At 62.3% G+C, this 115,343-nt stretch carries 105 protein-coding genes (2 of these 105 running past the window's edge); 47 read left to right on the top strand and 58 right to left on the bottom strand.

The annotated features are described in order from the left end of the window. Positions 1 to 26, top strand: the final stretch of a protein-coding gene (locus B5T_RS19995; RefSeq protein ID WP_014996340.1) for an alpha/beta fold hydrolase. Its footprint begins 934 nt before the window's first position; 26 of the gene's 960 nt are visible here — the last part of the coding sequence; its start codon lies off the left edge, out of view; its stop codon occupies positions 24 to 26. Between the two features lie 85 nt (positions 27 to 111). After that, positions 112 to 951, top strand: coding sequence for a 23S rRNA (adenine(2030)-N(6))-methyltransferase RlmJ (locus B5T_RS19990; RefSeq protein ID WP_014996339.1), 840 nt, complete (start codon positions 112 to 114; stop codon positions 949 to 951). Positions 952 to 1,002: 51 nt separating this feature from the next. Here B5T_RS19990 and lysA read toward each other — a convergent pair whose 3' ends face one another. Beyond that, complete coding sequence (gene lysA, locus B5T_RS19985) at positions 1,003 to 2,244, bottom strand: diaminopimelate decarboxylase (RefSeq protein WP_014996338.1); 1,242 nt, start codon at positions 2,242 to 2,244, stop codon at positions 1,003 to 1,005. Positions 2,245 to 2,257: 13 nt separating this feature from the next. Next, positions 2,258 to 2,428 (bottom strand): LPS translocon maturation chaperone LptM, encoded by a 171-nt coding sequence (lptM, locus tag B5T_RS22850; protein WP_014996337.1) that lies wholly within the window; start codon positions 2,426 to 2,428, stop codon positions 2,258 to 2,260. 306 nt (positions 2,429 to 2,734) lie between these two features. Here lptM and rnk point away from each other — a divergent pair, with 306 nt between their 5' ends. The 5 genes from rnk to B5T_RS19960 all read left to right on the top strand — a co-directional run bounded on the left by rnk (position 2,735) and on the right by B5T_RS19960 (position 7,725). Next, positions 2,735 to 3,133, top strand: a complete 399-nt coding sequence (gene rnk / locus B5T_RS19980; RefSeq protein ID WP_014996336.1) for a nucleoside diphosphate kinase regulator — start codon at positions 2,735 to 2,737, stop codon at positions 3,131 to 3,133. A 65-nt stretch (positions 3,134 to 3,198) separates the two neighbouring features. After that, positions 3,199 to 3,681 carry a YbaK/EbsC family protein gene (locus B5T_RS19975; protein ID WP_014996335.1) on the top strand — a complete coding sequence of 161 codons (483 nt, stop codon included), beginning with the start codon at positions 3,199 to 3,201 and terminating at the stop codon, positions 3,679 to 3,681. An 86-nt stretch (positions 3,682 to 3,767) separates the two neighbouring features. After that, positions 3,768 to 4,295, top strand: coding sequence for a sigma-70 family RNA polymerase sigma factor (locus tag B5T_RS19970; protein ID WP_014996334.1), 528 nt, complete (start codon positions 3,768 to 3,770; stop codon positions 4,293 to 4,295). Next, positions 4,292 to 5,239: a FecR domain-containing protein gene (locus B5T_RS19965; RefSeq protein ID WP_014996333.1), complete on the top strand. Its 948-nt coding sequence runs from the start codon at positions 4,292 to 4,294 to the stop codon at positions 5,237 to 5,239. Before B5T_RS19970 ends, B5T_RS19965 begins: the two co-directional genes overlap by 4 nt. A gap of 71 nt (positions 5,240 to 5,310) precedes the next feature. Then, a complete protein-coding gene (locus tag B5T_RS19960; protein WP_081586929.1) occupies positions 5,311 to 7,725 on the top strand; it encodes a TonB-dependent siderophore receptor in 2,415 nt (804 codons plus the stop codon). A 16-nt stretch (positions 7,726 to 7,741) separates the two neighbouring features. Here the strand turns inward: B5T_RS19960 and B5T_RS19955 are convergent, their stop codons facing one another. Beyond that, entirely contained in the window at positions 7,742 to 8,308 is a 567-nt protein-coding gene (locus B5T_RS19955; protein WP_014996331.1) for an NnrU family protein, read from the bottom strand. Between the two features lie 76 nt (positions 8,309 to 8,384). Beyond that, positions 8,385 to 9,002, bottom strand: coding sequence for a TetR/AcrR family transcriptional regulator (locus tag B5T_RS19950; RefSeq protein ID WP_014996330.1), 618 nt, complete (start codon positions 9,000 to 9,002; stop codon positions 8,385 to 8,387). Positions 9,003 to 9,105: 103 nt separating this feature from the next. On the opposite strand from B5T_RS19950, the gene B5T_RS19945 reads away from it, so the two are divergent. From B5T_RS19945 to B5T_RS19920, 6 genes are all read left to right on the top strand, one after another. Next, positions 9,106 to 9,579, top strand: a complete 474-nt coding sequence (locus B5T_RS19945) for a hypothetical protein (protein ID WP_014996329.1) — start codon at positions 9,106 to 9,108, stop codon at positions 9,577 to 9,579. A 90-nt stretch (positions 9,580 to 9,669) separates the two neighbouring features. Beyond that, positions 9,670 to 10,191, top strand: a complete 522-nt coding sequence (locus B5T_RS19940; protein WP_014996328.1) for a sigma-70 family RNA polymerase sigma factor — start codon at positions 9,670 to 9,672, stop codon at positions 10,189 to 10,191. Further along, the gene (locus B5T_RS19935) at positions 10,170 to 11,189 is read left to right on the top strand and encodes a FecR domain-containing protein (protein WP_051015553.1); all 1,020 of its coding nucleotides are present in this window, start codon (positions 10,170 to 10,172) and stop codon (positions 11,187 to 11,189) included. The genes B5T_RS19940 and B5T_RS19935 overlap by 22 nt, the downstream gene beginning before the upstream one ends. Positions 11,190 to 11,255: 66 nt before the next feature. Next, the gene (locus B5T_RS19930) at positions 11,256 to 13,658 is read left to right on the top strand and encodes a TonB-dependent receptor (RefSeq protein ID WP_014996326.1); all 2,403 of its coding nucleotides are present in this window, start codon (positions 11,256 to 11,258) and stop codon (positions 13,656 to 13,658) included. Between the two features lie 213 nt (positions 13,659 to 13,871). Next, positions 13,872 to 14,102: a hypothetical protein gene (locus tag B5T_RS19925; protein ID WP_014996325.1), complete on the top strand. Its 231-nt coding sequence runs from the start codon at positions 13,872 to 13,874 to the stop codon at positions 14,100 to 14,102. After that, positions 14,102 to 14,494 (top strand): type II toxin-antitoxin system VapC family toxin, encoded by a 393-nt coding sequence (locus B5T_RS19920; RefSeq protein WP_014996324.1) that lies wholly within the window; start codon positions 14,102 to 14,104, stop codon positions 14,492 to 14,494. Before B5T_RS19925 ends, B5T_RS19920 begins: the two co-directional genes overlap by 1 nt. A gap of 54 nt (positions 14,495 to 14,548) precedes the next feature. On the opposite strand, the gene argH is transcribed toward B5T_RS19920, so the two are convergent. Further along, complete coding sequence (gene argH / locus B5T_RS19915) at positions 14,549 to 15,943, bottom strand: argininosuccinate lyase (RefSeq protein WP_014996323.1); 1,395 nt, start codon at positions 15,941 to 15,943, stop codon at positions 14,549 to 14,551. 112 nt (positions 15,944 to 16,055) lie between these two features. Here argH and B5T_RS19910 point away from each other — a divergent pair, with 112 nt between their 5' ends. The 6 genes from B5T_RS19910 (at position 16,056) to B5T_RS19885 (ending at position 22,015) form a co-directional block, all read left to right on the top strand. Beyond that, a complete protein-coding gene (locus B5T_RS19910; protein WP_014996322.1) occupies positions 16,056 to 17,141 on the top strand; it encodes a sensor histidine kinase in 1,086 nt (361 codons plus the stop codon). A 25-nt stretch (positions 17,142 to 17,166) separates the two neighbouring features. Then, on the top strand, positions 17,167 to 17,910 hold the full coding sequence (locus B5T_RS19905) for a LytR/AlgR family response regulator transcription factor (RefSeq protein ID WP_014996321.1): 744 nt from the start codon (positions 17,167 to 17,169) through the stop codon (positions 17,908 to 17,910). 67 nt (positions 17,911 to 17,977) lie between these two features. After that, on the top strand, positions 17,978 to 18,907 hold the full coding sequence (hemC, locus tag B5T_RS19900; RefSeq protein ID WP_014996320.1) for a hydroxymethylbilane synthase: 930 nt from the start codon (positions 17,978 to 17,980) through the stop codon (positions 18,905 to 18,907). After that, positions 18,904 to 19,611: a uroporphyrinogen-III synthase gene (locus B5T_RS19895; protein WP_041717151.1), complete on the top strand. Its 708-nt coding sequence runs from the start codon at positions 18,904 to 18,906 to the stop codon at positions 19,609 to 19,611. Before hemC ends, B5T_RS19895 begins: the two co-directional genes overlap by 4 nt. Positions 19,612 to 19,817: 206 nt before the next feature. Beyond that, positions 19,818 to 20,798 (top strand): uroporphyrinogen-III C-methyltransferase, encoded by a 981-nt coding sequence (locus tag B5T_RS19890; RefSeq protein WP_014996318.1) that lies wholly within the window; start codon positions 19,818 to 19,820, stop codon positions 20,796 to 20,798. Beyond that, positions 20,795 to 22,015: a heme biosynthesis protein HemY gene (locus tag B5T_RS19885; protein WP_014996317.1), complete on the top strand. Its 1,221-nt coding sequence runs from the start codon at positions 20,795 to 20,797 to the stop codon at positions 22,013 to 22,015. Before B5T_RS19890 ends, B5T_RS19885 begins: the two co-directional genes overlap by 4 nt. Before the next feature lie 136 nt (positions 22,016 to 22,151). On the opposite strand, the gene B5T_RS19880 is transcribed toward B5T_RS19885, so the two are convergent. From B5T_RS19880 to B5T_RS19845, 8 genes are all read right to left on the bottom strand, one after another. Next, positions 22,152 to 22,697 carry a PqiC family protein gene (locus B5T_RS19880; protein ID WP_051015552.1) on the bottom strand — a complete coding sequence of 182 codons (546 nt, stop codon included), beginning with the start codon at positions 22,695 to 22,697 and terminating at the stop codon, positions 22,152 to 22,154. After that, entirely contained in the window at positions 22,675 to 24,315 is a 1,641-nt protein-coding gene (pqiB, locus tag B5T_RS19875; RefSeq protein WP_041717150.1) for an intermembrane transport protein PqiB, read from the bottom strand. The genes B5T_RS19880 and pqiB overlap by 23 nt, the downstream gene beginning before the upstream one ends. Further along, on the bottom strand, positions 24,284 to 25,567 hold the full coding sequence (locus B5T_RS19870; protein ID WP_014996314.1) for a paraquat-inducible protein A: 1,284 nt from the start codon (positions 25,565 to 25,567) through the stop codon (positions 24,284 to 24,286). Before B5T_RS19870 ends, pqiB begins: the two co-directional genes overlap by 32 nt. Positions 25,568 to 25,729: 162 nt before the next feature. Then, positions 25,730 to 26,725: a 2Fe-2S iron-sulfur cluster-binding protein gene (locus tag B5T_RS19865; protein WP_014996313.1), complete on the bottom strand. Its 996-nt coding sequence runs from the start codon at positions 26,723 to 26,725 to the stop codon at positions 25,730 to 25,732. 40 nt (positions 26,726 to 26,765) lie between these two features. Continuing rightward, the gene (locus tag B5T_RS19860; protein ID WP_014996312.1) at positions 26,766 to 27,461 is read right to left on the bottom strand and encodes a class I SAM-dependent methyltransferase; all 696 of its coding nucleotides are present in this window, start codon (positions 27,459 to 27,461) and stop codon (positions 26,766 to 26,768) included. Between the two features lie 8 nt (positions 27,462 to 27,469). Further along, positions 27,470 to 27,856 (bottom strand): MAPEG family protein, encoded by a 387-nt coding sequence (locus B5T_RS19855; protein ID WP_014996311.1) that lies wholly within the window; start codon positions 27,854 to 27,856, stop codon positions 27,470 to 27,472. A 127-nt stretch (positions 27,857 to 27,983) separates the two neighbouring features. After that, on the bottom strand, positions 27,984 to 29,138 hold the full coding sequence (locus B5T_RS19850; protein WP_373287304.1) for an iron-containing alcohol dehydrogenase: 1,155 nt from the start codon (positions 29,136 to 29,138) through the stop codon (positions 27,984 to 27,986). Positions 29,139 to 29,182: 44 nt separating this feature from the next. Further along, a complete protein-coding gene (locus tag B5T_RS19845; protein ID WP_014996309.1) occupies positions 29,183 to 30,628 on the bottom strand; it encodes an NAD-dependent succinate-semialdehyde dehydrogenase in 1,446 nt (481 codons plus the stop codon). Positions 30,629 to 30,786: 158 nt separating this feature from the next. Between B5T_RS19845 and B5T_RS19840 the strand changes: the two genes are divergently transcribed. Beyond that, positions 30,787 to 31,542: an IclR family transcriptional regulator gene (locus tag B5T_RS19840; RefSeq protein ID WP_167321227.1), complete on the top strand. Its 756-nt coding sequence runs from the start codon at positions 30,787 to 30,789 to the stop codon at positions 31,540 to 31,542. A gap of 86 nt (positions 31,543 to 31,628) precedes the next feature. Here the strand turns inward: B5T_RS19840 and ilvD are convergent, their stop codons facing one another. The 8 genes from ilvD to B5T_RS19800 all read right to left on the bottom strand — a co-directional run bounded on the left by ilvD (position 31,629) and on the right by B5T_RS19800 (position 43,194). Beyond that, positions 31,629 to 33,476, bottom strand: a complete 1,848-nt coding sequence (gene ilvD, locus B5T_RS19835; protein ID WP_014996307.1) for a dihydroxy-acid dehydratase — start codon at positions 33,474 to 33,476, stop codon at positions 31,629 to 31,631. 124 nt (positions 33,477 to 33,600) lie between these two features. Beyond that, positions 33,601 to 34,932, bottom strand: coding sequence for an ATP-dependent protease ATPase subunit HslU (gene hslU, locus B5T_RS19830; RefSeq protein ID WP_014996306.1), 1,332 nt, complete (start codon positions 34,930 to 34,932; stop codon positions 33,601 to 33,603). Beyond that, complete coding sequence (hslV, locus tag B5T_RS19825) at positions 34,932 to 35,453, bottom strand: ATP-dependent protease subunit HslV (RefSeq protein ID WP_014996305.1); 522 nt, start codon at positions 35,451 to 35,453, stop codon at positions 34,932 to 34,934. Before hslV ends, hslU begins: the two co-directional genes overlap by 1 nt. Positions 35,454 to 35,649: 196 nt before the next feature. After that, entirely contained in the window at positions 35,650 to 36,303 is a 654-nt protein-coding gene (locus B5T_RS19820; RefSeq protein WP_014996304.1) for an SPOR domain-containing protein, read from the bottom strand. Further along, positions 36,303 to 38,057 carry an arginine--tRNA ligase gene (gene argS, locus B5T_RS19815; protein WP_014996303.1) on the bottom strand — a complete coding sequence of 585 codons (1,755 nt, stop codon included), beginning with the start codon at positions 38,055 to 38,057 and terminating at the stop codon, positions 36,303 to 36,305. Before argS ends, B5T_RS19820 begins: the two co-directional genes overlap by 1 nt. A gap of 96 nt (positions 38,058 to 38,153) precedes the next feature. Further along, a complete protein-coding gene (locus B5T_RS19810; RefSeq protein ID WP_229682905.1) occupies positions 38,154 to 39,299 on the bottom strand; it encodes an HlyD family secretion protein in 1,146 nt (381 codons plus the stop codon). Between the two features lie 14 nt (positions 39,300 to 39,313). Next, a complete protein-coding gene (locus B5T_RS19805) occupies positions 39,314 to 40,903 on the bottom strand; it encodes a DHA2 family efflux MFS transporter permease subunit (protein WP_014996301.1) in 1,590 nt (529 codons plus the stop codon). Between the two features lie 92 nt (positions 40,904 to 40,995). Then, positions 40,996 to 43,194 (bottom strand): primosomal protein N', encoded by a 2,199-nt coding sequence (locus tag B5T_RS19800; RefSeq protein ID WP_041717149.1) that lies wholly within the window; start codon positions 43,192 to 43,194, stop codon positions 40,996 to 40,998. 134 nt (positions 43,195 to 43,328) lie between these two features. On the opposite strand from B5T_RS19800, the gene rpmE reads away from it, so the two are divergent. Both rpmE and B5T_RS19790 read left to right on the top strand, forming a co-directional pair. Then, positions 43,329 to 43,547, top strand: a complete 219-nt coding sequence (rpmE, locus tag B5T_RS19795) for a 50S ribosomal protein L31 (RefSeq protein ID WP_014996299.1) — start codon at positions 43,329 to 43,331, stop codon at positions 43,545 to 43,547. Between the two features lie 192 nt (positions 43,548 to 43,739). Further along, positions 43,740 to 45,014: a malic enzyme-like NAD(P)-binding protein gene (locus B5T_RS19790; protein ID WP_026948244.1), complete on the top strand. Its 1,275-nt coding sequence runs from the start codon at positions 43,740 to 43,742 to the stop codon at positions 45,012 to 45,014. Between the two features lie 102 nt (positions 45,015 to 45,116). On the opposite strand, the gene B5T_RS19785 is transcribed toward B5T_RS19790, so the two are convergent. The 8 genes from B5T_RS19785 to B5T_RS19750 are packed head-to-tail and all read right to left on the bottom strand — an operon-like array spanning position 45,117 to position 52,945. Then, a complete protein-coding gene (locus B5T_RS19785) occupies positions 45,117 to 45,752 on the bottom strand; it encodes an ANTAR domain-containing response regulator (protein ID WP_014996297.1) in 636 nt (211 codons plus the stop codon). Further along, the gene (locus tag B5T_RS19780; RefSeq protein ID WP_041717148.1) at positions 45,745 to 46,896 is read right to left on the bottom strand and encodes a transporter substrate-binding domain-containing protein; all 1,152 of its coding nucleotides are present in this window, start codon (positions 46,894 to 46,896) and stop codon (positions 45,745 to 45,747) included. Before B5T_RS19780 ends, B5T_RS19785 begins: the two co-directional genes overlap by 8 nt. Continuing rightward, a complete protein-coding gene (locus B5T_RS19775; protein ID WP_014996295.1) occupies positions 46,896 to 48,410 on the bottom strand; it encodes an amidase in 1,515 nt (504 codons plus the stop codon). The genes B5T_RS19780 and B5T_RS19775 overlap by 1 nt, the downstream gene beginning before the upstream one ends. Before the next feature lie 3 nt (positions 48,411 to 48,413). Then, positions 48,414 to 49,118 carry an ABC transporter ATP-binding protein gene (locus B5T_RS19770; RefSeq protein ID WP_014996294.1) on the bottom strand — a complete coding sequence of 235 codons (705 nt, stop codon included), beginning with the start codon at positions 49,116 to 49,118 and terminating at the stop codon, positions 48,414 to 48,416. Continuing rightward, on the bottom strand, positions 49,111 to 49,842 hold the full coding sequence (locus B5T_RS19765; RefSeq protein ID WP_014996293.1) for an ATP-binding cassette domain-containing protein: 732 nt from the start codon (positions 49,840 to 49,842) through the stop codon (positions 49,111 to 49,113). The genes B5T_RS19770 and B5T_RS19765 overlap by 8 nt, the downstream gene beginning before the upstream one ends. Beyond that, positions 49,839 to 50,843, bottom strand: a complete 1,005-nt coding sequence (locus B5T_RS19760; protein ID WP_014996292.1) for an ABC transporter permease subunit — start codon at positions 50,841 to 50,843, stop codon at positions 49,839 to 49,841. Before B5T_RS19760 ends, B5T_RS19765 begins: the two co-directional genes overlap by 4 nt. Continuing rightward, positions 50,843 to 51,712, bottom strand: a complete 870-nt coding sequence (locus tag B5T_RS19755) for an ABC transporter permease subunit (RefSeq protein WP_014996291.1) — start codon at positions 51,710 to 51,712, stop codon at positions 50,843 to 50,845. Before B5T_RS19755 ends, B5T_RS19760 begins: the two co-directional genes overlap by 1 nt. Before the next feature lie 9 nt (positions 51,713 to 51,721). Then, positions 51,722 to 52,945, bottom strand: coding sequence for an urea ABC transporter substrate-binding protein (locus B5T_RS19750; RefSeq protein ID WP_014996290.1), 1,224 nt, complete (start codon positions 52,943 to 52,945; stop codon positions 51,722 to 51,724). A gap of 348 nt (positions 52,946 to 53,293) precedes the next feature. On the opposite strand from B5T_RS19750, the gene B5T_RS19745 reads away from it, so the two are divergent. Beyond that, a complete protein-coding gene (locus B5T_RS19745) occupies positions 53,294 to 54,589 on the top strand; it encodes a DKNYY domain-containing protein (RefSeq protein ID WP_041717147.1) in 1,296 nt (431 codons plus the stop codon). A 217-nt stretch (positions 54,590 to 54,806) separates the two neighbouring features. After that, complete coding sequence (locus B5T_RS19740; RefSeq protein WP_014996288.1) at positions 54,807 to 56,192, top strand: DKNYY domain-containing protein; 1,386 nt, start codon at positions 54,807 to 54,809, stop codon at positions 56,190 to 56,192. 49 nt (positions 56,193 to 56,241) lie between these two features. Here B5T_RS19740 and B5T_RS19735 read toward each other — a convergent pair whose 3' ends face one another. Beyond that, a complete protein-coding gene (locus B5T_RS19735; RefSeq protein WP_014996287.1) occupies positions 56,242 to 58,767 on the bottom strand; it encodes a penicillin-binding protein 1A in 2,526 nt (841 codons plus the stop codon). A 334-nt stretch (positions 58,768 to 59,101) separates the two neighbouring features. Between B5T_RS19735 and B5T_RS19730 the strand changes: the two genes are divergently transcribed. The 11 genes from B5T_RS19730 (at position 59,102) to hemE (ending at position 74,465) form a co-directional block, all read left to right on the top strand. Then, positions 59,102 to 60,169: a pilus assembly protein PilM gene (locus B5T_RS19730; RefSeq protein WP_148279306.1), complete on the top strand. Its 1,068-nt coding sequence runs from the start codon at positions 59,102 to 59,104 to the stop codon at positions 60,167 to 60,169. After that, the gene (locus tag B5T_RS19725) at positions 60,166 to 60,750 is read left to right on the top strand and encodes a PilN domain-containing protein (protein WP_014996285.1); all 585 of its coding nucleotides are present in this window, start codon (positions 60,166 to 60,168) and stop codon (positions 60,748 to 60,750) included. Before B5T_RS19730 ends, B5T_RS19725 begins: the two co-directional genes overlap by 4 nt. Continuing rightward, positions 60,737 to 61,435: a type IV pilus inner membrane component PilO gene (locus tag B5T_RS19720; RefSeq protein WP_014996284.1), complete on the top strand. Its 699-nt coding sequence runs from the start codon at positions 60,737 to 60,739 to the stop codon at positions 61,433 to 61,435. The genes B5T_RS19725 and B5T_RS19720 overlap by 14 nt, the downstream gene beginning before the upstream one ends. Before the next feature lie 21 nt (positions 61,436 to 61,456). Continuing rightward, the gene (locus tag B5T_RS19715; RefSeq protein ID WP_014996283.1) at positions 61,457 to 61,990 is read left to right on the top strand and encodes a pilus assembly protein PilP; all 534 of its coding nucleotides are present in this window, start codon (positions 61,457 to 61,459) and stop codon (positions 61,988 to 61,990) included. A 20-nt stretch (positions 61,991 to 62,010) separates the two neighbouring features. Then, positions 62,011 to 64,161: a type IV pilus secretin PilQ gene (pilQ, locus tag B5T_RS19710; protein ID WP_014996282.1), complete on the top strand. Its 2,151-nt coding sequence runs from the start codon at positions 62,011 to 62,013 to the stop codon at positions 64,159 to 64,161. Then, positions 64,158 to 64,694, top strand: coding sequence for a shikimate kinase AroK (gene aroK, locus B5T_RS19705; RefSeq protein ID WP_041717145.1), 537 nt, complete (start codon positions 64,158 to 64,160; stop codon positions 64,692 to 64,694). The genes pilQ and aroK overlap by 4 nt, the downstream gene beginning before the upstream one ends. Positions 64,695 to 64,744: 50 nt before the next feature. Next, positions 64,745 to 65,827, top strand: a complete 1,083-nt coding sequence (aroB, locus tag B5T_RS19700; RefSeq protein ID WP_014996280.1) for a 3-dehydroquinate synthase — start codon at positions 64,745 to 64,747, stop codon at positions 65,825 to 65,827. After that, the gene (locus B5T_RS19695) at positions 65,814 to 67,166 is read left to right on the top strand and encodes an SPOR domain-containing protein (RefSeq protein WP_014996279.1); all 1,353 of its coding nucleotides are present in this window, start codon (positions 65,814 to 65,816) and stop codon (positions 67,164 to 67,166) included. Before aroB ends, B5T_RS19695 begins: the two co-directional genes overlap by 14 nt. A 180-nt stretch (positions 67,167 to 67,346) precedes the next feature. Beyond that, entirely contained in the window at positions 67,347 to 71,810 is a 4,464-nt protein-coding gene (gene gltB / locus B5T_RS19690) for a glutamate synthase large subunit (RefSeq protein ID WP_014996278.1), read from the top strand. Positions 71,811 to 71,822: 12 nt separating this feature from the next. After that, positions 71,823 to 73,244: an FAD-dependent oxidoreductase gene (locus B5T_RS19685; protein ID WP_014996277.1), complete on the top strand. Its 1,422-nt coding sequence runs from the start codon at positions 71,823 to 71,825 to the stop codon at positions 73,242 to 73,244. A 147-nt stretch (positions 73,245 to 73,391) separates the two neighbouring features. Then, positions 73,392 to 74,465: a uroporphyrinogen decarboxylase gene (gene hemE, locus B5T_RS19680; RefSeq protein WP_014996276.1), complete on the top strand. Its 1,074-nt coding sequence runs from the start codon at positions 73,392 to 73,394 to the stop codon at positions 74,463 to 74,465. Positions 74,466 to 74,641: 176 nt separating this feature from the next. Here the strand turns inward: hemE and B5T_RS19675 are convergent, their stop codons facing one another. The 5 genes from B5T_RS19675 to B5T_RS19655 form a co-directional block, all read right to left on the bottom strand. Further along, a complete protein-coding gene (locus B5T_RS19675; protein ID WP_014996275.1) occupies positions 74,642 to 75,100 on the bottom strand; it encodes a YiiD C-terminal domain-containing protein in 459 nt (152 codons plus the stop codon). Then, entirely contained in the window at positions 75,100 to 75,444 is a 345-nt protein-coding gene (locus B5T_RS19670) for a 4a-hydroxytetrahydrobiopterin dehydratase (protein WP_014996274.1), read from the bottom strand. Before B5T_RS19670 ends, B5T_RS19675 begins: the two co-directional genes overlap by 1 nt. A gap of 85 nt (positions 75,445 to 75,529) precedes the next feature. Beyond that, positions 75,530 to 76,762, bottom strand: coding sequence for an acyl-CoA dehydrogenase family protein (locus tag B5T_RS19665; RefSeq protein WP_014996273.1), 1,233 nt, complete (start codon positions 76,760 to 76,762; stop codon positions 75,530 to 75,532). A gap of 147 nt (positions 76,763 to 76,909) precedes the next feature. Then, on the bottom strand, positions 76,910 to 77,584 hold the full coding sequence (locus B5T_RS19660) for a 2-phosphosulfolactate phosphatase (protein ID WP_014996272.1): 675 nt from the start codon (positions 77,582 to 77,584) through the stop codon (positions 76,910 to 76,912). Positions 77,585 to 77,689: 105 nt separating this feature from the next. Then, the gene (locus tag B5T_RS19655; RefSeq protein WP_014996271.1) at positions 77,690 to 78,388 is read right to left on the bottom strand and encodes a ComF family protein; all 699 of its coding nucleotides are present in this window, start codon (positions 78,386 to 78,388) and stop codon (positions 77,690 to 77,692) included. Positions 78,389 to 78,445: 57 nt separating this feature from the next. Here B5T_RS19655 and bioB point away from each other — a divergent pair, with 57 nt between their 5' ends. From bioB to bioD, 5 genes are all read left to right on the top strand, one after another. Then, positions 78,446 to 79,615 (top strand): biotin synthase BioB, encoded by a 1,170-nt coding sequence (gene bioB, locus B5T_RS19650; protein WP_014996270.1) that lies wholly within the window; start codon positions 78,446 to 78,448, stop codon positions 79,613 to 79,615. A 4-nt stretch (positions 79,616 to 79,619) separates the two neighbouring features. Further along, positions 79,620 to 80,795: an 8-amino-7-oxononanoate synthase gene (gene bioF, locus B5T_RS19645; RefSeq protein ID WP_014996269.1), complete on the top strand. Its 1,176-nt coding sequence runs from the start codon at positions 79,620 to 79,622 to the stop codon at positions 80,793 to 80,795. Between the two features lie 93 nt (positions 80,796 to 80,888). Next, entirely contained in the window at positions 80,889 to 81,719 is an 831-nt protein-coding gene (bioH, locus tag B5T_RS19640; RefSeq protein ID WP_014996268.1) for a pimeloyl-ACP methyl ester esterase BioH, read from the top strand. 8 nt (positions 81,720 to 81,727) lie between these two features. Continuing rightward, positions 81,728 to 82,564, top strand: a complete 837-nt coding sequence (locus B5T_RS19635) for a methyltransferase domain-containing protein (protein ID WP_014996267.1) — start codon at positions 81,728 to 81,730, stop codon at positions 82,562 to 82,564. Beyond that, entirely contained in the window at positions 82,564 to 83,196 is a 633-nt protein-coding gene (gene bioD, locus B5T_RS19630) for a dethiobiotin synthase (protein ID WP_014996266.1), read from the top strand. Before B5T_RS19635 ends, bioD begins: the two co-directional genes overlap by 1 nt. 27 nt (positions 83,197 to 83,223) lie before the next feature. On the opposite strand, the gene B5T_RS19625 is transcribed toward bioD, so the two are convergent. Next, positions 83,224 to 83,694 (bottom strand): flavodoxin family protein, encoded by a 471-nt coding sequence (locus B5T_RS19625; protein ID WP_014996265.1) that lies wholly within the window; start codon positions 83,692 to 83,694, stop codon positions 83,224 to 83,226. A 10-nt stretch (positions 83,695 to 83,704) separates the two neighbouring features. Further along, on the bottom strand, positions 83,705 to 86,812 hold the full coding sequence (gene putA, locus B5T_RS19620) for a bifunctional proline dehydrogenase/L-glutamate gamma-semialdehyde dehydrogenase PutA (RefSeq protein ID WP_167321226.1): 3,108 nt from the start codon (positions 86,810 to 86,812) through the stop codon (positions 83,705 to 83,707). 124 nt (positions 86,813 to 86,936) lie between these two features. Here putA and B5T_RS19615 point away from each other — a divergent pair, with 124 nt between their 5' ends. Further along, complete coding sequence (locus B5T_RS19615) at positions 86,937 to 87,833, top strand: arginase family protein (protein ID WP_014996263.1); 897 nt, start codon at positions 86,937 to 86,939, stop codon at positions 87,831 to 87,833. Positions 87,834 to 87,840: 7 nt separating this feature from the next. Here the strand turns inward: B5T_RS19615 and B5T_RS19610 are convergent, their stop codons facing one another. The 6 genes from B5T_RS19610 to B5T_RS19585 all read right to left on the bottom strand — a co-directional run bounded on the left by B5T_RS19610 (position 87,841) and on the right by B5T_RS19585 (position 92,718). Next, positions 87,841 to 88,851 carry an ornithine cyclodeaminase gene (locus tag B5T_RS19610; protein WP_014996262.1) on the bottom strand — a complete coding sequence of 337 codons (1,011 nt, stop codon included), beginning with the start codon at positions 88,849 to 88,851 and terminating at the stop codon, positions 87,841 to 87,843. A gap of 76 nt (positions 88,852 to 88,927) precedes the next feature. Continuing rightward, entirely contained in the window at positions 88,928 to 89,704 is a 777-nt protein-coding gene (locus B5T_RS19605) for an enoyl-CoA hydratase-related protein (protein ID WP_041717144.1), read from the bottom strand. 38 nt (positions 89,705 to 89,742) lie between these two features. Beyond that, positions 89,743 to 90,606, bottom strand: a complete 864-nt coding sequence (locus B5T_RS19600; protein WP_014996260.1) for an SDR family NAD(P)-dependent oxidoreductase — start codon at positions 90,604 to 90,606, stop codon at positions 89,743 to 89,745. Next, positions 90,603 to 91,046 carry a MaoC/PaaZ C-terminal domain-containing protein gene (locus B5T_RS19595; protein WP_014996259.1) on the bottom strand — a complete coding sequence of 148 codons (444 nt, stop codon included), beginning with the start codon at positions 91,044 to 91,046 and terminating at the stop codon, positions 90,603 to 90,605. Before B5T_RS19595 ends, B5T_RS19600 begins: the two co-directional genes overlap by 4 nt. Beyond that, a complete protein-coding gene (locus B5T_RS19590; protein ID WP_014996258.1) occupies positions 91,043 to 91,534 on the bottom strand; it encodes a MaoC family dehydratase N-terminal domain-containing protein in 492 nt (163 codons plus the stop codon). Before B5T_RS19590 ends, B5T_RS19595 begins: the two co-directional genes overlap by 4 nt. 2 nt (positions 91,535 to 91,536) lie before the next feature. Beyond that, on the bottom strand, positions 91,537 to 92,718 hold the full coding sequence (locus B5T_RS19585; RefSeq protein WP_014996257.1) for a lipid-transfer protein: 1,182 nt from the start codon (positions 92,716 to 92,718) through the stop codon (positions 91,537 to 91,539). Between the two features lie 176 nt (positions 92,719 to 92,894). Between B5T_RS19585 and B5T_RS19580 the strand changes: the two genes are divergently transcribed. Both B5T_RS19580 and B5T_RS19575 read left to right on the top strand, forming a co-directional pair. After that, positions 92,895 to 93,557: a TetR/AcrR family transcriptional regulator gene (locus tag B5T_RS19580; protein ID WP_014996256.1), complete on the top strand. Its 663-nt coding sequence runs from the start codon at positions 92,895 to 92,897 to the stop codon at positions 93,555 to 93,557. A gap of 113 nt (positions 93,558 to 93,670) precedes the next feature. Continuing rightward, complete coding sequence (locus B5T_RS19575; protein WP_014996255.1) at positions 93,671 to 95,227, top strand: long-chain-fatty-acid--CoA ligase; 1,557 nt, start codon at positions 93,671 to 93,673, stop codon at positions 95,225 to 95,227. A 61-nt stretch (positions 95,228 to 95,288) separates the two neighbouring features. Here B5T_RS19575 and B5T_RS19570 read toward each other — a convergent pair whose 3' ends face one another. Then, complete coding sequence (locus B5T_RS19570) at positions 95,289 to 95,771, bottom strand: Lrp/AsnC family transcriptional regulator (RefSeq protein ID WP_014996254.1); 483 nt, start codon at positions 95,769 to 95,771, stop codon at positions 95,289 to 95,291. Positions 95,772 to 96,065: 294 nt separating this feature from the next. Between B5T_RS19570 and B5T_RS19565 the strand changes: the two genes are divergently transcribed. After that, positions 96,066 to 97,739: a 2-isopropylmalate synthase gene (locus B5T_RS19565; RefSeq protein ID WP_014996253.1), complete on the top strand. Its 1,674-nt coding sequence runs from the start codon at positions 96,066 to 96,068 to the stop codon at positions 97,737 to 97,739. An 88-nt stretch (positions 97,740 to 97,827) separates the two neighbouring features. On the opposite strand, the gene B5T_RS19560 is transcribed toward B5T_RS19565, so the two are convergent. The 10 genes from B5T_RS19560 to B5T_RS19515 all read right to left on the bottom strand — a co-directional run bounded on the left by B5T_RS19560 (position 97,828) and on the right by B5T_RS19515 (position 109,208). Next, complete coding sequence (locus B5T_RS19560; protein WP_014996252.1) at positions 97,828 to 98,970, bottom strand: hypothetical protein; 1,143 nt, start codon at positions 98,968 to 98,970, stop codon at positions 97,828 to 97,830. Between the two features lie 28 nt (positions 98,971 to 98,998). After that, on the bottom strand, positions 98,999 to 99,700 hold the full coding sequence (locus B5T_RS19555) for a type 1 glutamine amidotransferase (protein WP_014996251.1): 702 nt from the start codon (positions 99,698 to 99,700) through the stop codon (positions 98,999 to 99,001). Between the two features lie 21 nt (positions 99,701 to 99,721). Further along, positions 99,722 to 101,086, bottom strand: coding sequence for an META domain-containing protein (locus B5T_RS22400; RefSeq protein WP_051015549.1), 1,365 nt, complete (start codon positions 101,084 to 101,086; stop codon positions 99,722 to 99,724). Positions 101,087 to 101,186: 100 nt separating this feature from the next. Then, positions 101,187 to 101,861, bottom strand: a complete 675-nt coding sequence (mtgA, locus tag B5T_RS19545) for a monofunctional biosynthetic peptidoglycan transglycosylase (protein ID WP_014996249.1) — start codon at positions 101,859 to 101,861, stop codon at positions 101,187 to 101,189. Positions 101,862 to 102,003: 142 nt separating this feature from the next. After that, on the bottom strand, positions 102,004 to 103,698 hold the full coding sequence (locus B5T_RS19540; protein WP_014996248.1) for a SulP family inorganic anion transporter: 1,695 nt from the start codon (positions 103,696 to 103,698) through the stop codon (positions 102,004 to 102,006). 210 nt (positions 103,699 to 103,908) lie between these two features. Beyond that, positions 103,909 to 105,549 (bottom strand): CehA/McbA family metallohydrolase domain-containing protein, encoded by a 1,641-nt coding sequence (locus B5T_RS19535; protein WP_014996247.1) that lies wholly within the window; start codon positions 105,547 to 105,549, stop codon positions 103,909 to 103,911. 104 nt (positions 105,550 to 105,653) lie between these two features. Then, complete coding sequence (locus tag B5T_RS19530) at positions 105,654 to 106,160, bottom strand: nucleoside deaminase (protein WP_051015548.1); 507 nt, start codon at positions 106,158 to 106,160, stop codon at positions 105,654 to 105,656. Between the two features lie 103 nt (positions 106,161 to 106,263). Further along, entirely contained in the window at positions 106,264 to 107,037 is a 774-nt protein-coding gene (locus tag B5T_RS19525) for an IclR family transcriptional regulator domain-containing protein (RefSeq protein WP_014996245.1), read from the bottom strand. Positions 107,038 to 107,137: 100 nt separating this feature from the next. Next, the gene (locus tag B5T_RS19520; RefSeq protein WP_051015547.1) at positions 107,138 to 107,944 is read right to left on the bottom strand and encodes an alpha/beta fold hydrolase; all 807 of its coding nucleotides are present in this window, start codon (positions 107,942 to 107,944) and stop codon (positions 107,138 to 107,140) included. Positions 107,945 to 107,960: 16 nt separating this feature from the next. Next, positions 107,961 to 109,208 (bottom strand): amidohydrolase family protein, encoded by a 1,248-nt coding sequence (locus tag B5T_RS19515; RefSeq protein WP_014996243.1) that lies wholly within the window; start codon positions 109,206 to 109,208, stop codon positions 107,961 to 107,963. 356 nt (positions 109,209 to 109,564) lie between these two features. Here B5T_RS19515 and B5T_RS19505 point away from each other — a divergent pair, with 356 nt between their 5' ends. The 3 genes from B5T_RS19505 to B5T_RS19495 are packed head-to-tail and all read left to right on the top strand — an operon-like array spanning position 109,565 to position 112,110. Continuing rightward, positions 109,565 to 110,527 (top strand): ABC transporter substrate-binding protein, encoded by a 963-nt coding sequence (locus B5T_RS19505; RefSeq protein WP_014996242.1) that lies wholly within the window; start codon positions 109,565 to 109,567, stop codon positions 110,525 to 110,527. Positions 110,528 to 110,539: 12 nt separating this feature from the next. Then, positions 110,540 to 111,325, top strand: coding sequence for an ABC transporter ATP-binding protein (locus B5T_RS19500; protein WP_014996241.1), 786 nt, complete (start codon positions 110,540 to 110,542; stop codon positions 111,323 to 111,325). Between the two features lie 26 nt (positions 111,326 to 111,351). Then, positions 111,352 to 112,110, top strand: coding sequence for an ABC transporter permease (locus B5T_RS19495; RefSeq protein WP_014996240.1), 759 nt, complete (start codon positions 111,352 to 111,354; stop codon positions 112,108 to 112,110). A gap of 24 nt (positions 112,111 to 112,134) precedes the next feature. Here B5T_RS19495 and B5T_RS19490 read toward each other — a convergent pair whose 3' ends face one another. The 4 genes from B5T_RS19490 to B5T_RS19475 form a co-directional block, all read right to left on the bottom strand. After that, entirely contained in the window at positions 112,135 to 112,902 is a 768-nt protein-coding gene (locus tag B5T_RS19490; RefSeq protein ID WP_041717763.1) for an ABC transporter permease, read from the bottom strand. 13 nt (positions 112,903 to 112,915) lie between these two features. After that, complete coding sequence (locus B5T_RS19485; protein WP_014996238.1) at positions 112,916 to 113,719, bottom strand: ABC transporter ATP-binding protein; 804 nt, start codon at positions 113,717 to 113,719, stop codon at positions 112,916 to 112,918. A 203-nt stretch (positions 113,720 to 113,922) separates the two neighbouring features. Further along, entirely contained in the window at positions 113,923 to 114,912 is a 990-nt protein-coding gene (locus B5T_RS19480) for an ABC transporter substrate-binding protein (RefSeq protein ID WP_014996237.1), read from the bottom strand. Positions 114,913 to 114,964: 52 nt separating this feature from the next. Continuing rightward, positions 114,965 to 115,343, bottom strand: partial view of an alpha/beta fold hydrolase gene (locus B5T_RS19475; RefSeq protein WP_014996236.1) — the 3' end only. The gene runs 401 nt beyond the window's last position; only the last 379 of its 780 coding nucleotides appear in the window; the start codon falls outside the window, past its right edge — the gene reads right to left on this strand; it ends in the stop codon at positions 114,965 to 114,967.

The raw sequence follows: 115,343 nt of genomic DNA, 5'->3' as shown, positions 1-115,343 counted from the left end.
GCATGCGGGCCTTGCCGCCCGCTTGAGTCCGGGAAAGCCGGGGCCGCAGCGAGTATAGGCGCGCTGGTTGCTCCCCGCGTACAATGCCGGTTTACCGCTTCGGAACCCGCCATGCTCAGTTACCGTCACAGTTATCACGCCGGCAGTTTCGCCGATGTCCTCAAGCATTTGGTGGAAGTGGCGATCCTTGATCATCTGCGGCTCAAACCGAAGCCGTTCACCGTGCACGATACCCACGGCGGCGCCGGGCGCTATGCCATTGACGACGCACACATGCAGAAGACCGGGGAGTATGTGGACGGTATCGCCCGTCTGTTCGGTGAGCGTACCGGCGTGGCGGCGGTGGACCGCTATCTGTCGGTGGTGGCGCAACTCAATCCGGTGGGGCGCCTGAGTCATTATCCCGGCTCCCCCCTGATTGCCGCCCACCTGCTTCGTGAGCAGGACCGTCTGCAGTGTACCGAGCTGCACAGCACCGACTTTGAGCTGCTGCGGCAGGAATTCGCCGGTGACAGAAGAGTCCGTGTGGAGAAGCTGGACGCCTGGCAGGGCCTCAAGGCGTTGCTGCCGCCGGAGCACCGTCGTGGACTGGTGCTGATCGACCCGTCCTATGAACTGGAAGCGGACTACACCCAGGTGGTAGGAGCGGTGCGCCAGGCGTTGCGCAAATTCGCCACCGCCACCTGCGCGATCTGGTATCCGGTGCTGGAGCGCAACCGCACCGAGCGCTTCGTGCGCCGGTTCGTGGAAGCGGACATTCCCAACCTGCTGCGTCTGGAATGTTGCGTGCGCGCCGACGCCAGCGGACGTGGCATGACCGGCTCCGGACTGCTGGTGATCAATCCGCCTTACACCCTGGCGGCAAACATGGAGCAGGCGATGCCGGTGTTGCAGGCGGCGCTGGGGGAGGGGCATGGCCACCATCGGGTGGCGCAACTTACTGGGGAGTGAGCGTTCAGCACCCAATATCGCGGACCGCGATATTGGGTGCTTGTGTCCCCGTCAGGGCAGCAGCGTTTCCAGCTTGAGCTGATCCTCGATGGTTTCCCGCTGACGCACCACGAAGGCCTGATCGCCGTCCACCAGAATCTCCGCCGGCCGGCCACGGCTGTTGTAATTGCTGGCCATGGCAAAACCGTAGGCGCCAGCGGAACGCACCGCCAGCAGGTCGCCGGCCTCCAGGGCCAAGGCCCGGTCCTTGCCGAGAAAATCGCCGGTTTCGCACACCGGGCCGACGATATCCCAGTCCCGACAGTCCGCCTCATGCGGCGTCACCGGCACGATGTCCTGCCAGGCGGAATAGAGGCTGGGGCGGATCAGGTCGTTCATGGCGCCGTCGACAATGGCGAAGTTGCGATGCTCGGTGGGTTTCAGGAACAGCACCTGAGTCAGGAACACGCCGGCATTGGCGGCGATGGCGCGGCCCGGTTCGATATGCACCGGCAATTCGCCGGGAATGTGCCGCAGCAGGGCGGCCACATAGTCCTCGTGGGCCGGCGGTGTTTCGTCGTTGTAGGTGACGCCGAGACCGCCGCCCAGATCCAGATGATGGATCTCGATGCCCAGTTCCTGCAGTTCGGTCAGCAGGGCCAGCACCCGCTCCAGCGCGTCCTCGAACGGCTCCAGACGGGTCAACTGGCTGCCGATGTGGCAGTCGATGCCGAGAATCCGGATGTGCGGCAGTTCCGCCGCCCGCTGATACAGCGCCGGCGCCTTGCGGATATCGACACCGAATTTGTTTTCCTTGAGGCCGGTGGAGATGTACGGATGGGTCTGGGCGTCGACGTCCGGATTCACCCGGATGGCGATGGGCGCTTCCTGGCCCAGTTCGCCGGCCACCAGGTTGAGCAGTTCCAGTTCCGCCGCGGATTCCACGTTGAAACAGTGAATGCCGATCTGCAGGGCACGGGCCATCTCATCGGCGGTCTTGCCGACGCCGGAGAAAACGATCTTGTCCGGATCACCGCCGGCACGCAGCACCCGCTCCAGTTCGCCGCCGGAGACAATGTCGAAGCCGGCGCCGCAGCGGGCCAGTACATTGAGCACCGCCACATTGCTGTTGGCCTTCACCGCGTAGCAAACCTGATGGGGATGGTCGCCGAAGGCGTCATCGAAGGCACGGTAATGCGTTTCCAGGGCGGCTCGGGAATAGACATACAACGGCGTGCCAAAGCGTTCGGCCAGCAGTGTCAGGGGCAGTTCCTCGACGTACAGGGTACCGTCGCGGTAGGGGAAGTGATCCATGGGGCTCATCCTGTTAATGCGGGTCCTGATCCGAATCGTCGTCGTGGTCCGTAGCCGGTGCCGTCTCCGGCGCCGACGGTTGATCCTGGGGCTGGGGCGGCGGTGCCGGCTCGGCGAAGTAGAGCGGGCCTTTCTGGCCACAACCGCTCAACAGCACCAACACCAACAGGCTCAATGCACGCATGAAAGGCTCCGGGAAGCAGGGTTGAATGCCGCGAGTATAGCGGGTTACCGGGGGTGGATAACACCGCCGCCGGTCACTTTGACGGCGTTCGGCAAGGGATTCTCTTCCCCGGGCTTGCCAAAAAACACCACTGGCCTAATATCAGAGAACAACAACTCAACGGCGTTCCCTTCGGAACGCCGTTTTTATAGTGGCCGTCGTCCATGGCGGTCATTCCCGGACCATCGCCGGGCCGATATCAAAAATCGTTGCCGGTGATGTTATGCCCGCGCCCCGCGGAAGGGGCGCTTCCACAGGAGTATGAACATGTTGCCGCCGCCTATTACGGTGTCGCGATTGGATGTCAGCCGCATTGAGCCGCTGCTGGACGACCTGGATGACGACCAGGTGCTGGGATTGGAGGACGAATTGCTGCGGGCCACGGTGGTGGAACCCCGCAGCATGCCGGCGGATGTGGTGACGATGAACTCCCGGGTCCGCTGCCGTGAGGAAAACAGCGGCCGGGAGTGGTCGGTGACGCTGGTGTACCCGCAAGACGCCGGCAAACCGGACACCGTGTCGATATTGGCGCCGGTGGGTGCGGCCTTGCTGGGACTGGCCAAGGGCCAGAGCATCGACTGGCCGGGCCGTAACGGCCGTACCCTGCGCATCGTCATCCTCGACGTCGAGTACCAGCCGGAAGCCGCCGGCGACTACGACCTGTGATCGCGCCGGGCCTTCGCCCGGCGTTCCCGACCTTACCGATTTTCCTACCCGGAGAGATATCCGCCATGAGCCTGGATAGCGTACGCGCGTTTTTCGCCGAAAAAGCACCGGAGATTCGTATCATCGAGCTGGACACCAGCACCGCCACGGTGGCGCTGGCCGCCCAGGCCCACGGTGTCGAGCCCGGACAGATCGCCAAAACGCTGGCGTTCCGGGTCGGGGGGCGGGAAGTCCTGGTGGTGGCTCGCGGCGACGCCCGTATCGATAACCGCAAAATGCGCGCGGTATTCGAGGGCAAAGCGAAAATGCTCGACGCGGAGACCGTGCTCACGCTCACTGGTCATCCGGTGGGCGGCGTCTGTCCTTTCGGACTGGCCACGCCTCTGCCGGTGTACTGCGATCAATCCCTGCGTATCTACGACGAAGTGCTTCCCGCCGCCGGCGCCACCCACAGCGCGGTACGTATCGCGCCGCTGCGACTGGCGGAGCTGGTGGAAGGCGAATGGGTGGACGTCTGCCAACTGCCGGAGCCGGCCAACGAGTCGTGATTTTGCCGCCGGCCCGGGGGCGGGGTTTGCGATGAGAATGCTTATTATTTATTCTCTGCGCTTCACCCTTTCCTTCGGACACCGGCATGGCACAGGGCAAAGCGGCCGGCGCTCGGCTGCGCAAACAGCTGGGCACCCTCTATGTGGACCACCACGGCTGGTTGTCGTCCTGGTTACAGGCCCGTCTGGGCTGCTCCCATACCGCCGCGGACCTGGCCCAGGACACCTATGTGCGTTTGCTGGTGCGGGGTTATCTGCCGGAGCCGGAGCAGTCCCGTCGCCACCTGAGGCGGATCGCCAGTGGTTTGATGATCGACCACCATCGCCGCCGCCGCATCGAAGCCGCCTACCGGGGTGCGCTGAGCGCCCTGCCTGAGCCGGAAGTGCCATCGGAGGAAACCCGGGCCGAAGTGATCGACACCCTGGTGCGCATCGATGCCCTGCTGCACAAGTTGCCGGCCAAACCCCGGCGCGCCTTTCTTCTGTCCCGCCTGGATGGTTTGTCCTACCCGCAGATCGCGCAACGGCTAGAGGTTTCCGTGTCCTCGGTGGAGAAGTACATCGCCCGCGCCCTGGAAGCCTGTTTTATCGCCGCTCTGGAGCAGCGACCGTGACGGCCGGAGTGGACCCGCTGGTGGTGCGGGAAGCCGGCCGCTGGCTGGCCCGCCTCGGCAGCGAGGATGTCACTGAAGCGGACCATCAGGCTTGCCAGCGCTGGCGGCGGGCGGACCCTCATCATGAATGGGTCTGGCAGCAGATGGCCGCTTTGCAGAATGCGTTCCAGTCCCTGCCGTCCCACGCTTCTCGCAGTGACTTGCTGGAGCGTCGGGGGACGTTGTCCCGGCGCCAACTGCTCGGCTGGGGTGGGGTGACGCTGCTGTCCGGGGCGCTGGGCTATGGCGGTGTGCGCTCGGGACTGTGGCAGCGGCAATGGGCGGATTACGCCTCCGGCGTGGGGGAGACCCGGGCCGTCACGTTGTCCGATGGGACCCGTCTGGTGCTGAATACCGATACCGCCGTTGACGTGCGCTTCAACGAAACCACGCGGGAGATCCTGCTGCGCCGTGGCGAGATCCTGGTGACCACCGGAGCCAGGGAAGCTCGTCCGTTGCGGGTACGCGCCGGTGACGGTGTCATCCGCCCGGTGGGCACCCGCTTTTTCGTCCGCCTTATGGAGAGGGCGACTCAGGTTGGGGTGTTCGAGGGCGCCGTGGAGTGGCGGCAAGGCGGCGGCGATCCGGTGTCTCTGGCCGCGGGCGGGCAGGCGACTTTCGGCGCGGGCGGCATCACGCCGGTGTCCGCCCTGTCGGCGAACGCGGCGGAGTGGGAGAACGGCCGGCTGATCGCCGAGCGCATGACGGTGTCTCAGTTCTCAGGGGAACTGGCCCGCTATCGCTACGGGCGGGTGGATTGCGAGCCCGAGGTGGCGGCGCTGCGGGTCACCGGGGTGTTTCCCCTCACCGACACGGATCAGGCACTGGCGGCCCTGGCCCGGGCGCTGCCGGTGAAGGTGACGTATTACACGCCGTTCTGGGTGCGCATCGAGAAAAAACATTGAGGGGGAAGTGGGGCTCGTTCGGAAGACAGGTAGAAGACACTGAATTTCGACGACACCAATAAGGGGATTCCATGTTGGTAACCTGTTGCCGCGTCCCGCGACACTCATTACTGGGTGTGTTGCGGACTTGCGCTTTTGCCGCCTTGTCCATTGCACCACTGTTTTCCGTTCCCGCCATGGCCCAGAGCGGGTCCGTGCAGGAAAGCGCTGCTCTGCGTTTCGATATCGACGGCGGAAACCTGGATGGCGTACTCAATCGCTTCGCCATTGCCGCCGGGCTGGTGCTTTCCGCCGATGCCGGCCTCACCTCAGGCAAGACCAGCGCCGGTTTGCGGGGCACCTACACACCGCGAGAGGGGCTGCGGCGACTGCTGTCCGGGACCGGGCTGCGCGCGGATTTCGAGGGCGCGCGTAACGTCACCATCGTGGCCGAACCGCAAGCGCGCCGACTGGAACCGGTTTCGGTACGCGGCAGCAGCGCGGCGGTGGACGCCGGTCGCACCGAAGGGACCGGCGCCTATACCACGGATGCCATCACCATCGGCAAGACCGCTCAATCCCTGCGTGAAACGCCGCAGTCCGTGTCGGTGGTGACCCGCCAGCAACTGGACGAGCAAAACGCCCACACCGTCAGCGAAGCCATGCGCTACGCCACCGGGGTCACCGTCAGACACTACGGTACCGGCACCGACAATATTTCGGCGCGGGGCTATGACTTCAGTAACTATCAGATCGACGGCATGCCGGTGAGCACCGGCAAGGGCAGTTGGAGCAGCAGCTTTTTCGATCTGGCGCTCTATGACCGGGTGGAGATCTGGCGTGGCCCGTCGGGGCTGCTCGACGGTGCCGGTGATCCCGGTGGCACGGTGAACTTCGTGCGCAAACGGGCCCAGCGCCAGTTCCAGGCCAGAGGCAGCCTGTCGGCGGGTTCCTGGGACGCCTACCGGGGAGAGCTGGACGTCACTGGCCCGCTCACCCAGGACGGTTCCCTGCGTGGCCGGGCGGTGGCGGTCTACGACGACCGCCAGTCCTTCACCGATTACGTTTACTCCAAGAAAAAGGCGGTGTTCGGCACACTCTCCCAGGATCTGGGGGAGGCCACCACGCTGACCCTGGGCGCTGCCCACCAAAGCGGTGATCATCGGCCCTTTTACGGCGTCTCGGTTTACCCCGACGGCGAGCTCGCCCATCTGTCCCGGTCCACTTTCGTCGGCGCGGATTGGAACCAGAAAGACGAGGGCATGACCAGCTACTTCGCCGAACTGGCGCATTCGCTGCAGGGCGGCGGCCAGGCCACGCTGAGCGCGCGCCGGTCGCACCGCCGTACCGACAGCAAACATCTGGGCTGGGGCGCCACGCCGATCGACCCGGATACCGGCGAAGTGCTGATGTTGCCCATCGCCATCGAAACCGATGAGGTGGATACCGGACTGGATGCGCGCCTGAACCTGCCGTTCAGCGCCTTTGGCGGCCAGCACGAGGCATTGCTGGGGGCGTCCTGGCAACGTAACCGCACCGACAACGGCTACAGCATCGACTCCTACGGGCAGGGCGGGGTTTATCAGGACATCTTCGATCCCGATGTCCACGTGCCCGAGCCGGAGCTGGCGGTGCGCAACAACCGGGAGACCAAGACCGATCAATCGGCGTTATACGGTCAGGCCCGTCTGCGGCCCTGGCAACGCACCACGGTATTGCTGGGCGGGCGCCTGGCCTGGTGGAAGACCAGCGACCGGGTGAGGCCCGGGGCGGCGCAAAGTCTGCCCAGGGAATTCGTGCCCTACGCCGGCGTGCTCTACGACCTGACCCCAAGGGTATCGGTGTACGGCAGCTACAGCACCATCTTCGCCCCGCAGACCTCGCAGGGTCGCGACGGCGATCTTCTCGAGCCGAGAGAGGGCCGGCAATACGAGATTGGCCTCAAGGGCGAATCGTTCGAGCGTCGCCTTAATGCCCATGCCGCCCTGTTCCGCATCGAGGATCGCAACCGTTCCATGACCGATCCCGCCGCGCCCCCTGGTGCCGGGTTCGCCATTGCTTCCGGGGAAGTGGTCAGCCAGGGGGGCGAGGTCGAGATCAACGGCGAGATTCTGCCGCGTTGGAACCTCAAGGCCGGTTACACCTACACCGAGACCGAATTCAAGGAAGGTGGGGAAGGGGTGTTCAGCAGCCAGACCCCGCGGCACGCCTTCACCCTCTGGACCCGTTACCGGTTCGCCCCCGGGCCGCTGAACGGCTTGTCGGTGGGTGGCGGCGTGCGCGCGCAGAGCAAGATCTGGTATGAGACGTCGGGAATACGAATGACCCAGGAGCACCACACCGTGGCGACCCTGCAGGCGGGCTATGAATACGCCCCCGGGTCGGAGGTCACGCTCACCATCGATAACCTTTTCGACGAGTACTATTACGCCAGCCTGGGGGGAACCCGACAGACCTATTTCGGCGAGCCGCGCAACGTCACGCTTACCGTGCGCCACGCCTTCTAGGTATGGCGGCAGGGCCTCACATCACCGGCACGCCGATCAACCAGGGATGCAGGAAAGCGGCGAACAGGCCATAGGCCACCAGCCCCACTACCACGGTGGTAATGGTGGCGCTGGACCGGCCGCCGGCACCGCTGGCCGGCTCCCGCCGGCGGGCGGCGCGGAATGCCATAATCGCCCAGACCAGGAAGGCCGCGAACAGAACAATATCGCCGAGCCGGCCGTTGGACAGCAGGTGAGCCAGGGCCCAGACCTTCGCCGACAGCATCATCGGGTGGCCCAGGCGGGCCTTGATGGCGTTGCCGGGGACATAGGCCGCCACCAGCAGAATCAGCGCCGGAATCATCAGCAGCACGGTGAGATGGCGCAACGCCATCGGCGGGTTCCAGACAAACACCGGATCCAGCCGGGTCTGACCGTACCCCCAGATCGTCAATACCAGCCCGATCAGGGCCACCAGTGAATAGATCCCCTTCCAGGCCGGCTCGCCGAAGCGCTGAATCTGCGCCTGGCGCCAGGGCTCGGCGAAGACACGGATGGAATGGACGCCCAGAAACAGCAGGAGTCCGATAATCATTATTGTCATGACTGGCTTCCCTTAAAGCAGGTGGCGATGTCGATGGAACACTGACCCGCAGCATAGCGGACTTGGCGGCGCGGGGTCACCGGTGGTGCCCACTTCGTAATGCGGCCAGCCACAGAGCCTTGATTTCTTCCACCAGAGTGTCGCTGGAGAGACCTTCGGGAGGCGCCAGTACTACGCCGTGGACCTGTGCCTCCACGCCTTGCACCAGCAGCAGGGCGCGGGCCTCGGGATGGGGGCCGCCAACACCAAGACGGGTCAATTGCCCAGCCACCGCCGTGGCCATCAACGTCTCCAGGCGCCGGAACCTCGACATCAGTGCCGCCGATCGGGGTGTTTGCTCGAACAGCAGGCGGTGCATGGCGGGGTTGTGCCGGTGCAGGGCCACGGTGGCTTCGATCAACAGGGCCAGGGTCGTTTCCAGGTCCGGACGTTCCTGTTCCAATTGTTGGAAGACGACGCTCAAGGTCGAGCCGCTTTCCTCCATATGCCGCTCGCTCAACGCCAGCAGCAGCGCCTCCTTGTTTGGGAAATACTGATACAGCGAGCCGATGGACACACCGGCCCGCTCCGCCACCTTGTTGGTGGTGGTGCCGGTATAGCCCCGTTCCCCGAAAAGCTGAGCCGCCGCCTCCAGAATCGCGTCCCAGGTGGCGCGGGAGCGCTGTTGGCGGGGCTTTTTGCGGATGCCGGTCATGGCGGTGAATGCGAGTAGCGGCGGACGGCCTGAAATGTGAGATTTACTCGTGTTTGTGTCGACGTGCAATACGCAGCCCGCCGATAGCCGGCAAGGAGCAACCATGAGCGACCCGATCACACTGCGATTTGAATCCCGCTTATCCGTACCGGAATCCCGAATCTGGCAATGGATCACTTCGCTGGACGGCATCGCCGCGGAACTGCGCCCGTGGTTACGCATGACGGCGCCGAAGGGGATTCATTCTCTGGATGACGTGCAGGTGCGCTGCGGAACACGCCTGTTCCGCAGCTATATTTTTCTGTTCGGCGTTCTGCCCATCGATTATTCGGACATGACGCTGGTGGCGCTGGATCCGGGCAAAGGCTTCCTGGAACAGTCGCCCATGGGATCCATGACCCTGTGGCGTCATGAGCGGCGTATCCTGCCTTGCGACGATGACCCGGACAGCCATCTGTTGGTGGACCAACTGACGTTCAAGCCCCGCCTAGCGGCCCCCCTGACGCGATGGTTCATCCGCCGGGTCTTTACCCATCGGCACCGCGTATTGCGGCGGCGACTCTCCGCAGCCGCCTAGCCGGCGTGGTCATTGGGAATGATGGAGGCGGTTTCCACTAAAGTGATATAATGATAATAATTCGCATTATTGAATCGGGTGGGGACTGCTATGACGATCACCGGTGAGAGGGAGGCCTTCGAGCGCCGTATCGACCAGTTGTATCACTCCCATTCCGGTTGGCTGAGGGGGTGGCTGCGGCGGCGTCTGGATTGCTCGCACAGCGCCGAGGATCTGACCCAGGACACCTTCATGCGGCTGCTGACCGCCCGTGACCGGGGCGGGGTGCTGGCGGTGCGCGAGCCGCGCGCTTACCTGAGCACCGTGGCCGGTCGCTTGCTGGTGAACCACTATCGGCGCCTGTCCCTGGAACGCACCTACAAGGAAACCCTGGCGCTGCTACCGCCGGAGCAGGCGCCTTCGCCGGAGTGGCGGCTGGCCTTGCTGGAAACGCTGCAGGAAGTGGATGCTCTGCTGGACCGGTTACCGGAACAGGTGCGCACCGCTTTTCTCCTGTCCCAGTTGGAGGGGCTGACCTATGCCGCCATCGCCGAACATCTGGCGGTGAGCGAACGCACCGTGAAACGCTACATGGCCCGGGCCCTGGAAGAATGCATTCTGCTGATGGACTGAACTCTGACGGGCGGAACAAGAACAGCAGCCCGCCGTTGCAGCGCGAGGTGGCGCGACGCGCGGCTCACTGGTTCCTGCGCTGGCGCGAGGCTGATCTGGACGATGCCGAACGCGCCGATCTGGAACGCTGGCGTGCCGCGCACCCGGATCACGAACGGGCCTGGCAGCGAGCCCTGCGTCTTACCGAAACGTTCGAGCGTATCCCCGCCGAAGTGGGCATGCGTACCCTGGATCGCCGCCAGCGTCTGGACCGGCGCGGCGCGCTCAAGCATCTGGCGGTATTGATCGGTCTGGCGCCGGCGGCGTATCTGGCGGCGCGCGCGCTGCCCTGGAGTGAGTGGAACGCCAGCTATCGCACCGGTATCGGGGAGCGCCGCGAGCTGGTCCTTGATGACGGCTCCCGGGTCATGCTCAACACCGACTCCGCTCTGGACCTGCTGTTTGATCGGGAACAACGGCTGTTGCTGTTGCATGCCGGCGAGATTCTGGTGACCAGTGGTGACGATGGCTCGCCACCACCGCAACGGCATCGACCGCTGCGGGTACGCACCAGCGAGGGCCTGATCGAGGCCCTGGGCACTCGCTTCCTGGTACGGCGCGGCTCGGCGGCGTCCACCTGGGTGGCCGTGTTCGACGGCGCGGTGGCGATTCGCCCGGGCGCTGCTTCGGCATCGGCGCCACCACGGGTACTGCATGCCGGTCAGCAGGCCCGCTTCAGCCAGGATACGATTGCCCCCGCCACGATGGCACGGCCGGAACTGGCGGCCTGGACCGAAGGGCGGCTGGTGGCCGATAACATGCCGCTGAGTCGCTTCCTGAAAGAACTGGCGCGCTATCGTCATGGCGTGGTGCGTTGCGATGAAGATGCCGGCGCGCTGCGTATCAGCGGTACTTTCCAGCTTGATCACAGTGACCAGATCCTGGCGGCGCTGCCGGCCACGGTGCCGGTGGACGTGGCCTTTCTGACGCCCTACTGGGTAACGGTGCGTGGTCGCTGAACATCGCTGTCCCTTTTTTCCATTTCGCGTGTCCTTACTGGCAAAGACATTTCAGGAAACCCAGTAATGACCGTGATGCTTCCGTTTCTCCGCGTTCAACGCAGTGCCGTGTGGTCACGGCCGTGGTGGGCACTGCTCCTGCTCCTGCTGCTGCCGCTGCTGGCGATGGCCGACCCGGCACCGCGCCAGTCCTATGATCTGCCGCCCGGAGCCCTGGCACCGACGCTGTACCGTTTCGCCGACATCGCCGGTATCAGCGTGCAGGCTGGCGCCGGTTTGCTGGACGGCGGGCATTGCCCCGGTCTGCGCGGTGAATACACCGTGGACGAGGGCCTGCGCCAGTTGCTGGCCGGCACCGGATTGGCCGCCCGCCGCGCCGCCGAGGCGGTCTATGTGATCCGTGCCGAACACGCACAAGTACTGGACCGGGTGGAGGTGAGCGCCGGCATTGGCGGCTCGCCGGCGGTGGCGCTTCCGGTGCCGTACGAGGGCGGCCAGCTCGCCAGCGGCGGTCAGGTCGGCATGCTCGGCAACAAGGATTACATGGACGCGCCGGTGAACATCACCAGCTATACCCGCGAGACCATCGATAATCTCCAGGCGCGCACGGTGGCGGAAATGGTCCGCAATGACCCCTCGGTGCGTAACGCCAGTGGTGCCGGCGGCATGCTAGATTCCTTCTTCATCCGTGGCTTTGCCATGAACGAGGGCAACTCCGGCGAGGTGTCCTACAACGGTGTGTTCGGGGTGGCGCCCAACTACCGGGTGCTGACCGGTTACGCCGAGCGGGTGGAAGTGCTCAAGGGGCCGTCCACCCTGCTCAATGGTCTGTCTCCCAACAGCAGCGTCGGCGGCACCATCAATGTGGTGCCCAAGCGCGCCCAGGACACCGACCTCAATCGGGCGGAGCTGCAATTTACCCAGGACCGGCAATTCGGGGGTGCCGTGGATGTGAGCCGCCGGTTCGGTGAACAGCGCCGCTGGGGCGTCCGCTTCAACGGCGGTCACACCGACGGAGACACCCGTTTGGACAATCAGGAACGGACCTCCGGCTATGCCGCCCTGGCGGTGGATTATCAGGGGGATCGGCTGCGCGCCAGCCTGGATCTGCTGGATCAGCGCGAGGACTACGATGCCCCGTCCCGGGAACTGATGATCGCCGCCGGCGTACCTTTGCCCGGTGCGCCCGACGGCCGGCGCAACGTGACCCAGCCGTGGGAATGGTCCCGCGTGGATGACCAGTCGATGCTGCTGTCCACCGAATACGATCTTGACGATCAGTTGATGCTGTTCGCCAACGTGGGCGGTGGTGACAGTGAGGTGGACCGCCTGTTCGGCTATCCGGTGATTCAGAACAGCGCCGGAGATGTGAAGGATTCCCCGTCCTATATGCTGTTCCGCAATCAGCGTCGTACCGCCGATGTCGGGCTGCGGGCCCTGCTGGATAGCGCCTGGGTGAGTCACGAAATGTCGTTGCAGGTCAGCCGCTACCGGGAAACCTATCGGCGTGGCGCGGTTTACGCCACCGATGATTGGGACTCGAACATTTATGATCCGGTGGATCACGCGGAAATCCCGGTGGCGCGGCCTGCCGGCATTCCCAAGCTGTCCGAATCCGAATTCAGCGGCGTGGCGGTGGCCGATACCCTGTCGTTTCTTGATCGGCGTTTGCAGGTGACGCTGGGCGCCCGCCGCCAGCGCATCGAAACCGATAATTACAACGCCGGTGTGCGCGGCAACCGCTATGACAAAGGCGAGACAGCGCTGTTCGGCGGAGTGGTGGTGTCGCCCTGGTCCGGCGTGTCCTTTTATGGCAATTACACCGAAGGGCTCAGCCGTGGCGACATCGCGCCGGTGACCGCCGATAACGCCGGGCAGGCGTTGGCGCCGTACGTGGCCAAACAGTACGAAGTGGGCGTCAAGCTGGACCGGGGCGGGCTCGGCGCCACCCTGGATGCGTTCCAAATCACCAAACCGTCGGCGGAACTGGACGGCACGGTTTACCGAAGCAGCGGTGAACAGCGCAACCGGGGCATCGAAGCGATGCTGTTCGGCCGTCTCACCGAGCGTCTCCGGTTAATGTCCGGGTTGATGATCATGGACGCCGAATACACACGCAGCGAAGACCCCGCCAAAAAAGGCAACACGCCGATCGGTGTTCCGGACTTTCAAGCCAATATGACCGTTGAGTGGGATCCGGCTCCGCTACCGAACCTGACCTTGTCGGCGTCCGCCACCCACACCGCAGAGCAGTACCTGGACAGCAGCAACGACCGCGAACTGCCGTCCTGGACCACCTGGGATGTGGGCGCGCGTTACCGGGCGGACCTGGCCGGAACCCCGGTGACGGTGCGATTCACCGTGCAGAACGTGGGGGACAGAGCGTACTGGGCCAGTGCCAACAGCTGGAGCATGCTCACCGTGGGCGCGCCGCGCACGGCGGTGCTGTCGGTGAGCGCGGATTTCTGAAGGTATTGCGGTCGGGCTGTCCTGGTAGAGATGAATTCAGGCAGGTGGTGAGTCAGGGTGCCGCACACGGTCCTGGAACGCTGCCCGCCGACTCTCCATGAGCTCTGAAACCGCTTGCTTCGAATCAGCCTCCGGGGCTGAGATTCTCCCAGTTTGCGTTTAAAAAATAACCAAATATAATTGGACATATAAGTGGTTCGTGGAGAAGCATCGATGGGACAAGTGACGATCTACCTGGATGACGAAAGCGAAAAATCGTTGCGCGCAGCGGCGGCGTCTTCCGGTGTGCCGGTGAGCCGATGGATAGCGGAGCTGATCAAGGAAAAGACCAGGACGGATTGGCCCAAGGAAGTCCGCGACTTGGCGGGCGCATGGCCGGACTTCCCCGATGAAGCCGAATTACGTCCAGACAGCGGCCCGGACGCGCCGCGAGAGCCCCTTTGATGTATGCGCTGGACACCAATACCCTGATCTATTTCTTCAAAGGGAAGGGGCGGGTTGTTGATCGGCTGATGGCCACATCACCGGCGAATGTCGCCATCCCCGCGGTCGTCGCCTACGAAATCGAAACCGGAATCGCCAAATCAGCTAACCCGGACCGGTTACGAAATCAGTTTGATGGCCTGCTGAGCGTGGTCAGGCTGTTGCCCTTCGCGGCGAATGAGGCCCGTCATGCGGCCAGGGTACGTGCGTATCTGGAAAACACCGGTACGCCCATTGGCCCGCTGGACACCCTGATTGCGGGTACGGCATTGGCGAATGGGCTGGCGCTGGTGACCCACAACACCAAGGAATTCGATCGGGTGCCGGGACTGCCGCTCGAGGATTGGTTCTGAGCCGGGAATCGCGGTCCTTTCCTGTATGAAGAGGACCGCGATAGCGCGGATGTCTCAGGCGCCGAGCGCCTCGCGGGCACGGGCCACGGCGGCGCGTACCTGTTCCGGGGCGGTGCCGCCGATATGGTTGCGGGCGCTCACCGAGCCTTCCAGGGTCAGCACTTCGAACACGTCGTCATCAATCTGGTCGCTGAACTGGCGCAGCTCGGACAGGCTCATGTCGCCCAGGTCCTTCTTCTTGCTGACGCCGTAGGCCACCGCCTTGCCGACGATCTCGTGGGAGTCGCGGAACGGGATGCCCTTGCGCACCAGGTAGTCGGCCAGGTCGGTGGCGGTGGCGAAGCCGCGGCGGGCCGCTTCGCGCATTACTTCCCGGTTCGGTTCCAGCGCCGGGATCATGTCGGCGAAGGCGCGCAGGCTGCCAGCCAGGGTGTCCACGGCGTCAAACAGCGGTTCCTTGTCTTCCTGGTTGTCCTTGTTGTAGGCCAGCGGCTGGCTTTTCATCAGGGTCAGCAGGCTGATCAGATGGCCGTTGACGCGGCCGGTCTTGCCGCGCACCAGTTCCGGCACATCCGGGTTTTTCTTCTGCGGCATGATCGAGCTGCCGGTGCAGAACCGGTCTGGCAGGTCGATGAAGTTGAACTGGGCACTGGTCCACAGCACCAGTTCCTCGCTGATCCGTGACAGGTGGGTCATGGACAGCGCCGCCAGGGCACAGAACTCGATGGCGAAGTCGCGATCGCTGACCGCGTCCAGGGAGTTCTCGCACACGGCGTCGAAGCCGAGCAACTCGCAGGTGCGTTCCCGCTTGATCGGATAGGTGGTACCGGCCAGCGCGGCGGCACCCAAGGGCATGCGATTGACTCTTTTGCGGCAGTCCAGAAGCCGCTCGCGGTCGCGCTTGAGCATCTCGAACCAGGCCAGCAGATGGTGGCCGAAGGTCACCGGCTGGGCGGTCTGCAGGTGGGTGAAGCCGGGCATGATGGTGGCGGCTTCGCGTTCGGCCAGATCCAGCAGGCCGCTCATCAGGCGCAGCAGTTCGCCGTCCAGCAGGTCGATCTCGTCACGCAGCCACAGGCGGATGTCGGTGGCCACCTGGTCGTTGCGGGAGCGGCCGGTGTGCAGCTTCTTGCCGGTGATGCCGATTTTGTCGGTGAGCCGCGCCTCGATGTTCATGTGCACGTCTTCCAGCGCCACCGACCATTGGAATTCCCCGTCCTCGATCTCCTGGCGGATTTCGTCCAGCCCCTTGAGGATGGCGTCGCGCTCCTCGGTGGTGAGCACACCGACTTCCGCCAGCATGCTGGCGTGGGCCTGGGAGCCCTGGATGTCCTGGCGGTACATGCGCTGGTCGAACAGCACACTGGCGGTGAACGCCTGCACGAAGGCGTCGGTGGATTCGCTGAAGCGGCCGCCCCAGAGTTTGTTTTGCTGTTGCTTGTCGCTCATCTTGCTCTCGCATTCGGTTGAAGGCGCCGGTCGCCAGACGGCCGGATAACGGGCGCGCAGTATAACACCCCGGGGCTGGCTGTGGTGCGCCCGGCAGGGTATAACCGCTGGCATGGATACCTCCTCGCAAAATGCTTTCCTGCCCGATCTGTGCTCCGCCCGGGCGGTGCTGGTGGTGGTGGTGGTGGCGGAGCTGATGGCCATCGTGGTGGCGCTGGTGGCCAGTTACTACCAGGCGTTCAGTCTCGGCCGGCTGGCGTTGACCTCGCTGTTCATCCAGTGGGTGGCGCTCAGTTCCGCGGCGCTGATTTGTCTGCTGCGCCGCTGGCTGAATCGCTTGCCTCATTCCTGGGCGGCCCTGGCGGTGGTCGTGGTGGTATCGGCGAACACGCTGGTGTTCAGCGCCGCCGCCAACATGCTCACCGGCTGGCTATCCTGGTCACCGTCGGGCAACACCCTCTGGCACCCGAATATCCTCATCAACGTGCTGATCGCCACCATCCTGGCCGGTCTGGTGATGCGTTACGTCTATGTGCAGGAACAGCTGCGGCGTCAGGGGCAGGCCCAGTTGCAGGCCCGTTTGCAGGCGCTGCAGTCGCGGATCCGGCCGCATTTCCTGTTCAATTCCATGAACATCATCGCCAGTCTGATCAGTATCGACCCGGATGCCGCTGAGCGGGCCGTGGAGGATCTGTCCAAGCTGTTCCGGGCCAGCCTCAAGGACAACGCGGACCCGGTGCCCATGACCGAGGAATTGTCGCTGTGTGAGCGCTATATCAATATCGAGCAACTGCGTCTCGGAGAGCGGCTGCGGGTGAATTGGCGTGTCGATCTGGATCCACGGCTTCAGGAAATGCCGCTGCTGACCCTGCAGCCCTTGTTGGAAAACGCCATTTATCACGGCATTCAACCGCTGCCCGGCGGGGGTGTGATCACCATCAGAGCCCGGTGCCAGGAAGGCCGTATAGTGTTGAGCGTGCGCAACCCGAAACCGGAAGGGGAAGGCCATCACCGCGGCAACCGCATGGCGCTGGAAAATGTGCGCCATCGTCTGGAAGTGCTGCATGGCAATCAGGTGGAGGTGCGCGCCCGCGATCTGAAGCGGCATTATGATGTGGAAATCCGTTTTCCCGCCTGTCCCGGAGCGGAGGCCGGGCAGGGGCGGGAAAACGTGCCGGAAGACATAACGACAGAATGAAGCACGGACAGGAAAAGGGGGACGCATGCGCGTATTGGTCTGTGACGACGAAGCCCTGGCCCGAATGCGACTGAAGCGGCTGGTGGAACGATGCGACATGGAAGTGGTGGCCGAGGCCGGCACCGGACGTGAAGCCTTGGCCAGCGCCAGCCGTTTGCACCCGGATGTGGTGCTGATGGACATCCGCATGCCGGATATGGACGGCCTCGAGGCCAGTGCCCACCTGACCTGCCTGGAACCGGCACCGGCGGTGATCTTCTGTACCGCTTTCGAGGAACACGCGCTGCAAGCCTTCCGGGTCCACGCATTGGATTATCTGCTCAAGCCGGTGAGCGAGGCCGATCTGCGCCAGGCGCTGGAGAAAGTCCGCGCCCTGAATCAGGTGCAACTGGCGGAAGTGCAGCATCGCATGGCCGCCAACCGGCCGCGTCAGCGCCGTCATATCAGCGCCCGCACTTACCGTGGCCTGGAACTGGTGCAGGTGGAGGACGTGCGCTATTTCCAGGCCGATCAGAAATACGTCACCGTCTATCACACCGGCGGATCGGTGGTGATCAACGAACCGCTCAAGGATCTGGAGAAGGAATTCGACGGCCTGTTCGTGCGCACCCACCGCAGCACCCTGGTGGCGCTGCATTACATCGAAGCGCTGGAGCACAGTGGCTCCGACGGCGGCTATGAAGTGCGCCTGCGCGATCTGGATGCGCGCCTGCCGGTCAGTCGCCGCCACCTGTCCGGGCTGCGGCAGGCGCTGCTGAATCGGAATTGACGCCGACCCGGTCCTCTTTCCGGTAGAATGTGCGGCCCACGGTTCCTTACCTGTTCAGGAGAGCTTCATGAGCCGCATTCTGCGCATCGCCACCCGTTCCAGCCCCCTGGCCATCTGGCAGGCCGAGTATGTCCAGCGGCGGCTGGAAGCCCTGCACGAGGGCCTCTCGGTGGAACTGGTGCGGATCAAGACGCAGGGCGACAAGATTCTCGATACGCCGCTGGCCAAGATCGGCGGCAAGGGCCTGTTCGTGAAGGAACTGGAGCAGGCGATGATGGACGGCCGCGCCGACATCGCCGTGCATTCCATGAAGGACGTGCCGATGGAACTCCCGGAAGGCATGGCTTTGCCGGTGATCTGTGAACGGGAGGACCCCCGTGACGCCTTCGTTTCCAACCACCACGATGCCCTGTCCGCCTTGCCGGAAGGCGCCTGTGTCGGCACCTCCAGCCTGCGGCGCCAGGCCCAGGTGCTGGCCAACCGGCCGGATCTGAAGGTCTCCAGTCTGCGCGGCAACGTACAGACCCGGCTCGGCAAGCTGGACAGTGGTGACTTCGACGCCATCATTCTGGCCGCCGCCGGCCTCAAACGGCTGGAGATGCACGATCGTATCCGCTATGAAATGCCGCCGGAAGAGTCCCTGCCGGCGGTGGGCCAGGGCGCGGTGGGTATTGAATGCCGGGCTGGAGATGAGCCGGTGCAGGCTTTGCTGGCACCGCTCAATGACCCGCTTACCTGGGACCGGGTCAGCGCCGAGCGGGCCATGAATCGCCGTCTGGAAGGCGGTTGCCAGGTGCCGATCGCGGGTTTTGCCCTGTTGGAGGGCGATACCCTCTGGCTGCGTGGCCTGGTGGCCAGCGAAAGCGGCGATACCGTGCTGCGGGCCGAGGCCCGGGCGCCTCGTGAACAGGCCGCGGCACTGGGTGTGCGGGTGGCCGAGTCGCTGCTGGAGCAGGGCGCCGAGCGCATTCTGGCGGAGCTGTATCAACGCTCATGAGTACGGTGCTGATCACCCGGCCGCGGGGGCAGGGCGAGACGCTGGCGGCGCTGTTGCGTGATGCCGGCCATGTCCCCGTTCACCAGCCGGCGCTGGCCATCGAGCCGTTGCCACTGTCGGCGGCGGACCGGCGGCGAATCCTGGATCTGGACCTTTACCACGCGGTGTTCTTCGTCAGCGCCAACGCCGCCGAGCTGGCGCTGGAGGCGTTCGCCGATGTCTGGCCGCAATGGCCGGTGGGCGTGCACTGGCTGACGGTGGGCGAGGCCACCGCCCGGGTGCTGTCGGCGGCGGGGATGACGCCGGAATACCCTGGCGCCGGTTTCAACTCCGAAGCGGTGCTGGCGCTGCCCTGTCTGGCGGACGTGGCGGAGCAGCGCATCCTGATTTGCCGCGCGGACAGCGGCCGTGACTGGCTCGCCGCTCGGTTGCGCGAACGCGGTGCCGAGGTCGACATCATTCCCTTCTACCGGCGCTGTGCCGATCCCTCCTTTCACTGGCCCGATACGGCTTCGGTGGTGCTGGTCACCAGTGTCGATGGCTGGCGCGCGATAGCGGCGCGGGTGCCCGCCGCGGCCACGGTGGTGAGCGCCGGGGAACGGGTGGCGCGGGCGGTGCGCGAAGACCACCGGGGGCCGGTGACGGTGGCCGCCAGTGCCCATGATCGGGATATGGTGACGGCGTTGGTCGCCAGCGGCGATTGACGTAAAAAATTGCAACCGTGGCGCAACGGCCGTGATTCAAAGGTTTTCTTCTTTCCGGAGCGGGTTATGCTGTGGCTTGTTGGGCGTTTCGTCGCCCGGCTTTTCAGGCTTGTTCCGGATCGTATCAAAGGAAATGCCGCCATTTTGGCGATCACCGGCGCGGGGCGCCGGGATGACAACACGGGATGACAAAAAAGGGAGCTCCCATGACGCTGTACCGTCCACTTTCGTCCCAGCGGGGCCTGGCTCTATGGCCGTTGATTATTCTGCTGATCGTGATCGCCGCGCTGGCGGGCGCCGGTTGGTGGGGATGGCAGCAGTGGCAGATCCTGGAAGGGCAGCGCAGTGGTCTGGAACAGCAGGTGGCCGGTCTGGAAAAACGGCTGGACCAGCAGGGTGAGGAAAGCCGGAAACAGCGTCAGGCGCTGGCGGCTTTGCGCCATACCCAGGAAGAAACCGAAGCCCGCATGGCGCGGGATCGCGAAAAACTGAATGACATGAGCCAGGGCGGCCAGCGCCTGTGGCTGATCACCGAGGCGGAATCGCTGGCCAGTCTGGCCAGCCAGCGTCTGCTGCTCACCGGCGACGCCGAAGCGGCGCGGCGTTTGCTCAAGGCCGCCGACGAAACCCTGGCCCGTTTGGATGATCCGCAGACACTGCCGGCCCGCCGTGCCCTGGCCGCCGACATGGAAGCGCTCAACGCGGCCCTGCAAATGGACGTCCAGGCTTTGGTGCTGCGGCTCGGCGCTCTGCGCGAGCGGGTCGATGAACTGGCGGTCCCGTTGCGCGAGCGTCCGCAAAACAGCCACGCCGGTGACGACAACGCCAAGCCTTCCTGGTGGCAACAATTCCTTTCCCATCTGCCGGTGAACATTCGCCATCACGATGGCGCCGAGCCGCTGCCGATGACGCTAAGCGAAGCAGCGCTGGTGCGGTTGAGCATCAATACCAGCCTGCAGCAGGCGCAACTGGCGTTGTTGCAGGGGCGCGCGGAGAGTTACGGACAGGCTCTGAATCAGGCCCGGGAAACCATCACACAGTGGTTCCGTGGAGACAATCCGGCCACCCGCCATCTGCTTTCCGCACTGGATGAGCTGGACGAGGAAGCGGTCAGTCAGGCGTTGCCGGATATTGGCGGCGGTCTGGCGGCGATTCGTGAGCTCAAGCGCAAGGAGGGTGACGCATGAAAAAAATCCTCCTGTTGCTGGTTCTGGCACTGATCGCGGCGGCCGCGCTGGGCCGCTGGATGGCGGCGGATTCCGGCTATCTGCTGCTGGTGCGCGGTAATTGGGAAATGGATACCACGTTGGGTTTCGCCGTGCTGGTGACGGTACTGGCGGCGGTGGCACTGGTGGTGGTGACCCTGATTCTCAACGGATTGTGGCAATTGGCGGAACCGGTGCGTGCCACACGCCGGTTCCGTCGTGCGGTGGCCCGTCGCCGTCTGAAGAGCGGCCTGGTGCTGCTGGTGGACGGTGATATCAAAAAGGCGGAACGGCTGCTGAGCGCCGCCGGCCGTGAAGGGGACTGGCCGCTGGCGGCCTGGTTGCTGGCGGCGGAATGCGCCCGCGAGCGCGGCGATGGTGAGGCGCTGGAGCAGTATCTGGGCGAGGCGTCGGCGGATCGCCGGGGGCTGCTGATGAGCGGTCTGATGCGGGCCCGGTTTGCTCTGGACGATGGCCAGCCGGAACAGGCCCGTCATGAACTGGAAGCGCTGCTCAAACAGGCGCCCAACAATCGCCGGATTCTGACGTTGTACGCCGATGTGCTGGACCGGCTGCATGACTGGCCGGCACTGTGCGACCTGATTCCCCGGCTGCGCAAGGTGCTCGACGAGCAGAGTGTGGCGCGCCGCGAGCGCCGGGCCTGGCTGGCGAGGGTGCAGGAAGTAGCGCAGAAGCCCGGGTTCAATGATGCCGAGTCCCGCGCCGCCGAGTTGCGACGGTTGTGGAAATCGGTGCCGGTGGCACTGAAGAACGATCCGGCGATGAAAGCCCGCTACGCCGGCTTCCTGGCGCAGCTGGGCCAGGGCAAAGTGGCTCTGGGCCTGGTGCGCGAGCAACTGGGCAAGGAGTGGGATGACCGTTTGCCCCCGGTGCTGGAGGCCATCGACGATGTGCCGCCGGATGACTTGCTGCAGGTTCTGGAAGGGTGGCTGGCGGAACGGCCCGGTAATGCCGCGGTGTTGATCACCGCCGGGCGGGTGGCGCTGAAAGCGCGCCTGTGGGGCAAGGCGCAGAGCTTCTTCGAGGCCGCGGCCAATTCCAGCCAGAGCGCCACCGCCCTGGCGGAACTGGCGCGGCTGTATCGGGCGCTCGGCGATCACAGCAAAGCGGATCAGGCGCTGGAGCGCCGGGTTTCCCGGCTGGACAGCGCGCTGCCGTCCCTGCCCATGCCGAACTGAACAGGTCCCGGTCAGTCTCCGCGAAGCCGCTGTAGGAGCTTGCCTGCAAGCGAACGGGGCAAAAGATTCGCTTGCAGGCAAGCTCCTACAGCGGCTTCGTAATTCCCTTCATGGGAAGCCGGGCCGTGAATTTCGATTACCGGGCCGCGCCGGTCAAACCGTTCGCGATGCCATCCGCCACCGCGTTCCAGCCGGCATCCAATTGTTCCACCAGGGCCGGATAGCCGTCCCGTGGCAGCGGCCGCCGTTCCAGGAAGTGCGCGCCGGAACGGGTACCCTGATCGCCCAGGAAACGCCACTGCCCCTCGATCACCGCCTCGCCTTCGGCGGTGCCCTGGAAACGGGTGACCAGAACTTCCAGGCGCCCGGGAGCGGCAACTCCGGCCCGGGCCAGCCGCGCCGCCAGTGAACGGGCCAACTGCCGGGGCAGCGGTTCCGCCCATTGATGCTGGCGGGCGGCACGCACTTCCACCGCGCTGGTTTGCATGATCACCCCGGACTGATCCAGGTAACCGGCGGTGTCCAGCCGGATGTCCGGCAGCTCCCCGCGAAGCGCCGATTGCGCCGCGCCCGGCAGTAGATACTGGACCGAGGGACCAGCGGGGTTGCTGGCGCAGGCGGCCAGCAGTGCCACCAGTAACGGCAGAACAAGGACAAGTCTAACGGGCCGCTTTGGGCTCATAATCCGGCTCCGGGTCAGTGCTGAAAATCAGGGCGTTGGGGTGTTCCTTGAGGGTCCGCATCAAGGGCTCGGCGTCGCGCAGTAACTGTTCCATCCGTTGCAAGGTGCCGGACAGCTGCCGATAGGCGTCGGAGCCGGGCTCCAGACCCGCCAGGGTTTTTTCCAGGGCGCTGAGGGTGTCGTTGAGACGCTCCGGCATGCCGGCCACCGCCGGATCCTCAAGCAACTGCCGCAACCGCTCGGCGGTACCGGCGAAGGCCTTGAGCGTGGTTTCCGAGGCCGCCAGATTACGGTCCAGCTTGTCGCCGATCTGTTCCAGCGGCAGGCTGTTGATCTTGTCCATCAACTCGGCCACCTGGCTTTCCAACTGGGCCAGACTGCCCGTGGAACTGGGGAACACCGGCACGTCTTCAAACCGGGCTTGCTCGAACGGCTCGGCATTGCGCTGGAAATTCAGATCCACGAACAGCGCGCCAGTCAGCAGGTTGCCGGATTTGAGCGTGGCGCGCAGGCCATGACCAAACATGCGATCCAGGCGGTCGCGCCATTCGTCCAGATCCGCTTCCCCTTCTTCAAGAATCCGCTGGGGCTCAATGCGAATCAGCACCGGGATGGCGAAACGCGTCAGTGCTTCCGGCTGGTCGGCGGTGAAGTGCCAGGGCACCTGCTCCACCGTCCCCATGCGCACGCCCCGGTATTCCACCGGTGCGCCCCGGCGCAGACCGCGTACCGAATCCTGCACCAGCATCACATATTCCAGGTACTGGTCGAACAGACCACGGCGGGCGGCTTCCTCGTCGGCGTACAGTTCGAATTCACTATCCGGCTCGGCCGGCGCGCCAACGGGCATGTCCTGATCCGGCACGCCGAAGGTGATGCCGCCGCCGATCAACGTTTCGATGGATTGCATGCCCACTTTGAAACCACCGGAGTCCAGTTGCAGCGTGACGCCGGATACGTTCCAGAAGCGCACGCTCTCGGTGACCAGCACGTCGTAGGGCTCCTCGATGAAGATACGGTGGCGAATGATCTTTTCTGCGGCCAGGAATTCGGTGTCCACCACCCGGCCCACGGTGAGGTTGCGGTAAGTGACCGGATCGCCGGTGGCGACGCTGCTGCCGGGATGGGCATTCAGGGTCAGATACAGCCCCTTGGCGCCGGCTTCGGTGATCGGCGGCTTTTCTTCCACCTGGAAGCGGCGTTTTTCCTTCTTGCCGTCGCCGGGTTGCAATTCAATGTAGGCGCCGGAGAGCACCGTGCCGAGGCCGCTGATGCCCTCCCGGCCGATGCGCGGTTTCACCACCCAGAAACGGGTCTTGTCGTTGAGCATGCGGGCGGTGTCCTGCTGCATGCGCACCGTCACCAGGGTATGGCTGAGATCCTCGGACAGCGCCACTTCCTCCACCTGGCCCACCTGTACATTGCGGGTTTTGACCGCTGTCTTGCTGGCCTCGATACCTTCGGCGTCGGTCATTTTCAACACCACGGTGGGCCCCTGGCTGGCCCAGTGGTCGAAAGCCAGCCATAGACCGATCAGCAGGGCGCCCAGCGGGATCAGCCACACTGGCGAGAGTTTCGGGCGCCGTTCAGGCGCGGCGTTCGAGGGCGTCGTAGTCATCCGTTCGTCGCTGTTGTTGGTCCCAGATCAGGCGCGGGTCGAAGCTGTGCGCGGCCAGCATGGTGAGAATCACCACGGCGGCGAACGCCATCCCTCCCGGGCCGGGGTCGATGGACATCAGATTACCCAGGCGCACCAGCGCCACCACGATGGCCACCACGAAAACATCGATCATCGACCAGCGGCCGATCCATTCGGTAAAGCGATACAGCGCCATTTGCGCCGGCATATCCAGGGGTTTCTCGCGGCGGCTGGCCAGACACAACCAGCTCAATGCCAGGATCTTGCCGAACGGCACCACCACGCTGGCGGTGAAGATCACCAGGGCAATGGGCCAGTCACCATGAGCGATGAATTGTAATACTCCGGAGATGATGGTGGCGGGTTGAGTGTTGCCGAGGCTGGTGGTCACCATGATCGGATACAGATGGGCGGGGAAGCAGGCGATGGTGGCCGCCACCAGATAGGCGAGGGTGCGCTGGATGCTGTCCGGGTGCCGTGAATGCAGGCGCGCGGAACAACGGTCGCAGTGTTGGTGTTCGATGGGCTGCAACTGGCTGCATTGCTCGCAGCCCTGGTAATGCTGCAGGCGCGCGGACAATCCCGGACGCAGAGCGGGCGGCGCTTGCGGCGGTCCTTCCAGGCGGGCCCACATCACCAGTGGATTGACCCGTTGCACCACCATCAGCAGGAGCAGGGCGAAACCGGCGAAGGTCCAGAATCCTGGTTTCAGAAACACCTCCGCCATGCCGATGATCTTGACCAGACTGACCAGCGCGGCGATGGCGAACACATCGGCCATCATCCACGGTTTGCAGTAATGCAGGGCGCGGATCAGAGTGCGGGTGCCCGCTAGACGCGGGCGCCGGCCCAGGCTGAATTCGATCCACAATACCGCCAGCAGGTACAGCGCCGGCAGCACCACGATGGTGCCGAACACCAGCAGGCCCAGTTCCGGATGGTGGAAGGCGGCCAGTTTGGTGGCGGCGTCGAGCACGGTCATGCTTTCGCCGATACCGGAGCGTTGGAATTCGATATAGGGAAACGACAGCGCCACGGCCAGCATCACCAGCGCGGCGACGGCCAGGGCCGGGGTCAGATGGCGGTCCTCCGGCGGACGCACCAGCGGGTGGCGGCAGCGCGGACACCGCACCCATTGCCCCTTGTCCGGCGCCGAGACCCGCAGTACCAAGTCACATACCGGGCAGGCGACCAGGGTCTCGGGTTTCGAGGCTGTGTTCGGATCGTCCATAAGAGGTCCGCGCTGACAAACAGTGCCCATTGTGCCGTCTGCCCGAGCCCGGAGCCAGACGGGGGGACGGTCATCGGCGTGCTCCGGCGCCGGATTATTCATTTTTTTGAGATATTGTTTCGGGATAGTGCGCCGCCGGCAGCCCGGCGAGCGCACGGGACGTCAATCGCGGGGCGCGTAATCGAACACGTCGGAATGCATGTTGCTGGCGGGAACCCCTTCTTCCACCAGAGCGTCGTGCACCGCCCACACCATGGCCGGTGAGCCGCCGATGTAGAACAGCGGCTGCTCCGGCTGTTCCAACGCTTCCAGGGCGGCTTCGTGGACCAGCCCCTGGGCGTGCCCGGGTTTGCTGATGTCGGACAGCGCGGTGACCGCATGGAAGTCCGGCAACGCGTCCTGCCATTGGGAGGGCAGGGCGGGCAGGTACAGGTCCTGTTCGGTGCGGGCGCCCCAGAACAGCCGCACCGGGTATTCGAAGCCGACCTGGATCAGGCGTTCGATCATCGCCTTCACCGGCGCGAAACCGGTGGAACCGCAAATGAACCACAGTGGGCGAGGCGGTGGCGTGTCCAGGTAGCGCAGGCCCTGGGGCAGGATCACCGATACCGTGCTGGCGCCGGCCAGGTCCGCCATGATGCGGCGGGCGCCGGGGTTGTCGTGGCCGTGACGGATATGCAGTTCCAGCTCACGGCCGCCGGGGGCGTTGGCGATGGAAAACGGGTACTGCCCGTGGGGCAGGTCGAGAATCAGGTATTGACCGGCATACCAATGGGCTTGCCGGCCGGCGGGCAGTCGCAACCAGATCCGACTGACGTCGTGGTTGAGGGACTCCCGCTGGCGAATTTGGCAACGCAGAGTCTGCTCCGGAATCTCTCCGGGGGCGGTTATATCTGGCACATCGATCTCGCAGTCGCTGATCGGAAAGGCCACGCAGTATAGCACCGCATCGGCGCCGCTTTCTCCCGCGCTCAGCGGGCCGCGAGAGCGGGTCAGGAGTACGCTACCGCGCTCGAGGCGCCCCTCGCAGCGCCGGCAGACGCCGTTGCGGCAGGCGTGAGGGAAACCAAATCCGGCTTCCCGGGCGGCTTCCAGAATGGTCTTCGATTCCGGGCAGTCCAGGGTGTGACGCTGGTTGATGCGTATGCGGTACGGCATGGCATGATGGGGGCGCCCGGCGCCCCGTCGGCTCGGGTGGTCAGCCCACCTTGCGGCCGGTAATGATGCTCTTCACATGTTCCAGGTCGGCCCAGGCGCCTTCGGCGAAGATCTTCTTCACGTCTTCCACCACCGCGGCGTAGCCGTAGCGGGGGTGGGCATCATGCACCGCCACCCGGGCGCCGGGGTTGAGGAACGGTTCGAAGTCCTTGAAGTCCTGGTAGGCCTGCTCGTGGTTGCCGTCGATCCACAGGAAGTCGATTTTCACTTCCGGATTCCAGTTGTGGGCGGCTTCCTGGGAGAAGCCCTCGATCAGCTCGAACATACCGTCGAAGCCGTTGCGCTTGAGGCGCTGTTCCACCAGGGATTTGGTCGGCTTGTTCTCCAGCGGCACACAGTCGTCGGTGAGCTCTTCCTGCTTGTCCAGGTCGGAGTTGAACGGGTCGATGGCGTAGATCTTGCCGCCTTTCTTGCGCAAACCGTTGAGCAGGTAGCTGGTGGACAGACCGCCATAGCAGCCGATTTCCACGATCACGCCGCCGGCGGGGACCTGGCTGGCCCACTCGGTGAGCATGCCGGCCTCGGTGTGGCGGATCATGCCGCCGTAGGCGCGCTTATCGTATTTGCGGCCTTTCAGCAGGCCCACCAGATTGTGGTATAGCGGGCGTGAAAAGCCGCTGACCAGCTTCGGGCCCTTGTCGGACCAGGCTTTTTCCAGAAATTCGTTAACCGACATGAGAATCCTCAGGCACCGGTGCCAATAAAGAGTGCAATGATACAGCCGATGCCGAAAAACCACACCAGGGAACGGGCGCTGGCCCAGTCGGCGATGTAGCAGACACCGTACATGACACGGCTCAAGACAAAGGCGACGGCAATGCCGTCAATGGTGGGTTGCGGCGCGGTCTGCGCCAGATGGGCGATGATCACCGCGGCGGCGAACGCCGGAGCGATTTCGAAACTGTTCTGTTGAGCCCAGTGGGCACGCTTGCGGCCGCCTTCCAGGGTTTCCAGGAACTCCCGCGGATTGTGGTTCTGGCGTAGCCCGAAGCCGCCCTGGAACTTGGCGAAGCCGGTGAAGACGTAGGGCAACAGGATTGCCGCCAGAACGCACCAATAGGCAAGTGTCATCTCAGTCCTCCAATAAGCCTGGCGGACATCATAACGTGGTCGATGGGTTGCTGATACGGCCACGGAGGAAAGCGTGGCTGGCCTTCCAGGCCTTGCAGAAACGCCGTAATAGGTATTCAGAAGCTCCTTAGAACGCTTCCCTGTACAGGGCCAAAGCGTCAGCTTCGGTAACTTCCACCGGGTTGTTCTTGAGGAGTCGGGTTTGCAGCATGGCGTCCTTCGCCAGGGTCGGGAGGCTGTCTTGGGTTACGCCCGTGTCCCGTAGACGTTGGGGGGCCCCGGAACGGTTCATCAGATCCTGCATGAAGGCGACGAAATGGGATGAGCGGGTCTGCACGTTGTCCTCGCAGGGGCCGAGCACCACGTCGGCGAGTTCCGCGTACAACGGCGCGGCGGCTTTCATGTTGAAGCGTAAGACCGGGCCAAGCATCAGGGCATTCGTGAGGCCATGGGAAAGATGAAAATGCCCTCCCAGTGGATAAGCCAGGGCATGAACGGCGGCGACCGGGCTGTTGGCGAACGCCTGGCCGGCCAGATTGGCACCGAGCAACATGGCTTCCCTGGCCTGACGATTGTCGCCATCCTGGCAAGCGCAGAGCAAATGAGTGGTCAGCAGGCGAAGCGCCTCCCGGGCCAGTGCATCGGATAGCGGATTTTTCTTTTCCACCGATGTATAGGATTCAATCGCATGCACCATGGCATCGATGCCCGTGGCGGCGGTTTGCAAGGGCGGCAAACCGCGGGAAAGTTCCGCGTCGAGCAACACCTTGTCAGCATAGAGTTGCTCGGCCACCACGCCCATCTTGGTGGTTTCCCCGGTGGTCAGAATGGTGATGTTGGTGGCCTCGGAACCGGTGCCGGCGGTGGTGGGTGCCTGGACCAGAGGGACACGCTTGCCGCGCACCTGGTCGATGCCATAGAGCTCGCTCAAGGGCTGATCGCTATTGAGCATCACCGCCACCAGTTTGGCGATATCCATGGAGGAGCCACCGCCCAGGCCCAGCACGATATCGGCTCTGGCTCGCTGGGCGTTTTCCACGCAACCGAGCAGCACGGACTCCGGCGGGTCGGCGACCACGTCGTCGAATACCGAGACGTTAAAGCCGGCGTTGTGCAGGGAGGCCTTGACCGGATCAACGAGACCGTTTTCGTGAAGGAATTTGTCGGTCACGATCAAAACGTTGCGTTCGCTGAACCAGCCTTGCATAAGTTCACCGAGGCGAGCGGCGCCGCCCCATTCCATATGCAGGGAACCCGGGGTGTTGAAAACAAAAGGTTTGATACCATCGGTCATGCTGAATCTCTCCTTGGTGTGCCTGGGCTTGCCTACAGCTCGCTACAGATGTATTTCAATTCGAGGTATTCGGTGATGCCGTGGTGGGAACCCTCACGGCCAAGGCCTGATTGCTTGACACCGCCGAAGGGGGCCATCTCGTTGGAAATCAGGCCGGTGTTATGGCCGACCATGCCGTATTCCAACTGCTCGCTGACTCGGGCGACACGTCGATAATCATTGGTGTAGAAATAGGCGGCGAGGCCAAAGATGGTATCGTTGGCCATGGCGATGGCCGTTTCCTCGCGGTCGAAGGAAAAGATCGGAGCAAGCGCGCCGAAGGTCTCTTCCCGGGCCACTTTCATTTGCGCGGTAACGCCAGTGACAACGGTGGGCTCGAAGAACTGGCCGCCCAGGCGTTTGCCACCGCAGACCAGTTGACCGCCCTGTGCCAGAGCGTCGTTGATGTGATCTTCCACCTTATCCAGCGCCTTGGGCTCGATCATCGGGCCAATATCGGTGCCTGGTTCAAGGCCGTCCCCGACCTTCAGTGCCTTCACCTTGGCGGCCAGTTTCTCGACGAAGGCGTCGTGCACACCTTCCTGAACCAGAATTCGGTTGGCGCAGACACAGGTTTGGCCGGCATTGCGGAATTTGGAAGCCATGGCACCTTCCACCGCTTTGTCCAGGTCAGCGTCGTCAAAGACGATGAAGGGCGCGTTACCGCCCAGCTCCAATGACAGCTTCTTGATGGTGTCGGCGCATTGCGCCATCAGCAGGCGACCCACTTCGGTGGAGCCGGTGAAGGACAGCTTGCGAACCGTCTCGCTGTCGGTGAGCTGCTTGCCGATCTGGCTCGCCGATCCGGTGACGATTTGCAGCACGCCCGCTGGCAGGCCGGCGCGACAGGCCAGCTCTCCGAGCGCCAGTGCCGAAAACGGCGTCAGTTCCGCCGGGCGGAGAATCATGGAACACCCCGCCGCCAGGGCCGGGGCGGCTTTGCGGGTGATCATGGCGGCCGGGAAGTTCCAGGGGGTAATGGCGGCGGTGACGCCCACGGGTTGACGCAGTACGGTAAGTCGCTGGTTGGCGTTCGGCGCCGGGATAGTTTCGCCGTAAACACGCTTGGCTTCTTCGGCATACCACTCGATGAAGGAGGCGGCGTAGGCGATCTCACCTTTGGCTTCGGCCAATGGCTTGCCCTGTTCCAGGGTCATGATCAAAGCCAGGTCGTCCTGGTTTTCCAGCATAAGCTCGAACCAGCGGCGTAATACGATGGCGCGCTCCTTGGCGGAGCGGGCAGCCCACAGGCGTTGGGCTTTCGCCGAGACGTCGATCACCGTTGGAATTTCAGTGGCGTCCAGGTTGGGCACGCTGCCGATAAGGGCGCCATTGGCGGGATTGAAAACGTTCGAGGTTCGTCCTGAAGCTGCCGCCTGCCAGGAGCCATCAATCAGGCAAAGGGTTTTCAGCAGTGAAGGGTCTTTGAGTTTTGACAAAACGGCTCTCCAGTGTAAACTGATGCCGTTCAATATATGGAACGACATTCGATATTTGGGATGAACATTAGGCCAATGGACGAGTGGATGTCAATGAGTGGATGTCAATGAAGAGAATGAAGAGATAGAGGGCCAGGGCGATGAATGGAACTGAGGAAATGTCCGGAAAGACATCGAAACGGCGGGTGCCTGCTATCGATCGGGCTGTTCGGATTCTGGATTTCGTTGCCGCGTCCGGTCGTGTCCCGGGGGTGTCTGAACTGGCCCGCACGCTGCAATTACCGAAAAGCTCCGTGCACGGTATATGTGAAACCCTGGTCGAGCTGGGGCTGCTTCAGTCCTCCACGGACGGCTTCGAACCTGGTGGCCGTTCGTTGCTGTGGAGCTCGGCCTTTCTCGACCGGATGGACATCGTCAGGGAGTTCGAGAACCTGCTTTCCCAAGATCGCCGGCTCGACGATTTTACCGTCACGCTTTCCACCATGGCGGACGGTGACGTTGTCTATCTGGCTTGCCGTAATGCCACCAAACCTCTGGGATTTACTTTTCAGATTGGCATGCGCCTGCCGGCCATCTATACCGCTACCGGCAAGGCGATGTTGGCGGCCATGCCGAAGGCGGCACGCCAACGCATCGTGACGGAGTACTGGGCGGCGCCTCTTACCGACAATGCGGTGAAAGATGCCAGCAGCTTCGAGGAGGAAGCGGTGCGCTGGCGGGGCCTGGGCTATGCTCTGGATAGAGGGGAAATAAGAGAAGGCATGGTCTGCCTGGGCGCCGCGATCATGGATATTCAGGGCCAGCCCGCGGCCGGTATTGCCATTTCCATGACCAGTGCGGAGGCCAAAAAAGACAAGATCAAGCGGTATGGCGCCATTATCTCCGAACTGGCCGCCAAACTGGTCTGTCGATGAGCCCGGTGCAGGTTTGAGCAACGCTCTCAAGCCTGCACCGGCAGTTGATTATTTCGCCAACCGGGAAGGGTTCGGTTGGTAGTCGGTTACTCCCCGATCTGGCTGAGATCGCGCACCGCGCCGCGGTCGGCGCTGGTGGCCAGGGCGGCATAAGCCTTGAGCGCGGTGGAGACGCTGCGCTGGCGGATTTCCTTGGGCTTCCAGGCCAGCTTGCCGCGTTTTTCCATGCGCTCACGCCGCTGGGCCAGTTCGCCATCGTCGATGGCCAGGTGGATGCGGCGATCGGGAATGTCGATCTCGATGGTGTCGCCTTCCTCGACCAGACCGATGGCGCCGCCTTCCGCCGCTTCCGGGGAAGCATGGCCGATGGACAGGCCGGAGGTGCCGCCGGAGAAGCGGCCGTCGGTGAGCAGCGCGCAGCTCTTGCCCAGGCCCTTGGATTTCAGATAGCTGGTGGGGTAGAGCATTTCCTGCATGCCGGGCCCGCCTTTCGGGCCCTCATAGCGGATCACCACCACGTCGCCGGCGACGATCTGATTAGCGAGGATGGCGCGCACCGCGGAATCCTGGGATTCGAACACGCGGGCACGGCCGGTAAAGGTGAGAATGGACTCGTCGACGCCGGCGGTTTTGACGATACAGCCGCGCTCGGCGATGTTGCCGTACAGCACCGCCAGACCGCCGTCCTTGCTGTAGGCGTGCTCGTAGTCACGGATACAGCCGTTGGCGCGATCGACATCGAGGCTCTCCCAGCGGGTATCCTGGCTAAAGGCGGTCTGGGTGGGGATGCCGGCCGGGCCGGCGCTGTACATTTTCTTCACCGCGTCGTCGCCGGTGCGCGTCACGTCGTACTTCTCCAACGCTTCCGCCACCGTGGCGGAATGCACCATGGGCAGATCCCGGTGCAGCAGGCCGGCGCGGTCCAGTTCGCCGAGGATAGCCATGACGCCGCCGGCGCGGTGCACGTCTTCCATATGGTATTTCTGGGTCGCCGGCGCCACCTTGGACAGGCACGGCACCTTGCGGCTGAGGCGGTCGATGTCTTCCATGGTGAAGTTCACTTCACCTTCCTGGGCGGCGGCCAGCAAGTGCAGCACGGTGTTGGTGGATCCGCCCATGGCGATGTCCAGGCTCATGGCGTTCTCGAACGCCCGATGGGAGGCGATATTACGCGGCAGCACGCTGTCCATGTCCTGCTCGTAGTAGAGCCGGGCCAGATCGACGATACGGCGGCCCGCTTCCAGGAACAGTTCGCGGCGGTCGGCGTGGGTCGCCAGCAGTGAGCCGTTGCCCGGCAGCGACAGGCCCAGGGCCTCGGTCAGGCAGTTCATGGAATTGGCGGTGAACATGCCGGAACAGGAGCCGCAGGTGGGGCAGGCGGAGCGCTCCACCTCATTGACGGTTTCGTCGTCGACGCTGTCGTCGGCGGCCATCACCATGGCGTCCACCAGATCCAGTTTGTGCTCCGACAGTTTGGTTTTGCCCGCTTCCATGGGCCCGCCGGAGACAAAAATCACCGGGATATTCAGCCGCATGGCGGCCATCAGCATACCGGGGGTGATCTTGTCACAGTTGGAGATGCAGACCATGGCGTCGGCGCAGTGGGCGTTGACCATGTACTCCACCGAGTCGGCGATGATGTCGCGGCTGGGCAGCGAATAAAGCATGCCGTCGTGGCCCATGGCGATGCCGTCGTCCACCGCGATGGTGTTGAATTCCTTGGCGATGCCGCCCGCTCTTTCCACTTCCTCGGCCACCAGCTGGCCCAGATCCTTCAGGTGCACGTGCCCGGGCACGAACTGGGTGAAGGAGTTGGCGATGGCGATGATCGGCTTGCCGAAATCACCGTCTTTCATGCCGGTGGCGCGCCACAGGGCGCGGGCCCCGGCCATGTTGCGGCCGTGGGTGGTGGTGCGGGAGCGGTACTCGGGCATGCTGACCTCGCGTCATCGTGAAAACCGGGGGCGGCTATTGTATAGCCAAGGCGTGAGGGATGCGAAATAACGGCGATGACGGGTTCGACATCCGCCGCGAAGACGGATGTCGAAGGAGGGCGGCTTAGAGGATGTAGCGGCTCAGATCCTCGTTGTCCGCCAACTCGCCCAGGTAGCGATTGACCGCTTCGGCGTCCAGGCTCAGCGGTGTGTCGTGGTACTGGGTGGCGAGGTCGTCGGCGTCGTAGCTGATTTCCTCCAGCAGTTTCTCCAGCACCGTGTGCAGCCGGCGGGCACCGATGTTCTCGGTCTTCTCGTTCACCTGCCAAGCCACTTCGGCGATGCGGCGGATGCAGTCCTCGGTGAACTCGACTTTGAGGCCTTCGGTGGCCAGCAGCGCCTTGTATTGCTCGGTGAGCGAACAGCGCGGCTCGGTGAGGATGCGCTCGAAATCTTCCGGAGTGAGCGCGCTCAGTTCCACGCGGATCGGCAGACGACCCTGCAGTTCCGGGATCAGATCACTGGGCTTGGCCAGGTGGAAGGCGCCGGAAGCGATGAACAGGATGTGGTCGGTGCGTACCATGCCGTACTTGGTGCTCACCGTGCTGCCTTCGATCAGCGGCAGCAGATCCCGCTGCACCCCTTCGCGGGACACGTCGGTGCCGCCGGTTTCGGAGCGCTTGGCGACCTTGTCGATTTCATCGAGGAAGACGATGCCGTTGTTTTCCACCGCGTCGATGGCTTCCACTTTCAGCTCGTCCTCGTTGATGAAGCGGGCCGCTTCCTCGTCACGCAGCAGGCGCAGGGCGTCGCGCACTTTCAGTTTGCGGTGGCGTTTCTTCTGGCCGCCCATGCGCGAGAACATCTGCTGCAGCTGACTGGTCATTTCCTCCATGCCCGGCGGTGCCATGATTTCCACGCCGGCCGGGTTGGCGCTGACCTCGACATCGATCTCGCGGTCGTCCAATTCTCCTTCCCGCAGCTTCTTGCGGAAAACCTGCCGGGTAGTGGAGTCGGTGGCACTGGTCTCTTCGCCGCGGGCGGCGGGCAGCAGGGCGTCGAGAATGCGTTCCTCGGCGGCGTCATCGGCTTTGGAGCCGACTCGCTCGATGGCTTTTTCGCGCAGCATCTTGACCGCCATTTCCACCAGGTCGCGGATGATTGATTCCACGTCCCGGCCGACGTAGCCCACTTCGGTGAATTTGGTGGCTTCCACTTTCAGGAAAGGGGCGTCGGCCAGTTTGGCCAAGCGGCGGGCAATCTCGGTTTTACCAACCCCGGTGGGGCCGATCATGAGGATGTTCTTGGGGGCGACTTCGGCACGCATTTCCGCCGGCAGCTGCATGCGACGCCAGCGGTTGCGCAGGGCCAGGGCCACCGCTTTCTTGGCCTCTTCCTGGCCAACAATGTGCCGATTCAGTTCGGATACGATTTCTCTCGGTGTCAGGGAAGCCACTATGTCAGCTCCTCGAAGGCGTGATTCTGGTTGGTGTAAATACAGATGTCGCCGGCGATCTTCAGGCTTTTTTCAACGATGTCGCGGGCGCTCAGGTCGGTGTTTTCCAGCAGTGCCGTGGCGGCGGATTGGGCGAAGGGGCCGCCGGAGCCGATGGCGATCAGTCCCTGTTCCGGTTCCACCACGTCGCCATTGCCGGTGATGATCAGGGAGTTGTCCTTGTCGGCTACCGCCAGCAGCGCTTCCAGGCGGCGCAGGGCGCGGTCGGTACGCCAGTCCTTGGCCAGTTCCACGGCGGCCCGGACCAGATGGCCCTGGTGTTTTTCCAATTGCGCCTCGAAACGCTCAAACAGAGTGAAGGCGTCCGCGGTGCCGCCGGCGAAACCGGCGATCACCTTGCCGTGGTAAAGGCGGCGTACTTTGCGGGCGTTGCCTTTCATAACGGTGTTTCCCAGGCTTACCTGGCCGTCGCCGCCGATCACCACATTGGTGCCGCGTCGAACGGATACGATAGTGGTCACGCGTCTATCTCCTTATTCGTGTTCCGGGGGATATGCGGGTGGAGGGCGGGATTTCAATGGCGAAATCGCTGGCACGCCATGCTTGCCAGCCCCGCGGCCAGATGGAAAGGCCGGATTGCCCGGGAATCAGGGCTGAGCCAACAGAGGCCGGTCCGCTTAGCGTGTTTGCGTGCCGGCGTGTTGCGTGTGTAAGCGATTACTTTTTCACCTGGATCGGCAGGGTTTCCACGCCGTTGGAGGCCAGTTGGTCCTGGGCCTTGTGCAAGGTGTTGACGCTGTTGTAAGGGCCGATCATGACCCGGTGCCAGGTGTCGCCGTTTTCCAGCTTTACCGGTTGCAGGCGCACTTCATAGCCCTTGAGGATCAGCTCGGCGCGGCGGCGGTCGGCGTCGCTGGCGTTGCGGAAACTACCGGCCTGAAGCATATAGATCTTGCCGTCGCCGGCATCGGCGGTGGTGCCGCCGTTCGTGCTGGTGTCGGGTTTGGCGGCGGTGGCTGGTTTGGCATCGCGGTCGGAGGTGGCCGGTTTTTTCGCCGGTGCCGGTTTCTCGTCCTTGGATTTGGGCACGATCACTTCCATCTTCGGCAGCACCGCGTAGAAGTCGAAGGTCGGCTCGTCGCCACTGGCCTTGGGTTTGCCGTCGTTTTTGCCCTTGCCCTGGCCGGACTGTTCCGGGGCTTTCACCAGGGTGGCGGTGCCCGCTTCTTTCTGTACCTGGGCCAGATGCACCAGGAACGCCAGGAACAGACCGGCCACCACGCCGGTGAACAACCAGACCCAGCCCGGGACCTGACGCTTTTTGCTGTTCTTGCGAGGGCTGCGGCTGGCGCCGCGGGTGTTCTTTGCCATTACATACGCTCCAGCGGCGTCAGTCCAAGCAGTCGCAGGCCCTCGGACAGGGTGCGGGCGGTCAGGGCGGCCAGCTTCAGGCGGCTGGCGCGCAGGGCGTCGTCATCGCCGGACAGGATCGGGCAGTGCTCGTAGAAGCTGGAGAACAGCCCGGCCACGTCGTAGAGGTAGGCGCACAACAGATGGGGCTGGCCCTTGTCCGCCACCGACTGCACGGCCTCGCCGAACTGTACCAGACGGGCCGCCAGGGCCTGCTCCGCTTCCTCGCGCAACAGCAATTCGCCATCCACCTGATTCAGCGACAGGCCGGCCTTGCGGAACACACTGACCACCCGGGTGTAGGCGTACAGCAGATAGGGCGCGGTGTTGCCATCGAAGCTCAGCATCAGATCGAAATTGAACACGTAGTCGCTGGTGCGGTTCTTGCTCAGATCCGAGTATTTCACCGCGCCGATACCAACGGCGTGGGCGATGGCGCGCAACTCGTCCTGATCCAGCTCCGGATTCTTCTCGCTGACCAGTTGGTAGGCCCGCTGCTCCGCTTCGTCGAGCAGGTCGATCAGTTTCACGGTGCCGCCGTCGCGGGTTTTGAACGGCTTGCCATCGGGGCCGTTCATGGTGCCGAAGCCCATGTGGGCCAGATCCACCCCGGCGCCGACAAAACCGGCCTCGCGGGCCACCGCGAACATTTGCTGGAAGTGCAGGGCCTGACGCTGATCAACGAAATACAGGATGCGATCAGCCTGCAACTGGTTGGCGCGGTAACGCAGGGCCGCCAGATCGGTGGTGGCATAGAGGTAGCCGCCGTCCGCCTTGCGCACGATCACCGGCAGGGTGTCACCGTCCTTGTTGCGGAACTCGTCCAGGAACACACACAGGGCGCCCTGGTCCTCGGTGAGCAGGCCGGCGGCGTCCAGGTCCGCCACGACTTTTGGCAGGTCATCGTTATAGGTGCTTTCACCGCGCACGTCGGTGGCGGTGAGGCTGACGCCCAGACGCTCATAGACGGCGTAACAATGGCTCAGGGAAACCTGGTTGAACTCGTTCCACAATTTCAGACAGTACTCGTCACCGGACTGCAGCTTCACCACCAAAGCACGGGCACGATCGGCGAATTCCGGGGACTCATCGAAACGCAGCTTGGCGGCGCGGTAGAAGGTTTCCAGATTGGCCAGTTCGCGGCTCAGTTCGGTATCGCCTTCCTCGGCTTTCTGTTCCTCCAGATACGCCAGCAGCATGCCGAACTGGGTGCCCCAGTCGCCCACGTGGTTTTGCCGGATCACCTTGTGGCCGAGAAACTCCAGCGAGCGCACCACGGCATCGCCGATAATGGTGGAACGCAGATGGCCGACGTGCATTTCCTTGGCCAGGTTGGGGCCGGAATAGTCCACCACCACGGTTTGTGGCTGCTGTGGACGGGGGACCGCCAGATGCTCGTCGGCCAGGGCCGCTTCCAGCTGCGAGGCGAGCCAGTTGTCGGATTGAAAAAAATTGATAAAACCGGGGCCGGCGATCTCGGTTTTCGCCAGGGCCGGGTCTTCCGGCAGGGCGTCCACCAGGGCCTGGGCCAGATCACGGGGCTTCACACCGGCGGGTTTCGCCAGCATCAACGCGATGTTGGTGGCGAAGTCGCCGTGGCTTTTATCCTTGGTACGCTCGATCTGCACCGGCCGGCGCGCTTCCGCGGGCAGCACGCCGTTGGCGGTCAGGGTATCCAGGGCGCTGTCGATCAGCGCGATCAGACGGTCTTTCATGGTTTCTCAAGACGGGTTCGATTGGGCGGCGATTGTACGTGAATCCGGATCGAATTGCCGCCCCCCGGAAGGCGCGCCGGAGGTCCGAGCCGGTCCTCAATTCCCCCTCACATCGATATCCACTTCCACCATCATCCCCGGACCGATCAGATCCAGTGGGCCATCCTCCAGGCGGATGCGCACTGGCAGGCGCTGGGTGATCTTGGTGAAATTGCCGGAAGGGTTGGGATCCGGCAACAGCGCGAACTGGCTGGTGGCGGCGCGGCCGATGACCTGCACCGAGCCACTGAAAGACTCCTCCGGATAGGCATCAACGGTGATTTTCACCGGCTGGTCAAGGCGCAGCTCGGCCACATCGGTTTCCTTGATGTTGGCCGCCACCCACAGGTCCTCCGGATCGTGCATCATCAGAATCGGTTGCCCCGGTGACACGTACTCGCCCTCATCGATCAGGGTCTTGTTGACCACACCGTTGATCGGGCTGCGTACGGTGAGATCCTCCAGGCGCAGTTCCTGCTGCGCCAGTCGTGCCTTGGCCTCTTCCAGTTGTTGCCGGGCGATTCCAACCTGGGCTTTCATCACCGTCGGCGGCGGCAGAGGCACTTGCACGCCATTGAGAAAACCGACGTGGGCGTTGTCGGCCTGCGCCTGACCGACCGCCACCTCTTCCCGCGAGCGTTGATATTCCGCCTGGGCGGCCTGATAGGTGTAGTAGTCCTGATCCCGTTGTTGCTGTGAAACGGCGCCGCGTTGGTGCAGGGCGTCGGAACGTTCAAAATCCTTGCGGGCCTGAGTCAGCCGTGCCTGGGCTGCTCTTTCCGCCGCTTTGACCGATTGCAGTTGCTGGCTGGTGATGTGCAGACCGCCCTCGAATTGCTGTTGGCCGAGGTCCAGTCGGGCCTGTTCGTAGTCGAGTCTGGCCTGCATCGCGGCGACGTTGGCCTGCAGGGTCTTCAGTTGCTGTTGATCCGGTTCGCTGTACAGACGAGCCACCACGTCGCCCTTTTGCAACCGGTCTCCCTCGGTGAGGGTGAACTCCGGGACCCAGCCGGGCAGCCGGCTGCTGACGGTGACCTGGCTGGACATCACCCGGGCGTCCTGGGCGCTGACGTGGGTGAGCCGATGATGGATGGCGAAGGCCATCCAGATCAGGCACGCCACCACCAGAGCCACCAGCGCGGCGAGCTTCAGCCGCCGCGAGGGACGGTGCAGATAGCGGGAACGGGACGAGCTGTCGGTCATGGTGTCGTCATCCTTCATCGTATAGCCGGGTTGTTGGCGGGGGCATCGGTCACGGGGCGGGGCCGGTTATGCAGGCGGCTCAACAGCGCCGAGGGAATCGCCACCAGCACCAGGCTGGCCACCAGAATCCAGAACCCGTCCTGGTAAGCGAAAATCGATGCCCAGATGGTTTCCAGCCGCCCCATTAAATGCCCGGCCATGGCCTGTAGCTGGGTGTCCGGTACCCCCAGCCGGCCGGCCAGTTCGGCCAGTTGACTCAGTTGCTGCTGGGCGGTGGTGTTGCCGGCATGCACGCCGGCGTTGAGTTGCTGGCCATGCTGTACGGTGCGGCGTTCCAGCATGATCACCAGGCCGGCGGTGCCGAGCGCGCCGCCGAGCTGCATGGCGAAGTTGATGGCACCGGAGCCGTGGCCGGTAAGGCGGGGCTCCAGCGCGGCGATGGCCTTGGATAGGGTGGGTGGTGGGAACGCCGCCATGCCCACGGAGAGAATCGCCATGGTGGTGGCGAGGTAGGCGAAGGAGGTATCCCAGTCCATCAAGGCCATGTGCCAGACCGCGAACAGAGCGCAGGCCAGCCCGGGCAGCGTCAGCCAATGAGCCGGATAGCGGTCACTGAGGCGGCCCACCAGCGGCACCAGAATCGCCAGCACTAGGGTGGAAGGCAGGAATATTTTGCCGGCACTGACCGGACTGTAATGCAGAACGGTCTGCACGAATTGGGGCAGCAGATACATGATGCCGTAGAAAGTGCCGCCGAACAGGAACATGGCGGAGGTTCCGGTAACGAACACGCGGTTGCGGAAGATGGCCAGATCCAGCAACGGGTGGCGGCAGCACTTCTGCCAAAGGAAAAAAGCGGTGCCCAGCAGGACGCCGGTGACAATCAGTATGGGCACCCGGGGATCATCCCAGCCCCAGCGCTGACCATTGGACAGTGCCGCCAGCAGGGAGAAAACGGCGGCGAAGGAGATCACCACGCCGGCCCAGTCAAACGGTGAACGCGGTCCTTTACCTTCGCGAGGCGGTAAAAAGAAGTAGCCCATCACCACCGCGGCGACACAGATCGGCAGGGTGATGAAGAAGACGTAACGCCAGGTGAAATTCTCCACCAGCCAGCCGCCGATCACCGTGGCCAGGGTCAGCGGCAGCCCCAGACACATGCCGTACATGGCGGTGGCCATGCCACGGCCTTCCGGCGGATAGGCGGCGAACAGCGCTTCCATGGCCACCGGCCGGATCAGTCCGGTCATCGCGCCCTGAATGACCCGGGCCGCCACCAGCGCCGCCATGCCCTCGCCCAGACCGCCGAGTAGGGAGGCGGCGATGAACACCAGCAACAACCCCATGAAGGTGGCGCGCTGGCCCACCGCCGAAACCAGCCAGGGGGCCACCAGCAGGGATACGGTGGTGGAAGCCAGAAAACCAGTGGACAGCCATTGCACCTGGCTGTCGCTCATGCCGAAGGCGCCCTTTATATAAGGAATGGCGACGTTGACGATGGTGATCGACATGCCCAGCGCCACCAGACCGAGCATGACGGTGAGCGTTACCCACAGACGGTAACGCGGGCCGTAGCGCTGGAACAGAATGTCCACCTGACTCATGCATGCTCCTGACGGGGGACCCGAAGCACCCGGGCGGGGTGCGCGGGAAGCCGCCAGTTTAGTCAAGTGAGGTGACGCATTCCAATGGCGAATTACACCATTTCGGTGGGATCCACATCCAGATGCCAGCGGCAGTGGCGGGCGGAGGGCAGGCCGCGGGCGTGCCGCACCAGGGCGTCGAGTACGGCGTGCAGAGCTGGACGCTGCCGCGCCTGCAGCAGTAGTTGGGCGCGATAGCGGCCGGCCCGTTTTTCCATCGGCGCCGGCGCCGGTCCGAGCAGATTCACGCTGTCATCATCGATGTTACTGTGCTGCAGAAAGGGCGCCGCGCACTCATCAAGAAAGGCCAGGGCCTTGTCCATGGACATGGCCTCGCAGCGCAGCAGAGCGAGATGACCGAACGGGGGCAGCCCGGCCATCCGCCGTTCCTCCAGCAGCGTGTCGGCAAGGGCGTGATAGTCGCCGGCGGCGGCTAGGCGCACCAAATGATGATCGGTATGGCGGCTTTGCAGCAGCACCCGGCCACGCAGGTCCTTGCGGCCGGCGCGGCCGGCCACTTGCAGCAGCAATTGCGCGGCCTGTTCGGGGCCGCGGAAATCGGCGCTGAGAAAGCCCGCGTCCAGATTGGTGATCACCACCAGGCTCAGACGGGGGAAATGGTGACCTTTCGCCAGCATCTGCGTGCCCACCAGCACCGCCGGCGCGCCGCCCCGGATTTCCGCCAGTTTGGCATCCAGGCTGCCCTTGCGGCGGGTGGTATCACGATCGATGCGGACCACCGGCGCCTGGCAGTGATCACTTAACAGGGCCTCCAGTTTTTCCGTGCCGGCGCCGGCGTCAATCAGATTGCTGGAGCCGCATTCCGGGCAGCGGCGTGGTACCCGCTGCTGATGATCGCAATGGTGGCAACGCAACTGCGACAAGCTGCGATGCCAGGTCATGACGCTGTCGCAGCGCGGGCATTCCGCCTGCCAGCCGCAATCCCGGCACAGGATCACTGGGGCGAAGCCGCGCCGGTTGAGGAACACCAGGGCCTGCTCGCCACGGCGCACGGTGTCTTCGATGGCGGCCAGGGCGGAGGGCAGCAGGGGCGCGTCCGGGGCGGCATCGCGGGCATCCAGCAGCTCGATATCCGGCAGCGCGGCGCCGCCCGCCCGTTCGCGCAAACGCAGCCACTGGTAGCGGTCGGTGTGGGCCAGATGCAGGGTTTCCAGGGCCGGAGTGGCGCTGCCGTGGACCACCGGAATATTCCATTGGCGGGCGCGCCAGGTGGCCAGATCCCGGGCGTGATAGCGCAAACCGTCCTGTTGTTTGAGGGATCCGTCGTGGGCTTCGTCGACGATGATCAGCCCCGGAGAATGCAACGGTGTGAATATCGCCGAGCGGGTGCCGATAATGATGCGTGCCCGGCCTTCGCCGGCGGCAAGCCAGGCTTCCAGCCGCTCGCGGTCGTTCAGGCCCGAATGCATGACCGTCACCGGCACCGCGAAACGTTGGCGGAAACGGCGCAGTGTCTGCGGCGTCAGGCCGATTTCCGGCACCAGCACCAGTACTTGATGGCCGGCCGCCAACACTGGCGCCATGGCTTGCAGATACACTTCGGTTTTGCCGCTGCCGGTGACGCCATCCAGCAGAAACGGCTGAAAACCGCTGGCCTGATTGATCGCTTCGATCGCCAGACGCTGCTCCGGGCTGGCGCTCAGAGCAGGCTCGGCCAGCACATCCGCTGGCAGCGGCGGGACCTGGGGCAGGTGCTCTTCGCGCTCCGCCCACTGCTTCTCGCGCAGGGCCTGGAGCGCCGGACGCGATACCGACAGTGCTTCCAGCATGGCCGGGGTGAGGCCGTCCGGGTGTTCGGCCAGCAGGGCCAGGGCTTCCTGTTGGCGCGGCGCCCGCTTCAGGCGGTCCGGCGTCACGTGCCGGCCGCGATCGGTGATGCGCCAGCGGATCTCGGCGTCCGGCCGTGCCGCCTGCCCTTGGCGCAGCAGCGTCGGCAGCACGAAGTTCAGTACTTCGCCGAGGGGATGGTGATAGTAGCCGGCGGCCCATTCGCACAGGGCGTAGAGCCGCTCATCGATGATCGGCGCTTCGTCGAGTACCTGTTTGACCGGTTTGAGGGTCTTCAGGCTACTGGGCTGATGGCCGTGAACCACGCCCACCAGGGTCCGTTTGCCGAACGGCACTTCCACCCGGGCGCCACGGGGCGGCACCGGCGTCTCCGGTGGCAGGGAATAGTCAAAACAGCCTGGCAGGGGGACCGGCAAGGCAACCTGTAAGGAGGAGAGCGGCACGTGGAAATCCGGAAAACAGCGGTTACAGCTTGCGCATCGGGCGCAAACTGATATAGTTCGCGTTCACTTTTCCCGGCGTAAGCCAGTGTGGTGCCCGGCCAAGATCGGGTAGCGACACGCAATGGAGCCCAGTTATGAAAGCAGACATTCATCCTGAATACCAGGACGTGGCGATTTCCTGCAGCTGCGGAAACGTCATCCAGACCCGGTCCACCCGTGCGGGTGATTTTTCCGTGGACGTATGCTCCGCCTGCCACCCGTTCTACACCGGCAAGCAGAAGCAGGCGGACAGCGGCGGTCAGATCGACAAGTTCAAGCAGCGCTTTGGTGTGGTGCGCTCCAAGAAGAACTGATCGTTCTCATTGCTTGGCGTTCCACCTGTAAAAAGCACCCGGAAGGGTGCTTTTTACGTTCATCGGCAGCATTGTTTTACACAAATGACGGTTTTGCATCGATAGTGTTGATATCGATGGAAATTTACGTCGATTGATATTTATTTGGCCAATATAGTGTTTTAAAGCCCGTTTCGGGGAGCGGAGACCACCATGTCCGAGGATTTCAAGAAGGCGGCCCTGGATTATCATGCCAAACCACGTCCAGGGAAGATCAGCGTCGAGGTGACCAAAAGCGCGAAAACCAGTCGTGACCTCAGCTTGGCCTATAGCCCCGGCGTAGCAGAACCGGTGCGTGAAATCGCGCGCGAACCGGAGCTGGCTTACCGTTTTACCGCCAAAGGCAACCTGGTGGCGGTGATCAGTGATGGCACCGCCATCCTGGGATTGGGCAATCTGGGCGCGCTGGCTTCCAAGCCGGTGATGGAAGGCAAGGGCATCCTGTTCAAGCTGTTCGCCGGCATTGATGTGTTCGACATCGAAGTGGAAGCGGAGGATCCGCAGGCGTTCATTGATACCGTGGTGCGCATTCATACCACCTTTGGCGGTATCAACCTGGAAGATATCCGTGCGCCGGAATGCTTCGAGATCGAACGCGTACTCAAGGAAATCTGCGACGTGCCGGTGTTCCATGATGATCAGCATGGTACCGCCATCGTGGTCGGCGCCGGGTTGCTCAACGCGCTGGAAATCCAGAACAAGCGCATCGGGGATATCAAGGTGGTGTGCGTCGGTGCCGGCGCCGCCGGTGTTGCTTCCGTGCGGTTGTTGATTGAAATGGGCGCGCGCAAGGAAAACATCCTGGTATTGGACCGCAAAGGTGTGATCCACAACCGCCGTGATGATCTTAACCAGTACAAAGCGGCGCTGGCCAACGACACCGACAAGCGCACTCTGGATGACGCCATCGAGGGCGCCGATGTGTTCATCGGTGTGTCCGGCCCGGATATGCTGACGCCGGAAATGGTGAAGAAGATGGCCGACAAACCGATCATCTTCGCGCTGGCCAACCCGGACCCGGAAATCCGCCCGGAAGTGGCCAAGGCCGCCCGTGCCGATGCCATCATCGCTACCGGCCGCTCCGACTATCCGAACCAGGTCAATAATGTTCTGTGCTTCCCGTACATGTTCCGCGGAGCCCTGGACGTGCGCTCCACCTCCATCAACGAGGACATGAAGCTGGCGGCGGTTCACGCCATCGCCGAGCTGGTCCGTGAGGCGCCGCCCCAGGAGGTACTGGAAGCCTATGGTGGCGAGCCGTTGAACTTCGGTCCGGAATACATCATTCCCAAGCCCAACGATCCGCGCCTGCTGGGCCGGGTCTCCGCCGCCGTGGCCCGTGCCGCGGTGGATTCCGGCGTCGCCCGCAAAGGCTACCCGTCTCACTACCCGCTCAAGTCCCTGGACGATATCTTCCCGGAACTGTAAGGCGTGTCGCCGCTGCCCGATTCAGTTGGGCAGCACTTTTGGGGTGGGTCCTTCAGGCAGGGGCGCGCGGTGGCCTGGTTCGCGAAGTGAGGGCGTGGTGGGTCACTCTTCTCCCTCCGGCAGTGGTTTCGGCGACACGGCCTGGCTGGCATTTTCGCTGATGATGCGCTCAGCGACCGCCTCTATCGAATTACGGCTGTCCATCGCTGCTTTCTGCAAATAGCGGTGGGTCTGGCTCATCTCCATTTTTTGCACATGGCATAGGATGATCTTGGCCACCTCGACGGTGGAAAGCGCAAGATGGCGGTTCTCGGTCTCGGCGATGCGTTGGATATTCTGGCGCCGGCGCTGTCGGACATCGCGGCTGATCATGAGATTCGTGAGAAGGCCGAAGGGCTTGACCGGCCGTTCGATCACCGCGGCGGCGCGCAGCTCCAGTACCATCTGCAACGTCGAGGGGTCCTCGTAACCGACCAGCGCGATGACCGGTGGGCTGAGGTCAGTCAGTTGGCCGGCCAGTCCTCGCACATCAGCGCGGGCACCGGAATCGACGGTAACAATGATCACGTCGATATCCTCGGGCAGGGTCTGGGGGATCGGCCAGTAAAGCCGGGGCAGACAGCCGATACGGACCAAATGGGTCATCAGACCCTCGGCCTCGCTCCCCGGGGGGAGCAGCACCAGAACCCTCATGCCTTTCAGATCACTGATCTTCGGCTTCCCGGTGGTTTTAGGCATGGCCGGTCATCGCATCCCCAAAGCTGTGTTCCACCATATAGGGTTCGGGTTTGATCGGATTTTTCTCCACTTCGATCACCTCGAACGCATTTCGTGCATCAACCCGTCCGATCCGGGACCAGAGCCAGGTGTGGTGTGTGGCCGCGTCCAGCTTAACTGGACCTTCCGGTGCATCAAAGGATACCGCGCCAAGCTGGTCCAGCACGGCTTCCAGCGTAGCTTCTCCTGCCTCGCGGGCGGCTCGGGCGAACAGGTGGACCTGGAAATAGGCGGCTTCCGCCCCCGAGGTCACCGGTATATCCGCACCGAAACGGGCGCGCATACCCTGAAGGAAGGCGCGGCTTTCCGGGTTGTCCAGCGTGGCGAACCAAGGTGCGGCGACCAGGAAGCCCTCGGAGAGATCCGCGCTCATCTGCGCCAGGTCGGACTCGTTGGTGGCAAGGCTTGTGATCACCCCGCCGCCGGCACGGACCCGGGTGCGGGCGAAGGCCTCGTGCAGCCGGATTATGTCGCTACCGACCACGGTCGAATAGATGAAATCGGGGCGTTGCTTCTCGACCTCGGCCATAACCGCCGACAGATCCTCGTCCGAGGCATCGAAGGGCAGATAATATTCGCCCACGACACTGCCATCGGCCTGTTCGAACAAATCACGCATGATCCGGTTCGATTCATGGGCAAAGACATAGTTGTTACCGATGAAGAACGCTCGTGATCCATGGTGGCGCAGCAGATGCCGTGCCAACTGTACCGAATTCTGATTCGGCGCCGCGCCCGTATAGATGCAGTTCTGCGAGAATTCAAAGCCCTCGTAGAGTGTCGGATACAACAGCAGCGCCTGGCGGCTTTCCAGTAGCGGCAGCACCGCCTTGCGTGAATTGGACATATGAGTACCGAACAGCACTCGCACATCCTCTTCGTCGCAGAGCCGTTCGGCCGCGAGGCGATAATCATTCGGGAGCGGGCCGATGGGCAATTGGCGGGGGACCAATGGAACCCCGTTGATCCCGCCAGCCTCATTCACCTCGTCAATGGCCAGAAGTGTTGCGCAGGCCTGGGTATATTCGACCGCTTTCGTCTGGCTTTCTCGCGAGAACAGAAGGCCGACCGGCCAGCCCTCAAGATGAGTATTCAGAGGTTGCATCAAAGCGTCTTCCAGTCAAAGGCCGCTTCATAGGCGGCGGCAGCGCGGTAAAGCGTGGCTTCGGTGTAATCCCGTCCGATCAGCATCATGCCTACGGGCAGTCCCTGGGCCATGCCGCAGGGCACACTGATCGCGGGCAGGCCGGTCGCATTGAAGGGGGCGGTATTGGTGTTCATTTCCAGCGCGCGGCCGACCCACTCCCGCGCGCCGCAGCCCGGGTCAGGCAATCGGGGCGCCTTCAGGGGAACTGTTGGCATCAGGAGCAAGTCATAGTCCGCAAGCACCGCCTCATAGGCCGCCTTCAACCGGCGAACCAGGTTCTGGGCCTTGGCGTAATACTGGCCATGATAGTGTCCCCGGAAATAATGCGCGGCAAGCAGCACTGATGTCACATCGGCGGGAAAATCCGAGGCGTTCGCCCGCCAGTCCTGCTGCGCCCGCATCAGGCTGGTGACGTAAAGCCCCTTCCAATTTGAGCCGTAGTTGAACCCTTCCAGCTGGTTTGCCGTGCCTTCAATAGCAATCGGAGTCCAGATCGCATGGCCCTTGCGGTGCAGGGGCAGGCTGACCTGGTCCACCGTGGCGCCAAGACTGCGTAGACGCTCGGCACCGGCGCGCACCGCCGCATCAACCTCCTCCTCTGAGTTTTCCCAGCCGAAGCCCTCGGCGATGATCGCAATGCGCAGTCCCGTGGCGCCCGCCTCCAACTGCGAAAGATAGTCGAAACTGTCCGGCAACCGGCGTTGGCGCGGGTCAAGCCCGTCATCGCCGACGATCGCCTCGAGCACGCGTGCATTGGTGCGCACGTCACCCGACATCACCCCGGCATGGTCCAACGTCATCTCGACCGGCATCACCCCGGTATATGGGACAACACCATGGGTCGGCTTCATGCCGACAAAACCGGCATAGGCGGCCGGAATGCGGACCGAGCCGCCCTGGTCGGTGCCAATAGCCGCGTCGACCAGCCCGGCCGAGACCAGCGCCGAGCAGCCCGAGGATGAGCCACCCGCTGATCGGGCCTCGTCCCAGGGATTTTTGACCGGCCCTTGCGCGCTGGTGTGGCTGCTGCCCGAGACGCAGAAATATTCGCATTGCGCCTTACCCAGGATAGTTGCCCCCTGATCCAGAAGACGGGTGACCAACGTCGCGTCCACATCGGGGGTATAACCGCGCAAGCTCGAGGCGCCGGCCATCATTGGCACACCCGCGAGCATGACATTGTCTTTCAGCGCGAGGTTCAGCCCTTCAAGCTGCCCGCCCGGGCGGCCCTTCACCTCGGACTTTACATACCAGGCATTGTAGGGGTTTTCCGCCGGCGCGGGGTAATGTCCAGGCGTGCGCGGATAGCGTACCTCCGGCAGTTCCGGTGTCAGCGCATCGACGATGGCATAGTCATGGCTGACCTCCTCCAGTAGCTCGGTGAAAGCCTGGATATCTGCTTTGGAAATCCCAAGACCGAGAGCCTGATCTGCGGCAAGCAGGTCTTCATATTGCGGTTTACGAATCGTCACGTTTCAGCCCTCGATACCGATGAATGCTTTGGCCTGTTCCGTCGATCCTTCGGCCTTCGGATCGATGGTCTTGACCACGCTGCCCTTATCGACCGCCAGAATGTGGTCGCAGATCGACCAGAGGAAATCGATGTCCTGTTCGACCAGCATGATCGAGAGGTTGCGTTCCTTGCGCAGCTGGATCAGCACGTCGATGATCTCGTCGCAGATAGAGGGCTGAATGCCCTCGGTCGGTTCGTCCAGCAGGATCAGGTCGGGATCGCCACAGAGGCAGCGGCCAAGCGCCAGAAGTTGCTGCTCCCCTCCTGAAAGCATGCCCGCCTGCCGGTCCAGCAGCGGCACGAGCCGCGGGAAAAGATCCAGTACTTGCGCCACCTTCACCTCGGCGCCACGGAAATTCTTCACGCAACCCATACGCAGGTTTTCTTCCACCGTCAGCAATTTGAAAAGCTGCTTGCCCTGTGGAACATAGCCAATCCCGGCCCTTGCGCGAGCCTGGGTGCTCTTGCCGTTCAGCGACTGGCCGGCTTTGCGGATCTCTCCGCTCCAGGTCGGCAGTTCGCCCATGATGGCGCGCAGAAGCGTGGTCTTGCCCATACCGTTGCGCCCCAGAAACCCGATGCATTCACCCTGCGCGAGCGAGAAATCCACCTCACGCAGCACCGGCACGCGACCATAACCCGATGACAAGCCCTTCACCTCAAACATTGGTGTTTCTCTCTCGTCCCAGATAAGCCGCCCGTACTTGCGGGTCCTTTGCGATCTCGTCGAAGCTGCCCTCGGCGATCACCGTGCCACGTTCGAAGACGGTGACGCGCTCACCAATCAGCCGGATGAAATCCATGTCATGCTCGACCACGATCACCGCGCTTTCGCGGGTGATGTCGCGGATGATCCGCACTGTCTTCAGGCTTTCGTCGTGGGTCATACCTGCCGCCGGTTCATCCAGGAGCGCCACGGCGGGTTTAGAAGCGAGGATCTGGCCAAGCTCGACCCATTGTCGCTGCCCATGCGCCAGCTCGGCGCAGGCGCGGTCCCGCAGATCGGCCAGGCCGATTTGCTCCAGCACCTCATTGACAATCACCTTGACCGCCCGTCCCTTGGCGCGCCGACGAGCCGCCATGTCAATGTTCTCGGCCACGCTCAAGCCCTCGAACAGGCTTGGTACCTGAGTCTTGACGCCGATCCCAAGCCGGGCAATCTGATAGGGCTGCAGCGCATTCAGCGACTTGCCCTTGAAGGTGATCGTCCCGCGTGTGGGCGGATATTGCCCGCTGAGAAGTCGAAAGAAAGTTGTCTTGCCCGCGCCATTGGGTCCGATCAGACAGCGCAACTCGCCCTGACGCAGATCGAAATCCACTGCCTTGACTGCATCGACGGCGCCGAAGCTGATGCCAAGGCCGCGGGCCTGAAGGATGATTTCTCCGCTCATGTCAGGCGCTCCTTGGTGGCGGGTTTCGTTTCGCGCCGGAACAGCGGACGCAGAGCTTTGGTGATCATCGGCTGGATGCCCTGCGGCACGACCAGCACGAAGAAAGCCAGCACCACGCCCAACACCAGATTGACCTGCACTACCTGCTGAGTGCCGAGCTTGGTGGTAGCCCATTGCAGCGCGATGCAGCCCAGGATCGGCCCAACCAGTGTCCCCCGGCCACCTACAATCACCCAGATGATGATCTGAGCCGATTGCACCAGGCTGAAAATCGTCGGACTGACAAAGGCGCCCCAATTGGCGAAGAGACAGCCGCCAAGCCCCGCCAACGCCCCTCCCAGGGTGAAGGTGACCAGCTTCGAGCGCGCCACGTGATAGCCCAGAAGCTCGGCCCGATATTCGTTCTCGCGCACGGCGATCACGACTTTGCCTGGTGTGGTCTTCAGGTAAAGTGAGATGGCGACTATCGAAGTGACCAGCACGGCCACGGTAAGACGGAAGATATCCGCCGGCCCGAGCGGCGTGCCGCCCGGCCAGGTCAGGGTTGGCACGCTGGTCATGCCGTTGAAGCCGCCGAGCAGAGCGGAGCCGATGCGGTACTGTGGCCCCGAGGTGGAGTTAATCAGATTGAACAAGATCAGCGTCACCGCCAGGGTGATCACGCCGATATAGATGTCGTTGATCCGGCCGTAGAACATGAAATAGCCGAGCACCGCGGCGAACAGAGCTGGAACGGCGATGGCGATGGCAATGGCCGGGAGGCCGGGGCCGAAGTTGATCGCCGCCACCGCCCAGGCATAGGCGCCAAGGCCGAAGAACGCGGCCTGGCCCAGGCACATAATGCCGCCCTTGCCCCAGATGAAGGCAAGGCTCAGCGCCAGCACCGCCATGATCAGATAAATAGTGATTTCATAAATGGTGAACAATTCAAGCCAGCCCGGCATCACCATGCCCAGCGCAAGCACGGCAATAAGGCCGCCGGATTGCAGAAGACGTGCCATCAGATCGACCTCCGGAAAAAGCGCCCGGTGATGCCCTTGGGCAGAAGGCGGATCAGTACGATCGCGGTCAGCAGAAGAGCCACTTCGCCGATGACGGGTGTGTATAGATAAGTGAAGACCTGGCCGACGGTGCCAAACAAAGTTGCCGCCGAGAGGTTGCCGGCGATCACGGCGAAACCGCCAGAGATCACGGTAATAAAGGCTTTGGCGATATAGGAGGCGCCGATAGTCGGGATCACCCCGGTCAGCGGCGCAAGCGCCGCGCCGCCCAGGCCCGCGAGCGCCGCTCCAAGCCCAAAGGTCAACGCATAAATGCGACGCGGGTTGCCGCCAAGTGCCGCCACCATATCGGCGTTCTGCGTGGTCGCCCGCGCCAGAAGGCCGAATGTGGTCAGCTTGAACAGCACATAAAGCAGGGCAAAGACCATAATGGCCAGCGCGATCAGGAACATCACATAGCCGCTGACGGAAAACTCGCCGATGCTCACGCTGGGCAGTGGCGTCGAAATTCCCGTGGTGGTATTGCCCACCAGCATGGTCATGCCGCCGATCAGGGCAAGGCTGATGCCCCAGGTCGCCAGCATGGTATCGATCATACGTCCGTAGAGATGGCGGATGACCAGCCATTCCAGCAAAAGCCCGATCAACCCCACCACGATGGGGGCAAGAATCAGCGAACTCACCCAGAAGCTGAGGCCGCCATGGTTGGTGCCATAGATGGTGACATAGCCGCCGAGCATGAGAAACTCGCCGTGGGCCATGTTGATGACCTTCATCATCCCGAAGACCACCGCCAGGCCGATACTGATCAGCACCAGAATGGCGATGGACCCGAGAATTTCGATTATGAGGATTGACGCGAAATCCATCTGCCTTCCTTAGAAATCGATGACGTATTGCTGATTGTCATCCGGGTTCGCGATCAGATCGCAAACCATGGCGGTATCCGCGGGAGGCTGCTGCTCGAAGGTCTCGACCGGGAGCAACCCGCCGTTCTCGACCCGGGCGATATGCACATCCATCGTGGTGTGATGAGTTTTCGGGTCGATGCTGATACGACCGCTCGGCGCCTCGAGCGAGATACCGGATTCCAGTGCCTTGATGACCGGCAGGCGATCCACGGTGCCCGCCTTCTCCACGCCGGCTACCCACAGGCGAAATCCCTGATAGGCACCTACGCCCAGTTCGGTGATGTAGGGGTAATCGGCACCGAACCTGGCGTGAAAGTCAGCCACGAATTGCTTGTTCAACGGATTATCCAGCTCTTGCAGATAATTCTGGCAGACCATAATGCCGTTGGATTCCTCGGGCGTCAGAATCACATGCTCATTGCCGCCGGCGAAGGTGGTCGAGGACATCGGGATCTTGCCCAGCATGCCTGCCGCCTTCCACTGACGATAAAAGGAAATATGAGCCCCGCCCACCAATGCCGACCAGACATAATCCGGCTTGGCGGCCTGGATCTTCGAGATCGAAGTCTTGAAATCGGTCACATCCATCGGGAAGAATTCGACGCCCAGGACCTCGCCGCCGTTATCGGCGGTATATTTCTTCACCCAGTCCGCGATGATCTGGCCATAGTTGTAATCGGCCGCGACGATATAGACCTTGCCGCCGTGGTTCTTGGCCGAATAGTTCACCAGCTTCTCGACTGTCTGACCGGGCGTCACGCCGGTCGCGAACATGTTGCGGTCGCAGACGCCGCCCTCATATTGGTTGGCGTAAAAGTAAAGCGTGTTGAACTGGCGCATGATCGGTCGCACCACCTCTCGTGAGGCCGAGGTAATGCCCGCGAAGACCACCGCGGGCTTATCCGACAGCGCGGCCTGACGGGCGAATTGCGCGTAACGCTGCATGTTTGATTGCGGGTCATAGACATTTAGCTTGATCTCGCGGCCCAGCAGGCCGCCCTTGGCGTTCTGCTCTTCCACGGCGAAGCGCAATGCATCGACGATCGGCTGACCGTAGGATTCAAGGCCGCCGGACAGGTCATAAAGCGCCGATACGGTGATCGGGGCTCCTTGCGCGGCAAGACGGGAGGTAAAGCTCATGGCGGTGGCGGCACCAAAGGCGGCCAACACCTGACGACGGGTCAGTTTCATGGGATCTCCACTGTAACAATCGGCCATTGCTCACCGCCCGCCATTAGGGACGGACGCATCCGGACCGGCGCGGGTGATTGCAATGTATTGGGTATGAAATAACGCCAGCGCGATTGGTGACGTCTGAAACGGAAGGCCTGACCCACGGCGTTCTTGGCGCGGGGCGAAATGCTGAGGCTAAAAATGACACTATGATTTCACTTAAGATCCTAGATATGTTGTCTCACGCTGTAAAGACCGCGTCGCAAGTTTCTTGATGGTCACGATATTGGCTCGACGCGGTGGTGGTGCTGGCGTCGAAAATCAGGTTGAGATCATGAGTACCCGTTGCAAGCAAAAGGGGAGCCAATGAAAGGACGGTGGCAAGGTTTGGTCTGGGTCATGACGATTCTGGCGTTGATCGTCGCGTTGATGCTGTTGCTGGACCCTGGGGAAGAGCCCAAGGTGGCCCGCACCGATTATCCGGTGAGCCGCTACAGCCATGATGACGACGGCCGTATCTGGTTTCTGCGGGACGGGGAGGGCCATCATCTGGTCGAGGGCGCCGATCCGGAAACCTTCGAGCCCGTGCCTGGTGATAGCGGGAAAGGCTATTTCTATAGTGGTCTGGCCCGGGACCGCGAGCACTTCTACGTGGATGGACACCGCAAGCCGGAGGTGAACCCGGACACCGTGCATTATCTGGGGCGGCATTATTACCGTACCGATGAGCGCGTGTACTACCGGAATACATTGCTGGACGGCGCCGATGCCGCCAACATCGGTATCCGTCATGGCGATTACGCGCAGGATGGTCAGCGGCTGTATTACCAGGGTCGGTGGATTCCTGGCGCCGACGTTTCTTCCCTGGATGAAGTGGCGGTAACGGAACGGACCCCGGCGGATTTCCATTACCTCAAGGACGCCGGCCGGGTCTACTACCGGGGAAAGGTTGTGGAGGGAGCCGTGCCGGGGAGCTTCACCGTGATCCGGGTCGAGGGCGATACCTGGGGCAACCACTACGGTTACGATGGTCAGCGCTATTTCTTCAAGGACAAGGTGTTGCCGGACCGGGTGGCCGACACCGATCAGACGCTTGTCCCTGACCGCTTCAGGTTGTTGCTGGCGGACAAGGAATTCGGCTGGCACCTGCTGTTCTATCAGGGTGACACCGTCTATTACCATCAGCCTTTCACCAATGCGGTGAAGGTGCTGTGCCAGCGGGATTCCAGCGCTCCCATGGCGGCGTTGGGGCAGGGGCTCTACCGTGACGACCGGCATCTGTACTTTGCCTGGGTGGAATGGGACTGGAACCGGCAAAGCCGAGGCGGAGGGCGCGGGCTGCAGGGTTGGAGCAGCGGTTTGGCGGTAGTGCCGGACGTCGATCCCGACCAGTTCCGTTTTATCGAAAAGGCACGTTACCGCTGGTCGGGTCACACTCTGCGCGGTGACGTGTACGAGGCCGATGGTCAGCGCTTCTTTCGTCTGAATCACAAGGGGCCGGGGTCCTATCAAGCGGCATTGATGGGCTTTGACGAGAACGGTGAGCTGCGCCACTTACGGCACGACAGCCGCTGTGGGGCTTATACGGAATCCCCGAACCGCTCGAGTTTCCTCAATGATCTGAAGGGCGCGGTGAAATGGATGATTGATCGCGGCTCGTGAGCCGCTGAAAGCCCTGGACGATATCTTCCCGGAGTTGTGAACGGGGACGGCGGGCAGCATAAAAAAAGCCGGGGGATTTTCTCCGGTTTTTTTGGATAAAGGAAACCCTTCCCTTCTCCCTCATTCCTCAAAGAACTTTTTATCGGGAAACGCCGGCTGTCCGGCGTTTATACTGTCTCGCAGTTATGCATATGGCATCACACGGAGGGTCGAGGGTTTGGGTGACACAAACAGAGGGGCGCGCCTGATCGGCGGCAAAGTTGCCGTGATCATCGCTTTGCTGGTCTGTGTGGTCAGCGGCGTGGTGATCTATTTGATGCTTGCTCCGAAAGGCCCTGAAGTGGAGCCCAGCGATTATCCCGGCAGCCGTTACGCCCGTGATGACGCCGGGCAGGTTTGGTTCCTAATCCCGGGTGATGGCTATCAGCCGGTGGAAGGGGCGGATGCGGATACCTTCGAACCGGTGCCCGGGGAGACCGGCAGGGGTTATGTCTACAGTGGTTTGGGCCGTGACCGCGATCACTTTTATGCGCTGGGCCAACGGGTGCCGGGCGTGGCGCCGGATAGCGTGCGTTACCTGGAGGCGCACTACTATCTCGCCGGCGATAAGGTGTACTACGGGACCACCCTGCTGGATGGGGCCGATCCGGGTACCTTTCGAGTGTTCAAGAACGATGGGGTGTTCTGGAACGATTACGCCCATGACGATCAGCGCCTGTACTATCAGGGGCGTTGGATCTCTGGTGCGGATATTCCGTCGTTAAGCAGGGTCGGCGTGGAGGCGCCGACCCTGGCGCAAGGACACTATCTTCGCGATGCCCGGCGGGTGTACTACCGTGGCCGGGTGGTGGAGGGCGCGCGCCCGGCCCGGTTCACCCTGGTCGAGGTGTGGGGGGAGCCCAGGAATATCCTCTACGATACCCATTACGGCTATGACGGACAGCGCTACTTCCTGGGGGATCAGGCGTTGCCAGGCCGGGTGTCCGACACCGATCAGGCCCTGGTACCGGGTGGCCTCAAAGTGTTGGTGGCGGACAAGAGCGTCGGCTGGCACTTTCTGTTTTATCAAGGTGATACGTTTTACTACCACCAGCCGTTTACCAACGAACTGAAAACGCTGTGCCGGCGGGATTCCAGTGCGCCTATCGAAGTGCTGGGGCGGGGGCTCTATCGGGATGACCGGCATGTGTACTATGCCTGGGCGGCCCGGGATTATAAAAAGGGGCGCTATTTTCGCGGGCTTCGCGGCTGGTACAGCGGCTTGGAAGTGGTGCCTGGGGCCGACCCGGATGACGTTCAATTGATCGGAAAACACGATTACCGGATGCTCGGTAAAACCGTGTCCGGGGACCTGTATCAATCCAACGGCCAACGTTTTTTCAACCCCGCCGACGGGGATCGGGCCGCCCTATGGGGCGTGGACGAATCGGACGAAGTGCAACCGCTGGCGAGGGGGCATGAGTGTGAAGCCTATACCCGCAATCCCGATTGGGTTGGCATTCCTGTTTTCGCCCGGAACACTCTTGTGTTTCTTGCCGTGCTGCTCCTGATCATAAAAGGAGGTGGAAGGTTTCTTCGCCGGGTTGAAATGCTAAAAAACTAAGTACGGATCGCGGTCCACGGACCGCGATCTTGTTCTGGCGTAAGGCCGCTCAGAAAATCTGTTCCGGACTGCCGCCGCTGCCGCCGTTATAGGGGCTCTCCTGTTCCGGCACGTCGTCTTCGCGGAAATACTCGAAGATGGCATTGCTGTTGCCGGACCGAGCGACCAGGCCGCTCTTCGGATCAATGCGGACCGAGACAATACCCGGAGGCTGGCGCAGGGAGGTTTCCGGGACGCCATCCAGCGCCTTGCCCATGTAGCTGGTCCAGATCGGCAGGGCGGCACGGCCGCCGTATTCGCCCCAGCCCAGGGAGGTCGGCGTGTCCAGTCCCACCCACACGGTGGTTACCAGGCTCGGCGCATAGCCGGAGAACCAGGCATCCACATGGTTGTTGGTGGTGCCGGTCTTGCCGGCCAGATCCTTGCGGCCAAGGGAGCTTGCCTGGCGGCCGGTGCCGCGCTTGATCACGTCCTGCAGCATGGAGTTCATCAACCAGGCCACCTCCGGATCCAGGGTGCGGGGCGCCAGCACCGGCGGCGGTTGCAATGTTTCCGGGGGCTGATCATCGCGGTTGTTGTTGCCGAGGCTGACTTCCTCGCGCTCCAGCAGCGTGGGCAGTTGTTCGCGTTGTTCCCAGGCCGCTTCCTCGGTGGCGATTCGGGCTCGTTCATCGGCGCAGGGCAGATCACACCGCAGCACTTCCGGTGCGCGCCACAGCACATGGCCGTCGCGGTCTTCGATACGATCAATATACCAGGGGGCCACCCGGTAACCGCCGTTGGCGAACATGGCGTAAGCGGTGGCCAATTCCAGCGGCGTCAGCGATCCGCTGCCCAGGGCCAGGGACAGGTCCCTCTGGAAACGATCATAGGGCAGGCCAAACTCTTTCAGAGTCTCCATGGTCTGTTCGATGCCCACCTGGCGGAGAATGCGGATCGATACCAGGTTGAGAGAACGGTACAGCGCTTCACGCATGCGGGTGGGGCCATAGAAGCGGCCGCTGGAGCCTTTCGGCCGCCAGGCCTTGCCCAGCTCGGCGCTGTCGTAGACCACCGGGGCGTCATTGATGATGGTGGCCGGGGTGAAACCGTTTTCCAGTGCCGCGGTGTAAACAAACGGCTTGAACACCGAACCAGCCTGGCGCTGGCCCTGCATCGCCCGGTTGAAGTTGGAGGCGGCGAAGCTGTAGCCGCCCTGCAGTGCCTGCAGAGCGCCGGTTTCCGGATCCAGTGACACCAGTGCGGATTGCGCCTGGGGCAGTTGCGCCAGCCGCCAGTGGGCGCCGTTCTTGTCATTCACCGGGCGCAGGTAGATGACATTGCCGACTTTGAGGACATCGGCGACCTGCTTGGGTTTTTCCCCGACATAACCCTTGCGCAATGCCGGGCGCGCCCAACTGATATCCTTCCAGGCCACCACAGCCTGTTTGCCGTCGCCCAACAGCACCGCGGCGGCGTCTTCCCGTATCTCGGTAACGATGGCGGTGCGCAGCGGACCGTAAGCGGGCTGGTCCTTGAAGGTGTCGAGCCAGGCGACCACGTCGTTGCCCAGGCCTTCCTGATCCTCCTCCTCCGGGCGGGCCAGCTCCGGCTGCGGCGCCTCATCCTCGGGGGCGGCCTCCGCCTCGTCGCCCTGGGGCCAGGTCAGCTCCGGCAGGGAGCCGGTGTCCACCTCGGCCAGCGGCCCGCGATAGCCGTGGCGTTCATCGTATTCGTGCAGGCCTTCACGCAGGGCGCGTACCGCCGCTTCCTGACGTTTGCTGTCGACCGTGGTGATAACCCGTAAACCCTGGGTGTAGAGGTCGCCGGGGATGATATCGGCCACCGCCAGGCGCGCCATCTCCGCCACATAGGCGCCTTCCACTTCCGGTCGTGAGGTGTGATAGCGAGCGGTCACCGGCGCCTGCCGGGCTTGTTCCATTTGCTCTTCGGTAATGGCGCCGGTTTCGTGCATGCGGCCGAGAATCCAGTTACGGCGCTGTACCGCCCGCTCCGGGTTGGTGATCGGGTTGTAGGCGGAAGGCGCCTTCGGCAGGCCGGCGATCATCGCCAGCTGCGGCAGGGTCAGTTCGCCGATGTCCTTGCCGTAGTAGACCTTGGCCGCGGCCTGGGCGCCGTAGGAGCGGTGACCCAGATAGATCTTGTTGAGATACAGCTCGAGAATCTGCTCCTTGGTCAGGATGTTCTCGATCTGCATGGCCAGCACGATCTCGTTGAACTTGCGCAGGAAGCGCTGTTCCCGGTCGAGAAAGAAGTTGCGCGCCACCTGCATGGTGATGGTGGAACCGCCGGAACGGATCTCGCGATAGCGGATCAACTCCACCGCGGCCCGGGCCAGCCCTTTCACGTCCACCCCGGCGTGGCGGAAGAAGCGCTCGTCTTCCGCCGCCAGTACCGCCTGGACGAACAGCGGCGGCAGATGGTCAAAGGTGACCGGCTCGCGGCGCTTCTCGCCGTATTCGGCCATGAGTTTCTCGTCGCTGCTGTAGATACGCAGCGGCGTCTGGTATTCGACCTCGCGAATGCCAATGGCATCAGGCAGTTGCGGCGCCAGGTACAGATAGGAGCCGGCCATGACCAGGACGGCGCCACAGACGGCGGCAAAGGCGAGGAGGAGGAGAGGGCGGATCCAACGGACGGCAGATTGCATATAGTGGCAATTGATGTGGATTCAGAATAAAGGCTTAGAGCATGTTCTCGGCGGTCCGGGCCAAGTCACCTGGGACGGTTTATGCGCGGGAACAGCATCCAGCCGTGAAGCACGTCATTATACGGCGTAAAGGTTGTTGTGATCTAATAACCTTTCTGCTACTACTAATTTCTCATGTTGTACAGCATAAGAACTACGTAAGTATATCTTTTTCTGGGTAAAAAAGTACTTCCAATCTACTCTCTTGGGGCGAAAGACTGTGCTGCCTTTTCTAAGAAAAAAGGCCCAAGCCATGCTGGGGGTCGATATCAGTTCCACCGCCGTGAAGCTGCTGGAGCTATCCAGGTCCGGGGGGCGCTTCAAGGTCGAGAGCTACGCCGTCGAGCCGCTCACGGCCAATACCGTGGTGGAGAAAAACATCACCGATGTGGAAGGGGTGGGGGATGTGATCGCCCGGGTGGTTGCCCGGGCCCGCCCGGGGGTCAAGGCCGCCGCCGTGGCGGTGCCCGGCTCCGCCACCATCACCAAGGTGATCGAAATGGACGCCTCGCTCAGCGAGGACGATATGGAAACGCAATTGCGGGTGGAGGCGGATCAGTACATCCCGTTCCCCCTGGACGAAGTGCGCATGGATTTTCAGGTGCTCGGCGCCACCGAGGATACCCCCGACCGGGTGGAAGTCCTGGTGGTGGCGTCGCGTACGGAGAACGTGGAAATGCGCGCCGATGCCCTGGAAATCGGTAACCTTCAGGCCAAGGTGGTGGACGTGGAGGCCTACGCCATGGAGCGGGTCTTTCAACTGGTGGCGCCCGCCCTGCCCAACGCCGATGAGCTGGAAACGGTGGCGGTGTTCGATATCGGCGCCACCATGACCACCCTCAATGTGTTTCATCAAGGGCGCAGCGTCTATACCCGCGAGCAACTGTTCGGCGGCAAGCAGCTCACCGAGGAAATTCAGCGCCGCTACGGCATCTCCATGGAGGAGGCCGGGCTGGCGAAGAAAACCGGGGAATTGCCGGAGGACTATGAGAGCGAGGTGTTGCAGCCGTTCAAGGACGCCATCGTCCAGCAGATCAACCGGTCCCTGCAGTTCTTCTATGGATCCACCCAGTTCAATCAGGTGGATTACATCCTGCTGGCCGGTGGTTCGGCTTCCATCGCCGGATTGCCGGCGCTGATCCAGGACAAGGTGGGCGCCGGGTGTTCCCTGGCCGATCCCTTCGCCGGCATGAGCAAGGCCGGCAAGGTCAACGTCCGGGCCCTGGCCAACGACGCCCCGGCGATGATGATCGCCTGCGGCCTGGCGCTGAGGAGCTTTGAACTATGAGCACCAGCATTAACCTGCTTCCCTGGCGGGAGGCGCGCCGCAAGCAGCGCCAGCAGGAATTCGTCGCCTTGCTGATTTTTGCCGCGTTGCTGGCGGGTCTGCTGTTCTGGATGTGGAAAGGGGTGATGGAGGATCGCATTGCCGATCAGCAGACCCGCAACAGCCATATTCAGACCGAGATCGCCAAGCTCGATGAGCAGATCAAGGAAATCAAGGAACTGGAAACGCGCCGCGCGGAACTGGTGGCGCGGATGCAGGTGATCCAGGAATTGCAGGGCAACCGGCCCACCATCGTCTACGTTTTCGATCAGTTGGTCCGCACCTTGCCGGACGGCGTCTACTACAGCTCGGTGGAACGCACCGGCAACGTCTTCACCATCAAAGGCGTGGCCGAATCCAACAACCGGGTATCGCGGCTGATGCGGAATCTGGATGGCTCCGACTGGTTCGTCGAGCCCAACCTGATCAACGTCACCGCCCTGGAAGGCAGCCAGCAGGCCAACCAGTTCACGCTGACCGTGAAGCAAGGGCGTCCGGACCGTGAAGGGGATGAGGGGGAGAGTAACGATGAAAGCCTCTGACCTGAAGAATCTCGACGTTCGTGAGCTGATCGACGAGATCAACAGTCTGGATTTCGAGAACATCGGGGGTTGGCCGCTGCCGATCAAGATCGGCGCCGCCGTGCTGGTGTTCGCCGCCGTGCTGTTGTTGGGGTATCTGCTGTCGATCAAGGATCTGAAAGCTCAGCACGAGCGCCTGGAGCGGGAGGAGCAGAGTCTGCTCACCAGCTTCGAGAAGAAGGCGTTCAGCGCCCACAACCTGGAGCAGTACCGCCAGCAGCTGGTGGAGCTGGAAGAGAACTTCGATACCTTGAAAAACCAGTTGCCGCGCGACACCGAGGTGCCCGGTTTGCTGGAGGACATCACCCACACCGGCTTGAGCAGCGGTCTCGAGTTCGAGGTGATCGAGCTCAAGGATGAAGTGCAGAAAGAGTTCTACGCGGAACTGCCCATCGATATCCGGGTGACCGGGGATTACCACGGATTCGGGGCGTTCGTCTCTGGCGTGTCGGCACTGCCTCGGATCGTCACCTTGCACGACTTCAAGGTGGAGCCTGGCAGCAAGGAGGAGAGCGGCGGCTTGCTGAATCTGGCGATCACCGCCAAGACCTATCGCTACGCGGGGCGGGATGGCGCCGATGACGGTGGCGATAAAAAGGTGGCCGGCAAAACGGCGAAAGCGAAAAACAGGAACGGCCGTTCCTAGAGCCGGTGTAAGGGGGGAAGCATGAAAGCGCGTAATTTAGCCGCCGCACCGTGTCTGCTGGCGGCGCTATTGTCTCTCGGGGGCTGCACCGCCGGCGCCGATCTCGGCCAGTTGGATGCCCGTCTCGAGGAAATCAAAGCCCGGCCACGCGGACGTATCGAGCCGCCACCGGAATTCAAACCCATCGCCACCTTTACCTACGGCGCCCACAAGCTGCGGCCGCCCTTTTCGCCGCCGGTGGAGCAGGAACTGGTGAAGGTGCCGGAAGGCCGCAAGGTCGAGCCGGACATGAGCCGGCCACGGGAATACCTGGAGCGTTTCAGTCTGGATGCACTGCGCATGGTGGGCACCATCACCAAACCCGGCAAGGCACTGGAGGCATTGATGGAGGATCCCGCCGGGGCCGTGACCCGGATCCGGGTCGGCAGTTACTTGGGGAAAAATTTCGGCCGGGTGGTGGCCGTTCGCGATAACGAAGTGTCGTTGGTGGAAATCGTGCCTGACGGCCACGACGGCTGGGTGGAGCGGTCCCGCGCCGTTTCCATCGCCGAATAATGTTGCTGGGGAAGCCTGTTATGAAGATCTGCAATGCAATAAAAAACCGATTCGCTCCCCGGCGCTGGGGAATCCGGGTGCTGGCGGTGCTGGCCTGCTGCACCGCCTCACTGGCGTCGGCGGCCACCATTACCGCCCTCGACGCCAACATGCTGCCGGGGGATGGCATGGAAGTGAGAGTGCGCTTTGAGGGCGCCGCGCCGGAGGTGAAGGGCTACAGCATCGAACGTCCGGCCCGCATCGCTCTCGACCTGGTGGGCGCGGACAGTGCCCTGAAAACCCGTCAGCACAATCTCGGCACCGGCAATGCCCGCAGTGTCACGGTGGTGGAGGCCAAGAACCGCACCCGGCTGATCTTCAATCTGGATCAGCTGACCGGTTACAGCACCGAAGTGGATGGACAGGAACTGGTGGTGGTGCTCGGCCGCGACCGTGCGCCGGCCAGCGATCCGGCCAGGGCGGACCAGGAAGCCGCCGCCGCGCCGTTACAGAGTGCGCAGGAGAGCATTCGCAACATCGATTTCCGTCGCGGCAGTGACGGCGAAGGCCGGGTCGTGGTGACGCTGTCCAAACCGTCCATTCCGGTGGATGTGAAGGAAGAAGGCGGTCGTATCCAGGCGCGCTTCGTCGGCGCCGGGGTCGGCAATGAACTGGTGCGTCGTCTCGACGTCACCGACTTCGCCACGCCGGTGCAGTATGTGGAAACCCGCACCGATGACGGCAGCACGGTGATCACCATCGAACCCACCGGCAGTTGGGAATATCTGGCCTATCAGGCGGACAACGAGTTCAGCATCAATATCAAGCCGCTCACCCGTGGCGAAGCGGAACGCAAGAAGCGTGAGTCCTTCAAGTACACCGGAGAGAAGCTGTCACTGAACTTCCAGGACATCGAGGTGCGTTCGGTGCTGCAGCTGATCGCCGATTTCACCGAATTGAATCTGGTGGCGTCCGACACGGTGGCGGGCAAGATTACTCTGCGGCTGCAGAGCGTGCCGTGGGATCAGGCTCTGGATCTGATTCTCAAGACCAAGGGGCTGGATAAGCGCAAGGTGGGCAATGTGCTGCTGGTGGCGCCGGCGGACGAGATCGCCGCGCGCGAACAACTGGAACTGGAAAGCCAGAAGAAGATCGCCTCACTGGCACCGTTGCGCACGGAGTTCATCAGCATCAACTACGCCCGCGCGGAGGAACTGAAGACGCTGATTACCGGGGAAAGCGGTGCCACCGCGCTGATCAGCGAGCGCGGCTCGGTGTCCGTGGACCAGCGCACCAATACCCTGATCATCCAGGACACCGTGGCCAAGCTGCAGGAGATCCGTGATCTGATCCAGCAACTGGACATTCCGGTCCAGCAGGTGCTGATCGAGGCCCGGGTGGTGGTGGCCACCACCGATCTGTCCGATGAGTTCGGGGTGCGTTGGGGCGGTCTGGGTTACGACGGCAATTCTCTCGCCAGGGATGGCCGCTCCATGGCGATTTCCGGCCGGCTCACTTCCCTGCGGGAGCTGCATTACGCCAACGTCGACCGTGATGACGACGGCTCCCTGGGGGAAATGGAGGAATTCGACGAGGACACCAACAACGACATGATCGTCGACATGGGGGTGGATTCCTCCGATGCCACCCGCTTCGCCATCGGCTTCACCTCGCTGAGTTCCGGACTGATCGAACTGGAGCTGTCGGCGCTGGAATCCGAGGGGCGGGGGGAACTGGTGGCCACGCCCAAGGTGCTCACCGCCGATCAGCAACCGGCGGTGATCGCCTCCGGTCAGCAGATCCCGTTCAACGTGGCCACCTCCTCCGGGGCCACGGCGGTGGAGTTCATCGAAGCGGAGCTGCGCCTGGAAGTGACGCCGCAGGTGACCCCGGAAGGGGACGTGATCATGCAGCTCAAGGTCAATAACGATGCCCTGGGCTCGGATCTGGACAACCCCACCATCAGTACCAACCGGGTTGAGACCACGGTGTTGGTGAATGACGGCGAAACCGTGGTTTTGGGCGGCATTTTCCAGCAGGAACAGATAAACTCCCTGATCAAAACCCCCTTCCTGGGTGATATTCCCTGGCTGGGAGCCCTGTTCCGCAAGAAAGTGAAGCGTGACAGCAAGCAGGAATTGCTGATATTCATTACGCCACGCTTGGTGAAAGAGACAATGGCCCGTCGGTGAACGATAGAGAAAATACTCCCTCTCTTTTTTTGGTGGGCCCCATGGGGGCAGGTAAAAGCACCCTGGGGCGCCACCTCGCACAGTTATTGGATCGCCCTTTCTATGACTCGGACCGCGTCATCGAGGAGAAGACCGGTGCCGACATTCCGTGGATCTTCGATGTGGAAGGCGAGGACGGTTTTCGCCGCCGCGAAAGCGAGGTCATCGACGAGCTGAGCGCGCTGCCCGGCATCGTGCTGGCCACCGGAGGCGGTGCGGTGATGGCTGAAGAGAACCGTCGCCACCTGCATGACCGCGGCTGCGTGGTCTATCTGTGGACGCCGGTGGAAGTGCAACTGGCCCGTACCCGTAACGACCGCAACCGTCCGCTGTTGCGGACCGGCAATCCCAAGGCCCGTCTTGCCAGGTTGTTCGAGCAGCGCGACCCGCTCTACCGGGAAGTGGCGCACCACGTGGTTTCCACCGCTTCCAGCAACCTGAAAAAGGTGTCCGATCAGATCCTCGGTTGTCTGGCCGATTTCCCCGTCCGATAATGCTTGAACGCCGGACGGCTCCGGCGCTCCCTTCCCTGTCCGGAGACACTATGCAGACGCTTGACGTGGCACTGGCCGAACGCAGTTACCCGATCCACATCGGCCCCGATCTGTTGTCCACTTCGTTGATCCGCGAGCGTATCCGTGGCAACCAGGTCATGGTGGTGACTAACGAAACCATCGCTCCACGGTATCTTGAACGGGTCACGGCGTCTCTCGGCGATCTGCAATGCGACACCGTGATCCTGCCGGATGGTGAGCAATACAAGACCCTGGCGACCCTGGAGCGCCTCTTTGACGCGCTGATGGAGAAGCGGCACTCGCGCACCACCACCCTGGTCGCTCTGGGTGGTGGCGTGGTCGGTGACATGGTGGGATTCGCCGCCGCCTGTTTCCAGCGTGGCGTGGACTTCATCCAGGTGCCGACCACGCTGCTGGCTCAGGTGGATTCCTCCGTGGGCGGAAAGACCGCGGTGAATCACCCGCGCGGCAAGAACATGATCGGCGCCTTTCATCAGCCCCGTTCGGTGATTATCGATATTCGCGTGCTGGACACCCTGCCGGAGCGGGAATTCGCCGCCGGCATGGCGGAAGTGATCAAGTACGGTCTGATCCGCGACCCGCAATTCTTCGACTGGCTGGAGCAGCACCGCTCCGGCCTGCAACGGCGTGATGATGCCACCCTCACCGAGGCGATCCTGCGCAGTTGCCGCAACAAGGCCGAGGTGGTGGCCGCCGATGAAACCGAACAGGGCAACCGCGCTCTGCTCAATCTGGGGCATACTTTCGGTCATGCCATGGAAACCTTCACCGGTTATCGCCAGTGGCTGCACGGTGAGGCGGTGGCCGCGGGCATGGTGATGGCGGCCCGTATGTCCCGGGAACTGGGCTGGCTCGACGATGACGATGTGGCCCGCGTGGCCGGCAGTCTGTCGCCCTGGGGGCTGCCGGTAACGGCCCCCGAGGGGATGACGACGGCGGATTTCTCCGATTTGATGGCCCTGGACAAGAAAGTCCGTAATGGACGCCTGCGCCTGGTATTGCTGAAACGAATCGGCGAGGCTCTGGTCACAGGGGAATACCACCCCAATGCACTGACGCGAACGCTTGAGGCCTTTTGTGATAAGGGATGACGAGTACTTTTACGAAGGCGCGGAACGGGGCGATCTGCTCGACGCGCTGAACGGCTACGCTCACGAAGGCAGCACCGTGGTGCTGGAAGGCGAGCATGGCAGTGGGGTATCCACCCTGTTGGGCATGGTGTGCATGGCCCTGGTGGATGATTTCGAGGTGATCCGCCTGGACGGCGAGGACGAACTGGACGCCAACGCGCCGGTGGAAGCCATGCTGACCCACTTCGGGGTGGATCGCGAAGGGCTGGCGGACGCTCTCAAGCAAGCGTTGGCGGACACCCGGCTGGTGATCGTGGTGGACAACGCCGACCGCGCCGATGAGGCGGCCCTGGCGACCATGGCCGCGTTGAAGGAGAAGCTCGGTGGCCGTCTGGCCTATTTGTTCGGCGGCTATCCCGGCGCCGCCGAGCGGGTCGCCAATGCCGGCTTGGCGGTGGCGGACACCCTTGGCCTGCCGCCGCTGGATGAAGCCGAGGTGGTGGCGTTTGCCGATGAGGTCTATGGCGTTACCCTGAGTGATGACGAGGCGGCAAGCCTGTTGGCGGAGAGTGAAGGGCAGCCCGGTCCCCTGTTGGCGCTGCTGGATGAGCGCGGCGACGCGGCTCCGGCGCCACTCGCTGGCGGCACTAATACTGCTCGGCGGCCATTGCCCTGGCGTCACGTGCTGGCGGTTGGTGCGCTGGTGCTGGTGGTCCTGGTGCTGTGGCTGGCCAGTGGCGGCGATGACGAACCGCAGCCATCGCAATCCGTGGCCCTGGACCTGCCCAAGCCGCCGGCCACGCCGGAGGAACCGGCCGGGGAGACGGCGCCGGCTTCCGGTGAGTCGTCGTCGTTGCCGGCGATTCGTGATCCCGAGCGCACCCGGGAAGCTCTGGCGTCCTACGCGGATAACGCCCGAACATTCAAAAGCAAGGAAGAGCCGCCGAGCGAGCCGCGCCAGAACCAGGCGACGCCGCGGACCGCGGATCCAGTCAGCGAGCCGGATGCGGGCGCCGCGCCAGCCACTGCTTCCAAACCCGATCCCAAGCCGCGCCCGGCGGCCAGCAACGACGGCTATCACCATGATGGCTGGCTGGCGTCCCGCCCGGACAGCGAGTGGTTCCTGCAAGTGACCGCCACCGGTCGCGAGGACGGAGCCCACAGTGTGCTTGACGTATTGGACCGCAAGGGCGCCTACTACCCTGCCCGCAGGGGTGAGGAGACGGTATATGTGGTGCTGGCCGGCCCTTACGCCAGCCGCGACGCGGCGGTGCAGGCCCGTGACGGTCTGCCCGAGCAGCTGCGTGAAGCGGGACCTTTCCCGCGTAGCATGGCGTCAATACGAAAAGAACTGCAATGACATAATCCGCCTGAGCCCGTGGGCTCCGGCGCCTTCGGGGCCGGGATCGGCTCTGTGCGGTGGTGTTTGTCGGCTACCCCCTCAATGTGTAGAATGTCCATCCCTTTTTTGCCGTCGTCGTTTTTCCGGCGCCAGTTCCGCCTTCTGTAAGTCTCTGAATTTCAAGAGGAATAGGTTTTGATGCAGCAGAACTCAACGCTGGTGCAGGGGCTCTATGAGCCCGGAGAATTCCGGGACAACTGTGGCTTTGGCCTGATCGCCCACATGGAGGGGCAGGCCAGTCACGAGCTTCTGCAAACCGCTATTGAAGCACTCACCTGCATGACTCACCGGGGCGGGATCAACGCCGATGGAAAAACCGGTGACGGATGCGGGCTGTTGCTGAAAAAACCCGATTCCTTCTTCCGGGCGCAGGCCGGGAAACAGGGCATCGAACTGCCGGACATCTACGGCGTCGGGATGGTGTTCACCCATCCGGAAGCCGATCAGGCGGCCGCCCAGAAAGCGGTGATCGACGCCGAACTGGAGGCTCAGGGCCTGAAGGTGCTGGGCTGGCGCGAGGTGCCCACCGACGCGTCCTGCCTTGGTGAGCTGGCGCTGAGCTCGCTGCCGGGCTTCCATCAGGTGCTGGTGGCCGGTGACGAGGCGTCCGAGGTGGCGCTCAACCGCCGTCTGTTCTTCGCCCGCCGTCTCGCCGAAAAGCGTATTCCGAAAGACGGCTACTTCTACGTCTGCTCACTGTCGGCCACCACGGTGTCCTACAAGGGCCTGATGATGCCGGTGGATCTGCCGGCGTTCTTCCCGGATCTCGGTGACGAGTCCATGGAAACCGCCATCGTGGTGTTCCACCAGCGGTTCTCCACCAACACCTCACCGCAGTGGCCGCTGGCTCAGCCGTTCCGTTATCTGGCTCACAACGGCGAGATCAACACCATTCAGGGCAACCGCAACTGGGCGCTGGCCCGTGAGAACAAGTTCGAGAACGAACTGCTGCCCGATCTGGCCGAACTCAGCCCGCTGGTTAACCGTGAAGGCTCCGACTCCTCCAGCATGGACAACATGCTGGAAGTGCTGCTCTCCGGCGGCATGGACCTGTTCCGCGCCGCGCGCATGATGGTGCCGCCGGCCTGGCAGAACGTGGAAACCATGGACGCGGATCTGCGCGCCTTTTACGAATACAACTCCATGCATATGGAGCCCTGGGACGGCCCCGCAGGGCTGGTCATGACCGACGGCCGCTACGCCGTCTGCATGCTGGACCGCAACGGCCTGCGCCCGGCCCGCTGGGTGATCACCAAGAACGGTTTCATCACGTTGTCCTCCGAGATCGGCGTGTACAGCTATCAGCCCGAGGACGTGGTGGCCAAAGGCCGCGTCGGCCCCGGCCGGATCCTGGCCGTGGATATCGAGAAGGGCGAGCTGCTGCAAACCGAGGACATCGACAACCGTCTCAAGGTGCGCCATCCCTATCGTCAGTGGCTCAAGGATCACGCGCTGCGTATCGAAGCCAGCTACGACCACGAAGTGGAGCGTACCGACGACATCGATCCGCAGGACCTGCTCAGCTACCAGAAATTCTTCCAGATTAGCTTTGAAGAGCGCGATCAGGTGATCCGTCCGCTGGCGGAAGCCGGCCAGGAAGCCACCGGCTCCATGGGCGATGACACGCCGATGGCGGTGCTCAGCCAGCGTCAGCGTCCGTTGTACGACTATTTCCGGCAACAGTTCGCCCAGGTCACCAACCCGCCCATCGATCCGCTGCGCGAAGCGATCGTGATGAGCCTGGAAACCTGCGTCGGCGCCGAGCGCAATGTGTTCGAGGAAAGCTCCGACCACGCCGACCGGGCGATCCTGTCCACGCCGGTGCTGTCACACTCCAAGTTCACCAATCTGCTGAAAATCGACCGTCCCGGCTATCAGCACGAGCGTCTGAGCCTGCACTATGATCCGCAACAGGGTCTGGAGCAGGCGGTGCGCGCGCTGTGCGAGAGCGCCGAGAAAGCGGTTCGCGACGGCAAGGTGATTCTGGTGCTGAGCGATCACGGTATCGAATCGGGCAAACTGACCATCCATGCCCTGATGGCCACCGGCGCCGTGCATCACCACCTGACCAGTCGTGGTCTGCGCAGTGACGCCAACATCATCGTGGAAACCGCCACCACCCGCGACGCGCACCATTTCGCGGTGCTGTTCGGTTTCGGCGCCACCGCCGTGTACCCGTACCTGGCCTACGACGTGATCGCCGACATGGTGAGAAGCGGCGAGCTGCTTGGCGACGCGGTGGAACTGCAGAAAAACTTCCGCAAAGGTATCAACAAAGGGTTGATGAAGATCCTCTCCAAAATGGGGATCTCCACCATCACTTCCTATCGCGGCGCCCAGCTGTTCGAAGCCGTGGGTATCGCCAGCGATGTGGTGGAACTGTGCTTCCGTGGCGTGCAGAGCCGCATCGAAGGGGCCTCCTTCGAGGATATCGAGAACGATCAGAAGATCGTTGCCGCCGATGCCTGGAAACAGCGTAAGCCGATTGATGCCGGCGGTGTGCTCAAGTACATCCACGGCAAGGAATACCACGCCTACAATCCGGATGTGGTGTACGCCATTCACCGTGCCGTGCAGAACAGCGATTATGAGGCGTACAAGGAGTTCGCCGAGCTGGTCAATGACCGCCCGGTGGCGACTCTGCGTGACCTGTTGAAAGTGCGTACCGACGTGACGCCGGTGGCTCTGGAAGACGTGGAGCCGATCGAAACCATTTTGCCGCGTTTCGACTCCGCCGGTATGTCCCTGGGCGCGCTCAGCCCGGAAGCCCACGAAGCCATCGCCACCGCCATGAACCGCCTGGGCGGGCGTTCCAACTCCGGCGAGGGTGGTGAGGATCCGGCCCGTTACGGCACCGAGCGGGTGTCCAAGATCAAGCAGATCGCCTCCGGGCGGTTCGGTGTGACCCCGCATTACCTGGTCAATGCCGAAGTGCTGCAGATCAAGGTGGCCCAGGGCGCCAAGCCCGGCGAGGGCGGCCAGTTGCCCGGGGGCAAGGTCAACGCCCTGATCGCGCGGCTGCGTCACTCGGTGCCCGGCGTGACCCTGATTTCGCCGCCGCCGCACCACGATATCTATTCCATTGAGGATCTGGCCCAGCTGATCTTCGACCTCAAGCAGGTCAACCCGCAGGCTCAGGTGTCGGTGAAACTGGTCTCCGAGCCCGGCGTCGGCACGGTGGCCTCCGGCGTGGCCAAGGCCTATGCCGATCTGATCACCATCTCCGGATACGATGGCGGTACCGCGGCCAGCCCGCTGACCTCCATCCGTTACGCCGGTTCGCCCTGGGAGCTGGGGCTGGCGGAAGCGCACCAGGCACTGCGTGCCAATGACCTGCGGCAGAAGATCCGTCTGCAAACCGACGGTGGTCTGAAGACCGGCCTGGACGTGATCAAGGCGGCCATTCTCGGCGCCGAGTCGTTCGGCTTCGGCACCATGCCGATGGTGGTGCTCGGCTGTAAGTACCTGCGCATTTGTCACCTGAACAACTGCGCTACCGGCGTGGCCACCCAGCGGGACGATCTGCGCAAGGAGCATTTCATCGGTGCACCGGAAATGCTCATGAACTACTTCACCTTCGTCGCCCGCGAAGTACGTGAACTGCTGGCGGCGCTCGGCATCAAGAGCTTGCCGGAGCTGATCGGCCGCACCGATCTGCTGGAGCGCATTGAAGGCCTGACCGAGAAGCAGAAACGCCTGGACCTGATGCCGATCCTGCGCAACGACCATGTGTCGGCGGACAAGCCGACCCATTGTCAGGTGCAGCGCAACGAGCCGTTCGACAAGGGCGTACTCAATGCCAGGATGATGGAGGAAATGCGTACCGCCGTGGAAAGCAAAAGCGGTGGCTCCTTCCACTACACCATCACCAACTGTGACCGCTCCGTGGGCGCCACCGTGTCCGGTGAAATCGCCAGACACCATGGTAACCTGGGCATGGAAAGCGCGCCGATCCGGGTGCGCTTCACCGGCACCGCCGGTCAGAGCTTCGGTGTGTTTAACGCCGGCGGCCTGCACATGTACCTGGAAGGCGACGCCAACGACTACGTCGGTAAAGGCATGGCCGGTGGCAAACTGGTGATCCGCCCGCCCAAGGGCAGCCCGTTCAAGACCCAGGACACCGCCATCATCGGTAACACCTGTCTGTATGGCGCCACCGGCGGCAAGCTGTTCGCCGCCGGTACCGCCGGCGAGCGTTTCGGGGTGCGTAACTCCGGTTCCCACGCCGTGGTGGAAGGCGCCGGTGATCACTGCTGCGAGTACATGACCGGCGGATGTGTCACCGTGCTGGGCCACACCGGCCACAACTTCGGTGCCGGCATGACCGGCGGCTTCGCCTACGTGCTGGACGAAGACAATGACTTCTTTGACCGCATCAACCCGGAACTGATTGAACTGCATCGCATCAGTTCCGAGTCCACCGAATCCCATCGTGCTCATCTGCGCCATGTGATTCAGGAGTACGTGGACGAAACCGGTAGCGAGTGGGGCCGGGAGATCCTGGACAATTTCGATGCCATGAGCCGCAAGTTCTGGCTGGTGAAACCCAAGGCGGCGAGCCTGGAAGACCTGCTCAAGAGCACGCGTGCTAACCCGGCATAACGAGAGAGCGACATGGCTGAACGTTTAAGCAATAACTTCCAGTTTCTCGATGTTCCGCGGCACGATCCGAAGAAAAAAGACATCGAACTGCGCAAGCACAAGTACGAGGAAATCTACTACCCGTTCGAAACCCGGGAAGTGGAGCACCAGGCCCATCGTTGTCTGCACTGCGGTAACCCGTACTGCGAATGGAAATGCCCGGTACACAACTACATTCCCAACTGGCTGAAACTGATCAGCGAAGGGAATCTGATGGAGGCGGTGGAGCTGTGTCACCAGACCAACTCCCTGCCGGAAGTTTGTGGCCGCGTGTGCCCGCAGGACCGTCTCTGTGAAGGCGCCTGTACTCTGAATGACGGCTTCGGCGCGGTCACCATCGGCGCCACCGAGAAGTACATCACCGATACCGCTCTGGCCATGGGTTGGCGCCCGGACATGTCCAAGGTAGCGTGGACCGACAAGAAAGTCGCCGTGATTGGCGCCGGCCCGGCGGGTATCGGCTGCGCCGACGTGCTGGTGCGTAGTGGCGTCAAAGCGGTGGTGTTCGACCGCTACCCGGAGATCGGCGGCCTGCTGACCTTTGGCATTCCCGAGTTCAAACTCGAGAAGCCGGTGATGGCCAAGCGCCGTGAAGTGTTCGAGGGCATGGGCATCGAGTTCCGTCTCAACACCGAAATCGGCACCGACGTCACCATCGACGAACTGCTGGAAGAGTTCGACGCCGTGTTCATGGGTATGGGGACCTATACCTACATGAAGGGCGGATTCCCCGGTGAGGACCTGGACGGTGTGCACGAGGCGCTGCCGTTCCTGATCTCCAATGCCAACCGTAACCTCGGCTTTGAAAAAGACGCCACCGATTTCATCGGCATGGAAGGCAAGCGCGTGGTGGTGCTCGGCGGCGGTGACACCGCCATGGACTGTAACCGCACCTCCATCCGCCAGGGCGCCGCCAGCGTGGTCTGCGCTTACCGCCGCGATGAGGAAAACATGCCCGGCTCCCGCCGTGAGGTGTCCAACGCCAAGGAAGAGGGCGTGCAGTTCCTGTTCAACCGCCAGCCCATCGAAGTGGTCGGTGAGAACGGTAAAGTGGTTGGCGTGAAAGTGGTGGAGACCAAGCTGGGCGAGCCGGACAACAACGGCCGCCGCCGCCCCGAGCCGATCCCGGGCAGCGAGGAAGTGCTGCCGGCCGACGCGGTCATCATCGCTTTCGGTTTCCGCCCCAGCCCGGCGGACTGGTTCGAGCCCCAGCGTATCGACCTGGATGACTCCGGCCGCGTGCTGGCGGCGGAACAGCAAGCTTTCCCGTTCCAGACCAGCAACGAGAAGATCTTTGCCGGCGGCGACATGGTGCGCGGTTCCGACCTGGTGGTGACCGCCATCTGGGAAGGCCGGGAAGCGGCCAAGGGCATCCTTGATTATTTGGATGTTTAAAGGCGCTTTCACGCAACACGCCTGCACGCACTACGCTAAGGGGCCTGCTTTCGCAGGCCTTTTTTCTATATGATGCGGTAGTCTTTTTTATCTTTTGCGTGTTCGCGTGCCAGCGTGTTGCGTGAAAGCGCTCTTCAAGGAACCCCCATGACCCACGCCCCGCTCCAAAACGATCGCTTCCTCCGCGCGCTGGCCCGTGAACCGGTGGACCGCACCCCGATCTGGATGATGCGCCAGGCCGGGCGCTATCTGCCGGAATACCGCGCCAGCCGGGAGACCGCCGGGTCGTTCATGGATCTGTGCCGCAACGCCGAGCTGGCCTGCGAAGTGACGTTGCAACCGCTGGAGCGCTATCCGCTGGATGCGGCGATTCTGTTCTCCGACATCCTCACGGTGCCGGATGCCATGGGGCTGGGCCTCTACTTCGAAACCGGTGAAGGCCCGAAATTCCACAAGACCGTGCGTACCGAGCAGGACGTGGCGGCACTACCGGTGCCAAAAGCGGAAACCGACCTGGATTACGTCATGCGCGCGGTGTCCACCATTCGTGGCGCGCTCAATGGCCGGGTGCCGCTGATCGGCTTCTCCGGCAGCCCCTGGACGCTCGCTACCTATATGGTGGAAGGCGGCTCCAGCAAGGACTTCCGCCACCTCAAGGCGATGATCTACAGCCAGCCGGAGGTGGCTCACGCCCTGCTGGAAAAACTGGCCCTGGCGGTGACCGATTACCTCAATGCCCAGATTCGTCACGGCGCCCAGGCGGTGCAGATCTTCGATACCTGGGGCGGCACCCTGTCCGCCGAGGCCTATCGGGAGTTTTCCCTGGCCTACATGCAGCGCATCGTCAACGGCCTGATCCGCGACCACGAAGGCCGCAAGGTGCCGGTGATCCTGTTCACCAAGAACGGCGGTCTGTGGCTGGAAGCCATGGCGGACACCGGCTGCGACGCCCTGGGGCTGGACTGGACCGTGAACATCGGCGACGCCCGCCGCCGGGTCGGCGAGCGGGTGGCGCTGCAAGGCAACATGGATCCGGCGGTGCTGTACGCCGAGCCCGCGGCCATCCGTGCCGAAGTGAAGCGCATCCTGGACGATTTCGGTAATCATCCGGGGCACATCTTCAACCTGGGCCACGGCATCACCCCCCATGTGGACCCGGAACACGCCCGGGTCTTCATCGAAGCGGTGGTGGAACTGGGCGCCAAGAAAAACGGCCCGTAAAGGGCCGTTAAAACTGGAAAAAAACAGCAAAACAAGGAACACATGTCGACCGTTTGGATGCGGTAACGGCGCCATGCAATTGTTACCTTACTCCTATTGGTGCATAAGGAAAACCCCCTGAGCGGATCTCCTGTGAACAGTCGTTCCGACTCTCCACGAACTCTGAAACCGTCCGCCTACTGACCAATCCGCCGCAGCTGATAAAGATTCCGGGTGGTGGCCACCACCTCGCCGTGGCTGTTCTTGAGCTCGGTGTCCCAGGCGAAGTCGCATTTGCCGTTGGCTTCGGCTTCGGCCTGAACCCGCTGGACTTCTTCCTCACTGATGCGGACTTCCACTTCGATATCGGTGGTGGCCGGGCGCCGGAAGCGGATCTGCATGTCCTTGACGATGGGGTAGAAGCGGGAGGTATCGAAGCTGGTCATGTAGATCACGCCGCCGGGCAGTTCCGCCAGGGTGTAAAGCGCCCCGGCGTACATGGTGCCCACGTGGTTGTGGTTCGGGGCCAGCGGCATTCTCATTCGGCAATAGCCCCGATCCACTTCCAGGGTTTCCACTCCGCACCTTTCCACGAACGGAAAGGCGCGGCCGGCATGGGTCTTGATCTGTTCTCGTTGTTCTTCGCTCAGAGTCATTAACCGGCTCTCAGATAAAGTTGGTCGGTCTTCGCCGCGCAGATGAAGTCATTGCGATGCAAACCGTGGATCTTGTGGGTCCACCAGGTCACCGTCACCTTGCCGTATTCGGTGAGCAGGGCAGGGTGGTGACCCTCTTCCTCGGCCATGGCCCCCACCTGGTTGGTGAATGCCAGGGCGTCATTGAAGTCGTGGAATGAGTATTGGCGTTGCAAGCGTTCCTCGCCGTCTTCCTCAATGCGCTTCCAGTCCGGAATTTCCTCGGCCAGGGTATCGGCCTCCTGGTCGCTGATCAGGGGTGCATCGGCACGGCAGGCCTCGCAACGCTGTTGATGCAGAGACATGATGAGGCTCCTTGTAGGGTTTGCGGATCATTTCCAGATTAGTGCATTGGCGCGGTGCTCGCATCCGCCTTTCCCGGCATGGCGGTCAGCCGCGGCCCAGCAGGTCTCGGGCGATGGCGATCACCTGCATCTCGTCGGTGCCGGCATAGATCTGCAGGATCTTGGCGTCGCGCATCAACTGCTCCACCCGGGACTCGCGCATGTAGCCGTAGCCACCGTGAATCTGCACCGCCTCGGTGGCCACTTCCATGGCGGCCTGGGCGGCGTAGAGTTTCATCGCCGAGGCTTCGGCCAGGGTCATCTGCTTGCCGGCGGCGGTCAGGTCGATATAGCGGAACACCATGTTCTGCAGATTGCTGCGGGCCACTTCCATTTTCGCCAGCTTCAGCTGGATCAACTGGTTTTCACCGATGGCGCGGCCGAACTGCACCCGGTCACGCGCGTAATTCACCGACAATTCCAGAGCCCGCTCCACCATGCCCAGCGCCATGGCGGCGACACCGGCCCGTTCCTGCATGAAGGTGGATTTGGCGCCGGAGCGGCCGTAGCCGGTTTCGCTGCCGCCGAGCAGACGGTCCGCGCCGGCCTTGACGTCGTCGAAGAACAATTCGCCGGTGGGAGAGGATCCGATGCCCATCTTCTTGAATGGCTTGGACTGGGTCAGCCCTTCCATGCCGCTGTCGAGAATGAAGGAGACGATCTTGCGGTCACGGGGTTCCACGCCCTCTTCATCCAGCTTGCAGATCAGGATGATGGTGTCGGCGTAAGGGCCGTTGGTGATCCAGGTCTTGGAGCCGTTAATAATGTAGCCGCCATTGCCGTCACGGCGAGCTACCGTTTTCATCTGACCAAAGGCGTCGGAACCGGAATTGGGTTCGGAAATGGCCCAGGCGCCGATTTTCTCCATGGTCAGCAGGGGCAGGGCCCAGCGTTCTTTTTGTTCCAGGGTGCCTTTGCCCATGATGGCGCCGCCGGCCAGTCCCATGGAAACCCCCATGGCGGTGACCAGCCCCTGGGCGTGGCGGCACAGCTCGATGGTGGGAATCAGACGCAGCGCCGCCTGTTCGGCTGCAGCGGCGGAGGAGCCTTCCTTACCTTTCTCCTGCTTCGGCGTGCCGGCTTTTTCCCTGGCGATCTGGCGCTCGAAGCTTTGCCGAGCCATTTCGTCCATGCCGAAGGTTTTGATCATCTTGCGCAGGATGTCGTAGGGCGGGACGCCGTTGTATTCGATGTCGTCCAGATTGGGCACCACTTCCTTGGCGATGAAGTCGCGCACCATTTTCTGGATCATTTGTTGTTGTTCGTTCCACTCGATCATGACAATGGGGTTCCTGAGATTATGAACAGGCTCTTAGGTCCCACTGACATTAGCAGTGTCCCGGGGGCGGGTCATTGATCTGGAGTGGTGGATGGGTTGGCGGAAATGGTCAGGGGAGAGCGCCGGATGTGAGTCGCCGGCGTCCGCTCAGGCCAGCTTGTCGATCCGAGGCAGCGGCTCGAAGCTTACCTTCATCACCAGCCCGTCGTCCCCGGCACTGCTGCTGGCCATATGAATGTCCTCGGGACGCAGGCGCGGGTGGCTGCCGTCGAAGAACTTCCGTGCCGCGAAGGCGTTACGGGTACGCTCCTGAGCTTGTTCCAGGGTGATGCCGTCGCCGCCCAGCAAAGCGCGAATGTACTCGGCGCAGGCCACGTCTTCGTCTCCGGTGGGGTGGGAGGCCACCAGCACCACCGACGGCGGGGCTTGCTCCTGAATATAACGGGCGGTGGCCTCGGCGTTGATCAGCGCCGCCACCAGCACTTCCCGGCTGTCCCGTGCCCGCAGGGTGGCGGTGACGCCGTTGGTGGTGCGCAGGATCATGGTGCGGTTCGTCACGTCGCTGTTGGCGATTTCCCAGGGGGAGTTGCCGTAGTCAAAACCCTTGATCGGCAACGCCTGTACCTCGCCGGCCAGCAACGCTTGGGGATGGTGCTCGCGCAGAGCGAAGGCTTCCTCCGCCGTGGCCACCGGCAAAATATGATCGAGACCGCCGACGAACGCCTGATGGCTGGTGGTAAAGGCACGGATCACGTCGATGATCACGGTGATGCCGTTGATATTGTGCGGCGGGTTGTGGCCTTGAGCGATGCTGATCTTCATGGCGCGGGCGGGTCCCTCGAATTGAGCAAGCGCGTATTGTAGAGCCTGGCGGCGCCGGCGGCACCCTCAAACAAAATCCGACCAGGTCATCGCCGACGGAGAGTGTTAACAGGTCCGTGACAGCACCCAGACCCGCACCTCGGCGGCGCCGGCGGCCAGCAGCGTGGCGGCGGCTTCACGGGCGCTGCCGCCGCTGGTCATGACGTCGTCCACCAGCAACAGCCGGCGTCCCCGGACTGGCGCCTGGATGGTGAAAGCGCCGTGCAGATTACGCAGCCGCTGGCGCCGGCTACTGCCCTGCTGATGAGCGGTGGCCCGTTGCCGGCGCAGGGCTGGGAGAACCGGCCTGCGCCAGAGCGGGGCCAGCAGGTGGGCCAAACGCTCCGCCTGATCAAAGCCACGCCATAGCCGCCGGCGCCAATGCGCGCTGATCGGACACAGGACATCGGCTTGCGCCCAGGGCAACGGCCGCTGCGCCAGTAAGTGCACGAAGGCCCGCTCCTGGTACAACTGACCCTGGTGTTTATAGGCGGTAATCAGGCGATCCAGCGGGAAGTCATAGCGCCAGTCGCAATGGGTGGTGGTGAACGGAGGCGGCTGTTTCAGGCAACGCCCGCACAGGGCGCCACAGCCACCGGCGGGATCCGGCAGGCCACAGCGACACAGCGTGGCGGGCAGGCGGCAGCGCTGTTCCAGGAAGTCCTGGCAGGGCGGGCACAGGGGCGCCCGGGCGCGCCGGCCGCACAACAGGCAAATCGAAATGGTATGATTTTTGATCAGATGTAAACTTTGGAAATGTTTCATGGTTGACAGGGTGTCCGGGGCTGCCTAGCCTTTGGGATCTCAAGAAGGAGAACCAGCATGACCGTAGCCGCCGCCAACGCCCAGACGACTTCTTCCCGAACCGCTGTACGCCATGACTGGCATCGGGGTGAGATCGAAGCCCTGTTTGCCCTGCCGTTCAATGATCTGATGTTTCGCGCCGCCACCGTGCACCGTGAGTTCTTCGACCCCAACGCGGTTCAGGTGAGCACACTGCTGTCGATCAAGACCGGCGCTTGCCCGGAAGACTGCAAATATTGCTCCCAGTCCGGTCATTACAACACCGAGCTGGAAAAGGAAAAGCTGCTGGAAGTGGCGCGGGTGGTGGAAGAGGCCAAAGCGGCGCGGGACAAAGGCGCTTCCCGGTTCTGCATGGGCGCGGCCTGGCGCAGCCCGCGGGAAAAGGACATGCCCTATGTGCTGGACATGGTGCGTCAGGTGAAGGCGCTGGGCATGGAAACCTGCATGACCCTGGGCATGCTCGATGACAATCAGGCCCGTAATCTGGCCGAGGCCGGCCTCGACTACTACAACCACAACCTGGATACCTCGCCGGAATATTACGGCCAGGTGATCACCACCCGCACCTACAATGACCGTCTGAACACCCTGGCGAATGTGCGGGACGCCGGCATGAAAGTCTGTTGTGGCGGCATCATCGGCATGGGCGAGAACCGCGATGACCGGGTCGGTCTGCTGCAGCAACTGGCCAATCTGCCGCACCATCCGGAATCCGTGCCGATCAACATGCTGGTGAAAATCGAGGGCACGCCGCTGGCGGACGTGGATGATCTGGATCCGCTCGAATTCGTGCGTACCGTGGCGGTGGCCCGTATTCTGATGCCAGAGTCCTATGTGAGGCTGTCCGCCGGGCGTCAGGAGATGCATGACGAGGCTCAGGCGCTCTGCTTCCTGGCCGGCGCCAATTCCATCTTCTACGGTGAGCGACTACTCACTACCGATAACCCGGAAGCGACCCACGACCGGCAGTTGTTCCAACGTCTCGGCATCCACCCGCTGGATCCGCGCCACGAAGCCTCCGACGAAGCCCACGAAGAGGCGCTGCGCGCCCAGGTGGCGGAGCAGCAAGCGGAGGAACAAGGAGAGGAACAGGGGTTGTTTTACGACGCGATGAGCAAACGCCCCGCCAAGCACGTACTGGACCGCGACACCGGCCGGCCCACCGCCGGCGCCACGCTTGACTCCTGACCCCATGGGGTTCGATCTGCGGGCGCGGCTGGCGGAACGCCGCGCCCAACACCGCTATCGCACGCCACCGCTGATGCATTCCTCCTGCGGGCGTACCGCCGTGGTGGACGGCCGGGAATTCCTCAACTTCTGTTCCAACGACTACCTCGGCCTGGCCGGTGATCCGCGTATCGTCGCCGCGTTCCGCGATGCCGCCGATCAGTGGGGAGTGGGCAGTGGCGCCTCCCATCTGGTGTGCGGCCATCAGAGCCCGCATCAGGCTCTGGAAGAAGCGCTGGCGGAGCATTGCGGGCGGAAGAGGGCGCTGTTGTTCTCCAATGGCTACATGGCCAATCTGGGGGCCGTGACCGCTCTGGTCGGCCGGGGTGACGCGGTATTTCAGGACCGCCTTAACCACGCTTCGCTGCTGGACGCCGGCCAACTCAGCGGCGCCCGCTCCCGCCGTTTCGCCCATAACCAGCCGGATGCCCTGGCCAGCCTGCTGGCGCGCAGCGATGCGGCCCGCAAGCTGGTGATCACCGACGGCGTGTTCAGCATGGATGGCGACGAGGCGCCCTTGCCCGCCTATCTGGACGCCTGTGAGGCCCATGATGCCTGGTTGATGGTGGACGATGCCCATGGCCTCGGCGTGCTCGACGGCGCCGGGCGCGGCTCGCTCTGGCATCAGGGCGTGCAGGACCGGGTGCCGGTCTATATGGGCACGCTGGGCAAGGCTCTGGGCACCGCCGGCGCCTTCGTGGCCGGCTCCGACGAACTGATCGAAACCCTGATACAATTCGCCCGCACTTACGTCTACACCACCGCCATGCCGGCGGCGGTGGCCGCCGCCACCCTGGCCAGCCTGGACATCGTGCGCCGGGAAAGCTGGCGCCGGGAAAAACTGACGGCACTGGTTCAGCGTTTCCGGCGCGGCGCGGCCGAACTGGGTTATGCCCTGATGGACTCGAAGACGCCGATTCAGCCGCTGCTGGTGGGTGAGGACGCCGATGCTCTGGCCCTGAGCCGGCGCCTGCGCGACAACGGTCTGCTGATCAGCGCGATCCGGCCGCCGACCGTGCCCGAGGGGCAGGCGCGCCTGCGTATCACCTTCTCCGCTGCCCATGAGGAGGCGGATGTGGACAGGCTGCTAATGAGTCTTGAGGCCGCCTGCACGCAACACGCTTACACGCCGGCACGCTGAGGACAGGACAAGATCAAGGAGGCCACCACCATGAAGCAGGTTCGGGACGCCCGGTTTTTGTATTTGCGTGCCAGCGTCAGGATGAAATAACCCATGCCCAGTCTCATCCCCTTCCATAATACCTATCGCTGTACCGGCGAGGCCGGTGAACAGGCCGAGGACCTGGTGCTGGTCCACGGCTGGGGGCTGCACGCCATTGTCTTCGATGACATCGTGCCGGCCCTGCTTGAGGACTTCCGGGTGACCGTGGTGGACCTGCCGGGCATGGGCCAGAGTCCGTTGCCCAACGACGAGTACACGCTGGATTTTCTGGCCGACCGGATTGCCTCGGTAATGCCGCAAAGGGCCCATGTGCTGGGTTGGTCCCTGGGTGGGCTGGTGGCGCTGAATCTGGCGCAACGTCATGCCGAACGGGTGGCCTCGGTGGTGACGGTGGCGACCACGCCGCGTTTCACCCGCGCCGACGACTGGCCGCGGGCCATGCGCCCGGAGATTCTGCGCACCTTCGCCGAGGTCTGCGAAGAGGATTTCGAGGGCACGCTGGTGCGCTTTCTGGCGCTCAACTGCAAAGACAGCGAGAACATGCGCGAGGACGTTGCCCGGCTCAAGGAGATTCTCTATTTTTGCGGCCTGCCGGCTCGTCGGGCGCTGATCGAAGGGCTGGTGATTCTGGCGGACACCGATCTGCGCGCGGCCCTGTCGGCGCTGAGTCAGCCCCTGCTGATGGTGTTCGGTGAACGTGACAATATCGTGCCGGTGACGCTGGTGGATGACATCCGCCCGCTGCTGAATGAGCACGGGGAAACCGCGGTGATCGAGCGGGTGTCCCATGTACCGTTTCTATCCGCGCCGGAGCGCTTCTCCGCCGTGGTTCTCGATTTTTATCGGCGTCACGGCATCGTCGCCGACGCCGCCGACGGGTAATGACCGTAATGTCTTCTGCTTTTAATTCATCCGTTGGGCATGAGCCCGCCGTCACCTCGTCCACGGCCACCAAACGGGCGGTAGGGCGCCAGTTCGGCCGAGCCGCGGCCAGTTATGACGCTCACGCGGTGCTGCAACTGTCCTGTGCCCGCAGCCTTCTGGCCATGGCGCCTGAGTCTCTGCCGATACCGCGGGCGGCGGATCTGGGCTGCGCCACGGCGCCGTTGAGCCGGCAGCAACAGGATCGCTGGCATGAAGTGCGCTGGCTGGCCCTGGATCTGGCGCCGGCCATGCTTCAGGAAGCGTCCCAGCGCGGTCGTACCGGGCGGCTGTTTTCACCGGTGTGTGCCGATGCCGAAGCCCTGCCGCTGCCGGACCAGTCCCTGGGGCTGGTGTTTTCCAGCTTTGCCCTGCAATGGTGTGATCCGGCGGTGGTGGTGGCCGAGGCCGGACGGGTGCTTGTTCCCGATGGTCACCTGTTGCTGGCGGTGCCGTTGCGGGACTCCCTGCGGGAGCTGTCCGAGAGCTGGAAAGCGGCGGATCGCCGCCCCCACGTCAATGATCTGCCGACCATGGTGCAATGGCACGATGCCCTGGCCACGGAAGGATTATCCACGATAACCCAGCAAACCCTGACGGTGACCCAGCACTACCCCGACGTGCGTGCCATAGCCCGTACCCTCAAGGCCACCGGGGCCGATCATGTGCAGGGTGGTGGTGGCGGTCTCACCGGCAAGCGTGCTTTTCGTGCCATGCTTGACGCCTACGAAACCCTGCGCACCCGGGACGGTCTGCCGCTGACCTGGCGGGTGCTGTTTCTGCATGCCAGCAAGGAGATGCGCTAATGCCCGCGTTACCGGCCCTGAAAGGGGTGTTCTTCATCACCGGCACCGATACCGAAGTGGGCAAGACCTGGGTCAGTTGCCGGCTGCTGGAACGGGCCCGGGAGGCCGGGCTGAGCTGCTACGGGCTGAAACCGGTGGCGGCGGGCTGCGAGGACACAGAGGAAGGGTTGCGCAACGACGACGCCGTCAACCTGATGGCGGCCTCATCGGTGCAACTGCCCTATGACGTGGTCAACCCGGTGGCGTTGAAAGCCGCCATCGCGCCACACATTGCCGCGCAACAGGAAGGGCGCCGGATCACCCTGGCCCAACTGGCCGGCTATGTACGTGGCGCGATCAGCAGCCATCCGGCGGATCTGATTCTGGTGGAAGGCGCCGGCGGCTGGCGTGTGCCTTTGAACGATCGCGAAATGCTCGCCGGCCTGGCGATGGAACTGTCCCTGCCAGTGATCCAGGTGGTGGGGATGAAACTCGGCTGCATCAATCACGCCATCCTCACCGCCGAGGCGATTCAGGCGGACGGTTTGCGCTATACCGGCACCGTCGCCAATTGCTTCGGTGACATGGACGTGCGCGAGGAAAACCTGCTCACCCTGCGCCAGCATCTGCCCGGGGCCTTTACCGTTATCTGAAGCCAGCCCCCGGACCGTCTCGGCGACTCAGAAAATGCCGTTGTCCAGACCGGCGGCCAGATACAGCCCCAGTTCCTCCACCTGGTTCACAAAGGCATCCTGCCAATCGCCCCGACAGACCAGCGGCGGCTGCACCCAGTTCCAGCGCAGGCCGGTGACGATGGATTCGATGGCGCGGCGAGTGCCGGTGCCGTCGTGGCCGGCGCGGATATAAAGCGCGCAGGGCAGTCCCTGTTTGTGTTCCAGTACGGCGTAGTAGGTACGATCGAAGAAGTCCTTCAGCGCGCCGCTCATGTAGCCCAGATTCTCGGTGGTGCCGAGCAGAATGGCATCGCAGGCCATCACGTCATCGGGGCCGGCTTCCAGCGATGGTTTCCAGATCGCGCGGACATTCTCGATGTCGTCATGGCCGGCGCCGCGCAGGGCGGCGTCCACCAGTTTGCGAGTGTTGGGCGAGGGCGCATGGGCCACGATCAGCAGGGTTTTGGTATCGCTCATGAGATCCAGTCTAGGGGCCGTCTCCCAGATTCACCAGTTCCGGATCGATGCCAAGGGCCGAGCGGTTGTCGGTGACCACCCGTTCGGTGCAGAAGCGCATCAGGTAGTGCGGGCCGCCAGCCTTGAAGCCGGTGCCGGAGAGGCGTTCGCCACCGAACGGTTGGCAGCCGGGTACGGCGCCGATCTGGTTACGGTTGATGTACAGGTTGCCGACGCGGACTCGCTCCACCCAGTCATCGATGTGCGCCTGGATGCGGCTGTGAATGCCCAGGGTGAGGCCGTAGTCGGTGCGCTCGATGTAGTCGATCACTTTGTCCCGCTCATCGTGACGCCAGGCGGCGATGTACAGCAGCGGCCCGAAAATTTCTTCTTCAGGCAGGTGTTCCCAGTCCACCAGCGCCGCTTCCGGCGCCACGTAGAATCCCTGTGCGCCAAGAGCCGGGTCAACTTCCGGCGTGACCGCGCTCCAGCGAGCGTGACGGCGCAGCTCAGCACGGGCCTGCTCCAGTTGATCTCGGGCGCCGGCATTGATGACCGGCCCGACGTCGCTGGCCAGCAAGGCGGGATGGCCCATTTTCAGGGATGCCATGGCGCCCTCGAGTTTGGGCAACAGGCGGTCAAGCAAGGTGTCCTCCACCAGCAGCACCCGCAGGGCGGAGCAGCGCTGCCCGGCGCTGGTACAGGCGCTGGTCAGTACATCCCGAACCAGTTGCTCAGGTAGGGCGGAGCTGTCGGCGATCAGGACATTGAGCCCGCCGGTTTCGGCGATCAGCGGCACCAGGGGACCGTCACGGGCGGCCAGGGTGCGTTCGATATGTTTCGCGGTGGCGGTGCTTCCGGTCACCGCTACTCCGGCGAGGGCAGAATCGTTAAGCAGCGCGTCGCTGATTTGGCTGGCCGCGCCACCGACGAAATGCAGCGCCGCCTCTGGCACGCCCGCCTCGTGCAGCAGTTGCACCGCCCGCCAGGCGATGAAGGGTGTGTCGGAAGCCGGCTTGGCCAGTACCGTGTTGCCACTGACCAGTGCCGCGAGAACCTGCCCGCAAAAAATCGCCAGCGGAAAATTCCAGGGACTAATGCAAAGGAAGACGCCACGGGCATGCCAGGTCAGTTGATTGGCCTCACCGCTGACATGCTCCAGGACCAGCGGTGTCCCCTGCAGTGTCTCCGCCTGTTGCGCGTAGTAGCCGCAGAAATCATGGGCTTCGCGCCAGTCGGCGAAGGCGTCGGCGAAGGTCTTGCCCCCTTCCAGCATGAGCAAATAAAGCAGTTCCGACTGATGCTGTTCCAGCAAACCGGCGAAACGTCGCACGATGTCCGCTCGTTCCGACACTGGCCGGTGGCTCCAATCCACGAAGGCCTCCCGCGCCTGGGCATAGGCCTGATGGACCGTGTCAGCGTCGGCAAGGAAAACTTCTCCGAGTTCGCGGCCGTCGGCGGGGCTGTGGCGAGGCCGGGGCTGATCGTTCGACGCTCCGGCGCGCCAGCGGTGATCGTGCCATTGATGCAGGGATTGCCGTAATGAATGCAGAACGTCAGGGTCGGTCAGTGAAGGTGGCGTCGGTACCTGGCGGGGCGCGAACCGTTCTGGTGGTGGTAGCAATTCCTGTGGTTGTTCCCGGGCAGGACGCCAGTTCAGGGTAGGGTCCACCGCCAACTGTTCCGCCGCGATGTGTTCATCCAACAGCAAATTGACGAAGGACTGGCTGCTGCCGTTTTCCATCAGACGCCGGACCAGATAGGGCAGCAGCGTATTAAACGGGCCCACCGGTGCGTACAGGCGCAGTGGATAGCCGTGCCGTTCAGCGAAGACCCGGTGCTGGGCTTCGCCCATGCCCGCCAGCCGCTGGAATTCGGCGTCGCCGGTGAAGCCGTCCAGATGATGATGCAGCCAGGCCAGGGTGTGGCAATTGTGCGTGGCGAATTGCGGATAAAAACACTTTGGTTCGGACAGCAGTCGTTTGGCGCAGGCCAGGTAACTGATGTCGGTATGCACTTTACGGGTATGGACCGGGTAATCACACAGGCTCTGCTGTTGAGCCAGCTTGATCTCGGTGTCCCAGTACGCCCCTTTCACCAGTCGCACTGGCAATTTCAGATTATGTTCGCGCGCCCGATCGGCCAGCCAGTCGATCACCGCCGGGGCCCTTTTCTGGTAGGCCTGCATCGCCACGCCCAGCCCTTGCCAATCAGCTACTTCCGGCAGGGCGAGGGCTTGCCCGAACAGACGCAGACCGATCTCCAGGCGGTCCGCCTCTTCCGCGTCCAGGGTTACCGGAATGCCGATGGCGGCGGAGCGGGACACCAGATCCTGCAAGCGCGGCCACAATTGCTCCTGCACGGTCGCCCACTGGGCGAATTCGAAACGGGGATGGAGCGCGGACAGCTTGATGGAGATGCCGTCCCGGGCCAGCACCGGCAGGCCCGGGTCCTGACCGGCGAGCACTTCGATGGCCTGGCGATACTGGTGATGGTAGTGCTTGGCTTCGGCATCGCTCTGCGCTGCTTCACCGAGCATATCGAAGGAATAACGCAGCGATGGATCACGGCGCCGCAGAGCTTGTGGCAGGGTTTCGCCGAGCACGAACTGACGGGCAATCAGTTGCACGCCCTGTACCAGAGCGCGGCGGAACAGCGGATCTCCGAGACGCCGGCGCAGCCCATGCCAGGCATCCGGAAGACTTTCATCCTGTTCCAGCCAGCGGGCTGACAGGGACAGGCCGCGGGCGGCGATCTGTATCAATGTCGGAGCGTCGTCGTCCGGCAGGTTCCAGTCGCCGCGGGTCAGCAAGTCATGGATCAGATCGTTGGCGTTATCGGCGTCGGGAATGCGCAGCAGAGCCTCCGCCATCGTCAGCAGCAGGCGGCCCTCGCGGGAATTCAGGCGCCAGCTGTGCAGGAACTGCTCGAACAGGGCCGGGCGGGCGGCGCGGGCCGCCTCCACCAGAGACTGGCATTCGGCGGCGATGGCCTGCCGGTCCGCTTCGGCGAGCTGCGGATCGGGCAGCAGAGAGCGCAACAGGTCGGCGATCAGTGTGTTCTGATCCGCCAGATGAAGCGCCCGCAACGGGGCCAGGTCGGGGCCGGGGTCGGGCAGGTCGGCAAGCGGTGGGATCATGGTGTCGATCTCCAGGCTCTCCATGGTGCCAGCAACAGGGTATGCTGATGGCAACGGGGCGTGCGAAAAGAGTCACGTCTGTTTTGAGGATAACCGCGACGGGCGGTTTCGGCGAGGATTGGCCATGTTGTCGTTACCCGCGCTGGCGGCGCCGTCCTATCTGGGTGGGCGGCGACCGGAAAGGCCCTGGCGGCCCGGAGATATCCGCTTGACGCCGTTGTGGCGAAGACTGCGGCAGCGCCATGGTCTGACGTTGGACTGGCGCGGCTGTTTAACGCCACCGGACAACGCGTCCGGCCCGCCCGCTCTGGCCGATTACCTGAGCAGACTTCGGGACGGCGTGTACAACGAACTGAGCAGCGGCCGGCCATTGTTCGTGCTCGGCGGCGATCACGCCAACGCCATGGCGGTGTGGGACGCCGCCATGGCGGCGGTCGGTGAGCGCCGCTTCGGACTGCTGTGGATCGATGCCCATCTGGATTGCCATACCTTCATGACCACCCCTTCGGGCAATGTGCATGGCATGCCGCTGGCGGCGTTGCTGGGGCTGGCGGATCCGTCACTGGCGTCGCTGATGCCCGGCCGTTGCCGGTTGCGGCCGGAAGCACTGTGTCTGTTCGGGGTGCGCAGTTATGAGCGTGCCGAACAGGAAGCCATGGAGCGCCTGAATGTCCGAGTGATTCAGGCGGCCCGGGTGCGCCGTGACGGCATCGACGGGGCTTTGGACGGAGCGCTGGCTTACCTGGACCGGCACTGCGAGCACTATGGAATCAGCATCGATCTGGACGCCATCCATCCGCGTCAGGCGCCAGCGGTGGCCACGCCTGTGGTCGGTGGCCTCAATGGTTCGGCCTTGTGCCAGGCGTTGTGTCGGAGGGTGGATCCGGACCGCTGCCGGATCCTGGAAATCGCCGAGTTCTACCCGTCCCTGGACCGCGCTGGCCGCACCCAGCGGCTATTGGCGGATCTGGTGGGTGCCTGGTGGTGGTCCCGCGGCAGCCGACGCCGTGGGTGGGCCTGAGGCATCGTCAATCACCCGTCACCAATGAAAACAAATCCTTTGGATCGGCCAGATCCGGTACCAGGGTCACCTCGCTACCGATGTCGTATCGCTCCGCCAACCGCGCCACCAGATCCAGCACCGCCAGATCCTCCACGGCGATACCCACGGCATCGAACAGGGTGATTTCATCATCGTCGTCACGCCCGGGGCGCTGATCGGTGAGCACTTCCCATAATTCAGCATGGACGCTGGCGGCCCCGGTTTGCTGGACCTCGCCTTCCAGTTCGCTTTGCGGCCGATACTCCACCACGGTTTTGCAACGGTGTATCACTTCCGGCGACAGTTCCGTTTTACCCGGGCAATCACCCCCCATGGCATTGATGTGCACGCCGGGGCGCAGCAGCGCTTCATCGATCAGGGACTGGTGTTGCTTGGCGGCGGTGAGCGTGATCCAGACATCGGCGTCACGGAGGGTATCGGCAATGTCCTGTCCCCGCCGCAAATGGAAACGGTGACCGAGATGGCCGGCGAATTTGTCCATGGCGGCGCCGTCGATGTCGAAGTAGCTCACCTCCGTCACCGGCAGGCGGCTGGCCAGGGCCAGCACCTGGAATTCCGCCTGGGCGCCACATCCGATCAGCGCCACCCGCTGACTTTCCAGCCGCGCCAACAGGCCGGCGGCCAGGGCCGCCACGGCGGCGGTACGCACCGCGGTCAGCAAGGTCATCTCACTGATCATCAGCGGGTAGCCGCTGGGCACGTCGGCCAGCAGGCCGATGGCGGTGACACTGAGTTTGCCCTGCGCCGGGTTGCCCGGGTGGCCGTTCACATATTTGACGCCATAGAGCCGGTCATCGGCGCAGGGCATCAGTTCGGTAACGCCGAAAGGGTAATGGAAGGCGTGGCGGGGAGAGAGCTGTAACTCCGGCCAGCGGCGCAGATAATCCTCGATGGCATCCACGGCCAGTGCCAGGAAAGGTTCCAGGCCGACGCGCCGGATCAGGGCTTGCATGTCGGTCACGGTGATCAGCTTCATACGCCCTCCCGTGCGGGTATGAATTCAAGGGTACTCCTCGGGGAGGGCGCGGGCACGCTTTAGCTGGGGTCAATCGTCAACGACCCCGAAACACCGGCGGCCGCTTTTCAAGGAATGCCCGGTATCCTTCCTTCAGATCCCCGGTGATGAACGCCAGCGACTGCGTATCGGCTTCATGATCCAGTGTCTCGGCAAGTGACGTGGCCCAGGCGTTATTGAGTTGGGTTTTAATCATGCCCAGGCCCAGAGAGGGCCCGCCGGCCAGGTGACGGGCCACGTGCAAGGCCTCGTCGCCAAGCTGGTCGTCGTCGACACAGCGCCAGATCAATCCCCAGTCCGCGGCCTGCCGCGCGTCGAGAGGTTCGGCCAGCAACGCCAGCGCCCGGGCACGGGGCACGCCGATGGCGCGTTGCACCAACAACGAGGTTCCCGCGTCCAGCGCCGCGCCGAGGCGGGCGAAGCTGAGAATAAAGCGAGCGGAGCGCGCGGCAAAGACGATATCGCCGGCCAGTGCAAGACCAACACCGGCACCCGCCGCCGCGCCATTGACCGCCGTTACCACGGGGATGCGGCCAGCGCGCAGCCTTTCCAGAGTAGGGTGCAGATGCCGGCGCATACGGGCACCGATATCGGCGCCTGATTCGAACAGGTCTCCCCCCAACTGCGCGCCGGAGCAGAAACCTTTGCCCGCTCCGGTTATCAGGATGGTGCGGATGTCCGCGTCCGCGCTCACCGCGGCGGTAACGGTGTCCAGCTCCCGCATCAGCGTGTCGTCAAGTGCATTGTATTCGGCGGGCCGATTGAGTGTGATGATGGCGACGCCATCGCGGTCTTCACGCAGCACGGTTGGCATGGTTTTCTCTCCGGTGTAGAAGGAATGGTCGTCTCCATTCACATGAGCAGACCGCCGCCGCATACCAGCATCTGACCACTGATGTAATTGGACTCCGGTGCGCAGAACAGATAGACGGCATCGGCGGCTTCCTGCGGGTGGCCAGCTCGTCCGAGAGGAATGGTCCTGGCCATGGTGTCCAGTAACGATGGCTGAACGCCCACTTTGATGGCTCTACCTTCCACTTCGATGGTTTTTTGCTCTTCCTCTATGGGTTGGGTGAGGCGTGTTTCGATCAACCCGAAGGCGACCGCGTTGACGTTGACCTTATAACGGCCCCATTCCTTGCACAGGGTACGAGTCAGCCCCAATAAAGAGGCCTTGGCCGAGGAGTAACTGGCTTGGCCGGCGTTGCCGTATAGCCCGGCAATGGATGAGATGTTGACGATCTTGCGAAATACCTCGTGACCTTCCGAGGCTTCCTTTTTCGCCATGATTCGGATCGGTTCCGAAGCGGCACGCAGGATGCGGAAGGGAGCAACCAAGTGCACATCCAGCATCGCCTGGAACATGTCGTCGGTCATCTTGCCGATGGTGGCGTCCCAGGTATAACCGGCGTTGTTGACGATAATATCGATGCCGCCGAACGCCTCCAGTGCACCTTGTACGAACCGCTCCGGGAACGCTTCCTCGGTCACACTGCCATTGATGGCAATGGCGTCACCGCCGGCTTCGGCAATCTCCGCCGCGACCGCGTCTCCGGTGTCGGGATCAAGGTCATTGACCACCACCCGGGCCCCTTCGGAAGCCAGTTTGAGGGCGATGGCACGGCCAATGCCGCGTCCGGAACCGGTAATCAAGGCGACCTTTTTTTCCAGTTTGCCGTGTGGCTGGATCACCAGCGTTTCGTTGTTATCCGTCATTCTTGTTCTCCTGGCGGGTCGAATGCGACGACCGCTTCGCCCTTGAATTTTATATCGCCGTCCTGGTCGCGGGCGGTCATTTCCAGGCGGGCGCGCTGCTCACCGTCTATGATTTCTATAGCCGTGACACGGCCCTGGCAGGTGATCCTGGCTCCGACCTGCGTGATGGCGGTGAAGCGCACGCCGAACTCTCGTACCGATGAGGGCGGAAACACCTCGTTCAGCGCCACGCCCAAACGCGCCATGATGAACATGCCGTGAGCGAAAACATCAGGAAAACCAGCGGCCCGGGCGAAATCGATATCGACGTGGATCGGGTTGTGATCGCCGGAAGCGCCGCAATAAAGCGCCAGTTCATGACGCGTGACGGGATCGAAATGGCGGTTTACCGGAATCTCTCCGACCGTCAAGGACGTCGGACCGGCGGGACAGTGACTCATTGTGTTGCTCCGGCGGTATGGGGCGGGTTTCGAACCACGATAGTGCTGACGATATCCGCGACGTGTTGGTCATGGCCGTTATCGACGCGAATGTCCTGGGTGATCATGGTGAGCGTCCCGCCCTTTTTATTGGTGATGTCTCTGATGCGGGTGGTGAAAACAAGCTCGTCGCCAACGCAGGCGGGGTGATGGAAGGCAAACTTCTGTTCACCGTGAAGAATGCGGCCGATGTCCACCCCCAGCAGTTCCAGCACCGCTGGCGGGCCCGGGTTGTCGAGGGATTGCAGGCAGAACAGATAGGTCGGCGGAATCGGAATATCGCGATAGCCTGCTTCGCGAGCCGCCCGGGTATGGTGATACACCGGATTCGTCTCGCCGATGGTCTCGAGAAAGAATTTAAGGCGCCGTGGCTCGACGAAGGCGCGTTGAGAAGCGAAGACATGGCCGACAGCGGATTGCGGATCGATCGAGAATGTCTCGGACGTCATGATCAGGTCCTCTGGTAAAGTGTCACCACGCAAGCACCACCAAGACCCAGGTTGTGCTGCAATCCGATGCGGGCGCCATCCACCTGGCGCGGGCCGCATTGGCCCCTGAGCTGCCAGACGATTTCGGCGCACTGTGCGAGCCCGGTGGCACCAAGGGGGTGGCCCTTGGAGAGCAGGCCGCCGGAGGGGTTGGTGACGACTTTGCCGCCATAGGTGTTATCGCCATCCATGATGAAACGTTCGGCGGTACCCTCCGGGGTTAACCCAAGTCCTTCATAGGTGATGATTTCGTTGGCGGTGAAGCAGTCGTGAAGTTCCACCACGTCCAGCGCCTCGGGGCCGAGCCCCGCTTCTTCGTAGACGCTTTGCGCGGCGGCCGCGGTAAGATCGGCGCCCACCACTTTCATCAGGTTCCGTTCCGAAAAGGTGGATGGGAAGTCCGTCGTCATCGCCTGGGCGCGGATAGCAACGCCGGCCTGCACCCCCAAACGCTTGGCGAAACCTTCGGAAACCAGGATCGCGGCGGCGGCACCGCAGGTGGGCGGGCAACATTGCAAGCGTGTGAGTGGCCCGTACATGGGGGCCGACGCCAGTACCTCCTCGGTGGTGATGGGTTTGCGGAAAATGGCGTTGTCGTTATGTTCCGCGTGGCGCCGCGCTTTAACCGAGATCAAGGCAAAAGCTTCATCGCTGGCGCCGTAGCGTTGCTGGTATTCACGTCCGGCGCCGCCGAACAGCTTGATGGCCATGGGAATGCCGGAGGTGTCTCCGTTTTCATCGGCGGCGTCCACGAAACGGCTGAGCGGGCTTGGGCGGTCGGACCATACATCCCCCAAAGCACCGGGCTCCATCTGTTCGAAACCCAGCGCAATCGCACAGTCGACCATGCCGGAAGCCACTGCCTGACGGGCCAGAAACAGCGCGCTGGATCCCGTTGAGCAGTTGTTGTTGACGTTAAGCACCGGAATGCCGGTCATGCCGGCTCGATAAAGCGCGGCCTGTCCGCTGGTGGAATCCCCGTACACATAGCCGACGTAGGCCTGTTGGATGTCCCGGTACTCGAGGCCGGCATCAGCGAGTGCGAGGCGAATCGCCGTTTCGCCCATCTTGTCGTAGCTATCGCTGGTGCCGGGTTTGACGAAGGGGATCATGCCGACCCCCGCCACTCTGACTGATTCGCCCATGGCCTTCTCCCGTGAAAATAGGCTTTACAATGCTTTTCTGATTGGTCAGTCTTTGTATTACCGGTCGGTAACTTGTTGGAGAATGGCGCAGCGCAAAACCGGCGTCAAGAGGGTTCGGAGACCGATGAGCCGGTGTGAGGACGTGTCAGGTGTGAGCAATCGAACCAGGAGCAACTATGTCAGGTGACGCGGATAAGCGGGCCGACGCGGCGGAAATGAAACTGGCCGCTTCCCCTTGGAAGCCATTCGAGGCTCGGCGTCGTGAGAGAGACGTCAAGCGTGGAGCGGTATTGCGAGTGGCGGTGAGTTTGTTTCTGGAGCAGGGCTACGATCGTACGTCGCTTAATGAAGTGGCGGAGCGTCTCAATATCACCAAGCCGGCTCTGTATAACTATTTCCGCAGCAAGGAAGAGATTCTTGTTGAGTGTTATCGGCTGGGGCAGGAAAAGGCGATGGCCGGTATCGAACGTATTCTGGCGAAGCCGGATACCGGTCTGGTCCGCTTGCGTGCCTTGATTCGTCACTATTGCGAAGTGATGACACTCGATTTTGGTCAATGCCTGGTAAGGGTCGACGACCACGTACTTTCCGCTCCGGCTCGCGATCAGGTACGTGAAGGCAAACGTCTGATTGACCGTTATTTCCGTGATTTTCTCACCAGCGGGATAGAAGACGGATCGATCAAATCTTGTGATGTGCGCTTGACGGTATTCGCCATTACCGGGGCGATTAACTGGGTCGGGCATTGGTATCGGGCGGATGGTGAAATGACCGCCCGGGAGATCGGTGATACCTACGCCATGCAGTTGACCGGGAGTCTGGCCGTGGAGAAAACCTGATTCCAGGGTGTTGGCCGGAACAGGGCCGTTCACGAGAACAGTTCACCGAGAATAACAAAGCTAACCGCAGGCGGTTCAAGCTAACCGCGGATGGTTCAACAGGAGTGAAAGCAATGAACATAACTCAGGGCCTGCGCCGCGCGCAGCAGATTAACCGAAATGGAACCGCGATCATTGAAGGTGACCTCACACGCACCTGGGCAGAGGTGGGTGACCGCGTTGCCCGGTTGGCGGGAGCGCTTGGCGAATATGGCGTGAAGCCGGGAGATCGGGTGGTGGTGTTGATGCTCAATAGTGCCCGCTATCTTGAATTGTATCTGGCTTGCGCCTGGTCTGGTGCGGTCATCGTGCCACTGAACATTCGCTGGAGCACGAGGGAGAATGCGCTGGCGTTGGAGGATTGTGGTGCCCGTCTGTTGTTTGTCGATGCGGCTTTCGAGCCCTCGGCACGGGAGCTGGCCGACGGCGGAATGGCAATCACCGTGGTGTGGGCTGATGATGGCGCGTCGCCGACGGGTTTGCTTGATTACGAGACATTGTTGAGTGAGGCCGCCCCGGTGGCGGACGTGATGTGCGATCAGAATGATCTCGCCGGCATCTTCTATACCGGTGGTACCACGGGCCGCTCGAAAGGGGTGATGCTCAGTCACGGCAATCTGGTCGCCAATGCCTTCAACGCGCTGGCGGAAGGCCTGTTTCCCAGAGGCAGTGTGTACCTTCACGCGGCGCCAATGTTCCATCTCGCCAACGGCGCGGCGATGTATTCGCAGCTGTTGAGTGGTGGGGCCAACGTCATTATCCCGGGGTTCAGCCCGGAAGCCTTGACCGCCGCGGTGGAACGTCACGGTGTCACGGATATGTTGCTGGTGCCCACCATGATCCAGATGCTGGTCGACAGCGAGGCCGTGGTGTCCGCGGATTTGTCGTCGGTTCGCCGTGTTCTGTATGGCGCCTCACCGATCAGCGAGGCGGTGCTTGACCGGGCTCTGGCACGGCTCCCGGATGCCGGTTTCGTGCAACTTTACGGTATGACGGAGCTGTCGCCGATCGCCACCTTCAACCCGCCTGAAAACCATCTGGGAGAGGCGCGTGAGCGTGGCCTTCACAAAGCCGCCGGACGGGCCACGCTTGGGGTCGAGGTGCGGATTGTTGGTGACGATAATAACGAGCTGCCGCCCGGTCAGGTGGGGGAGGTCGTGGTGCGCGGTGACACTCTGATGCAGGGGTATTGGAACCGTCCCGAGGAAACCGGTAAAGCGATCGTCGACGGTTGGATGCATACCGGTGATGGCGGTTATCTGGACGCCGACGGCTATCTGTTCGTGGTTGACCGCGTCAAAGACATGATTATCTCCGGTGGGGAGAACGTCTATTCCGTCGAGGTGGAAAATACCATCGCCGAGCATCCGGCGGTGGCGCAATGCGCGGTCATTGGTATTCCGGACGATCATTGGGGAGAGGCGGTTCACGCGGTGGTTCTGCCAAAGCCTGGAGAAGCCATTGGCGGTGACGAGCTCATCACTTTTTGCAAGGCCCGTATCGCCGGCTACAAATGTCCCCGCAGCGTGGAGGTGCGCGACCAGCCGCTGCCGATGTCCGGCGCCGGCAAGATCCTCAAGACCGAACTACGCCGCCCTTGGTGGGAGACCCGCGAACACGGTATCTCCTGATCGGCTGTCGCCGGGCCGGGTGAGGACGCGCGGTGGTCCGCGCGTCCGGGTTCCCTTCTTGCTATAGATAATCCAGAGGCAGGGCGCTGGTGTCGATCACTCGGCGCATCACGAAGCTGGAGTGCACGCCGCTGACACCCTCAATGCGGGTCACCTTGTTGAGCAGAAAGTTCTGATAGTGGTCGATGTCCGGCACCACCACCTTGAGCAGGTAGTCCGCTTCCTGGCCGGTGACCAGATAGCACTGCTGCACTTCCGGGTACTGCGATACGGTGGCCTCGAAATTGGCGAAGCGCTCCGGGATGTGGCGATCCATGCTGACCTGAATCATGACGGTGAGGTCCAGACCCAGCTTACGGGGATCCAGCACCGTTTCCCGCCGCAGGATGATCCCCGCCGCTTCCAGCTTCTGTACCCGGCGCGAGCAGGGCGAAGGGGACAGACCGACCCGCTCCGCCAGTTGTTGATTGGTAAGGCCCCCGTCTTCCTGGAGAGCACGCAGGATGCGGACGTCGGTACGGTCCAGATTTGCCAGCTTTTCCATTGAAGTGATGATTTCTGTCGAAATTCATGTCGATTACGAGATAATATTGCTCAATATTCGATAATCGAGAGAAAAAAGCAAGCACATTGCCCTGTTGTCTACGTAAACTGTCTCTTGTCGTCACGGGTCACAAGTCCGGGCGACACCGGAAGCGGCCCCGCCCTACCCGGCGGTGGTCGTACCCGGATCCGCGTTGGCCGGTGATCCCGGAGAACGACAGAGGGCCTGCCTGGCGGGCCCCCAGAACCCAAAAAAACGGACTTCCCTTACCAGGGTTTCAATTGGAGTCACTTCATGAGTTTCGATCATCGCAAATACAGTCCTTTCGTCACTGTCGACAAGCCGGACCGCAAGTGGCCGAGCCGCCGCATCGAGCAGGCGCCGCTATGGGCCGCGGTGGATCTGCGTGATGGTAACCAGGCGCTGATCAAACCCATGTCGGTGGCGCAGAAAAAGCGTTTCTTCAAGCTGTTGGTGGAAGTGGGCTTCAAGGAAATCGAAGTGGGTTTCCCGTCCGGCAGCCAGATCGATTTTGATTTCTGCCGTGCCCTGATCGAGGAAGACCTGGTGCCGGACGATGTCCATATCCAGGTGCTTACCCAGTCACGACACGAACTGATCGAGCGCACCTTCGAAGCGGTACGTGGCGCCAGGAACGCCATCGTTCATATTTACAACGCCACCTCTCCGACGTTCCGCGATCAGGTGTTCAATGTGGACAAGGAAGGCTGCAAGGCCATCGCCGTGCAGGCCGCCACCTGGGTGCGTGACATGGCGGCGCAACAGCCGGAGACCCATTGGAGTTTTGAATACTCGCCGGAGACGTTCAGTGCCACGGAGACCGATTTCGCCGTTGAGGTGATCGATGCCGTGAATGAGGTATGGCGTCCGGACCAGGGCCAGCGGGTGATCATCAATCTGCCGGCCACGGTGGAAGTGAGCACGCCGAACGTGTTCGCCGATCAGGTGGAGATCGTGCATGAAAACATCCGCTATCGGGAGCATGTGCTGATCAGTGTCCATACCCATAACGACCGTGGTTGTGGCGTGGCCGCCGCCGAACTGTCGATGATGGCCGGCGCCGACCGGGTGGAAGGCACCTTGCTGGGTAATGGCGAGCGCACCGGGAACATGGATTTGGTCACCTGTGGCATGAATCTGTATGCCCAGGGTATCGATCCCCTGATCGATTTCTCGCGCATGAAGGAAATCGTGCAGGTGGTGGAGGAAATCACCGATATCCCCACGCATCCTCGTCATCCGTACGCCGGCGATCTGGTGTTCACCGCCTTTTCCGGCAGCCACCAGGATGCCATCCGTAAGTGTCTCGGCCTGTACAAGCCCGGTGACATCTGGCGTGTGGCTTATCTGCCCATCGACCCGGCGGACCTGAATCGGCGCTATGAGGAAGTGGTGCGGATCAATTCCCAGTCCGGCAAAGGTGGCGTGACGCACGTGCTGGAGCGGGACTACGGCATCAGCCTGCCACGATGGCTGCAGCAGGAAATGGCGAAATTGGTACAGACAGATGCCGAGGAAGATGGCGGCGAGATCGACAGCCGCCGGGTACATCAACGCTTCAACAGTGACTATCTGGAAGTGCCGAACGGCTGGACGTTGCGTTCCTATGACCTGCATCGTGGTGAAGAAGGGGTACAGGCGCAGATCAGTATCGGCGATCAACGCTCACCGGTGACGGTGCTGTCCGGTCGCGGCGAAGGCGCTGTCGGTGCTTTGGTGGAGTCGCTCAACCGTCGGCACGGCTGGCAGTTGCAAGTGGAAGCGTTCGATGAGTACTCCCTGGGCGACAATACCGAAGCCAATGCCATGGCCTGTGTCCGGGTGCAAGTCGGTGGTCACACACAAAGTGCCGTGGCGCTGGCCGCGGACACCACCGCCGCCGCCCTGCAGGCGATCCTCTCCGCCGCCGGCCGCATGGCCGAGGCTCAGGCCCGCAAGAGCGCCTGAGTTCGCATCGCGAGCCTGACCATGTCGTTTCCATTCACCGGCTCCGTTAACGGGGCCGGTGAACTGTCTTTACCGCTTCGCCTTGCTTTCATTCCTTCCCCGGATTTTTTGACGGACAATCGTCGATTGAAGCAACCGAATTTGTGGGGGTGAAGTAGGTTTTTTTTGAGTTTGTGCCGTGTGGGCGTACCACATACTGGCTGTCCGCTTCCGTCAGAATTCGCAAAGGGATGCTCGTGGTCGGGTTGGCGCTTATATCCTCCAGGCCAGGAGGGAGCGTGCTCCAGCCGACAATGGCGCAGGGTCGGGCTCCTGACGATGAGATCTGAAGAGCGTAGCCGGTTAAAAGGGCGCCGGCGGGCTGGAAAAAAAGGGAAAAGACAGCTACCAGTCCCAGAATGGAGCCAGTGCCCAGCCCGATGGGATTACTATCTTTCAGCAAGGCGTCCGCTAGAGCCGCGCCTAATATTTGTAGCGCTATCAACATAAGAAATACGAAAACAAAGAGCTGTGCAGCGTGTGTCTCGGGTATGTCCAAAGCTCGTGCCGCGTTAATGGAAAAAAGTGTGACTATAAGGAAAGTCAGGCTCTGAACCAGTCCGCTGCAAAAGCAAGAAAACAGAAGATCGCGGGCTTTCTTTCCTGTTAGCTTTTGTAGTCTTGTCAGCGTCATGACAGTGAATACCGCCAAAACCAGAACGAACCCCAATGAAACGACAATTTCGCCATAGGGGGAGTCATTCTCCAGAGCAGACAAGGCGAAAAGAACCAGTCCCCAAAGAAAGGCGGAAAGAAGGGAGGATAGCCCCCAGACTATGAGGAGTGGGGATTTCTTTATATGAGACAAAATTGCGTGGCGAATGGGGCGCCGGCGATCGCCATACTCTATAAGGAAACGATTTCTGGCACGGGGGCTGATGGGGCGACTTGGAGGAAGTTCTGGAGCCATTATGGTCGCGGGCCCCATCGTGACTATGAAAAGCCCGGCTATGGCCAGAGTTTGGAAAATGAAAAGGATCGGAAGCCCGCTTATGATGCCGGGGGAAAACAGGCTCAGAGGGATCTTTTCGTATGAGATGTAGCTGTACAAATTAAAGGTGGCTAGCAATAGGATGGCGCTGCCTAGAGGCCAGGCACGGTCGTTTAGCCACCTCAATCCGTGACTGATCCGTGCTCGGTTCGAGCCCGGAGCCTTCATGGTAACCGGAGTAAAAGGATCAGCCTTTTTCAAACTGAGTCGTCCATGACGTTAACGGAACCTAGCCTGGGTCCATTGCAAAAAAAAGCCCCAGCAACACCGACAGCAAACGCTGATTGGCGGTGAATGCCTGCGGCATGTTGAAGATTTCGGTGGCGCTCTGGGTCCAGGGGCCGGGGCTAAGGTCGGAGGCGCATTCCTGGCACAGGGTGCGGGCGTTGTCCTCGCCCATTTCCAGGTGAAATTGCAGGGCCAGGACGTTGTCGCCGTAACTGAAAGCCTGGTGCTCGCAGCCCCAGCTGTGGGCCAGATGCAGGGCGCCGTCGGGGATCTCAAAAGTGTCACCGTGCCAGTGAAATACCGCCGGTGCGTCGTTGAACAGACTGCCGAGCGGGTGTTGGCGGCCCAGCTCGGTACTCTGTACCGGGAAAAAGCCGATTTCCTTGTCCGGATTCTTGTGCACCCGGGCACCGAGCGCGCGAGCGATTAACTGGGCTCCCAGGCAGATGCCAAGCACCTTATGGCCGCGGTCGATACAGGCGCGGATAAAACGCTTTTCATCCGCCAGCCAGGGGTAGCGGTGCTCATCGTCCGCGCTCATGGGCCCGCCCATGACGATCAGTGCCTCCAGGTCATCCGGATCCGGCAGCTCTTCACCGTGATAAAGGCGGGTGGCGGTGATGCGTGCACCATTGGCGGCCAGCCAGGGCTCGATGGCTCCCAGTTTCTCGAAGGGCACATGGGTCAGATAATGGATGCGCATGGCCAGCCTCTCAGGTTCCGGTTACAGATACTCCGCGGTGAACACCGCCAGCAGATGGTGCTCCTGGTCGTAGAGACTAAGCCGCTCGCCATCGATGCGGAAGCCCCGGGTTTGCTCCAAACTGGTGAGGAAGGCGTCGGAGACGTTGTCTCCGGTGCAGGCGCGGCGGGTGGTGGCCAGTTCACCGAAACTGAGGCTGTCACCGTCCAGGGTAAAGCCGCCGGTGAGCCGGTTACAACCGGTGTCGCCCTTGACGGTCTCATCGCTGGCGAGGATCAAATGCACCTGGTTCTGGCCTTCACCGGGGGACGGGGCGGACTGGCCGTTCACGTCAATCAGCTTCCAGTAAGTGTTGGTGAGCTGGGCGGAGGGTTGCTCGCACTGCTCGGGCTCTCTCACATTGCGGTAATCACGAACCACCAGCGCGTCCACCTGCGTGCCTGCTTCCTGGCCGCGCCGTTTTTCCAGGGTCCCGTCCAGTTCCATGAACATGGGGGCCATGGGTTCCAGGCCGGCCTGCTGGTAAGCCTTGGCCAGGGCATCGGCCATGGCGCCGGCCACCGTCAAACGCCGGTCGCTGTCGCAGGGCATGAAGATGGCCTGTTCGCCGTGATAGAGGTAACGGCCGACGAAGCTGACCGGTGCCGGGCCGCTGTCATGGGCGGTCAGGGTCAAGGTGTCGAGATTTCCTTCACCGTCCCGCCGCAAAGGCGCGTCCCCGGTGTTCATGATGACGCCGCCATCGACGATGACCCGGGCATTAACCGCATAATCGGTGCCGGCCTTGAGGCGTCCCTTGGCCAGGTACAGATGGAACGGCTGTGGGCTGTCCCGCAAGTGAACCAGGCGCTGCAGCAGAGGGGTCCGGTTGCCGTCCATCAAGGTCACGGCCAGTACCGCTTGCGGCGGCAGCTTGGTATCGCCTGCGAAAGTGATTTCGCCGGTTACCTCTTCCACCGCTTCGTTGTCCCGTTGGTAAACGCCGATGTAAGGGGCGTTCTCGCCCTGTTCCCCGTCCTCACCTTCCAGGGTCAAGGTGTCCTGCTCCAGGGCCGTGCTCAAAGTGGCCTCGTGGACGTTATCCTGGCCGTTCAGATAGCGCAGGGTCAGTTGATCGTCGCGGCGCTCCCAACTCAACCCCTGATGCTTGCTGTCGCCAACCAGAAACAGCTCGCCGTCCTCGGCCAGTACCAGGATGCGCGCCGCGTTGTCACCGTCGGGGCGCCAGGCGCCGCTGATGCTGCCCCGTTCCACGGCGGCCGGCTCGGGGGCTGAGCTGGCTTGCTCGGTCCGCGGTTGTGGCGCAGCGGGGGCATCGGGAGAGGAGCTGTCGTCACAGGCAGCCAATAGCGCTACCAAGGGCAGCACGAGCCCGATTGCTTTCATAGGAAGCTCTCCAAATTCTGTTTTGAATCTCTAGTCGAATCGAACGCCGGGTTCGAATCCGTGGGTGCGTGATGGTGAGATGCCATCCGCCCCGTTTTGTTCAGCCCGGGTCTGGCAAGGCCACCAGCGGGAGCTGATTTTGTATCCATTGGGTGCGTTGGTGAACGTAATCGGTGACACCACGCACGTCGTAGTAGCTGGGGCGCGGCAGCATCGCCGCCAGTTGCGCCGCCTGCGCCGGCCCCAGGGACGCGGCGCTGATACCGAAGTAATGCCGGGCAGCGGCTTCGGCACCGAAAATCCGGTTACCCCATTGGGCGGTATTCAAATACAACTCCAGAATCCGCTGTTTGGACATGGTGGCTTCCAGCATCAGCGCGATCATTGCCTCCTGCCCTTTGCGCCAGTAGCTGCGGTCGCTGTTCAGGAACAGGTTCTTGGCCAACTGCTGGGTGATGGTGGAGCCCCCGGCCACCGGGCGCCCTGCCTTGCGGTTGCGCTCAATGGCGTGGCGGATCCCGCGCCAGTCAAAGCCTATATGCTCAACGAAGCGGGCATCTTCGGAGACCAGTACCGCCCGTTTCAGATCCGTGGCGATCTGATCGTAATCGCGCCACAGATACTGCACCGTGCCGTGCTGGCGGGACCGTTCCATGAAGGCGGTATTCTGCGGGTTGTAGGCACGTAAATACAGTACCTGGCCGAGGAACCACAGTTGTGTTCCCAGCACCGCGATGACGGCCAGACCCAGCAGCGAAAGAAAAAAGCGTTTCATGGCGCACCCGTTCCGTCCGGCGATGCCGGCGGCGTCCCTTCTCATGATCCTGGTCTATGTTGTCCAAAAGCGGCGGGTTTGTCAGGTTGAAAACGCCGGGAACGTGATCAGAGCCTGCTCCTGGTCAGTGTCCCGGCCCGGGTCAGTCTTGCTCGGGGGCCTTTGCCTTCAGAGCCACGATCGCCTCGCGATTGTTGACGAACAGGTTGTCGTCACCGAGCCGTTGCAGCAAGCCGATGTGGGCCAGGCGATCGCGCACCTGCTTTTTCACCCCGGACAGGGCCAGCCGGATGCCGCGCCGCCGCAGGTCCTGATGCAATTGGGACAGGGTGTCGGCACCGGTGGCGTCCATGTCATTGACCGCTGACGCGCAAATCAGGATAACCCGGAGATCGGTTTCTTTTTGCAGACGTTCGCGGATGAAACGGTCCATCAGCGGCGCGGTAATGTAGGTCAGGGAGGCGTCCAGCCGCAGCGCCAATACCCCCGGCGCGATCGGAGGCAGGCCGTTGAGGGTGCGGTCGCGCAAGGTGCCGGCGGGATCCAGTCCCAATTCAATCAGGCGTGGATGGGCGCGCCGGTAAAGAAAGAACACCATGGCCAACAGAAAGCCGGTGAGAACGCCCCAATGCAGATACGGGACCGCCACCAGTGTGGCGACGAAGGTGGCCACGGCCACCACGCCGTCGTCCCGCGAGGTGCGGAACAGATGCACAAAGGCCTTCGGCTGGATCAGGTTGAGCACCGGCACAATGATGATCGCCGCCAGCACCGCGCGGGGCAGATGTTGCAGATAGCCGGTGAAAAACAGCAGACAGACCAGCGTACACAGGGCGGCGAACAGCGCCGACCAGCCACTGGTGGCGCCAACGTAGAGATTCAGGGCGCTGCGGGAGAAGGAGCCGCTTACCGGAAAGGCGCCGCTCACACCGCTGGCGATCTTGGCCAGGCCCTGGCCCACCAGTTCCTGATTCTGATTCCAAAGACGGCCGTCCGGATTGGGCAGGGTGCGGGCGCTGGCCATGGCTTCGGTAAAGCTGATCAAAGCGATGATCGCCGCCGCCGGCCACAAGGCGCGGTGTTGTTCGAGGGTCAGGGAGGGCGGCCATTGGGGGGCGGGCAGGCCGGCGGGAATAAGGCCCACGACATTCCCCCCCAGTGCCTGATAGCCGAACAGGGCACTGACCGCGATGCCCACGACACACACCACCAGAACACCGGGCAGGCGTGGCGCGAAGCGTTTTTGCAGCCACAGCAGCGCGATCGAGCCCAGGCCGAAAGCCAGGGTCCATAGCCAGGCGGCGTCGGCATCGGCCAGATGATGCTGGAGGCCGGCCAGGGCAGCGTTGAAGTCCTGACCCTCCAGACCGAGCAGGGCCGGCACCTGAGACAGCAAAATGATCAGTGCCGCCGCATTGATAAACCCCGTTATCACAGCGTTGGAGATGAAGTTGGCGATCACTCCAAGCCGAAAGGCACCAAGCAGGAACTGGATCAGACCGGCGTACAGCGCCAGCCAGATGGCCAGCACTACCCATTGCCCGCTTTCCGGCTCGGCCAGGGGGTGCAGCGCGGCATAGGTGAGCAGGCTGGTGAGGGCCACCGGGCCCACCGCGAGCAGCGCCGAGGAGCCCCACAGAATCCCCACGACACTGGGCAGCAGCGCGGCATAGAGTCCGGTGACCGGCGGCATGCCGGCCAGAGTGGCGTAGGCGATGGCTTGAGGAATCAGTACCAGTCCCACCGTAATGCCGGCGAAGGCGTCCTTGCGCAGTGACTGGGCGCTGGGACGGGGCCACTGCGTGAACGGCAGCAGGCGGCGGATCCAGGACGTCATTGAAACTCCATGAGCGACACCGCGGCGCGGCCCACGGCAAGACCGGGGCGACCGGGTGAAAGCTTATTTGAGGTAATGTGAGGCAATTATAAATGAGGAGAGAGGGGGATTGAAGTTGGTTCTCCAGCCTATTTTTTTGATGGCTGGTTATTAACAGGGGGGTCCGGCAAAGGGCTGAAAGCGGCCGATGGCCGCTTCCGCCGGGATGGGTCACTCCACGCTAATGAAAATCGGATTGGAGTAGAACCACAGGTCGTTGTAATTGCGGGCGTTGATGGCATCAAAGCGGGCGGGGTCAATGGCCACCTCCACTTTGGCGTCCGGCAGCGGCTCGCCGTCTTCCATTTGACCGGGCACGTTGACCGCCAGATTGGTGCCGCGCAGGCGCAGGTACTGATCAGCGGTCGCGGTGAGGGTGTGGGTGATGACATTGTAGCCGTCCTCGTCCACGGTCCAGTCGTTGGCGGTGAAGCGCGCCAGAACCCGGGTGCTCGGGTTGCTGGCGGACTGGTAATCGGCGGAATCGGGTTGTGCGGGCGCCTGCACATCGCCGACGATCAGGTCCACATGATCCACGGTCGGTTTCATATAGGCGGACTGGCCGCTTTCCAGCGGATACTCGTAGTTATTGGCTTGCGGGCTGCGGAAGCGGATGGTCACCGTCACCTGTTCGCCCTGGGCCGCCGTCAGCGTACCGCCCATCGGAGTGCTGCCTTCAGCGCCTTCGGCCTGAAACTCCAGTGCATCGATCAGATCACCGAAAACGCCGAACAGACGGCCGCCGCGCAGAGCGTCCAGCAGGGCGGAGGCGTCTTCTCCATCCTTCCAGACATAGGTTTTGGCGTACTCGCCAGGAGCGTAGCCGCTGCTGTATCGACCCTGCGCCGTGGTGAAATGGTAGTCGGAGTTGGCCACGTTCCAGATCCGCCGGCCTTCACCCAGCAGCGCGTCCCAGGTGCCACCCAGTTTCGCCACCAGATAGTCGACACCGCCATAGGTGCGCGAGCTCAGGTTCTCTTCGGTATAGGCCTCGACATAGCCGCCACGATCCGGCTCCATCTGATTGCCGACCATGCCTTCGATGGTGAAGAACTGATCGGGCGCCAGATCGTGCATCTGGCGGATCTGGGCGATGGTGTATTTGCCCATGTAGCGGGAAGGGTGGTTCAACAGCATATAGCTGTCGGGGTGATTATCGCGCAGCCAGCCTAACGCGCTGAGGGCGTCCTCGTGGGTAGCGTTGGCACGCGGCTGGTCGCCCAGACTTTCCACCAGGGCGGGATCGAAAAGGCTGGCATCGCGGGTGGTGAACAGATACTCGAATTCCGCCACCGCTTGCAGATTGGCCTCGGACATCGGGTCGTCCATGCCGATGCCGACATTGACGTGATCGTGGGTCGGCATGTCCCACTCGAAAGAGGAATACATCAAAGCACCTGGGTAGCGATCCTGCTCCAGAGCCTGCTTCAGATAAGGCACTTCGTAGTCGATGAGTGCCTGATAGAAGGGTATGGATTCTCCCAACTCGGCGCCGTCAGGATCCCGGTAGGACGTGCGCAGATGATTGGAAATGGTGAGCCAGTCCAGGTCGTAGCGGGTAAAGGCATCGTCCAGCACGCTTTCCAGGGACACCTGGGCATCGTCGGATTGATAGGTATGCACATGCAGATCCCCGGCGCTCCAGGCCCCGCTGGGTTGCGGTTCCGGGGTTGGCTCCGGAGTTGGCTCCGGGGTGGGTTCCGGAGAGGGTGAGGAGCCGCCCCCGGAGCCGCCGCAGGCGCTCAGGAAAGTGGCGAGGGTGATGGCCGACAATAAAGAAACGCGAGAGTTGCGGGAAAAAAGAAATGACATTAGAAGTGCTCTCCAAACCAAAGCGCCAGGATCAACGCCGTGAAAAAGAAGGGCACTGTGGACCCGTCAGGTGACGATATAATGACGCGGAGAGTACATACTGGTCAGTCTTTCTCTTTTTCCCAGAAGCGCAGGTGAAGGGCGGTGGCCTCTTCTTCCAGTAGTGGGCCGATCACCTGCACGGAGCGTTGCCCGGCGGCGAAAACCGTGCGGCAGGGCAGATCCAGGGTGGGGTTTTCCGGATGGTTGCCGGTAATCGCTTTGAGTTGTTTTTCGGAAAGACCATAGACCACGCGTCCTATGCCGGCCCAGTACGCGGCCCCGGCGCACATGGCGCAGGGCTCGGCGGAGGTATAGAGCGTGCACCGGGCAAGAAAATCCGGTGGGTAGGTTCGCGAAGCACGCGTAAGGATCACCCGTTCGGCATGGCCGGTCATATCATGATGGGGCAGGAAAGCATTCTCCTGCTCCATCAATACCGTTCCATCGGCGTCCACCAACAGCGCACCAAACGGATGGCAACCTTTTTCCAGAGCGCGTTCTGCGACCTGGAAGCTCTCTCTCATATAGTGCTCGTGGTTCAGATGCGGCGGTGTGATTTGATCGGACATGACAAAGACGATGGCTTCAATCGGAACTTTAGTGTGGGGCCGTGTTGCAGGCTTGGATAGCAAAGATTAGTGTCCAGGCCGTTGCTGATACGGCAGCAGAGGATCATACGCGGGGACTCTGTATCCTTCGTACTGCCAGTTTGAGTCGTGGCAGAACATCATCGGTGGCGCGACGATAGGCGTCCTGGCCAGTGGCGAAGCTGACATTCAACGCGGCGACGGCGTGGTTGCTGGCATCCGCAAGCGCAACGGCAATACCGCAGTAGCCTTCTTCATACTGCTGGTTGGTGAACGCCCAGCCTTGTTGTGTCACCTGTTCCAGCTGCTGATCCAAAACAGCGGGATCGGTCACGGAATGGGGCGTGAAGGGGTGGAAGTCCAGATCACTGACGCGTCGCACCCGCTCCTCGGCTGGAAGGTGGGCGAGCAGGACCTGCCCCATGGAATGGAGGTGTGCGGGAACCCGACTGCCGACGTTGGCATCCACACTGAGAAAGCGGCGCGGGGCGACCCGGCACAGAAAGACCACATCGCTGCTGTCGAGAGCGCCGATGGAGACGGTTTCCTGCAACTCGTCGGCCAGCTCCTCGATCACCCTTTGCGCCATGGGCAGGAAGGGTAATGATGACAGGTACCGGTGACCCAGGGTCAGGGATTTGGGTGTGAGAGAATAGCGCCGCCCCTCCAGACGTGTGTAGCCGAGATGAGTCAGCGTCAGAATGGCGCGGCGGGCGGAGGCCCGGTCCTGGCCGGTGCGCTCTGCGATCTCGCTGATCGACAACGACACCGTCCCTGCGCTAAAGCATTCGAGGACGGCCAGTCCCTTTTCCAGGGACTGAAGATAGGAATCCTTACGTGGTACGCCGTTGTCGCTCATGCCCGATGCCTGACTGAATAGGGATGATTCATGACCCCGTGAGACGGGGTCGCGTGATGGTAATCGAAGGGCTCCGGGATGCAAAGGGCGGGCCATGGGGTCAACCGAGATGATCCAGGGCCAGGCGCAAGGTCAGATCCGGATGTTCGCGAGCGGGGTTGTGGCCGCATTTGCCGATGATCATGGTGTTGCAGTTGGGCAGGTGGGCCCCCAGGTGCAGGGCGGTGTGCTCATAGGGCACCGGGATATCTTCGCGGCCATGCAGTATCAGAACGTCCGCATTGACCTGGCCGAGCAACTCGGGAGAAAGGAATACGGAATCCAGAAGCGCCTGCTTATCACCGGACATCATGCTTTCGAAATACTCACCGACGCCCCCTTGCCGCAGGGTCTCGAAACGTTCCTGTACCAGGGTGTCGGTGATACCGGAGGTATCGTACATCGAGCTCAACAGTGCCTGTTGCAGTGCCGCCGCGCTTTTCGGAAAGGTCCAGAAGCGATTCAGGGCCGGATTCATTTCCTGAGGGCCTCCGCCGGCTCCGGTGGCCACCACTTTTTTGATAGCCGGGCATTCCGCGGCGACTTTGAGGGCCATGGCGCCACCCAGGGACTGCCCCCAGACACCAAGGGCGTTCTTGCCCAGATAGTCGATAACGAAACTTGTTTGCTCGCACCAGAGAGGAAAGTCGAAAAAGGGCGGAGCGCTTTTTCTTTCTGACCCACCAAAACCCAGAAGATCCATGCCGACAACGGTGTGGTGTTCGGCAAGAGCTGGGATCACCGCTCCAAAGTTGGCAGGGATCGAGGTCCCTGGACCAATGCCATGAATCAGCAGAAGGGTTGGGCCTTGACCGGCTCGATACAGACGAACGCGGTGTTGGCGAAATTCGATATCTTCGGTTTGCATGATGATTCCCTTAGTGTCAGAGAGCCGTGGTGGTTTGAGGAATAAGGTCCTTGATCAGGCGGCGATGGGGTGTGATCCGGCGCCCTTCACGGATGGTCATCCATGGCAAGAGTGCTTTCGGGGTATGGAGCCACTCACCGCGGCCGTCCGCGAGGTCGTACCCGGATTCGTCGATTTCGATGATGGAGAGGTCCGCGCGGCTGCCGATAGCCAGGGTGCCTATTTCGTCCTCCTCCTTCAGCATGCGCGCGGGGTTGTAAGTGGTTGCCTGTATTACGTCCTCGAGAGACATACCCAGTGCCCATAGACGGGTCATGGCACCGTAGAGGCTGTAATCGAGCTTGCTGTTGTCATGGAAGCGGTTGAAGTCACCGTGAATGTCGCTACTGATGGTGAAAGGAAGAAGGTCGGCTTCCATTAGCATGCGGGCGATGCGATAGCTGAAATTCAGCCCGTAGCCGATATCGAAATGAACGCCCATGTCCTTGGCTTCGATAACTGCTGCCGGCACTTCCTTGCTTTGACCGACGATGCCGTCGGGCATGCAGCTGTAAATGTGCGCCAGCATGTCTCCCGGTTTCAGTAGTGGCAGCACGCTGGTGAAGACGGAGCCGACCTCGGGCCGAGAGGATTCCTTGACCGGAAACAGTTCACCGGTGTGAACGTACAGTGGAATATTGGCGGCCCTGCCCACCTCGCTGGCATGTTGAAGCACGTCCGTTCCCCAATGCGAAAGCCCTCCGGATTCGCAGTGACATTTGATGCCTTTCACGTGATCTGGGTAGCGTTGGGCCAAGGCGATCAGAGAGGCGCCGTCGGTCATGGAAGGGTTATGAAGGACCTCGCCTTTCATTCCCCCCATAAGCGCGCCGGCGACGTTGATGGAAACGAAAGCGCGGACATCGGTCAGAGAAGGCTCGATAACGTGCGCGTTAAACCCGCCAAAGGTCCAGGCGCCACTGCTGCCCTGGTCGACGACCGTGGTGATACCGGCGTGGACCCCGGCATCGTCCGCCTGGACACCAAAATTGGTAACCCATTCGTAGACATGAACATGCATGTCGATCAGGCCGGGGCACACCAGCTTGCCGGTGGCGTTCACGCGATGCCGAGCCGGAATAGTGAACGCTGTGGGGCTGATGGCGCTGATACGGCCGTTATGAATCGCCAAATGACCGGACTGGCGCATACCCGTGGCCGGATCAAGCAGCTCTCCGTTTTCAATAATCAGGTCGAACCTGTCTGGATGGGTGAGTGTGTTCATAGCAAGCAGCCAGATGGTGAGAAAAGATGATCTATATGCGACCATTTAATTTATTTTTAGTCAAATATAGATATAAAAATAAGTTTTGGGTCATTTATAGGTATTTTTGCACGAAATTAGTGCTTGAAAAGGGTCGCCAAACCACCCTCATGGCGCGTTTGGCCCAGGATGGTGTCACGTTGTTCGAGAAAAAGAATATGAAAAACAAGGAGTTATAATTGGTTCGGGGAGAGGGTGGGACGGTCTGGCATACAATCTGCAGCATTCGACGGGTGTTCCGTTCTCGTATCGGTGGCGTTTTCAGCGTCTTCAAGAGAGAACCGGGGAAGATAAACGACTTGTCGGAGCGAACTGTCATGCGACGTTATCCATTCGTACTCGGGCTTGTAGGCCTGACCCTCTTTACGCCGTTGGCCGGGTGGGCGGAAAGCCTCACCTTCATTACTGATTTCGGCATTAACGGTCGCCATGCCTATTTCTTCGTCGCGGACAAAAAGGGGTATTACAAGGAAGAAGGTTTGGATGTGACTTTCGTACGCGGGCAGGGATCCGCCGATGCCATCAAGAAAGTCGCTCACGGTAGTGCCCGGATGGGGTTCGCCGACGCCGGTGCCCTGGTGTTGGCCCGGGGTAATGACAAGGTTCCAGTGAAACTGGTCTCCATTATTTACGCACAGCCGCCGCACGCCATTTATGCGCTGGAAGGCAGCGGTATCAAGACGGTTAAGGATCTGGAAGGCAGGAAAATCGCCGATACCGCGTTCAGTGCGGTGCCTACGCTGTTCAGTGCCTATGCAAAGGCGAGCGGAGTCGATCCGGATAAGGTGTCCTGGCTGGTGGCGGATGGCTCGGCGTTACCGTCCTTGCTGTCCACGGGGCGGGTGGATGCCATCGGTCAATTTATTGTCGGTGAGCCCTTACTGGAAAAAGCCGTGGCGCCGAAGAAACTGGTTCGTCTTGCTTACCGGGACGCGGGCCTGAGCTACTACGGCAATGGCTTGGTAGCGTCCGAGGAGACCATCCGCGATAACCCGGATACGATTCGACGTTTTGTTGCCGCCACCTTGAAGGGCATGCGTGATGCCTTCGCCAATCCAGATGAAGCCGGCGTAATTCTGCACGATTACTACCGTCAGGTGGACGCTGACGTCGCCGCCGGTGAGACCCGTCGCGTCGCCGAACTGGCGAAGAATCCGGATGGGCCGGGCGCGATCGACCCGGTTCGTATGCAGGAAACCGTGGATCTGGTCTCCGCCGCCTACGAGATGAAATACCCGGTGAAAGCCACTGATCTCTATGTTGACGGGTTCGCCAGATAGCGGGGGCTTGTGATGACAACGGAAATGAAAGACGCCCCGGTGATGCTGTCCACCCGCAATCTGTCGAAGATCTATCGGACACGCAGTGGCACCATCGAGGCATTACGTGACGTCAGCATTGATGTACCAAAAGGCAGCTTTGTCTCCATTGTTGGTGCTTCCGGCTGTGGGAAGTCCACGCTTCTTAACGTCCTCGCGGCACTGGAGTCCGCGTCCGACGGGCACGCTTTTCGTAACGGCAAACCGCTGGTGGCGCCGAGCCGCGAGGTGGGCATCGTATTTCAGGAACATGTGCTTTTGCCCTGGCTGACGGTGCTGGAAAACGTGCTGCTTCCCGCGGAACTCTACGGTCTGGCGAAGGAAGACAGCGAGCCACGTGCGAGGGCACTGCTGAAACTGTCGGGGCTTGAGGGGTTTGAGCAAAGAAAGCCTTCCGACCTGTCCGGTGGCATGAAACAGAGAACCGCTATCTGCCGGGCGTTGCTGACGGATCCTCAGGTACTGTTGATGGATGAACCCTTCGGTGCGCTTGATGCGCTGACCCGTGAAGAGTTGTCGCTGGAACTGCTGACCATCTGGGAGCGTGATCGTAAGACAGCCTTGCTGATTACTCACGATATCAATGAGGCGGTGTTGTTGTCCGACACCGTCATTGTCATGTCCCCCCGACCGGGGCGAGTGATCGAAACCATTGATATCAATCTGCCCAGGCCTCGAGGTCCGAAAACGGAGTTGGAGCCCGAGTTCAGGCAACTGACACACCATATCAAGTCGCTGATCTTCTCTCAGCGTCATTAATCCGGTATCCGTCGAGGGATAGAAAAATGACGAATATGTGGCGTTCGGAATGGGTACGCTATGTCCTGCCCTGTATCAGCCTTCTGGCCATGGTGGTGCTCTGGGAAGTGTTTGTTCGTCACAGTGGTATTCAGGAGTGGGTCCTGCCTGCTCCGACATCAGTGGGCAGCACCGCTTTCGATTGGCGGGTGGAATTGTGGACTCACAGTTGGGTAACGTTGTACGAGACTGTCCTGGGATTTTTGGCGGCGGTGGTCATTGCACTGCCGATCGCGATTCTGGTGGTGTACGCGCCTTTGCTGCGCCATACGGTGTATCCCATCCTGCTGGCCCTGCAATCGGTACCCAAGGTCGCGATCGCGCCCCTTATTACCCTGTGGGTGGGTTTCGGCACACTGCCCAAAGTGGTGATCGTGTTCCTGGTGTGCTTTTTCCCCATCGTGGTCAATGCCACGGCGGGGCTTGAAGCAACGCCAAAGGCGATGCTGAACCTGATGCGCTCCATGCAGGCCAATCCTTGGCAGGTGTTCAAACGGGTTCGCCTGCCGGTGGCTTTGCCCACCATCATGGTCGGGTGCAAAGTGGCGATCACGCTGGCGGTGATTGGCGCCGTGATTGGTGAATTCGTTGGCTCCGAAGAAGGCCTGGGTTATTTGATTCTAACCTCCTCCGCACAATCGCAGACACCGCTGGCCTTTGCCGCTCTGGCGATTCTGACGGTGATGAGCATTGTGCTTTATTACGCTATCGAGCTGTTGGAGAAATGGCTGGTGCGCTGGCAATAATACCAGCGCTCCTTATCCGGTTTGCTACTGATCCTTTTTCGGCAGGCTCCAGGGAAACCACCATTTCTGGATCATCGCCACCAGCCGGAACAGGATCAGGCTGATGGTAACCAGAACGGCCAGCGCGGCGAATGCCTGGGGTACTTTGAAGAACGAGGTGGAGAAAGCGATGAAGAATCCCAACCCGTTTTCGGCGGCGACAAATTCCGCCACCACCGCGCCGATGATGGCCAGCGTGATGGAAATGCGCAGCGCGGAAAAAATATGGGGCACCGCGAACGGCAGTTGAATGTTGCGAATCTCGCGCCAACGGCTGGCTCCGAGGGAGCGGGAAAGCTCCAGCAGTTCAGGCGGTGTCGACATCAGTCCGGTGACGGTGGACACAACGATGGGAAAAAAAGTGATCAGGAAAGTAATGACGATGCGCGGCGCGTCACCGGCGCCCAGCACCACCACGATAATCGGCGCCACGGCGACGACGGGTGTGGACTGTACCACCACCAGCATCGGATAGAGCGTTCGGGACAGCAGCCGGCTGTTGGCCAGAGCCACCGCCAACGGAATGCCGATAATCACCGCCAGCGCATAGCCCAGCAGGCTGACCCGGAGCGTTGCCCAGATATGGTTGGCCCAACTGCCCGGGCTGACCGCCAGTGCGCCTTCAACGATGGCGCTGGGAGGGGGAAGCAAGTACACCGGCACGTCCAGCAGACGACAACCAAGCTCCCAGATCAGCAGCAACAGCAGCGCGGCAAGGACTGGCGCTCCCCGGTCCAGCAGTCTCAGAAGCACGCGCCCGGCGGATTCAGGCGAGGGCCGCATGGCTGAAGACCTGGCCGCGGATATGGTTGGCGATTTCATGGAAGCGGGGCTCCGACAGGGTTTTCAGGGTGCGCGGGCGTGGCAGGCCCACGTCGATGATCTCGCGAATGCGTCCGGGCCGGGCGGACATCACCAGGATACGGTCCGCCAGCAGCAGGGCTTCGGGAATGGAGTGGGTAATGAACAGCACCGTTTTGGGGCGCTTGGTCCAGATGCGCAGCAACTCAAAACTCATCTCGTCACGGGTCAGGGCATCGAGGGCGGAAAACGGTTCGTCCATCAGCAGAATATCCGGGTCGTGCAGCAGGGCACGGGCGATACCCACCCGCTGTTGCATGCCGCCGGACAGTTCGGAGGGGCGTTTGTGGGCGAAGTCCCGCAGCCCCACGGTGTCCAATAATTCCTGTGCCCTCTGTTTTTCTTCAAGGGTGACGCGGCCATATTTGTGCTTCATCGGAAAGGTGATGTTGTCCACCACGTTGAGCCAGGGGAGCAGGGTGGGCTGTTGGAACACAATGCCGACTTCCTCGCGGGGCTCGGTTACCGGCAAACCATAGATTTCCGCTTGCCCGGACGTGGGCTGCACCAGCCCGGCGATCACCCGAAGCAGCGTGGACTTGCCGCAGCCGGAAGGGCCGATAACAGCAATGAATTCGTGTTTATGAATGTCGAAGCTGACGCCGTCCAGCGCGTTGATGACGCTGCCATCGGAGGACGTGAACAGCTGGCCCACATTGTTGAAGCGAATGCTCGGTCGCAGGTTGTCGTTATCGTCGTGGGGCGCCATGAACACCTCGAATCGGATTTGAGTCTTTAAAGCCACCTGAAGTGGCCGTCATAGTGTGAGCGTTGCAACATGCGCGCCAAAAGCAGAGATTTCCGCACGGGCCGTTGCCGGACGGGCATCATTCTAAGTTGCGATAAAAAAACGCGGGCCGGAAAAACCCGGACCCGCGTGCAATGAAAACGTTTTCTTGATGTGGTGCCCGCCTACTTGCTGATGAAATCACCACTGACGGCGTCGGCGGGGTTCAGAGTATCCTCCGGCAGACCCTGGGCTTCGGCGACCCACTTCCAGGTGGTGGCCAGCAGCGCGGGATTGAAAACACCGGTGCCATCGCGCTCGCTGATTTCGTTTTGCATCAGGGGAATGGAGGCGGAAAACTCCTCGGTGGCCACATCCGCATCCACTTCCTCCACCTTCGCTTTCAGCGCCGCTCCCGCTTGTTGGGGATCTTCAATAGCCATTTGTTGCGCCTGGAGATAAATGGTCAGTACCTTTCTGACCAGCTCCGGTTTTTCCTTGATCAGACGGTCGGATGCGAACACCGAGAGACCATAGCCATCAAAGCCATAATCAGACCAGGGCAAAACCCGGATCTCCTTGCCGGCCTGTTTCATCAAGGCATTGAAGGCCGGCAGCTTGGTGATCCAGTTGATGGTGCCGTCCACCCGGCCGGTACTCATCATCGGGCCCATGGCCCCGGGATCCACTTTGGTTACGCGCACATCGTCTGGCGACATGCCGTTGGTTTCCAGGACCAACGGCCAGGTGACATTGGAGGCGGAGAAAGTGGCGGTGGCGAGATTCTTTCCTTTCAAATCGCCCAGGGTTTCGATGCCGGAATCGGCACTGACGAAGACCGCATCCGGTTGTTTGGTATAAACGGAAAGCACGGCGGTCACCGGCACGGTAGCCCCTGCCTTCGCTTGCAGTAGCGCGGACAGACCGCCGGTGCCCATGTCAGCGGCGCCGGTGGCCAGTTTGGTGACCACATCGCTGGAACCGCGCCCGGACATGATTTCCACGTCAATGTCCTCGGCCGCGAACAAGCCTTGTTCCACGGCGAGGTAGATGATGGCCTTGTCGCCAGCGGGCAACCAGTCGTTGAGCCAGCGGATTTTATCCGCCGCCTGGACGCTCGCCGCCATACTGACAAGTGAGGCCGTCAAAAGGTAACGTCTGAAACGCTTGATCATGGGTAACTCCTTTTTAGTCCGGGGTCGCGTGCGGCGACACGCCGTTGTCTCGCTATAGTGGTCCATGCAAGGGGCATGCCTTGTCATGTGTGCTAACGCGGTGAAAGAAACTCCCCAGTATCTCTCCAAGCTCGGCGGGAGAAGCCAATTGCGGGGCATGCCCTGTATCGAGAGTGGCGACTTCGGCCCCGGGAACCTGTTGTTGCATCCAGCGCTGCGCCGCCAGGATCACCGAGCGATCACGCAACGCTTCCACGTAGAGGCGTGGTAGTGTGCCAAAGCGTTCTGCTGTCCAGTGTGCGACGCCGGCGCGAACACCTTCCGGTTGCGGCGTGAGCTGCCGGGCGGCGGCCCAGGCGGGCGTATCGTCGACGTCCTGAAAGAAGATGTCGCGGGCCGAGGCGGGCGGCACTTCGCTGTAGCGGCGTGCT

It is taken from the genome of Alloalcanivorax dieselolei B5 (assembly GCF_000300005.1).
Taxonomy (GTDB): Bacteria; Pseudomonadota; Gammaproteobacteria; order Pseudomonadales; family Alcanivoracaceae; genus Alloalcanivorax; species Alloalcanivorax dieselolei.
The sequence above is the reverse complement of the archived record's forward strand: the minus strand, read 5'-3'. Positions and strand labels throughout refer to the sequence as shown.

Coding starts and splice junctions, on each gene's coding strand:
- B5T_RS19720 (WP_014996284.1), top strand. CDS start 60,737: ATGAAAGCCTCTGACCTGAAGAATCTCGACGTTCGTGAGCTGATCGAC.
- B5T_RS19960 (WP_081586929.1), top strand. CDS start 5,311: ATGTTGGTAACCTGTTGCCGCGTCCCGCGACACTCATTACTGGGTGTG.
- B5T_RS19735 (WP_014996287.1), bottom strand. CDS start 58,767: ATGGCCGGCTCCTATCTGTACCTGGCGCCGCAACTGCCTGATGCCATT.
- B5T_RS19485 (WP_014996238.1), bottom strand. CDS start 113,719: ATGGCGCCCCACGACGATAACGACAACCTGCGACCGAGCATTCGCTTC.
- B5T_RS19865 (WP_014996313.1), bottom strand. CDS start 26,725: ATGCCGTACCGCATACGCATCAACCAGCGTCACACCCTGGACTGCCCG.
- B5T_RS19685 (WP_014996277.1), top strand. CDS start 71,823: ATGGCTGAACGTTTAAGCAATAACTTCCAGTTTCTCGATGTTCCGCGG.
- pilQ (WP_014996282.1), top strand. CDS start 62,011: ATGAAGATCTGCAATGCAATAAAAAACCGATTCGCTCCCCGGCGCTGG.
- B5T_RS19950 (WP_014996330.1), bottom strand. CDS start 9,002: ATGACCGGCATCCGCAAAAAGCCCCGCCAACAGCGCTCCCGCGCCACC.
- pqiB (WP_041717150.1), bottom strand. CDS start 24,315: ATGACTACGACGCCCTCGAACGCCGCGCCTGAACGGCGCCCGAAACTC.
- argS (WP_014996303.1), bottom strand. CDS start 38,057: ATGAAAGACCGTCTGATCGCGCTGATCGACAGCGCCCTGGATACCCTG.
- B5T_RS19930 (WP_014996326.1), top strand. CDS start 11,256: ATGACCGTGATGCTTCCGTTTCTCCGCGTTCAACGCAGTGCCGTGTGG.
- B5T_RS19885 (WP_014996317.1), top strand. CDS start 20,795: ATGAAAAAAATCCTCCTGTTGCTGGTTCTGGCACTGATCGCGGCGGCC.
- B5T_RS19480 (WP_014996237.1), bottom strand. CDS start 114,912: ATGATCAAGCGTTTCAGACGTTACCTTTTGACGGCCTCACTTGTCAGT.
- bioD (WP_014996266.1), top strand. CDS start 82,564: ATGCCCGCGTTACCGGCCCTGAAAGGGGTGTTCTTCATCACCGGCACC.
- B5T_RS19820 (WP_014996304.1), bottom strand. CDS start 36,303: ATGGCAAAGAACACCCGCGGCGCCAGCCGCAGCCCTCGCAAGAACAGC.
- B5T_RS19955 (WP_014996331.1), bottom strand. CDS start 8,308: ATGACAATAATGATTATCGGACTCCTGCTGTTTCTGGGCGTCCATTCC.
- B5T_RS19910 (WP_014996322.1), top strand. CDS start 16,056: ATGGATACCTCCTCGCAAAATGCTTTCCTGCCCGATCTGTGCTCCGCC.
- B5T_RS19785 (WP_014996297.1), bottom strand. CDS start 45,752: ATGCCTAAAACCACCGGGAAGCCGAAGATCAGTGATCTGAAAGGCATG.
- lptM (WP_014996337.1), bottom strand. CDS start 2,428: ATGCGTGCATTGAGCCTGTTGGTGTTGGTGCTGTTGAGCGGTTGTGGC.
- B5T_RS19505 (WP_014996242.1), top strand. CDS start 109,565: ATGCGACGTTATCCATTCGTACTCGGGCTTGTAGGCCTGACCCTCTTT.
- B5T_RS19770 (WP_014996294.1), bottom strand. CDS start 49,118: ATGTTTGAGGTGAAGGGCTTGTCATCGGGTTATGGTCGCGTGCCGGTG.
- lysA (WP_014996338.1), bottom strand. CDS start 2,244: ATGGATCACTTCCCCTACCGCGACGGTACCCTGTACGTCGAGGAACTG.
- B5T_RS19540 (WP_014996248.1), bottom strand. CDS start 103,698: ATGACGTCCTGGATCCGCCGCCTGCTGCCGTTCACGCAGTGGCCCCGT.
- hemC (WP_014996320.1), top strand. CDS start 17,978: ATGAGCCGCATTCTGCGCATCGCCACCCGTTCCAGCCCCCTGGCCATC.
- rnk (WP_014996336.1), top strand. CDS start 2,735: ATGTTGCCGCCGCCTATTACGGTGTCGCGATTGGATGTCAGCCGCATT.
- B5T_RS19920 (WP_014996324.1), top strand. CDS start 14,102: ATGTATGCGCTGGACACCAATACCCTGATCTATTTCTTCAAAGGGAAG.
- B5T_RS19780 (WP_041717148.1), bottom strand. CDS start 46,896: ATGCAACCTCTGAATACTCATCTTGAGGGCTGGCCGGTCGGCCTTCTG.
- rpmE (WP_014996299.1), top strand. CDS start 43,329: ATGAAAGCAGACATTCATCCTGAATACCAGGACGTGGCGATTTCCTGC.
- ilvD (WP_014996307.1), bottom strand. CDS start 33,476: ATGCCCGAGTACCGCTCCCGCACCACCACCCACGGCCGCAACATGGCC.
- B5T_RS19625 (WP_014996265.1), bottom strand. CDS start 83,694: ATGAGCGATACCAAAACCCTGCTGATCGTGGCCCATGCGCCCTCGCCC.
- B5T_RS19970 (WP_014996334.1), top strand. CDS start 3,768: ATGGCACAGGGCAAAGCGGCCGGCGCTCGGCTGCGCAAACAGCTGGGC.
- bioH (WP_014996268.1), top strand. CDS start 80,889: ATGCCCAGTCTCATCCCCTTCCATAATACCTATCGCTGTACCGGCGAG.
- argH (WP_014996323.1), bottom strand. CDS start 15,943: ATGAGCGACAAGCAACAGCAAAACAAACTCTGGGGCGGCCGCTTCAGC.
- B5T_RS19750 (WP_014996290.1), bottom strand. CDS start 52,945: ATGAAACTGACCCGTCGTCAGGTGTTGGCCGCCTTTGGTGCCGCCACC.
- B5T_RS19500 (WP_014996241.1), top strand. CDS start 110,540: ATGACAACGGAAATGAAAGACGCCCCGGTGATGCTGTCCACCCGCAAT.
- putA (WP_167321226.1), bottom strand. CDS start 86,812: ATGATCCCACCGCTTGCCGACCTGCCCGACCCCGGCCCCGACCTGGCC.
- B5T_RS19840 (WP_167321227.1), top strand. CDS start 30,787: ATGTCCGGAAAGACATCGAAACGGCGGGTGCCTGCTATCGATCGGGCT.
- B5T_RS19600 (WP_014996260.1), bottom strand. CDS start 90,606: ATGACGGATAACAACGAAACGCTGGTGATCCAGCCACACGGCAAACTG.
- B5T_RS19635 (WP_014996267.1), top strand. CDS start 81,728: ATGTCTTCTGCTTTTAATTCATCCGTTGGGCATGAGCCCGCCGTCACC.
- bioF (WP_014996269.1), top strand. CDS start 79,620: ATGGGGTTCGATCTGCGGGCGCGGCTGGCGGAACGCCGCGCCCAACAC.
- bioB (WP_014996270.1), top strand. CDS start 78,446: ATGACCGTAGCCGCCGCCAACGCCCAGACGACTTCTTCCCGAACCGCT.
- B5T_RS19520 (WP_051015547.1), bottom strand. CDS start 107,944: ATGCAAACCGAAGATATCGAATTTCGCCAACACCGCGTTCGTCTGTAT.
- B5T_RS19715 (WP_014996283.1), top strand. CDS start 61,457: ATGAAAGCGCGTAATTTAGCCGCCGCACCGTGTCTGCTGGCGGCGCTA.
- B5T_RS19670 (WP_014996274.1), bottom strand. CDS start 75,444: ATGTCTCTGCATCAACAGCGTTGCGAGGCCTGCCGTGCCGATGCACCC.
- B5T_RS19790 (WP_026948244.1), top strand. CDS start 43,740: ATGTCCGAGGATTTCAAGAAGGCGGCCCTGGATTATCATGCCAAACCA.
- B5T_RS19605 (WP_041717144.1), bottom strand. CDS start 89,704: ATGCCAACCGTGCTGCGTGAAGACCGCGATGGCGTCGCCATCATCACA.
- B5T_RS22400 (WP_051015549.1), bottom strand. CDS start 101,086: ATGAAAGCAATCGGGCTCGTGCTGCCCTTGGTAGCGCTATTGGCTGCC.
- B5T_RS19615 (WP_014996263.1), top strand. CDS start 86,937: ATGTTGTCGTTACCCGCGCTGGCGGCGCCGTCCTATCTGGGTGGGCGG.
- B5T_RS19945 (WP_014996329.1), top strand. CDS start 9,106: ATGAGCGACCCGATCACACTGCGATTTGAATCCCGCTTATCCGTACCG.
- B5T_RS19905 (WP_014996321.1), top strand. CDS start 17,167: ATGCGCGTATTGGTCTGTGACGACGAAGCCCTGGCCCGAATGCGACTG.
- B5T_RS19990 (WP_014996339.1), top strand. CDS start 112: ATGCTCAGTTACCGTCACAGTTATCACGCCGGCAGTTTCGCCGATGTC.
- mtgA (WP_014996249.1), bottom strand. CDS start 101,861: ATGAAACGCTTTTTTCTTTCGCTGCTGGGTCTGGCCGTCATCGCGGTG.
- B5T_RS19745 (WP_041717147.1), top strand. CDS start 53,294: ATGAAAGGACGGTGGCAAGGTTTGGTCTGGGTCATGACGATTCTGGCG.
- B5T_RS19890 (WP_014996318.1), top strand. CDS start 19,818: ATGACGCTGTACCGTCCACTTTCGTCCCAGCGGGGCCTGGCTCTATGG.
- B5T_RS19925 (WP_014996325.1), top strand. CDS start 13,872: ATGGGACAAGTGACGATCTACCTGGATGACGAAAGCGAAAAATCGTTG.
- B5T_RS19535 (WP_014996247.1), bottom strand. CDS start 105,549: ATGTCATTTCTTTTTTCCCGCAACTCTCGCGTTTCTTTATTGTCGGCC.
- B5T_RS19530 (WP_051015548.1), bottom strand. CDS start 106,160: ATGTCCGATCAAATCACACCGCCGCATCTGAACCACGAGCACTATATG.
- B5T_RS19860 (WP_014996312.1), bottom strand. CDS start 27,461: ATGTCGGTTAACGAATTTCTGGAAAAAGCCTGGTCCGACAAGGGCCCG.
- B5T_RS19660 (WP_014996272.1), bottom strand. CDS start 77,584: ATGAAGATCAGCATCGCTCAAGGCCACAACCCGCCGCACAATATCAAC.
- B5T_RS19810 (WP_229682905.1), bottom strand. CDS start 39,299: ATGACCGACAGCTCGTCCCGTTCCCGCTATCTGCACCGTCCCTCGCGG.
- B5T_RS19940 (WP_014996328.1), top strand. CDS start 9,670: ATGACGATCACCGGTGAGAGGGAGGCCTTCGAGCGCCGTATCGACCAG.
- B5T_RS19515 (WP_014996243.1), bottom strand. CDS start 109,208: ATGAACACACTCACCCATCCAGACAGGTTCGACCTGATTATTGAAAAC.
- B5T_RS19555 (WP_014996251.1), bottom strand. CDS start 99,700: ATGCGCATCCATTATCTGACCCATGTGCCCTTCGAGAAACTGGGAGCC.
- B5T_RS19765 (WP_014996293.1), bottom strand. CDS start 49,842: ATGAGCGGAGAAATCATCCTTCAGGCCCGCGGCCTTGGCATCAGCTTC.
- B5T_RS19590 (WP_014996258.1), bottom strand. CDS start 91,534: ATGACGTCCGAGACATTCTCGATCGATCCGCAATCCGCTGTCGGCCAT.
- B5T_RS19525 (WP_014996245.1), bottom strand. CDS start 107,037: ATGAGCGACAACGGCGTACCACGTAAGGATTCCTATCTTCAGTCCCTG.
- aroB (WP_014996280.1), top strand. CDS start 64,745: ATGCAGACGCTTGACGTGGCACTGGCCGAACGCAGTTACCCGATCCAC.
- B5T_RS19580 (WP_014996256.1), top strand. CDS start 92,895: ATGTCAGGTGACGCGGATAAGCGGGCCGACGCGGCGGAAATGAAACTG.
- B5T_RS19610 (WP_014996262.1), bottom strand. CDS start 88,851: ATGAAGCTGATCACCGTGACCGACATGCAAGCCCTGATCCGGCGCGTC.
- B5T_RS19585 (WP_014996257.1), bottom strand. CDS start 92,718: ATGGGCGAATCAGTCAGAGTGGCGGGGGTCGGCATGATCCCCTTCGTC.
- B5T_RS19855 (WP_014996311.1), bottom strand. CDS start 27,856: ATGACACTTGCCTATTGGTGCGTTCTGGCGGCAATCCTGTTGCCCTAC.
- B5T_RS19895 (WP_041717151.1), top strand. CDS start 18,904: ATGAGTACGGTGCTGATCACCCGGCCGCGGGGGCAGGGCGAGACGCTG.
- B5T_RS19675 (WP_014996275.1), bottom strand. CDS start 75,100: ATGACTCTGAGCGAAGAACAACGAGAACAGATCAAGACCCATGCCGGC.
- gltB (WP_014996278.1), top strand. CDS start 67,347: ATGCAGCAGAACTCAACGCTGGTGCAGGGGCTCTATGAGCCCGGAGAA.
- B5T_RS19655 (WP_014996271.1), bottom strand. CDS start 78,388: ATGAAACATTTCCAAAGTTTACATCTGATCAAAAATCATACCATTTCG.
- B5T_RS19760 (WP_014996292.1), bottom strand. CDS start 50,843: ATGGCACGTCTTCTGCAATCCGGCGGCCTTATTGCCGTGCTTGCGCTG.
- B5T_RS19935 (WP_051015553.1), top strand. CDS start 10,170: ATGCATTCTGCTGATGGACTGAACTCTGACGGGCGGAACAAGAACAGC.
- B5T_RS19870 (WP_014996314.1), bottom strand. CDS start 25,567: ATGGACGATCCGAACACAGCCTCGAAACCCGAGACCCTGGTCGCCTGC.
- B5T_RS19805 (WP_014996301.1), bottom strand. CDS start 40,903: ATGAGTCAGGTGGACATTCTGTTCCAGCGCTACGGCCCGCGTTACCGT.
- B5T_RS19595 (WP_014996259.1), bottom strand. CDS start 91,046: ATGAGTCACTGTCCCGCCGGTCCGACGTCCTTGACGGTCGGAGAGATT.
- B5T_RS19755 (WP_014996291.1), bottom strand. CDS start 51,712: ATGGATTTCGCGTCAATCCTCATAATCGAAATTCTCGGGTCCATCGCC.
- B5T_RS19665 (WP_014996273.1), bottom strand. CDS start 76,762: ATGATCGAGTGGAACGAACAACAACAAATGATCCAGAAAATGGTGCGC.
- B5T_RS19725 (WP_014996285.1), top strand. CDS start 60,166: ATGAGCACCAGCATTAACCTGCTTCCCTGGCGGGAGGCGCGCCGCAAG.
- B5T_RS19880 (WP_051015552.1), bottom strand. CDS start 22,697: ATGAGCCCAAAGCGGCCCGTTAGACTTGTCCTTGTTCTGCCGTTACTG.
- B5T_RS19495 (WP_014996240.1), top strand. CDS start 111,352: ATGACGAATATGTGGCGTTCGGAATGGGTACGCTATGTCCTGCCCTGT.
- hemE (WP_014996276.1), top strand. CDS start 73,392: ATGACCCACGCCCCGCTCCAAAACGATCGCTTCCTCCGCGCGCTGGCC.
- B5T_RS19565 (WP_014996253.1), top strand. CDS start 96,066: ATGAGTTTCGATCATCGCAAATACAGTCCTTTCGTCACTGTCGACAAG.
- B5T_RS19975 (WP_014996335.1), top strand. CDS start 3,199: ATGAGCCTGGATAGCGTACGCGCGTTTTTCGCCGAAAAAGCACCGGAG.
- B5T_RS19570 (WP_014996254.1), bottom strand. CDS start 95,771: ATGGAAAAGCTGGCAAATCTGGACCGTACCGACGTCCGCATCCTGCGT.
- B5T_RS19575 (WP_014996255.1), top strand. CDS start 93,671: ATGAACATAACTCAGGGCCTGCGCCGCGCGCAGCAGATTAACCGAAAT.